This is a genomic window from Bradyrhizobium sp. Pa8 (assembly GCF_052588265.1).
Window position 1 is genome coordinate 4,894,617 of the sequence record NZ_CP176767.1, and the last position, 110,387, is coordinate 5,005,003.

110 protein-coding genes, 1 tRNA gene and 1 pseudogene (2 of these 112 cut by a window edge) are annotated in these 110,387 nt (G+C 64.4%); 54 read left to right on the plus strand and 58 right to left on the minus strand.

All coding sequences use genetic code 11. From position 1 onward, the window contains the following. From ACKWRH_RS22530 to ACKWRH_RS22545, 4 genes are all read right to left on the minus strand, one after another. Window positions 1-164: the 5' portion of a hypothetical protein gene (locus tag ACKWRH_RS22530; protein WP_014495230.1), read on the minus strand. The gene continues 160 nt to the left of window position 1, outside the view; 164 of the gene's 324 nt are visible here — the first part of the coding sequence; its start codon is at window positions 162-164; its stop codon lies off the left edge, out of view. A 222-nt stretch (window positions 165-386) separates the two neighbouring features. Then, window positions 387-2,237, minus strand: a complete 1,851-nt coding sequence (gene ilvD, locus ACKWRH_RS22535) for a dihydroxy-acid dehydratase (protein WP_445215304.1) — start codon at window positions 2,235-2,237, stop codon at window positions 387-389. Between the two features lie 201 nt (window positions 2,238-2,438). Beyond that, on the minus strand, window positions 2,439-3,308 hold the full coding sequence (locus tag ACKWRH_RS22540) for a VOC family protein (RefSeq protein WP_445215305.1): 870 nt from the start codon (window positions 3,306-3,308) through the stop codon (window positions 2,439-2,441). Between the two features lie 88 nt (window positions 3,309-3,396). Next, window positions 3,397-3,759: a hypothetical protein gene (locus ACKWRH_RS22545; protein WP_445215306.1), complete on the minus strand. Its 363-nt coding sequence runs from the start codon at window positions 3,757-3,759 to the stop codon at window positions 3,397-3,399. A 443-nt stretch (window positions 3,760-4,202) separates the two neighbouring features. Here ACKWRH_RS22545 and ACKWRH_RS22550 point away from each other — a divergent pair, with 443 nt between their 5' ends. Together ACKWRH_RS22550 and ACKWRH_RS22555 are read left to right on the plus strand one after the other, a co-directional pair. Continuing rightward, a complete protein-coding gene (locus ACKWRH_RS22550) occupies window positions 4,203-6,449 on the plus strand; it encodes a TOMM precursor leader peptide-binding protein (protein ID WP_445215307.1) in 2,247 nt (748 codons plus the stop codon). Window positions 6,450-6,544: 95 nt separating this feature from the next. Then, entirely contained in the window at window positions 6,545-7,921 is a 1,377-nt protein-coding gene (locus ACKWRH_RS22555; protein ID WP_445222456.1) for a SagB/ThcOx family dehydrogenase, read from the plus strand. Window positions 7,922-7,968: 47 nt separating this feature from the next. On the opposite strand, the gene ACKWRH_RS22560 is transcribed toward ACKWRH_RS22555, so the two are convergent. From ACKWRH_RS22560 to pncA, 9 genes are all read right to left on the minus strand, one after another. Continuing rightward, the gene (locus ACKWRH_RS22560) at window positions 7,969-8,829 is read right to left on the minus strand and encodes an ABC transporter permease (protein WP_445215308.1); all 861 of its coding nucleotides are present in this window, start codon (window positions 8,827-8,829) and stop codon (window positions 7,969-7,971) included. Continuing rightward, on the minus strand, window positions 8,826-9,755 hold the full coding sequence (locus ACKWRH_RS22565) for an ABC transporter permease (RefSeq protein WP_445215309.1): 930 nt from the start codon (window positions 9,753-9,755) through the stop codon (window positions 8,826-8,828). The genes ACKWRH_RS22560 and ACKWRH_RS22565 overlap by 4 nt, the downstream gene beginning before the upstream one ends. Beyond that, window positions 9,755-10,747, minus strand: coding sequence for an ABC transporter ATP-binding protein (locus ACKWRH_RS22570; RefSeq protein ID WP_445215310.1), 993 nt, complete (start codon window positions 10,745-10,747; stop codon window positions 9,755-9,757). Before ACKWRH_RS22570 ends, ACKWRH_RS22565 begins: the two co-directional genes overlap by 1 nt. Continuing rightward, window positions 10,744-11,730: an ABC transporter ATP-binding protein gene (locus tag ACKWRH_RS22575; protein WP_445215311.1), complete on the minus strand. Its 987-nt coding sequence runs from the start codon at window positions 11,728-11,730 to the stop codon at window positions 10,744-10,746. The genes ACKWRH_RS22570 and ACKWRH_RS22575 overlap by 4 nt, the downstream gene beginning before the upstream one ends. Further along, window positions 11,731-13,368 (minus strand): ABC transporter substrate-binding protein, encoded by a 1,638-nt coding sequence (locus ACKWRH_RS22580; RefSeq protein ID WP_445215312.1) that lies wholly within the window; start codon window positions 13,366-13,368, stop codon window positions 11,731-11,733. Window positions 13,369-13,398: 30 nt separating this feature from the next. Next, window positions 13,399-14,214: a sugar phosphate isomerase/epimerase family protein gene (locus ACKWRH_RS22585; RefSeq protein WP_445215313.1), complete on the minus strand. Its 816-nt coding sequence runs from the start codon at window positions 14,212-14,214 to the stop codon at window positions 13,399-13,401. Between the two features lie 475 nt (window positions 14,215-14,689). After that, complete coding sequence (locus tag ACKWRH_RS22590) at window positions 14,690-16,723, minus strand: NAD(+) synthase (RefSeq protein WP_445215314.1); 2,034 nt, start codon at window positions 16,721-16,723, stop codon at window positions 14,690-14,692. 151 nt (window positions 16,724-16,874) lie between these two features. Continuing rightward, window positions 16,875-17,990: an alpha/beta fold hydrolase gene (locus ACKWRH_RS22595; RefSeq protein ID WP_445215315.1), complete on the minus strand. Its 1,116-nt coding sequence runs from the start codon at window positions 17,988-17,990 to the stop codon at window positions 16,875-16,877. A 16-nt stretch (window positions 17,991-18,006) separates the two neighbouring features. Then, on the minus strand, window positions 18,007-18,633 hold the full coding sequence (gene pncA, locus ACKWRH_RS22600; protein ID WP_445215316.1) for a bifunctional nicotinamidase/pyrazinamidase: 627 nt from the start codon (window positions 18,631-18,633) through the stop codon (window positions 18,007-18,009). A 252-nt stretch (window positions 18,634-18,885) separates the two neighbouring features. Between pncA and glk the strand changes: the two genes are divergently transcribed. The 3 genes from glk to ACKWRH_RS22615 all read left to right on the plus strand — a co-directional run bounded on the left by glk (window position 18,886) and on the right by ACKWRH_RS22615 (window position 20,530). Beyond that, the gene (gene glk, locus ACKWRH_RS22605) at window positions 18,886-19,872 is read left to right on the plus strand and encodes a glucokinase (protein ID WP_445215317.1); all 987 of its coding nucleotides are present in this window, start codon (window positions 18,886-18,888) and stop codon (window positions 19,870-19,872) included. 152 nt (window positions 19,873-20,024) lie between these two features. After that, window positions 20,025-20,228, plus strand: coding sequence for a hypothetical protein (locus tag ACKWRH_RS22610; RefSeq protein WP_445215318.1), 204 nt, complete (start codon window positions 20,025-20,027; stop codon window positions 20,226-20,228). Between the two features lie 146 nt (window positions 20,229-20,374). Beyond that, window positions 20,375-20,530, plus strand: a complete 156-nt coding sequence (locus ACKWRH_RS22615) for a hypothetical protein (protein ID WP_445215319.1) — start codon at window positions 20,375-20,377, stop codon at window positions 20,528-20,530. A gap of 111 nt (window positions 20,531-20,641) precedes the next feature. On the opposite strand, the gene ACKWRH_RS22620 is transcribed toward ACKWRH_RS22615, so the two are convergent. Both ACKWRH_RS22620 and ACKWRH_RS22625 read right to left on the minus strand, forming a co-directional pair. Then, a complete protein-coding gene (locus ACKWRH_RS22620) occupies window positions 20,642-21,019 on the minus strand; it encodes a response regulator (RefSeq protein WP_014495213.1) in 378 nt (125 codons plus the stop codon). A gap of 111 nt (window positions 21,020-21,130) precedes the next feature. After that, on the minus strand, window positions 21,131-21,925 hold the full coding sequence (locus ACKWRH_RS22625) for a Spy/CpxP family protein refolding chaperone (protein WP_445215320.1): 795 nt from the start codon (window positions 21,923-21,925) through the stop codon (window positions 21,131-21,133). Window positions 21,926-22,411: 486 nt separating this feature from the next. Between ACKWRH_RS22625 and ACKWRH_RS22630 the strand changes: the two genes are divergently transcribed. The 6 genes from ACKWRH_RS22630 to ACKWRH_RS22655 all read left to right on the plus strand — a co-directional run bounded on the left by ACKWRH_RS22630 (window position 22,412) and on the right by ACKWRH_RS22655 (window position 28,581). Continuing rightward, window positions 22,412-23,752: an ABC transporter substrate-binding protein gene (locus ACKWRH_RS22630; RefSeq protein WP_445215321.1), complete on the plus strand. Its 1,341-nt coding sequence runs from the start codon at window positions 22,412-22,414 to the stop codon at window positions 23,750-23,752. 159 nt (window positions 23,753-23,911) lie between these two features. After that, a complete protein-coding gene (locus tag ACKWRH_RS22635) occupies window positions 23,912-24,850 on the plus strand; it encodes a carbohydrate ABC transporter permease (RefSeq protein ID WP_445215322.1) in 939 nt (312 codons plus the stop codon). Next, window positions 24,850-25,761: a carbohydrate ABC transporter permease gene (locus tag ACKWRH_RS22640; protein WP_445215323.1), complete on the plus strand. Its 912-nt coding sequence runs from the start codon at window positions 24,850-24,852 to the stop codon at window positions 25,759-25,761. Before ACKWRH_RS22635 ends, ACKWRH_RS22640 begins: the two co-directional genes overlap by 1 nt. Window positions 25,762-25,781: 20 nt before the next feature. Next, window positions 25,782-26,882: an ABC transporter ATP-binding protein gene (locus ACKWRH_RS22645; RefSeq protein ID WP_445215324.1), complete on the plus strand. Its 1,101-nt coding sequence runs from the start codon at window positions 25,782-25,784 to the stop codon at window positions 26,880-26,882. A gap of 34 nt (window positions 26,883-26,916) precedes the next feature. Beyond that, window positions 26,917-27,906: a hydroxyacid dehydrogenase gene (locus ACKWRH_RS22650; RefSeq protein WP_445215325.1), complete on the plus strand. Its 990-nt coding sequence runs from the start codon at window positions 26,917-26,919 to the stop codon at window positions 27,904-27,906. A 168-nt stretch (window positions 27,907-28,074) separates the two neighbouring features. Further along, window positions 28,075-28,581, plus strand: coding sequence for a hypothetical protein (locus ACKWRH_RS22655; protein WP_445215326.1), 507 nt, complete (start codon window positions 28,075-28,077; stop codon window positions 28,579-28,581). Here the strand turns inward: ACKWRH_RS22655 and ACKWRH_RS22660 are convergent. Continuing rightward, window positions 28,578-29,081, minus strand: coding sequence for a DUF1993 domain-containing protein (locus ACKWRH_RS22660; protein WP_282519578.1), 504 nt, complete (start codon window positions 29,079-29,081; stop codon window positions 28,578-28,580). The genes ACKWRH_RS22655 and ACKWRH_RS22660 overlap by 4 nt on opposite strands. Window positions 29,082-29,194: 113 nt before the next feature. Between ACKWRH_RS22660 and ACKWRH_RS22665 the strand changes: the two genes are divergently transcribed. The 3 genes from ACKWRH_RS22665 (at window position 29,195) to ACKWRH_RS22675 (ending at window position 31,648) form a co-directional block, all read left to right on the plus strand. After that, window positions 29,195-29,977, plus strand: coding sequence for a transporter substrate-binding domain-containing protein (locus ACKWRH_RS22665; protein WP_445215327.1), 783 nt, complete (start codon window positions 29,195-29,197; stop codon window positions 29,975-29,977). Window positions 29,978-30,235: 258 nt separating this feature from the next. Beyond that, on the plus strand, window positions 30,236-31,111 hold the full coding sequence (locus tag ACKWRH_RS22670) for a DUF2147 domain-containing protein (protein ID WP_445215328.1): 876 nt from the start codon (window positions 30,236-30,238) through the stop codon (window positions 31,109-31,111). 180 nt (window positions 31,112-31,291) lie between these two features. Next, window positions 31,292-31,648: a hypothetical protein gene (locus ACKWRH_RS22675; RefSeq protein ID WP_445215329.1), complete on the plus strand. Its 357-nt coding sequence runs from the start codon at window positions 31,292-31,294 to the stop codon at window positions 31,646-31,648. Window positions 31,649-31,790: 142 nt separating this feature from the next. Here the strand turns inward: ACKWRH_RS22675 and ACKWRH_RS22680 are convergent, their stop codons facing one another. Next, window positions 31,791-32,195: a (R)-mandelonitrile lyase gene (locus ACKWRH_RS22680; protein WP_248877621.1), complete on the minus strand. Its 405-nt coding sequence runs from the start codon at window positions 32,193-32,195 to the stop codon at window positions 31,791-31,793. Between the two features lie 18 nt (window positions 32,196-32,213). Then, window positions 32,214-32,912 carry a ribonuclease activity regulator RraA gene (locus ACKWRH_RS22685; RefSeq protein WP_008129640.1) on the minus strand — a complete coding sequence of 233 codons (699 nt, stop codon included), beginning with the start codon at window positions 32,910-32,912 and terminating at the stop codon, window positions 32,214-32,216. A gap of 258 nt (window positions 32,913-33,170) precedes the next feature. Here ACKWRH_RS22685 and pxpB point away from each other — a divergent pair, with 258 nt between their 5' ends. From pxpB to ACKWRH_RS22700, 3 genes are read left to right on the plus strand one after another with little or no spacing between them, the layout of a single operon-like run. Further along, window positions 33,171-33,902, plus strand: coding sequence for a 5-oxoprolinase subunit PxpB (pxpB, locus tag ACKWRH_RS22690; protein WP_445215330.1), 732 nt, complete (start codon window positions 33,171-33,173; stop codon window positions 33,900-33,902). Beyond that, window positions 33,899-34,936 carry a biotin-dependent carboxyltransferase family protein gene (locus tag ACKWRH_RS22695; protein WP_445215331.1) on the plus strand — a complete coding sequence of 346 codons (1,038 nt, stop codon included), beginning with the start codon at window positions 33,899-33,901 and terminating at the stop codon, window positions 34,934-34,936. The genes pxpB and ACKWRH_RS22695 overlap by 4 nt, the downstream gene beginning before the upstream one ends. A gap of 32 nt (window positions 34,937-34,968) precedes the next feature. Next, window positions 34,969-35,739: a LamB/YcsF family protein gene (locus tag ACKWRH_RS22700; protein WP_445215332.1), complete on the plus strand. Its 771-nt coding sequence runs from the start codon at window positions 34,969-34,971 to the stop codon at window positions 35,737-35,739. Here ACKWRH_RS22700 and ACKWRH_RS22705 read toward each other — a convergent pair whose 3' ends face one another. The 5 genes from ACKWRH_RS22705 to ACKWRH_RS22725 all read right to left on the minus strand — a co-directional run bounded on the left by ACKWRH_RS22705 (window position 35,740) and on the right by ACKWRH_RS22725 (window position 41,692). Further along, complete coding sequence (locus tag ACKWRH_RS22705; RefSeq protein WP_014495196.1) at window positions 35,740-35,892, minus strand: hypothetical protein; 153 nt, start codon at window positions 35,890-35,892, stop codon at window positions 35,740-35,742. It abuts the gene before it with no gap. Between the two features lie 331 nt (window positions 35,893-36,223). Further along, window positions 36,224-37,831, minus strand: coding sequence for a sulfite reductase subunit alpha (locus ACKWRH_RS22710; protein ID WP_445215333.1), 1,608 nt, complete (start codon window positions 37,829-37,831; stop codon window positions 36,224-36,226). Further along, window positions 37,828-39,609, minus strand: coding sequence for a NirA family protein (locus tag ACKWRH_RS22715; RefSeq protein WP_445215334.1), 1,782 nt, complete (start codon window positions 39,607-39,609; stop codon window positions 37,828-37,830). The genes ACKWRH_RS22710 and ACKWRH_RS22715 overlap by 4 nt, the downstream gene beginning before the upstream one ends. A gap of 332 nt (window positions 39,610-39,941) precedes the next feature. Further along, window positions 39,942-41,105: a CmpA/NrtA family ABC transporter substrate-binding protein gene (locus ACKWRH_RS22720; RefSeq protein WP_445215335.1), complete on the minus strand. Its 1,164-nt coding sequence runs from the start codon at window positions 41,103-41,105 to the stop codon at window positions 39,942-39,944. Continuing rightward, window positions 41,102-41,692 (minus strand): ANTAR domain-containing response regulator, encoded by a 591-nt coding sequence (locus tag ACKWRH_RS22725; protein WP_027559205.1) that lies wholly within the window; start codon window positions 41,690-41,692, stop codon window positions 41,102-41,104. Before ACKWRH_RS22725 ends, ACKWRH_RS22720 begins: the two co-directional genes overlap by 4 nt. Before the next feature lie 111 nt (window positions 41,693-41,803). On the opposite strand from ACKWRH_RS22725, the gene rimO reads away from it, so the two are divergent. Next, on the plus strand, window positions 41,804-43,129 hold the full coding sequence (rimO, locus tag ACKWRH_RS22730) for a 30S ribosomal protein S12 methylthiotransferase RimO (RefSeq protein ID WP_445215336.1): 1,326 nt from the start codon (window positions 41,804-41,806) through the stop codon (window positions 43,127-43,129). A gap of 89 nt (window positions 43,130-43,218) precedes the next feature. On the opposite strand, the pseudogene ACKWRH_RS22735 reads toward rimO, so the two are convergent. The 5 genes and pseudogenes from ACKWRH_RS22735 to ACKWRH_RS22755 form a co-directional block, all read right to left on the minus strand. Next, window positions 43,219-43,344: pseudogene (locus ACKWRH_RS22735) on the minus strand (hypothetical protein); the annotation flags it as partial. Continuing rightward, window positions 43,341-43,760 carry a carboxymuconolactone decarboxylase family protein gene (locus ACKWRH_RS22740; RefSeq protein WP_014495189.1) on the minus strand — a complete coding sequence of 140 codons (420 nt, stop codon included), beginning with the start codon at window positions 43,758-43,760 and terminating at the stop codon, window positions 43,341-43,343. The pseudogene ACKWRH_RS22735 and the gene ACKWRH_RS22740, both read right to left, overlap by 4 nt. Continuing rightward, complete coding sequence (locus tag ACKWRH_RS22745; protein WP_445215337.1) at window positions 43,693-44,124, minus strand: MerR family transcriptional regulator; 432 nt, start codon at window positions 44,122-44,124, stop codon at window positions 43,693-43,695. The genes ACKWRH_RS22740 and ACKWRH_RS22745 overlap by 68 nt, the downstream gene beginning before the upstream one ends. A gap of 92 nt (window positions 44,125-44,216) precedes the next feature. Then, entirely contained in the window at window positions 44,217-44,903 is a 687-nt protein-coding gene (locus ACKWRH_RS22750; protein ID WP_445215338.1) for a hypothetical protein, read from the minus strand. A gap of 111 nt (window positions 44,904-45,014) precedes the next feature. Next, the gene (locus ACKWRH_RS22755; protein WP_445222457.1) at window positions 45,015-45,956 is read right to left on the minus strand and encodes a hypothetical protein; all 942 of its coding nucleotides are present in this window, start codon (window positions 45,954-45,956) and stop codon (window positions 45,015-45,017) included. A 124-nt stretch (window positions 45,957-46,080) separates the two neighbouring features. Between ACKWRH_RS22755 and ACKWRH_RS22760 the strand changes: the two genes are divergently transcribed. Continuing rightward, window positions 46,081-47,238: a tetratricopeptide repeat protein gene (locus ACKWRH_RS22760; protein WP_445215339.1), complete on the plus strand. Its 1,158-nt coding sequence runs from the start codon at window positions 46,081-46,083 to the stop codon at window positions 47,236-47,238. A gap of 290 nt (window positions 47,239-47,528) precedes the next feature. After that, window positions 47,529-48,719 (plus strand): acetylornithine transaminase, encoded by a 1,191-nt coding sequence (locus ACKWRH_RS22765; RefSeq protein WP_445215340.1) that lies wholly within the window; start codon window positions 47,529-47,531, stop codon window positions 48,717-48,719. Window positions 48,720-48,799: 80 nt separating this feature from the next. On the opposite strand, the gene ACKWRH_RS22770 is transcribed toward ACKWRH_RS22765, so the two are convergent. From ACKWRH_RS22770 to pcsA, 3 genes are all read right to left on the minus strand, one after another. Continuing rightward, complete coding sequence (locus ACKWRH_RS22770; protein WP_445215341.1) at window positions 48,800-49,774, minus strand: quinone oxidoreductase family protein; 975 nt, start codon at window positions 49,772-49,774, stop codon at window positions 48,800-48,802. An 81-nt stretch (window positions 49,775-49,855) separates the two neighbouring features. Next, the gene (locus ACKWRH_RS22775) at window positions 49,856-50,590 is read right to left on the minus strand and encodes a TerC family protein (RefSeq protein ID WP_063983222.1); all 735 of its coding nucleotides are present in this window, start codon (window positions 50,588-50,590) and stop codon (window positions 49,856-49,858) included. Beyond that, the gene (gene pcsA / locus ACKWRH_RS22780) at window positions 50,587-51,354 is read right to left on the minus strand and encodes a phosphatidylcholine synthase (RefSeq protein WP_445215342.1); all 768 of its coding nucleotides are present in this window, start codon (window positions 51,352-51,354) and stop codon (window positions 50,587-50,589) included. The genes ACKWRH_RS22775 and pcsA overlap by 4 nt, the downstream gene beginning before the upstream one ends. A gap of 87 nt (window positions 51,355-51,441) precedes the next feature. Here pcsA and ACKWRH_RS22785 point away from each other — a divergent pair, with 87 nt between their 5' ends. Further along, window positions 51,442-52,626, plus strand: coding sequence for a UbiH/UbiF family hydroxylase (locus tag ACKWRH_RS22785; protein ID WP_445215343.1), 1,185 nt, complete (start codon window positions 51,442-51,444; stop codon window positions 52,624-52,626). Between the two features lie 6 nt (window positions 52,627-52,632). Here ACKWRH_RS22785 and ACKWRH_RS22790 read toward each other — a convergent pair whose 3' ends face one another. After that, window positions 52,633-53,586 (minus strand): AEC family transporter, encoded by a 954-nt coding sequence (locus ACKWRH_RS22790; protein WP_028147872.1) that lies wholly within the window; start codon window positions 53,584-53,586, stop codon window positions 52,633-52,635. Between the two features lie 106 nt (window positions 53,587-53,692). Between ACKWRH_RS22790 and hspQ the strand changes: the two genes are divergently transcribed. Beyond that, window positions 53,693-54,025 (plus strand): heat shock protein HspQ, encoded by a 333-nt coding sequence (hspQ, locus tag ACKWRH_RS22795; RefSeq protein WP_014495177.1) that lies wholly within the window; start codon window positions 53,693-53,695, stop codon window positions 54,023-54,025. Between the two features lie 97 nt (window positions 54,026-54,122). On the opposite strand, the gene ACKWRH_RS22800 is transcribed toward hspQ, so the two are convergent. Beyond that, on the minus strand, window positions 54,123-54,947 hold the full coding sequence (locus ACKWRH_RS22800; protein WP_445215344.1) for an invasion associated locus B family protein: 825 nt from the start codon (window positions 54,945-54,947) through the stop codon (window positions 54,123-54,125). 272 nt (window positions 54,948-55,219) lie between these two features. Here ACKWRH_RS22800 and ACKWRH_RS22805 point away from each other — a divergent pair, with 272 nt between their 5' ends. The 3 genes from ACKWRH_RS22805 to ACKWRH_RS22815 all read left to right on the plus strand — a co-directional run bounded on the left by ACKWRH_RS22805 (window position 55,220) and on the right by ACKWRH_RS22815 (window position 59,870). Continuing rightward, window positions 55,220-57,055: an extracellular solute-binding protein gene (locus tag ACKWRH_RS22805; protein ID WP_445215345.1), complete on the plus strand. Its 1,836-nt coding sequence runs from the start codon at window positions 55,220-55,222 to the stop codon at window positions 57,053-57,055. A 4-nt stretch (window positions 57,056-57,059) separates the two neighbouring features. Continuing rightward, window positions 57,060-58,562 carry an AMP-binding protein gene (locus tag ACKWRH_RS22810; protein WP_445215346.1) on the plus strand — a complete coding sequence of 501 codons (1,503 nt, stop codon included), beginning with the start codon at window positions 57,060-57,062 and terminating at the stop codon, window positions 58,560-58,562. A gap of 84 nt (window positions 58,563-58,646) precedes the next feature. Continuing rightward, the gene (locus ACKWRH_RS22815) at window positions 58,647-59,870 is read left to right on the plus strand and encodes a GGDEF domain-containing protein (protein WP_445215347.1); all 1,224 of its coding nucleotides are present in this window, start codon (window positions 58,647-58,649) and stop codon (window positions 59,868-59,870) included. A 55-nt stretch (window positions 59,871-59,925) separates the two neighbouring features. Here ACKWRH_RS22815 and ACKWRH_RS22820 read toward each other — a convergent pair whose 3' ends face one another. The 3 genes from ACKWRH_RS22820 to ACKWRH_RS22830 form a co-directional block, all read right to left on the minus strand. Beyond that, the gene (locus tag ACKWRH_RS22820) at window positions 59,926-61,056 is read right to left on the minus strand and encodes an acyl-CoA desaturase (protein WP_445222458.1); all 1,131 of its coding nucleotides are present in this window, start codon (window positions 61,054-61,056) and stop codon (window positions 59,926-59,928) included. A 296-nt stretch (window positions 61,057-61,352) separates the two neighbouring features. Beyond that, window positions 61,353-64,871 carry a transcription-repair coupling factor gene (gene mfd / locus ACKWRH_RS22825; RefSeq protein WP_445215348.1) on the minus strand — a complete coding sequence of 1,173 codons (3,519 nt, stop codon included), beginning with the start codon at window positions 64,869-64,871 and terminating at the stop codon, window positions 61,353-61,355. Continuing rightward, window positions 64,868-65,158 carry an FAD assembly factor SdhE gene (locus ACKWRH_RS22830; RefSeq protein WP_038932960.1) on the minus strand — a complete coding sequence of 97 codons (291 nt, stop codon included), beginning with the start codon at window positions 65,156-65,158 and terminating at the stop codon, window positions 64,868-64,870. The genes mfd and ACKWRH_RS22830 overlap by 4 nt, the downstream gene beginning before the upstream one ends. Before the next feature lie 186 nt (window positions 65,159-65,344). On the opposite strand from ACKWRH_RS22830, the gene recG reads away from it, so the two are divergent. Then, the gene (gene recG / locus ACKWRH_RS22835; RefSeq protein ID WP_445215349.1) at window positions 65,345-67,453 is read left to right on the plus strand and encodes an ATP-dependent DNA helicase RecG; all 2,109 of its coding nucleotides are present in this window, start codon (window positions 65,345-65,347) and stop codon (window positions 67,451-67,453) included. Here the strand turns inward: recG and panE are convergent. The 3 genes from panE to ACKWRH_RS22850 all read right to left on the minus strand — a co-directional run bounded on the left by panE (window position 67,450) and on the right by ACKWRH_RS22850 (window position 69,896). Continuing rightward, window positions 67,450-68,379, minus strand: a complete 930-nt coding sequence (panE, locus tag ACKWRH_RS22840; protein WP_445215350.1) for a 2-dehydropantoate 2-reductase — start codon at window positions 68,377-68,379, stop codon at window positions 67,450-67,452. The genes recG and panE overlap by 4 nt on opposite strands. Window positions 68,380-68,579: 200 nt before the next feature. Next, window positions 68,580-69,410 carry a helix-turn-helix domain-containing protein gene (locus tag ACKWRH_RS22845; RefSeq protein ID WP_445215351.1) on the minus strand — a complete coding sequence of 277 codons (831 nt, stop codon included), beginning with the start codon at window positions 69,408-69,410 and terminating at the stop codon, window positions 68,580-68,582. 96 nt (window positions 69,411-69,506) lie between these two features. Further along, complete coding sequence (locus ACKWRH_RS22850; RefSeq protein WP_445215352.1) at window positions 69,507-69,896, minus strand: nuclear transport factor 2 family protein; 390 nt, start codon at window positions 69,894-69,896, stop codon at window positions 69,507-69,509. 172 nt (window positions 69,897-70,068) lie between these two features. Between ACKWRH_RS22850 and ACKWRH_RS22855 the strand changes: the two genes are divergently transcribed. Continuing rightward, window positions 70,069-70,590, plus strand: coding sequence for an AAA family ATPase (locus tag ACKWRH_RS22855; protein ID WP_445215353.1), 522 nt, complete (start codon window positions 70,069-70,071; stop codon window positions 70,588-70,590). Between the two features lie 28 nt (window positions 70,591-70,618). Here the strand turns inward: ACKWRH_RS22855 and ACKWRH_RS22860 are convergent, their stop codons facing one another. From ACKWRH_RS22860 to glmS, 3 genes are all read right to left on the minus strand, one after another. After that, entirely contained in the window at window positions 70,619-71,476 is an 858-nt protein-coding gene (locus ACKWRH_RS22860) for a DUF1932 domain-containing protein (RefSeq protein ID WP_445215354.1), read from the minus strand. Window positions 71,477-71,581: 105 nt separating this feature from the next. Beyond that, the gene (locus tag ACKWRH_RS22865; RefSeq protein ID WP_028147884.1) at window positions 71,582-72,352 is read right to left on the minus strand and encodes a DUF502 domain-containing protein; all 771 of its coding nucleotides are present in this window, start codon (window positions 72,350-72,352) and stop codon (window positions 71,582-71,584) included. Window positions 72,353-72,441: 89 nt separating this feature from the next. Then, complete coding sequence (gene glmS / locus ACKWRH_RS22870) at window positions 72,442-74,268, minus strand: glutamine--fructose-6-phosphate transaminase (isomerizing) (protein ID WP_445215355.1); 1,827 nt, start codon at window positions 74,266-74,268, stop codon at window positions 72,442-72,444. 219 nt (window positions 74,269-74,487) lie between these two features. Here glmS and ACKWRH_RS22875 point away from each other — a divergent pair, with 219 nt between their 5' ends. After that, a complete protein-coding gene (locus ACKWRH_RS22875) occupies window positions 74,488-74,706 on the plus strand; it encodes a hypothetical protein (protein ID WP_028158733.1) in 219 nt (72 codons plus the stop codon). A 9-nt stretch (window positions 74,707-74,715) separates the two neighbouring features. Here the strand turns inward: ACKWRH_RS22875 and ACKWRH_RS22880 are convergent, their stop codons facing one another. Together ACKWRH_RS22880 and glmU are read right to left on the minus strand one after the other, a co-directional pair. After that, window positions 74,716-74,901: a hypothetical protein gene (locus tag ACKWRH_RS22880; RefSeq protein WP_445215356.1), complete on the minus strand. Its 186-nt coding sequence runs from the start codon at window positions 74,899-74,901 to the stop codon at window positions 74,716-74,718. 12 nt (window positions 74,902-74,913) lie between these two features. Next, on the minus strand, window positions 74,914-76,281 hold the full coding sequence (gene glmU, locus ACKWRH_RS22885) for a bifunctional UDP-N-acetylglucosamine diphosphorylase/glucosamine-1-phosphate N-acetyltransferase GlmU (RefSeq protein WP_445222459.1): 1,368 nt from the start codon (window positions 76,279-76,281) through the stop codon (window positions 74,914-74,916). Between the two features lie 171 nt (window positions 76,282-76,452). Between glmU and ACKWRH_RS22890 the strand changes: the two genes are divergently transcribed. Beyond that, complete coding sequence (locus ACKWRH_RS22890) at window positions 76,453-77,823, plus strand: hypothetical protein (RefSeq protein WP_445215357.1); 1,371 nt, start codon at window positions 76,453-76,455, stop codon at window positions 77,821-77,823. A gap of 180 nt (window positions 77,824-78,003) precedes the next feature. Continuing rightward, window positions 78,004-78,384, plus strand: coding sequence for a hypothetical protein (locus ACKWRH_RS22895; RefSeq protein ID WP_445215358.1), 381 nt, complete (start codon window positions 78,004-78,006; stop codon window positions 78,382-78,384). Here the strand turns inward: ACKWRH_RS22895 and ACKWRH_RS22900 are convergent. Next, entirely contained in the window at window positions 78,344-80,008 is a 1,665-nt protein-coding gene (locus ACKWRH_RS22900) for a glycoside hydrolase family 17 protein (RefSeq protein WP_445215359.1), read from the minus strand. The two genes, ACKWRH_RS22895 and ACKWRH_RS22900, sit on opposite strands and share 41 nt — an antisense overlap. 222 nt (window positions 80,009-80,230) lie before the next feature. Here ACKWRH_RS22900 and ACKWRH_RS22905 point away from each other — a divergent pair, with 222 nt between their 5' ends. The 3 genes from ACKWRH_RS22905 to ACKWRH_RS22915 all read left to right on the plus strand — a co-directional run bounded on the left by ACKWRH_RS22905 (window position 80,231) and on the right by ACKWRH_RS22915 (window position 84,112). Then, complete coding sequence (locus ACKWRH_RS22905; RefSeq protein WP_445215360.1) at window positions 80,231-80,827, plus strand: beta-1-3, beta-1-6-glucan biosynthesis protein; 597 nt, start codon at window positions 80,231-80,233, stop codon at window positions 80,825-80,827. A 214-nt stretch (window positions 80,828-81,041) separates the two neighbouring features. Continuing rightward, window positions 81,042-83,711 (plus strand): glycosyltransferase, encoded by a 2,670-nt coding sequence (locus ACKWRH_RS22910; RefSeq protein ID WP_445215361.1) that lies wholly within the window; start codon window positions 81,042-81,044, stop codon window positions 83,709-83,711. A 325-nt stretch (window positions 83,712-84,036) separates the two neighbouring features. After that, window positions 84,037-84,112 (plus strand) — tRNA-Lys (locus tag ACKWRH_RS22915). Between the two features lie 374 nt (window positions 84,113-84,486). On the opposite strand, the gene ACKWRH_RS22920 is transcribed toward ACKWRH_RS22915, so the two are convergent. Then, complete coding sequence (locus ACKWRH_RS22920; RefSeq protein ID WP_445215362.1) at window positions 84,487-84,684, minus strand: hypothetical protein; 198 nt, start codon at window positions 84,682-84,684, stop codon at window positions 84,487-84,489. Window positions 84,685-85,158: 474 nt separating this feature from the next. On the opposite strand from ACKWRH_RS22920, the gene ACKWRH_RS22925 reads away from it, so the two are divergent. From ACKWRH_RS22925 to ACKWRH_RS22935, 3 genes are all read left to right on the plus strand, one after another. Then, window positions 85,159-85,431 carry a hypothetical protein gene (locus ACKWRH_RS22925; protein WP_445215363.1) on the plus strand — a complete coding sequence of 91 codons (273 nt, stop codon included), beginning with the start codon at window positions 85,159-85,161 and terminating at the stop codon, window positions 85,429-85,431. Window positions 85,432-85,621: 190 nt separating this feature from the next. Beyond that, the gene (locus ACKWRH_RS22930) at window positions 85,622-85,912 is read left to right on the plus strand and encodes a hypothetical protein (protein WP_445215364.1); all 291 of its coding nucleotides are present in this window, start codon (window positions 85,622-85,624) and stop codon (window positions 85,910-85,912) included. Window positions 85,913-86,335: 423 nt separating this feature from the next. Further along, on the plus strand, window positions 86,336-86,494 hold the full coding sequence (locus ACKWRH_RS22935; RefSeq protein ID WP_244623041.1) for a hypothetical protein: 159 nt from the start codon (window positions 86,336-86,338) through the stop codon (window positions 86,492-86,494). A gap of 420 nt (window positions 86,495-86,914) precedes the next feature. Here ACKWRH_RS22935 and ACKWRH_RS22940 read toward each other — a convergent pair whose 3' ends face one another. Then, window positions 86,915-87,583: a hypothetical protein gene (locus ACKWRH_RS22940; RefSeq protein WP_445215365.1), complete on the minus strand. Its 669-nt coding sequence runs from the start codon at window positions 87,581-87,583 to the stop codon at window positions 86,915-86,917. Window positions 87,584-87,853: 270 nt separating this feature from the next. Between ACKWRH_RS22940 and ACKWRH_RS22945 the strand changes: the two genes are divergently transcribed. Further along, window positions 87,854-88,024 carry a hypothetical protein gene (locus tag ACKWRH_RS22945; RefSeq protein WP_445215366.1) on the plus strand — a complete coding sequence of 57 codons (171 nt, stop codon included), beginning with the start codon at window positions 87,854-87,856 and terminating at the stop codon, window positions 88,022-88,024. A gap of 88 nt (window positions 88,025-88,112) precedes the next feature. Here the strand turns inward: ACKWRH_RS22945 and ACKWRH_RS22950 are convergent, their stop codons facing one another. Further along, window positions 88,113-88,481 (minus strand): hypothetical protein, encoded by a 369-nt coding sequence (locus ACKWRH_RS22950; RefSeq protein ID WP_445215367.1) that lies wholly within the window; start codon window positions 88,479-88,481, stop codon window positions 88,113-88,115. A gap of 218 nt (window positions 88,482-88,699) precedes the next feature. On the opposite strand from ACKWRH_RS22950, the gene ACKWRH_RS22955 reads away from it, so the two are divergent. The 3 genes from ACKWRH_RS22955 (at window position 88,700) to ACKWRH_RS22965 (ending at window position 90,199) form a co-directional block, all read left to right on the plus strand. Next, window positions 88,700-88,870, plus strand: a complete 171-nt coding sequence (locus ACKWRH_RS22955; RefSeq protein WP_167541702.1) for a hypothetical protein — start codon at window positions 88,700-88,702, stop codon at window positions 88,868-88,870. A 669-nt stretch (window positions 88,871-89,539) separates the two neighbouring features. Then, on the plus strand, window positions 89,540-89,782 hold the full coding sequence (locus ACKWRH_RS22960; RefSeq protein WP_028152129.1) for a hypothetical protein: 243 nt from the start codon (window positions 89,540-89,542) through the stop codon (window positions 89,780-89,782). Between the two features lie 174 nt (window positions 89,783-89,956). After that, window positions 89,957-90,199 carry a hypothetical protein gene (locus ACKWRH_RS22965; protein WP_445215368.1) on the plus strand — a complete coding sequence of 81 codons (243 nt, stop codon included), beginning with the start codon at window positions 89,957-89,959 and terminating at the stop codon, window positions 90,197-90,199. 138 nt (window positions 90,200-90,337) lie between these two features. Here ACKWRH_RS22965 and ACKWRH_RS22970 read toward each other — a convergent pair whose 3' ends face one another. Both ACKWRH_RS22970 and ACKWRH_RS22975 read right to left on the minus strand, forming a co-directional pair. After that, the gene (locus ACKWRH_RS22970) at window positions 90,338-90,730 is read right to left on the minus strand and encodes an NUDIX hydrolase (protein WP_445215369.1); all 393 of its coding nucleotides are present in this window, start codon (window positions 90,728-90,730) and stop codon (window positions 90,338-90,340) included. 100 nt (window positions 90,731-90,830) lie between these two features. Further along, window positions 90,831-91,916, minus strand: a complete 1,086-nt coding sequence (locus ACKWRH_RS22975; protein WP_445215370.1) for an AI-2E family transporter — start codon at window positions 91,914-91,916, stop codon at window positions 90,831-90,833. A gap of 519 nt (window positions 91,917-92,435) precedes the next feature. Here ACKWRH_RS22975 and ACKWRH_RS22980 point away from each other — a divergent pair. Then, the gene (locus ACKWRH_RS22980; protein ID WP_445215371.1) at window positions 92,436-92,663 is read left to right on the plus strand and encodes a hypothetical protein; all 228 of its coding nucleotides are present in this window, start codon (window positions 92,436-92,438) and stop codon (window positions 92,661-92,663) included. Between the two features lie 774 nt (window positions 92,664-93,437). Continuing rightward, complete coding sequence (locus ACKWRH_RS22985; RefSeq protein ID WP_445215372.1) at window positions 93,438-95,483, plus strand: acetoacetate--CoA ligase; 2,046 nt, start codon at window positions 93,438-93,440, stop codon at window positions 95,481-95,483. Window positions 95,484-95,489: 6 nt separating this feature from the next. On the opposite strand, the gene ACKWRH_RS22990 is transcribed toward ACKWRH_RS22985, so the two are convergent. Further along, a complete protein-coding gene (locus ACKWRH_RS22990) occupies window positions 95,490-95,702 on the minus strand; it encodes a hypothetical protein (protein WP_445215373.1) in 213 nt (70 codons plus the stop codon). Between the two features lie 205 nt (window positions 95,703-95,907). Here ACKWRH_RS22990 and ACKWRH_RS22995 point away from each other — a divergent pair, with 205 nt between their 5' ends. After that, entirely contained in the window at window positions 95,908-96,210 is a 303-nt protein-coding gene (locus ACKWRH_RS22995) for a hypothetical protein (RefSeq protein ID WP_014495142.1), read from the plus strand. A 5-nt stretch (window positions 96,211-96,215) separates the two neighbouring features. Here ACKWRH_RS22995 and ACKWRH_RS23000 read toward each other — a convergent pair whose 3' ends face one another. Continuing rightward, window positions 96,216-96,449 (minus strand): hypothetical protein, encoded by a 234-nt coding sequence (locus ACKWRH_RS23000; RefSeq protein WP_166341191.1) that lies wholly within the window; start codon window positions 96,447-96,449, stop codon window positions 96,216-96,218. 336 nt (window positions 96,450-96,785) lie between these two features. Beyond that, window positions 96,786-96,974 carry a hypothetical protein gene (locus ACKWRH_RS23005; protein ID WP_445215374.1) on the minus strand — a complete coding sequence of 63 codons (189 nt, stop codon included), beginning with the start codon at window positions 96,972-96,974 and terminating at the stop codon, window positions 96,786-96,788. A 276-nt stretch (window positions 96,975-97,250) separates the two neighbouring features. Here ACKWRH_RS23005 and ACKWRH_RS23010 point away from each other — a divergent pair, with 276 nt between their 5' ends. The 3 genes from ACKWRH_RS23010 to ACKWRH_RS23020 all read left to right on the plus strand — a co-directional run bounded on the left by ACKWRH_RS23010 (window position 97,251) and on the right by ACKWRH_RS23020 (window position 98,871). After that, window positions 97,251-97,838: a formyltransferase family protein gene (locus ACKWRH_RS23010; RefSeq protein WP_445215375.1), complete on the plus strand. Its 588-nt coding sequence runs from the start codon at window positions 97,251-97,253 to the stop codon at window positions 97,836-97,838. A gap of 198 nt (window positions 97,839-98,036) precedes the next feature. Continuing rightward, window positions 98,037-98,381, plus strand: coding sequence for a hypothetical protein (locus tag ACKWRH_RS23015; RefSeq protein WP_014495138.1), 345 nt, complete (start codon window positions 98,037-98,039; stop codon window positions 98,379-98,381). Beyond that, window positions 98,326-98,871, plus strand: a complete 546-nt coding sequence (locus ACKWRH_RS23020) for a hypothetical protein (protein WP_445215376.1) — start codon at window positions 98,326-98,328, stop codon at window positions 98,869-98,871. The genes ACKWRH_RS23015 and ACKWRH_RS23020 overlap by 56 nt, the downstream gene beginning before the upstream one ends. Window positions 98,872-98,929: 58 nt before the next feature. Here the strand turns inward: ACKWRH_RS23020 and ACKWRH_RS23025 are convergent, their stop codons facing one another. After that, on the minus strand, window positions 98,930-99,328 hold the full coding sequence (locus ACKWRH_RS23025) for a RidA family protein (protein ID WP_038955466.1): 399 nt from the start codon (window positions 99,326-99,328) through the stop codon (window positions 98,930-98,932). Between the two features lie 147 nt (window positions 99,329-99,475). Here ACKWRH_RS23025 and ACKWRH_RS23030 point away from each other — a divergent pair, with 147 nt between their 5' ends. Next, window positions 99,476-100,351: a DMT family transporter gene (locus ACKWRH_RS23030; RefSeq protein ID WP_354096450.1), complete on the plus strand. Its 876-nt coding sequence runs from the start codon at window positions 99,476-99,478 to the stop codon at window positions 100,349-100,351. Between the two features lie 204 nt (window positions 100,352-100,555). Further along, a complete protein-coding gene (locus ACKWRH_RS23035; protein ID WP_248877668.1) occupies window positions 100,556-101,983 on the plus strand; it encodes a caspase family protein in 1,428 nt (475 codons plus the stop codon). Window positions 101,984-102,039: 56 nt separating this feature from the next. Here the strand turns inward: ACKWRH_RS23035 and ACKWRH_RS23040 are convergent, their stop codons facing one another. Beyond that, window positions 102,040-102,933: a LysR family transcriptional regulator gene (locus ACKWRH_RS23040; RefSeq protein WP_232208434.1), complete on the minus strand. Its 894-nt coding sequence runs from the start codon at window positions 102,931-102,933 to the stop codon at window positions 102,040-102,042. Window positions 102,934-103,124: 191 nt separating this feature from the next. Between ACKWRH_RS23040 and solA the strand changes: the two genes are divergently transcribed. From solA to ACKWRH_RS23065, 5 genes are all read left to right on the plus strand, one after another. Continuing rightward, window positions 103,125-104,294, plus strand: coding sequence for an N-methyl-L-tryptophan oxidase (gene solA, locus ACKWRH_RS23045; protein WP_445215377.1), 1,170 nt, complete (start codon window positions 103,125-103,127; stop codon window positions 104,292-104,294). Window positions 104,295-104,370: 76 nt separating this feature from the next. Beyond that, entirely contained in the window at window positions 104,371-105,183 is an 813-nt protein-coding gene (locus ACKWRH_RS23050) for a transporter substrate-binding domain-containing protein (protein ID WP_028152112.1), read from the plus strand. 98 nt (window positions 105,184-105,281) lie between these two features. Continuing rightward, window positions 105,282-106,025 (plus strand): amino acid ABC transporter permease, encoded by a 744-nt coding sequence (locus tag ACKWRH_RS23055; RefSeq protein ID WP_445215378.1) that lies wholly within the window; start codon window positions 105,282-105,284, stop codon window positions 106,023-106,025. Further along, window positions 106,022-106,864, plus strand: a complete 843-nt coding sequence (locus ACKWRH_RS23060; RefSeq protein WP_445215379.1) for an amino acid ABC transporter permease — start codon at window positions 106,022-106,024, stop codon at window positions 106,862-106,864. The genes ACKWRH_RS23055 and ACKWRH_RS23060 overlap by 4 nt, the downstream gene beginning before the upstream one ends. An 11-nt stretch (window positions 106,865-106,875) precedes the next feature. Further along, window positions 106,876-107,628, plus strand: coding sequence for an amino acid ABC transporter ATP-binding protein (locus tag ACKWRH_RS23065; RefSeq protein WP_445215380.1), 753 nt, complete (start codon window positions 106,876-106,878; stop codon window positions 107,626-107,628). A 42-nt stretch (window positions 107,629-107,670) separates the two neighbouring features. On the opposite strand, the gene ACKWRH_RS23070 is transcribed toward ACKWRH_RS23065, so the two are convergent. Beyond that, window positions 107,671-107,910: a BrnA antitoxin family protein gene (locus tag ACKWRH_RS23070; RefSeq protein ID WP_445215381.1), complete on the minus strand. Its 240-nt coding sequence runs from the start codon at window positions 107,908-107,910 to the stop codon at window positions 107,671-107,673. A gap of 3 nt (window positions 107,911-107,913) precedes the next feature. After that, window positions 107,914-108,891, minus strand: a complete 978-nt coding sequence (gene cysK, locus ACKWRH_RS23075; RefSeq protein ID WP_445215382.1) for a cysteine synthase A — start codon at window positions 108,889-108,891, stop codon at window positions 107,914-107,916. A gap of 223 nt (window positions 108,892-109,114) precedes the next feature. Between cysK and ACKWRH_RS23080 the strand changes: the two genes are divergently transcribed. Beyond that, window positions 109,115-109,333: a hypothetical protein gene (locus ACKWRH_RS23080; protein WP_304489905.1), complete on the plus strand. Its 219-nt coding sequence runs from the start codon at window positions 109,115-109,117 to the stop codon at window positions 109,331-109,333. Here the strand turns inward: ACKWRH_RS23080 and tgt are convergent, their stop codons facing one another. Continuing rightward, window positions 109,334-110,387: the 3' portion of a tRNA guanosine(34) transglycosylase Tgt gene (gene tgt, locus ACKWRH_RS23085; protein WP_445215383.1), read on the minus strand. 95 nt of this gene lie beyond the right edge of the window; 1,054 of the gene's 1,149 nt are visible here — the last part of the coding sequence; its start codon lies off the right edge, out of view — the gene reads right to left on this strand; its stop codon occupies window positions 109,334-109,336.

Genomic DNA, 110,387 nt, shown 5'->3' on the forward strand with positions numbered 1-110,387 from the left:
CGATACTGCGCCGGCGTGCGGTGCGCGACCGTCGCGCCGGGAGAAACCATTACGGTCTCGTCGACGGTCCGGTATTGCGGCTGCACGTATTGCTGCTGGTAGCAGGTCTGGCACGGCGGCGGCGCGTAGCAATTGTAGCAGCCGGCGGAGGCCGCGCTCGTCATGGAAATCGCGGCGACGACTGTTGAGAAAACGACAGCGAGAGTACGAGACATTGTGGTGGTGCCCCAGTTGCCCAAAATGGATTTGCGAAGGTCGCGAGCAGTATACGCCGCCACATCCTGAGCTGCCGAACTTCGTCGAGGCATCCTTAATGCGAACGGCCGGCTTTCGCCGGCCGTTCAGAACTTGTTGACCATGCACGCGAGGCGCGGACGGTGCCGCGCTTACTTCGTGCGCCGCTTCACCTCACGCACCGCACCGCGTGCGGCGCTGGTGGTGAGCGCTGCATAAGCCTGAAGGGCGGTCGAGACGTTGCGCTTGCGGCCCATCGCCTGCCAGGCGGCATCGCCCTTCGCCTCTTCCGCCGCGCGACGGCTGGCGAGTTCCTCGTCGGAGACCTCCAGGCTGATGCTGCGGTTCGGGATGTCGATAGCGATGCGGTCGCCGGTGCGGACGAGACCGATGTTGCCGCCTTCGGCCGCTTCCGGCGACAGATGACCGATCGACAGGCCGGACGAGCCGCCGGAGAAACGTCCGTCGGTGACAAGCGCGCAGGCTTTGCCGAGGCCCATCGATTTCAGATAGCTCGTCGGATACAGCATCTCCTGCATGCCGGGACCGCCGCGCGGGCCTTCGTAGATGATGACCACGATCTCGCCGGCGACGACCTTGCCGCCCAGAATGCCTTCCACAGCGGCGTCCTGGCTCTCGAACACGCGCGCCGGGCCCGAGAATTTCAGGATTGAGGCATCGACGCCGGCGGTCTTCACGATGCAGCCGTCCTGCGCGAGGTTGCCGTAGAGCACGGCGAGTCCGCCATCCTTGCTGAAGGCATGCTCGAGGTTGCGGACCACACCCTTCTCGCGATCGCTATCGAGCTCGTCGTAACGGCGCTCCTGGCTGAAGGCGACCTGGGTCGGAATGCCGCCGGGCGAAGCGCGGAAGAAGGTGCGGACAGACTCGCTCTTGGAGCGCTTGATGTCCCAGCGCTCCAGCGCGTCGTTCATGGTGGGCGCATGCACGGTCGAGACCGAGGTGTCGATCAGGCCGGCGCGGTCGAGTTCGCCCAGAATGCCCATGATGCCGCCGGCGCGATGCACGTCCTCGACATGGACGTCGGCGACCGATGGCGCGACCTTGCACAGCACGGGCACGCGGCGCGACAGCCGGTCGATGTCCTGCATGGTGAATTCCACCTGCCCTTCATGGGCCGCCGCCAGCAGATGCAGCACGGTGTTGGTCGAGCCGCCCATGGCGATGTCCAGCGTCATCGCGTTCTCGAACGCCTTGAAGTTGGCGACGTTGCGCGGCAGCACGGAGGCATCGTCCTGCTCGTAATAGCGGCGGACGAGATCGACGATGGTGTGGCCGGCCTCGACGAACAGGCGCTTGCGGTCGGCGTGGGTCGCGACCACGGTGCCGTTGCCGGGCAGCGCGAGGCCAAGCGCCTCGGTGAGGCAGTTCATCGAGTTCGCCGTGAACATGCCCGAGCAGGAGCCGCAGGTCGGGCACGCCGAGCGCTCGATCACCTTGACGTCCTCGTCGCTGACCTTGGAGTCGGCCGCGGCCACCATGGCGTCGATGAGGTCGACGGCCTTGGTCTTGCCCTGGAGCTTGACCTTGCCGGCCTCCATCGGTCCGCCCGAGACGAACACGGCGGGGATGTTGAGCCGCAGCGCGGCCATCAGCATGCCGGGCGTGATCTTGTCGCAATTGGAGATGCAGACGAGACCGTCGGCGCAATGGGCGTTGGCCATGTACTCGACGCTGTCGGCGATCAGCTCGCGCGACGGCAGGCTGTAGAGCATGCCGTCATGGCCCATGGCGATGCCGTCGTCGACCGCGATGGTGTTGAATTCCTTGGCGACGCCGCCGGCCTGCTCGATCTCGCGGGCGACGAGCTGGCCGAGGTCCTTGAGGTGGACGTGGCCGGGCACGAACTGGGTGAAGGAGTTGACAACCGCGATGATCGGCTTGCCGAAATCGGCATCCTTCATGCCCGTCGCGCGCCAGAGGCCGCGGGCGCCCGCCATGTTGCGGCCGTGGGTGGTGGTGCGGGAGCGATAGGCTGGCATGGCGGTTTCCGTCCTCGGTTGGGTCAGCCGGGCGGAAAAATGGAAGCCGCCTCAGGCCTTTCCGGCCGGATAGCGCACGGGCTAGGCGCGCGCAACGGGAACTTGCCCCGAAACGGCCCGGATCGGCCCCGCGCAGGCCTCCCCTGCTCCCGGCGCGGGTTATTGCAGGGTCGCGCCAGCGCCGGACGGACGCGGCAGTAGCTAGCGCTTCGGCTTGGGCAGCACAATTCTCCCCTGGGAGGCAATGCCGCCCCACTTGGCGGACCACCCGACTTCCGAGGCCGAGAATGGCTCGATGACTGCATGACCCCGGGCACCCTGCAGTGCAAACAGGGCGCCTTGGGGATCCACACATCGTGCGATCCAGCAGCCATCCGGCAATTCGATCGGACCCTGGAGGATCCGGCCTCCACCAGCATTCACATGCTTCGTCGCAGCGCCGATGTCGTCGACATTGAAGTAATGCAGCCAACATGGCTGCGCTACGCTCGAAAGTTTCGTCAGCATGCCGCCGACCGTTTGGCCCCCCGCCGAAAACAATTGATACCAGTCCGCTGGATCGGTTTGAGCGTCAGCCTTCTGCCAACCAAATAGTTCTCTGTAGAAACCGAAGATCACGGTCCGGTCGGCGGCCAATAGCTCATGCCAGCCCACGCGCCCCGGCTCGTCCGGCCGGCCCGGTTTCCCTCGGCCATATGTCGGTTTCTCGATCAGCCCGAACGTCGCTTTCTGTGGATCGGCAGCGACTGCTATTCGGCCAATATTGGTGTCGGTCGGCGGCACAAAGATCGTGCCTTCGAGACGCCTGATCTGCGCGGCAGCCCCGTCCAGGTCGTCGACAGCGACGTAACCCATCCATCTCGGCGTTGCCCCTGATCTCCGCCCCTCTTCCGGGATATCCATAAGGCCGCCCAGCGGGGTGCCACCGCTACGAAGCACCGTGTAAGGCAGTTCCGGAGTCGATTCATCCTTCACGCCCCAGCCGACGACCTTGCGATAGAATGCGCCCGCCGCCGCGACGTCCGTGGTCAGCAGTTCGTACCAAGCGAAACGTCCGAGTTGATCCGCCACGCCGATCTCTCCGTTCAAGATTCGATGCGCTTGCGGCACTGCACCAAGCTACACGCGCACCCAGAGCGCGGATCGTTGATGCCTTGTGTCAACTGGCCGCGCCAGCGTCGTTCATGAAGATGAATACATCCTGAACGTGCGGCGCCGCGCTTTTGTGCGCGTAATTCTTGCTCGCGTTATTTCCTCGGCGTAGACTTACCGCGGCTGGGATACTTCTTGCAATGCTCGGAGGTTCGACCATGCGGCAGGCGAAGAAGACTTCTAAAGGGAAGAAGCGAATAACCAAGGTCGCCGTGCCGGCGTTCGGAGCCGCAGGGTTGACGTTCTCGCTGGCGGGAGGCGCATCGGCGTCAGCGGTGCCGACACCCGACGCACAACAATTGCCCCACCTTGGCGCAGGACAAGCAATCACCCTCGATGAAGAGGAAATGGCTGACGTCAGTCTGGCCACCTTCCATCTCTTCGACAAGGAAAACGCCGGTAGCCGCGTGCAACTGGCATGGCGCGGATGCGGCGGTTGCCGCGGCTGCAGAGGCTGTCGGGCTTGCCGGGGCTGCCGATGTGGCGTCGGTTGCCGATGTGCGGGTTGTGCCGTTGGCTGTGGCGTTGGTGTGGTGGGATGCGCCGTATCATGCGCGGGTTGCTGCGCATCGTGGGGCCGCTGCCGCTTCTGCTAGCGTCCGAATGGCGTGTCCACCAGCCGATATATCATTGACCGGTCCTGAGAAAGGGGCCGGCCAAATGCTTGGTTTCGCTACCGCACGTGCATCGATGGCTTGCCGGCGACGGGCGAATTTGTTCCAACTCTCCGGGAAAATACCAGCGCGCGGGCACGACGATCCGTCTTGGGCCGGCGATCTGACGTAACGGCAACAGGATCAGCGTGCTGACTCAATGAATGCCAATCGCAAGACCCGCGTTGCGCGGCAGACCCGCAAAAACCTCCTCCGATTTGCACCGAACTTCACCGCCTACGTACTGCCTCCCGATGCGGTTTGCCTCTATTCCGAGGATCGCAAGTTCTTCCTGCACGGCGAGCTCTACTGCGCCCTCGCCACCGCGATCGGGCAACACGGCAAGGCCAGGCCGGAAATCATTCGCCAGCTTTCGAAGCGCTTCCCGGCCGACAAGATCGAGGAAGCAATCAAGCGGCTGCTCGATCGCCGATATGTCGTTGCGCGGCCCCCGAAAGCGTTCGACGACGCCGTCGGAGGTTTCCTGGCAAGCCTCGGCATGCCTTTGGAGATCGCGGAACAAAATCTTCGCAATTGCCCCGTGCAGGTCGAGTCGATTGACGTCCAAGGCGCCAAGGAGCTGACCGCGGCCTTGAGTAAGCTCGGCGTTCAAATCGCCAAGCGCTCGCCGAAGCTCACGATCACGCTGGTGAACGATTATCTTGACCGGCGACTTGCTGAACTGAACCAGGAACGGGTGGCCGGCGAGACACCATGGCTGCTGGTACAGCCATCCGGCCCGTTTCCGCTGGTCGGGCCCGTGTTCAAACCGGGCGAGAGCGCCTGCTGGACCTGCCTGTTCGATCGCATGATCCGCAACCGGGAGATCAAGGGGTTTCTTGACCGGGGACCGGCGCGCGCGGTTGCCATATCGCCTCTAGTCAGAGAAAGCGTCGGCAAGACTGGAATCCATTTTGCAGCCGTCGAGATCGCCAAGGCAATTGCCTCGGATTTTCGCACCGATTTGTGCGATCACATCGCGAGCTTCGACCTGACCGGCGCCGCCATCGCCAAGCACTATGTGACGCGACGTCCACAATGTCCGACCTGCGGCAGCAGGAAGCTGAACAATCCGCGCCGATCTCCGGCCCTGGTCGAGATTGCCGAGGGCAAGAGGCTCGTCATGACCAGCGGTGGATATCGCACCGTGACGTCGCGGTCGACGGTGTCGCGGTTCCGCAAGCATGTGAGTCCACTGACAGGGGTGGTGACCCGGCTCGAGCGGATCGACGTTGATCTGCCGATGAACACCAACTACTTCGCCCAGCACAATTTCTCCGCGCCGGCCCACAGCATCGACCAGCTCAGGTCCGGATTGAGCGGGGGCAGCTTTGGCAAGGGCTCGACGGCTGAACAGGGCGAGGCAAGCGCGCTGATGGAGTCGATCGAACGCTATTCGGGCATTTTCCAAGGCGATGAGATCAGGACGACGCGTCGATTTGACGATTTCGCGCCTGGCGACGCGCTTCTTCCCAACGACGTCCAGCTCTTCAGCGAAACGCAGTTCAAGAACAGGTTTCTGCAGCAGCCGGACGATCCCCATCCGGTGCCCGAGCCGTTCGATCCCTCGACGAGGACCGAGTGGTCGCCGGTCTCGTCGTTGCGCGACAAACGCTTCAAATATCTGCCGAGCGGCCTCCTGTACTTCTTCTATGGCGGCTTTCATACGGATTCCAACGGCTGCGCGGCCGGCAACACCCGCGACGAAGCCATCGTTCAGGGCTTCCTCGAACTGATCGAGCGCGATGCCTACGCGATCTGGTGGTATAACCGGGTGCAGCGCGCCGAGGTCGATCTCGGGCAATTCGACGATTTCTATGTCCGGGATCTCCAGGCTCAATTTGCGGAAGCCGGGCGCAAGCTGTGGGTGCTCGACATCACCACCGACCTCGGCATTCCGACTTACGTGGCGATCATGCACTGGATCCAGAATGGACACGAGAATATCGAGTTCGGTTCCGGCGCGCATTTCGACCGCCATATAGCGCTGCTGCGATCCCTCACCGAGCTGACCCAATTTATGTCCGTCGGCATGATGGGCGGCGCAAGCGGCGAGAAGCCGACCCTCGACGGTGTCACGCCGCTGCGCCTGGAAGACTACCCGTTCCTGACACCGAGCCACCACCCGATCGTCCCCCCAGCGCCGAGCCTCAAGCTTCACGACAATACGCGTGACCAGGTCATCGCCTGCGTCGAGATCGCCGCCCGTGCAGGCTACGATTTCCTCGTCCTCGACCAGACACGTCCCGACGTCGAGGTTCCGGTCGTCAGAGTGCTCGTTCCCGGCCTACGTCATTTCTATCGCCGTTTCGCACCTGGTCGCCTTTACGATGTGCCGGTGAAGCTCGGATTGTTGGACCGGCCGCGACCGGAAAGCGATCTGACTTCATTCCTTCCACACACCTGAAGGGCTGCTCTTTCGTGCGCGCTCCCCGGAAAAAGCCGACCAGGAAGATCGCGCCAGACATTGCCGCCCGGTTGAGCCATCACTTCTCCCTCCAGATGCAGCCGGACGGAAACATCACCGCCGTTCTGGGTGACTATTCCGTCAACCTCGGACAATTCAGCGCGGCCGCGATGGACTGCGCGCGACGTCTGAGCACCGGCCTTCCGCTCGCGTCCTTTGCAGGCAAGAGCGCCCTCGCGAGAGACGTCGACGCCCTGGTGCGTCGCTTGGCCCGGCAGGGGCTTCTGGAATACCGCCTCTCTTCTTCGCGTAACACGCAGGACTTCGTGGTCATCGAGCCCCAAGTCCCCGAATACTGGCCGCTGCGCGCGAAGCTGGGCAGTCGTGACACCATTGTGCTATCGCGCTTTGCCTTTCTGCGCCGGCGCGGCAACGAGTTGGTGCTGGAATCGCCGCGCGCCGGCGCGTTGTTCCGGATTGGCGATCCCGCCATCGCCGCCACCCTTGCTGTGCTGTCGCAGCCTCGGAAGATCGGCAAGCTCAACCAGAAGATAGCTTCCTCCACCCTCCATCTGCTCGAACTGTTGCTGGACAGCCAGATCCTGCTCAAGCTCGATGCGAAAGACGGACAAGGCCTGCGGGTGAACGAAGGCGACGGCAACCTCGTACTCTGGGATTTCCACGATCTGGTGTTTCACACGCGGAGCACGGAGGGTCGGCAAGCCAATCCGGCCGGCGCCGCCTTCACCTATGCCGGCGTCGTTCCGCCGTCCCCGGCCGTGCGTCCGCCCTGGGCCGGCAGCAAGATTGACCTGCGCAAATTCTCCTCCCCTGGGTCGAACTCCCGCTTCCCGAAGCTGTTGCGCGAACGCCATTCAACGCGGGATTTCGACGACAAGAATCCGGTCACGCTCGGCGAACTCGCGCAGTTTCTCGACACCACCGCGCGCATCTTGTCCGAATGGAAGAGCGAGCCGTATTTCGAAGGCGGTTCCGACGTCACCTACAGCACAAGGCCTTATCCGTCGGCGGGCAGCGCGTACGAGCTGGAATTGTACCTTACCGTCGCGAACTGCGACGGGCTTGCGGGCGGACTCTACCACTACGATGCAGGGAGCCACGCGCTAGTCGCGATCAGCGCCTCCGCCCAACAACTCCAGGCGCATTTGGCGGCTGCCCAGTTCGCCATGGACGCGCCGGGGCAGCCACAAATCCTCATCACGATCGCGGCGCGTTTTGGGCGGGTCTCCTGGAAATACAGCTCAATCGCATATTCGCTGATCCTGAAGGATGTCGGCAGCCTGATTCAGACGCTTTACCTGGCGGCGACCGATATGGGCCTCGGCGGCTGCGCCATTGGCAGCACCAACATCGATCTGTTCGCGAAAATGACGGAGTTGGAATTCCATATCGAGGGCCCGGTCGGTCAATTCGCGCTCGGGCGCGGCAGGACGCCGGAGGTCCAAGGCTAGAAGCGGGTGTCCGACGGCAAATCGGCGCACGCGTCAAGCCAGTCGCCCTATTGCAGGGTCGGGTCGAGCCGGTCGCGCAGCCAGTCGCCGATCACGGAGACCGCCAGCGTGGTGATCACGATGGTGGTCGCCGGCGCCAGCATGATCCAGGGCGCCCGGGTCAGGTACTCGCGGCCATAGCCGACCATGTTGCCGAGGCTGGTCATCGGGGGCTGCACGCCGAGGCCGAGGAAGGACAGGCCGGATTCCATCAGGATCACCTCGGGGAAGACCAGCGTGGTCGAGACGATCAGGGTGGAGGCGATGTTGGGCAAGATGTGGCGCAAGTAAATCCGCGACGGCGTCGCACCAAGCTGGCGGACGGCCGCGGCATAGCCTTGCGCATTGGCGGAGATGGCGAGGCCGCGGGCGATGCGGGCGTAGCGCTCCCAGCCGAACAGGCCCATCAGGCCGATCAGCAGCGGCAGCGAACTGCCGAAGAAGGCGAGCACCGCGAGCGCCATGATCAGGAACGGCATGCTGGCCTGGAAGTCGGTCAGCATCAGCACGAACTGCTCGACGGCTCCACGAAAGTGCGCGGCGAGAAAACCGAGCGTGGTGCCGACGATCGCCGAGATAGCGGTCGCGCCGAAGGCGATCAACAGCGAGATGCGGATAGAGACGAGGAGCCGCGACAGCACGTCGCGGCCGAGCTCGTCGGTGCCGAGCCAGTGCGCGACATTGCCGGGCGCAGCCAGCCGGTTGCGCAGGTCGAGCTGGGTGAAGCCGTAGGGCGCGATTTTCTCCGCAAACGCTGCGATCACCAGCATGACGACGATCCAGCTGATCGCGAGCGCGACCGAGACCGGGATCGCGGGAAGGCTGATGCGGCGGCGGACGCCCGCGTCCTTCAGCGTTGCGTCGGTCATGCATGCGCCCCTTTGGCGCGGAGCCGCGGATCGAGGAAGCCGTAGAGGAAGTCGACGATCAGATTGGACGTGACCATGGTCATCGCGACCAGCAAGAGAATGCATTGCACGACGGCAAGGTCGCGGTTGGCGACGGCGACGACCAGCAGGCGCCCTACTCCGGGCCAGGCAAATACGCTCTCGACCACGACCGCGCCCGCGATCAGCGTGCCCACCATGAAGCCGAGAATGGTGACGGTCGGGATCGCCGCGTTCGGCAGCGCATGCGACGTCACCACCTTGCGCCACGGCACGCCTTTTGCGGATGCGGTGCGGATATAGGGCTGGCCCAGCACCTCCAGCATGGCGCTGCGAGTGAAGCGCGCCAGCACCGCGGCGCCACCGAGGCTGAGTGTCACGATTGGCAGGATGGCATGACGCCAGCTGTCCTGCCCGCCCGACGGCAACCAACCGAGCTGAACGGCGAACACGAGCACGAGCAGCAGCGCAAGGACGAAACTCGGCGCGGTGAAGCCGGCGACCGCCGTCATCATCACGGCGCGATCGATTCCCGAGCCGCGGTGCAGCGCTGCGTAGATGCCGGCGGGAATGCCGAGGGCGACCTTGAAGAAGAAGGCCGGCAGCGTCAGCGCCAGCGTTGACGGAATCCGCTCCAGCACGAGCTCGATCGCCGGCCGCCCGTCGCGCATGGAGCGGCCGAGCTCGCCCTTGGCGATGGCGCCGAAGTAGTCGAGGTACTGGAACCAGATCGGATCATCGAGCCCCCAGGCCTTGCGGAAAGCAGCGAGCACTTCCGGCGGGGCCTCCGGTCCCAGGATCATCAGCGCGGGGTCGCCGGAGAGGCGCAGCACCACGAAGGCGAAGGTGACCACGAGCACGATCGTCAGCGCCGCGCGTCCGATCCGAATGGCAAGATAGCGTCCCATCAGGCCGCGTCCCGCGTCTCGGCCTGCGGCCCCGTCACGAGATGGCAGGCGACCTGCCTGTTACCGCCGACGGCCGACAGCGTCGGCACCTCGTTCGCGCAGCGCGCAATAGCGCGCGGGCAGCGCGGATGGAAGGCACAGCCTTGGGGCCGCGCCGCCGGGTTCGGCGGATCCCCTGCCAACACGATGCGGCCCGCGCTGCGGCGGCCCGGTGCCGGCGAGGCCGAGACCAGCGCCTGCGTATAGGGGTGTTCGGGACGCGCAAAGAGATCGTCGGCGCTGCCGATCTCGACGATGCGGCCGAGATACATCACGGCGACGACATTGCTGATTTGCCGCACGACGCGCAGATCGTGGCTGATGAACAGCAGCGTCAGCCCGAGCTGCGCCTGGAGATCGCAAAGCAGGTTCACCACCTGCGCCTGGATCGAGACGTCGAGCGCGCTGACCGGCTCGTCGCAGACGAGGAAATCGGGCTTTGTCGCCAGTGCCCGCGCCAGCACGATACGCTGACGCTGGCCGCCGGAGAGCGCGCCCGGGTAGCGCGCGCCATGCGCCGGTGTCAGCTCGACGGCGCGCAGCAATTCGCGGACGCGTTCGTCGCGTTCAGTCGGCGTGCCGAGACCGTGAATGTCCAGCGGCTCGCGGATTTGGGCAGCGACCGGCAACCGCCGGTCCAGCGCCCCCAGCGGATCCTGGAAGATCATCTGCATGCGCGCCCGCTGCGCGCGCCACGCCTTCGTCCCTGGCGCGGCCATCGGCTTGCCGTCGAACCGCACCTCGCCGCGATCCGGCGGCTCGAGACCGAGCACGATGCGACCGGTGGTCGACTTGCCCGAGCCCGACTCGCCGACGAGGCCCAGTGTTTCGCCTTTGGGGATCATCAGAGACACGCGATCGACCGCGTGGACGGCCGTGCTGCGACCGAACATCCCGGAGCGCATACTGTAGCTGCGCGAGATCGAGGACACCTCGACGAGCGGCGCGCTCATTCGGCGGCGATCCCGAGCAGCGCACGGCGCGAAGCTTCAGCACGGATGCAGGCAACCACGCGATCGTTCGCGATCGGCGCCAGGCTCGGCACGGCAAGTCCGCACGGCTCGGCCGCCAGCGCGCAGCGCGGCGCGAAGGCACAGCCGCTTGGCATGTGCGCGGGATCGGGGATGGTCCCGGGAATGGCCGTGAGACGGCGGCGCGGCCCGTCGAGCGGCGGCAGTGCGCCGATCAGGCCCTGCGCGTAGGGATGCACCGGATCGGCAAAGAGCTGATTGGCGGGCGCCTGCTCGACGATGCGGCCGGCGTACATCACGGCAACGCGGTCGCAGTTTTCCGCGACGACGCCGAGATCATGGCTGATCAGCACCATCGCCATGCTCATCTCGCGGCGGATGGTCGAGAGCAACTCCAAAATCTGCGCCTGGATGGTGGCGTCGAGCGCCGTGGTCGGCTCGTCCGCGACGAGGAGATCGGGATTTCCGGCCAGCGCCATCGCGATCATGATGCGCTGGACCTGGCCGCCCGAGAATTCGTGCGGATAGGCTTCGAGCCGCCGCGCCGCATCGGGAATGCCGACGAGATCGAGCAGCCGCCGCGCTTCGGCCTTCACCGCCTCGCCCGAGAGATCGCGATGCAGCGCCAGAGCCTCGCAGAGCTGCTTGCGAATGGTGAGCACCGGATTGAGCGCGCTTGCGGGGTCCTGAAAAATCATGGCGACCCGCCCGCCCCGCACCCGGTCAAGCTCACCCGCGGGCGCGCCGAGGATTTCGCGTCCGTCGAGCCGCACGGAGCCCGAGACTTTTGCATGCCGCGGCAAGAGGCCGAGCGCAGCAAGCCACGTCACTGACTTGCCGGAGCCGGACTCGCCGACGAGGCCGAGGGCCTCGCCCTTCCGCAAAGCGAGATCGACGCCGCGCAGGACCGGTACGCCGTTGAAGGCGACGCTGAGGCCCTGGATATTGATCAGCGGCGTCGCCACTTACGCCTCGAAATTGCCGGCGCGGAAATCCATCGCGAATGCCGGCGACGCCTTCCACTTGATCGACTTTGGTTTCGCGGTGAAGGTCGCGTTCTGGTGCAGCACCGTATAAGCGGGATCCTCGCGCTCGGCGATCTCCAGCATGCGGCGGAACGCCTTCTTGCGGGCAGCCCGGTCGGTCGAGGTCTCCAGGAACTCCGAAAGCCCGTTCAGTTCGGCGTTGGTCCACTCGCCGATCTGCTGCTGCTGGCCGTTCGGGCCGTGCTGGGCGACCAGCGACGAGACGGGATCGTTGAAGGCCGCCGAGTTCGACCAGTCGCGTACCGCGCGGGTCGGCGCGCGTTCCATGATCTGCGACCAGTTCTCCTTGGTCTCGATCTGCACGTTGAGGCCGACCGACTTCCACATCTCGACCAGCACCTGCGCGGTCGCGACCTGGTTGGTGTAGTAGTTGTTGAGCAGGCGATACGGAATCGGATCGCCCTTGTAATTGGCCTGCTTCAACAGATCCTGCGCGAGCTTGGGATCATAGGCCGGCACGCTCCAGTCGGCGTTGAACATGTCGCCATAGAATTCCCACTGAAGGCCTTTCGGCACGCGGGTACGGCCCGCCCACAGACTGTCGACGATCGCCTGGCGGTCGATCGCGTGGGTGAAAGCGCGCCGCACCAGCGGATTGGCGAGCTGGGCGTGGTTCTTGTCGAATACGGTCAGGCGGTGATTGAGGATCGTGCCGCCCTGCACTTCGAACGCAGAGTTCTTTTCGATCCCGGCAATCTGGTCCGGCGGGATGTCGCAGGCGAACTGGTATTCGCCCGACAGCAGGCCGTTGATGCGGCTCGCGACCTCGGGCACTTCGAGGAAACGGATGCGCTTGAGCGGCGGCCGGCCGCCCCAATATTCGTCATGCGCCTCGAGGGTCAGCGACACGTCGGGCTTGAGCTCGACGACCTTGTACGGGCCCGTCGTGATCGGCTTGCGCGCCCAGTCGAGATAGCTCGCCGATTGCTCCCAAGCGCGGCGGTTCATGATGTCGGAGCCGTAGCGCGACAGCCGGCCCTCGATCGTGACGTCGGGCGTCGCGTTGTAGAAGCGCACCGTGTATTTATCGACGACATCGACGCGCACGAGGTCCGGCCAGATGCGGCGGGCAACCGCCGGCACATCAGGGGGCAGTTCCTTGCCCGGGCGCGGCGTCGGGATCTTCTCGAAGGCCTGGATGGTGGAGCGGCTCTTGGCCTCGGTCTCGCCGAACATGCGCTCACGGCTAAAGGTGAAGACGACGTCTTCGGCCGTCAGCTCGTCGCCATTGTGGAACTTCACGCCCTGGCGCAGCTTCACCTCGACGGTCTGGTCGTCGATGCGGCGCCATTCGGTGGCGAGGCCCGGTACGGCCTCCAGGCTACCACGCCAGTTCTTGGAGATCAGGCCCTCCCAGATCGAGGAGAAGAACACGCGCTCGCCGACATTGGACTGCTCGCGCAGCACGTCGAGCACGTTCGAATTCGTTACCTTCTGCACTGCGATCGTCACCGACGGGCGGTTGTCGGCCTGCCCGATCGCAAAGCGCGGCAGGAGAAGCGTGCCCGCGGCAGCGCCGCCGGACTTCAGAATGGTGCGACGGGTGAGTTTGCTCATGACGAAAAGCCCTGACCTTTGTGATGCCGGTTATTCAGCGAGACCGAGCGCGGCGAGATGGGCTGCGCCGGCGCGAACGTCGTCGTGATTGCGGAGTTCGAGGATCAGCCGCGGGTTGGAGGTCAGCCGGCCCAGCGCGCGGAACACGGCCACCCATGGGATGTTGCCTTCGCCCGGCGCCCAGTGCCGGTCGGCAAAGCCGTCGGTGTCCTGGAGGTGCACATGCGTCAGCATGTCGCCGGCGGTTTCGACGTAGTAATCGACCGGCGGCGCGTCGGTGGAGATGTGGGCATAGTTGGCGTGGCCGGTGTCGAGGGAGACGCGGACCTTGTTGCTTTCGAGCGCCTTGGCGAGACGGACGCGGTCGCGCGGGTCCTTGTCCTCGATGTTCTCGATGACGACCTCGCAGCCGATCGTCTCGGCGCGCGCAATCACCTCGGCCAGCGTCGCCTTGACGCGCTCGACGATGTTGGCGCGGTTGTCAGGATAGAGATCGAGATTGTTGTGGTCCCAGGTCGTGAACGGCGAATGGATCACCATCTGCGTCGCGCCGAGGAATTCCGCGGCGTCGAGGCCCTGAAGCAGGCGCTTCGTCACCGCCTTGCGGATCAAGGGATCATGGCTGTCGATCTTGAAGCCCCAGAACGGGCCGTGAATGCCGAGCCGGCCGGTATGGCCCGAGAGCATCTGCTTGATCTCGCTGGCCGCGCTCCGCCAATCGCCGTCGAGCAAATCCGCGCGGAAAAAGTCCTGGATCTCGAGATCGCGCTGCCGTTCCAGAAGCCAGTCGCGGTGAGCGGGGATCGATTTGATGGACAATGCTGCGCCCAGCACCGGCTTCGACATGGCTTGCTCCTTGACCGTCAGCGATGACGGGAGCAGCGCTAGACCAGTTAAGTGACAGGCCCGTGAAACGCAGGCGCCGCGGCGATGCGCCGATGTGGACATCCCCGCCGATCGCCTGCATCGAATTCAGGCAGCAGCGATCGCAGCAGATGCGGACGAATGCACCAGCGTGCAGCATCAAGCGCGTTCGTGTCCGTAGTGATCCGGAATGGAATCCTAACCATACTTCGCGTACATCGCGCCATCGATCGGCGGCCTTCCAGGGGCATCACCCTCTGATCGCGCTACATGGGGTTGGGGGACCGCATGGGGCGGGGGGATCAAAGGCTGGGGCAAGGTGACGAGGTCCGGACTCCTAGGCACTCCGGACCTCGGCACTTTCTAGATTGAACGCAATTTCGCGCCGCCGGCTTTACGAGCCGCGCGGCGCGAAGTCGTTTTGGATCTACCCTGCCCGATCAGCAGTCTTGCTCAATCACTTCGGAACGTTCCGCTCGAGATCCTCAAGCCATGCCGCCGCGCTTGAATCCGACGGCGCGCGCCAGTCGCCGCGCGGCGACAACGAGCCGCCGGCCGAAACCTTCGGCCCGTTCGGCATCGCCGAGCGCTTGAACTGGCTGAAGGCGAAGAAGCGGCGCAGGAACACTTCCAGCCAGCGCCGGATCTCCGGCAGATCATAGGCCCTGCGCTTATCGGTCGGGAACGCCGGCGGCCATTCGCCCTTGGCGACATCATTCCAGGCGTGCTGCGCCATGAAGGCGATCTTGGACGGCCGCATGCCGAATCGCAGCGTGTAGAACAGGTTGAAATCCTGCAGCTCGTAGGGTCCGATGGAAGCTTCCGTGCTCTGCGGCTTCTCGCCGGGCTTGACCGGAACCAGCTCGGGCGAGATTTCGGCCGACAGGATCGACGCAAGCGTCCGGTTGACGTCGTCGCTGAACTGTTTTGAGGCGATCACCCAGCGGATCAGGTGCTGGATCAGCGTCTTCGGCACCCCGGCGTTGACATTATAATGTGCCATCTGGTCGCCGACGCCGTAGGTGCACCAGCCGAGCGCGAGCTCCGAGAGATCGCCGGTTCCGATGACGATGCCGCCATGATGGTTGGCGAGCCGGAACAGATAGTCCGTGCGCAGGCCCGCCTGCACGTTCTCGAAGGTGATGTCGTAGACCTTCTCGCCCTTGCCGAAGGGATGACCGATGTCCTTCAGCATTTGCGTCGCCGTGGGACGGATGTCGAGCTCCTGCCACTCCGTCTGCAACGCCTTCATCAGCGCCAGTGCGTTGGTCTTGCTCTCGCTGCCGGTGGCAAAGCCCGGCATCGTGTAGGCCAGGATGTTGCCGCGCGGCAGGCCGAGCAGGTCGACCGCCTTGGCGGCGACGATCAGGGCGTGGGTGGAATCGAGGCCGCCCGAGACGCCGATCACCACGCGCTTGGTTCCGGTCGCGCGCATGCGCTGCACGAGGCCGGCGACCTGGATGTTGTAGGCCTCGTAGCAATCCTGCTCGAGCAGGGCTTCGTCGCTCGGCACGAACGGGAAGCGCTCGATCTTGCGCAGGAAGCCGATGTCGGTGGCCGGCGGCTTCAGGGCGAAGGTGATCCTCCGGAAAAAGGCTTCGCGTTGCCGGCGATTATCGTCGAACGTGCCCATCAGCGCGCGTTCCTGCCTGAGCAGATCGAGATCGACGTCGGCCAACGTGATCTGGCCGTCCTGACCGAACCGCTCGCCCTCGGCCAGCAGCACGCCATTCTCATAGATCGAGGTCTGGCCGTCCCAGGCCAGGTCCGTGGTCGATTCCCCTGCCCCAGCGGCGGAATAGACGTAGGCAGCAAGACAACGCGCCGATGTCGATTGGCACAGCAGTGCGCGCGAGCGCGCCCGGCCGATCGTGATCGGGCTGCCGGATAGATTGATCAGCACGCTGGCGCCGGCAAGCGCGAGTTCGGAAGCCGGCGTCACCGGAATCCACATGTCCTCGCAGATCTCGACGCCGATGATCAGGCCTGGAACATCCTCGGCCGCGAACAGGAGGTCAACGCCGAACGGTGCGTGCAACCCGCCAAACGCGATCGTCTCTCCGGCCATGCCGGCGCCGGAGGCGAAATGCCGTCCCTCGTAGAATTCGCGATAGGTCGGCAGATAAGACTTGGGCACGACGCCAAGGACGTTGCCGCGATGAATGACGACGGCGCAATTGTAGATGCGATGACCAAAGCGCAGCGGCGCGCCGACGATCAGGACGGTCATCAGCGCCGAGGACGCCTCGACGATTGAGGCGAGCCCGCGCTCGACCGCATCGAGCAGCGGATCCTGCTTGACGAGATCCTCGATCGCGTAGCCGGACAGGCACAGCTCCGGAAACACGGCAACCGCCACCGACTGTTCATGGCAAGCGCCTGCCGCCGCCAGGATCGCCTTCGCGTTGGCCGTGGGATCGGCCACATGGGAGGTGGTGACGCAGGCCGCCACGCGCGCAAATCCGTGGGCGTAGATCGAGTGGAAGCTCATCGAGCGCGGTACCCTTGATCTTGTCGCGGCCGCAGCCGCCAGTTCCGGATGATATGTAGCCCATCGACCGGGCCCCGTGCAGGCCATCCGCCGTCATGCATAACGGATTTGCGTGTTCGCCGGCCCGGCCGGGCCAAGGCACCTGACAAGGTCAGGCGCTGCGGGCCAGCACTCCGGAAAGGTCGTCGCGCAGCCACTCGGCGATCCGGGGCCAGGCATGGGCGTGGGTGCGCGCCCCCATGAACAGGCCGAGATGATTGCTGGGCTCGGAGGCCGCGGCAATGAAGGCCGGCGGTGTTCCGAGCAGACTGGCGGTCGCAAGCGCCTGTCTGGCCGGCACGACGTCGTCATCGAGCCCGGCCAGCAGGAAGACCGGCGCCTTGACGTCCTTCAGATCAACCTCGCGGCCGAGCGCCGTGAAGTTGCCGCCGGCAATCCGGTTCTCCCGGAAGATCCGGTTGACTATCTCCAGATAGTACGTGCCGGGCAGGTTGAGCGTCTCGGTATTCCAGCGATCGAAACGCGCGAGCAATGCCGCGCCCTCCTCGTCCGAGAAATCCCTCTGCAATGCCGCCGCAATGTCGTCGCGGCTCGGCGCCTTCGTCCAGAAGCGCAGCATCTCGTCGCCGCTGACATTGCCGCCTCCGCGCGCCACAAGCTGGTCGTAGAGCGCCTCAGGCGCATTGCGAGCGAGCCGGGACAGCGCGGAATCGATCGAGAGATCGACGGGCGCCCCCACCAGTACCAGCCGCCGCACCTTGGCGGGAAAGCGCGCCGCATAGAGCAGCGACAGCCATCCGCCCTGGCACAGGCCGACGAGATCGACCGGCGCGCCGATTTCGTCGACGGCGACGTTGAGATCGCCGAGATAGCTGTCGATCGAGAGATAGCGCATGTCCGGCGAGGCCGAGCGCCAGTCGGTGAGGTAGACCCGATCGATGCCGCCATTCTGCAGGGATTGCACCACGCTGTGGCCCGGTGCGAAGTCGGCGATCAGGGCCCGATGCAGCGCATAGGGCGCGCAGACCAGTGCCGGCTGGCCGGATTGCGTCCGCGTGCAATCGCGCAGGCGCATGGTCGCAAGCTCCAAGGCGACCGCATTGGGCGTCGTCCACGGCAGATTGCTCTCGTCCTGTTCCGGCGGACCGCGTTCCAGCCACCAGAAGCAGGCGTCCATCGCGAGCCGCGCCGCCGCAAACGGCAATAGCAGCGGATCATCCGGAGGACGATCCGATCCGCCCAGCGGTTTGCCGCCCTTCTCCACCATGACTATCTCAAGGTCCTCACAGCAAGGCCTCCAGGCTGACGGTCGAAATACCGCGCTCGCGAAAACTCTGATGGGTCGCGCCCACAGAGCCGTCGAGATCGATGCCGCGGCATGCGTCCTCGATGACTGCGACCTCGAACCCCGCCTTGCGGGCATCTTCCGCCGAGAAGCGAACACAGAAATCCAGCGCCAGGCCGGCGACGAAGACGGTCTTCAGCTCGCGCTCGCGCAAATAGCCGAGCAGGCCGGTCGGCGTCCGATGGTCGTTCTCGAACAGCGCCGAATAGGAATCGATGCCGCGACGAAAGCCTTTGCGCACCACGAGGTTTGCCCTGATAATTTCGAGCTCTGCGTGGAATTCAGCGCCCGCCGTGCCTTGCACGCAGTGCGTCGGCCACAGCACTTGGGTGCCGTAGTCGAGCTCGATGGTCTGGAACGGCTGCTTGCCCGCATGGTTCGGTGCGAACGAGATGTGATCGCTTGGATGCCAGTCCTGGGTCAGCACCACATTGGTGAAATTTGCGGCAATTCGGTTGATGGCCGGGACAACCTTCTCGCCGCCGGGAACGGCGAGCGCTCCGGCGGTGCAAAAGTCGTTCTGCACGTCGATCACCAGCAGCACGTCGCGGTCGGAAATCTGCATCGCAAGGTCCCGTTCCAGCCGTCCGGCGCGACCCGAACGCTCCGTCCAATGTCGATCTTCCCGAGCGGCTTCGCAACTACCGACACATGCGGCGATATCGCGCCCGTCTCACCTGGGATGCAACGGTTTGGCGTTGTCCGAGTTGACTAGGCTCACCCGAAGACGGATTCTAAAGACGTTCGCAAATTGCGGATCGGATGGAGCGGAGGGAACGGTTCCCGCGAGCCTGCACGGCGCGGCAGCCACAAGATCATGGGTATCGGCAAGACAGGACAGATTCTTCTCGCCGATATCGGCGGCACCAATGCGCGCTTTGCGCTGAGCGAAAGCGCATCGGACAGCGGCGACCAGGCCGGACCCATCGACTATGTGAAGGTCGCGGACTTCCCGACCGTCCGGGAAGCCATCGCCGACGTCCTTGCACGCCGGTCCGGCGGCAAGCAGCCCAAACGAGCCGTGCTGGCCGTCGCGGGTCCCGTGACCAATAACCGCTGCGTCATGACCAACAGTCCGTGGGTCATCGACGGCAACGAGCTCCAGCCGACCCTCGGCTTCGAGAGTGTGCATGTGCTCAATGATTTCGAGGTCGTGGCCTGGTCCCTGCCCGCCCTGAAGCCTGCCGATTTGATCCCGCTCGGGGGCCAGGACGGCCTCCCCGGAGAACCGCTGCTGGTGGTTGGGCCTGGAACCGGCTTTGGCGTCTCCTGTCTGGTCGAACGCCACGGCGCCCGGCTGGCGGTCGTCACCGAGGCAGGCCACGCCACTTTGCCGGCGGAGAACGAGCGCGAGGAACGCGTGATCGCCTGCTTGCGCCGACGTTTCGGCCATGTCTCCATCGAGCGCGGGGCGCTTTCGGGTTCCGGTCTGCAAAGCCTCTACGAGGCACTGGCGGAGGTCGACGGCGCCCAGGTGCCGCACCGCGACGCCGCCGCCATCACAAAAGCCGCCCTGGAGGGCAGTTGCGAACTCAGCCGCACGACACTGGAAATGTTTTGCGGCATCCTCGGCTCGGTCGCGGGCAATCTCGCGGTGACCTTCGGCGCCCGCGGCGGCGTCTATATCGCCGGCGGGATCGTGCCGCGCTTCCCCGAGTTCCTCGCGGCCTCCGCTTTCCGTGCGCGCTTCGAAGCCAAGGGACGCTTCCAGGACTATTTGCGCAACATCCCGACCAGGCTGGTGACGAAACCCGACGCGAGCTTCGTCGGCCTGAAGATGTTCGCCGACCACAATCCGGATTGATGAGCCGCGATCGGCTCCGACGCCGTCCAGTCCGTTAACTATACACAGCTGATTGCAGCCAAGGCGCGGTTCCACGCAGGATCGTGCTTGCCCGACTATGTCCGATGGGAAACAATTCCCTGGAGTGTGTGGCGTAGTTGCGGGGGCGTGACATGCGTAAGCAGGACTTGAGTTTCGACTATCACCGCTATCACCGCCTGCTGACCGAGGCGGACGACGATGACAAGCGGCTGGCCCTGATCGAGCTCCTGATCGAGGAAAAGGCGCGCGACCGGCTGGCCGCGCAGCGCGCCTCTGATCGCGCCGCCATGACGGCCCATACCATCGCCACCGTGCTGAAGAACGGCCGCAACTGAGACTTGCGGGACCGCTCGCTGCTCGCGCAAACACGCAAGCGACTGCGATTCCGTTAACGATCCCTCGCAAGCTCGCGTCAAACTTTTTGCTCTAAGAGCTTCCCGTACCTGATGCAATTCAGGGGTCAACAAAGGGGGGAATGAACATGAGCATGATTTCGCTTGCCGCGATCCCGGCCGCCGTCGAAACCCGTTTTGCCGATTCTTCGTTCAAGACCATCTTGCTGTTCTGCTGCATGGGCCTGGTCGCCTCGTTCGGCGTGATGGCGCGCGGCATCGACCTCAGCGCTGGCCTGATCTGAGACCACGACACATTCTTTCGCCAAATGGCCGCCCCTCACGGGCGGCCATTTTCGTTGGCGATCTCAGTACGGCGCCTTCTCGGTGAGGAGCCTTGTCAACGAGGAGCCTTCTCAGTGAGGAGTTTTGGCGACCGCGTCCGGAAACAGCGAATCGATCATCACCTTGAGCTGGTCGAGGGAAATCGGCTTGCGCAGGATCGGCCGCCGCCGGAGCAAGGACGGCAGCAGCTCCGGCCCGTAGCCGGTGGCGAACAGAAACGGCTTGCCGCGGCGCTCGATCAGGTCGGCGACGGGATCAACGTAGAGGCCCTTCAGGTTGATGTCGAGGATGGCGAAATCGTATTGCGCGGTCATCGCAAAGGCGCTCGCGTCCCGGACATTGTCCGCTTCTGCGACGACATGGTGGCCGAGTTCCTCCACCATGTCGGCGATCATCATCCGGATCAACGCCTCGTCTTCGACCAGGAAAACGGAGAGTCCGTCCGCCATATCAACCCCGCAGTCAGCTTACGAAGCTAACCATACCCGAAATGCGGAGAGGATTCACGAATTCGTGGCGGGCGCCGTTAATTCAGACGCCCGCAATCGGATTCAACTTGATTAATCCAGCCCGCGCTCGTGGCTGAGGCGCACCATCTCCTGGATGAAGACCTCCTTCTGCTTGTCGTCGAGGCTCGAATAAAGCGGCTCGGCGGCATCGGCGACGTTGCGCTGGTCGGCGGCGCGGTCGATCAGGAATTGCGATTCGTTGCGCATCTGCTCGATGATGTCGTCAGGCGGATCCCGCTTGGCGCGGGCGATCCGCAGGTTGAGCCGCTCCGCGCCATTATGCCCCAGGTAGTGCATAGCGCTCGAGAAGCCGAACCAGTGCTTCTCCTGATCGGGCGTCAGGTTCAACTCGGTCTTGATCCGCTCGATATAGGAGTCGCTGTTGGCGACGATCTGCTCGGCGGTCTGTTGCGGCGCGCCGGGCTGGGTGAGGACGGTGACGTCCTTATTGTCCTTGTTGTCCTGCGGCGCATTCCTGGCTTCCTTGCTCGCCTTGGCGCCCTTGCCCGCCTTGGCGGTCTCCTTGGCGCTCTTGGCATCCTTGTCCTTACCGGCGCCCGGCTGCTTGGAATCCTTGCTCGCATCCTTGGGAGCCGGAGCCGGCTGGTTGTTGTTATTGACGCCGAGCACGCCGGTGAAGACACCGACCACGCCGCCGATCGCACCGCCCAGCACGCCGCCAACGGGTCCGGCCGCCTTGTTGCCGGCCGCGGCCCCATCCTGAACGCCCTTGACCAGGCCTTGCGCCTGCGCAACCGCTGCGGCGCCGAGCAGCACCGCGAGCACGGAGCCCAGCGCGAACCATCGCCGTAGGTGAAGCCGCGCAGGCGGCGCCGGGTTGATCATTCTGGTCTCCATCGTCAATCCGATTGTCCTGTCCGGGTGGGGGCCACCCGGCGGTTGCAACTCTATCGTTTTCGCCGCGTCGCGGTCCAGCCGCAGCCAAATGCTGTCCGCGCCCGAAAACTGTTTGGCGCGAAGCGGTTATGAAGGCTTATTCGAAACTGCGGCGTAATTGCGCACGAGATGTCCCGCGCTCCTTGCCCCGAAGTGTGCGTCGCAAAATGCGCTGCCGAGGTTCACCTCTGGTGCGCGCCGCGAGACGGCGCCGCCGCATTCCCGGACGCAACGTTAGTTCTAGACGGCGACCCGTTCGGCTTCCTCGACAGACGGGATCAATCATGATCTGATCGCGCTACCAATTTGCTGCGCTTCGCGCGATTTCACGGCGAGGCGGTCGCACAAGAAGAAACGCGAACAAGAAATCAAAAACAAAACTCGGAATGCCAGAGGAAGCACCAGAACAATAAAACACCCAGGTGAGGAAACGAGATGTCACGCAAGACACTGACGCGACGTCAATTTGTGGCTGCCACTGCAATGTCCTCCGCGGCGCTGATCTCGGCGCCTTATGTCCGGGGCGCTTACGCCGCCGGCAAACTCTCGATCGGCTTCTGGGACCACTGGGTCCCCGGCGCCAACAAGGCCTCGACGGATCTCGTCAACGAATGGGCCGCAAAGGAGAAGGTCGAAGTCTCCATCGATTACATCACCAGCAACAACAAGAAGATCGAGCTGACCGCCGCGGCCGAAGCGCAGGCCAAGTCCGGTCATGACATTCTTCAGATGCCGAGCTGGTGGCCGCAGGCCTATGCCGAGAATCTCGAGCCGCTCAACGACGTCATGGAGCCGCTGCTCAAGCAGAACGGCGAGGTGAACGGCACCGTCAAATATCTCGGACAGTCCGGCGGCAAATGGCTCGCGGTGCCCGCGACGCCCGGCAGCCAGATCAAGGGCCCCTGCTCCCGCATCGACCTCATGAAGAAGCATGCCGGCATCGACGTGCAGGAGATGTATCCGGCCGGCGGCCCGCCCAAGGTCGAGAACTGGACGATGGAGACCTTCCTGAAGGCGGCCGAGGCCTGCCACAAGGCGGGCTTCGCGTTCGGCATCGGTATGGGCGAGACCACGGACAGCGTGGACACCGCCGGCGCGCTCTTCCAGTCGTTCGGCGCCGAGCTCGTCAATGCCAAGGGCGACATCACGGTGAAGACCGACCAGGTTCGCCAGGCCATGGAGTTCTACAAGAAGCTGATCGCGTTCCTGCCGCCGGATGCACCGTCCTGGGACGACGCCTCCAACAACAAATGGCTGATCTCCGGCCGCGGCGCCATGATCCTCAATCCGCCGAGCGCCTGGGCCGTTGCCAAGCGCGACGCGCCGCAGGTCGCCGAACAGTGCTGGACGCACGGCTTCCCGTCGGGTCCCAAGGGGCGGTTTGCGCCGTACCTGCCCTACTTCTGGGGCGTCTGGAGCTTCGGCAAGAACAAGGAGGCGGCCAAGAGCCTGCTCGTTCACATGTCATCGCCAGCCTCGATCGAGAAATTCGTCGCGGTGAGCGGCGGCTACGACCTGCCGGCCTACGCGAACATGACCAAGTTCAAGACATGGGAGGAGGAAGGGCCGCCAAAGGGAACGCTCTTCCACTACCCGGACCCCTACAAGCATCAGACGCTGTCGATCGCAGCGTCGCCCGCGCCGCCGAAGATCGCGCAACAGATCTACTTCCAGGCGACGCTGACCAAGATGGCGCTGCGTTTTGCGCGCGGCGAAACCATGGAGCAGGCGCTCGCCTGGGCCGAAGGCGAGTGCGAAGGCTTCATGCGAAGCTAGACCGCGATGGGACAGGACGGCTCGCGCCGCGTGCGCGAGCCGTCCGCATCCCATCATCGGATCCGCATGCCTGCAAAGCCGCCCTAAAGGCCGGGTTTGCAGTTGGAAGTCCGCAAAGAGAAGCTGCTGCCTCAAGAGAGCTGATTCAAGGAAGCTGACATGGCCGATGTCGTCGTTGAGCGAGGTCGCGTCGCCCGTGCGGCGGGCGCGCGCAAGGGATCGAGCCTGCGCAATGCACTGGGACGAAAATCGACCGTGGCGTTCTTCCTGACGTTGCCGCTGATTCTCCTGATCGCCCTGCTCGTGCTCTATCCCGCCTTCTATTCGGTCTACCTGGCGACGCTGAACAAGGCGATGACGAAATTCGTCGGCCTCGGCAATTTCACCTTCCTGTTCAAGCGCGAGACGTTCTGGATGGTGGTGCGACAGTCCTGCATTTTCGCGATCACCGCCGTAATCTTCAAGGCGTTGATCGGCTTCATCGTCGCGCATTTCGTCCACAACATTCCGGGCAAAAAGCAACGCAAATGGCGCGGCATGCTGCTGGTCCCCTGGGTGATCCCGCCGGCGATGAGCACGCTGGCATGGCTGTGGCTGTTCGATCCCTCCTACAGCGCGTTCAACTATACGCTCTCGTTCTTCGGCGTCGGCCCCATCCCCTGGCTCGGTGACACCTTCTGGGCACGTTTCTCCGTCATCCTCGTCAACGTCTGGTACGGCGCGCCATTCTTCCTGATCATGTATTTGGCCGCACTGAAATCCGTACCTGACCAGCTCTATGAAGCCGCGGCGATCGATGGCGCCAATTGGTGGCAAAAAATCTGGCACATCACCTTGCCGATGATGCGCAACATCATCGCCATCACGACCCTGTTCTCCCTGATCGTGACCTTCGCCAACTTCGACATCGTGCGCATCCTGACGTCCGGCGGGCCGCTGGATACGACGCATCTGTTCGCCACATGGGCGTTCCAGGTCGGCATCCAGAGCAGCGACATTCCGCTCGGCGCCTGCGTCTCCCTGTTCATGGTGCCGATCCTCGCCGTCGCAGCGATCTTCATCCTGCGCGATGTCACCAAACGCGGGAACGAAGCCTGATGAGCACGCTTGCAATCGACAAGGGCGGCCCGACGCGCAAGGTCAAGCTTGGCAGCATGAGCCGCGACCGCACCTGGGCGCTGCGCTGGTCCTATTTCTTCCTGGTGCTGTTCGCGATCTTCTTCCTGACGCCGCCGATCTACATGCTGATCACATCGCTCAAGAGCAGCGCGGAAATATCGGCTGCGACCAACCCCTGGTGGGTGTTCCACCCGACGCTGTCGAACTATGTCGAGCTTCTGACCTCGAACCAGTTTCTGCGCTTTTTCTGGAATTCGTCGATCGTGTCGATCGTGGTCGTCATCATCACGATGTTGATCAGCATCCCCGCGGCCTTCGCGCTGGCCCGCATGAAGTTCTGGGGCTCGGCGACGCTGGCCACCGGCGTCTTCCTCACCTACCTGATCCCGGACAGCCTCCTGTTCATCCCGTTGTTCAAGACACTCGGGCTCGTCCAGGATCTGACCGGCATCACGCTGCTCAACAGATGGTACGTGTTGCTGTTCATCTATCCAACGCTGACGGTGCCGTTCTGCACCTGGATCATGATCGGCTATTTCGCCTCGATCCCGAAGGAGCTGGATGAAGCTGCCCTGATCGATGGCGCCTCCTGGCTCCAGACCCTGACGCGGATATTCATCCCCGTCGCGCTGCCCGGGCTGATCGCAGCGACTATCTTCGCCTTCACCGTGTCGTGGGCGCAGTTCCTCTATCCCCTCGTGTTCACGACGTCGGTGGACCAGCTCGTGCTGCCGGTCGGCATCACCACCACGCTGATCAAGGGCGACGTGTTCAACTGGGGGCAGATCATGACCGGCGCTCTGCTCGGCGCAGCTCCGCCGCTGGTCATCTACGCCTTCCTGATGGACTACTACATCGCCGGCCTGACCGCCGGCGCGACGAAGGGTTGATATCGAGGGGTTGAAGTGCAATGGCCGACGTTTCCCTGCGCAAGGTGATCAAGCGTTACGACGATGTCGAAGCCGTGCGCGGCATCGATCTCGATATCTCCGACCATGAGTTCATCGTCCTCGTCGGCCCCTCTGGCTGCGGCAAGTCGACGACGTTGCGCATGATCGCGGGACTGGAGGACATCACCGACGGCGACATCATGATCGGCGGCGACGTCGTCAACGACGTGCCGCCCAAGGACCGCGACATCGCGATGGTGTTCCAGAACTACGCTCTGTACCCGCACATGACGGTCGCGGAGAACATGTCGTTCGGGCTGCGCCTGAAGCACTATCCCAAGGCCGAGATCAAGGCGCGGGTGACGGAAGCCGCCCGCCTCCTCGACATCACCGACCTGATCGACCGCAAGCCGAAGCAGCTCTCCGGCGGTCAGCGCCAGCGCGTCGCGATGGGCCGCGCCATCGTGCGCAATCCGAAAGTGTTCCTGTTCGACGAGCCGCTGTCCAATCTCGACGCCAAGCTGCGCGTGCAGATGCGGATCGAGATCAAGAAGGTGCACCAGAAGGTGCGCACCACCACGGTCTACGTCACCCACGACCAGGTCGAGGCGATGACGTTGGCTGACCGCGTCGTTGTGATGAACAAGGGCCGCATCGAGCAGATCGGCACGCCGAACGAGCTCTACCACAAGCCGGTGACGCGCTTCGTCGCCGGCTTCATCGGCTCGCCCGCGATGAATTTCATCCCGTGCCGGCTGGAGGATGCCGGCGGCACACTCCAGATCCGCCTGACCGATCGCATCGCGTTCGCGCTGCCGCCCGCCCGCGCGGCGCGCTACAACGCACTGCCGCGCACCGACCAGCTGCTGCTCGGCATCCGGCCCGAGCATCTCACCGAGTCGCACGCGCATCTCGGGCCGGGGATCGAAACCTTCGAGACCGTGCTCGACGTCACCGAACCAATGGGTATGGAGACGCTGGTCTATTTCGGGCTCGACGGCACACCTATCTGCGGCCGCGTCGATCCCAATGCCGGCGCCAAGGACGGGGCACCCATGCGTTTGGCGATGGACCTCAACAATATGCACCTGCTAAACGAGGCGACCGGCGCCGTGTTGTGATGCCGGTCCAAGAAACTCGCGCGGGCAGGAGACGATGGCGACCAACAAGAAGAAGATTTTCGTTACGCAAACCTTGTCGCAAGGGGCACGCGCCCTCCTCACCCAGCGCGACGATATCGAGCTCGTCGAGTTTGCGAACCTGATCTCGGCGAAGGACTTCGAGGCCTTGCTGAAGAGCCACGCCCCGGTTCACGGCGTGGCGCTCGGCGCCACCGCTTTCGGCGAGACCGAGCTCGAGGCATCCCGCGACATGAAAGTGGTGACGCGGATCGGCGTCGGCTATGACGCCGTCGACGTACCCGCCCTCTCCCGCCGCAAGGTGCCCCTGATGGTCGCGGGCAGCGCCAACTCGCCCTCGGTCGCCGAGCAGGCGCTGTTCATGATGCTGACGCTGGCCAAGCGCGCGCAGGAGATGCATGCCTGCGTCAAGGACGGCAAATGGGCCGACCGGCTCGGCATGCTGCCGTTCGATCTCTACGGCAAGACCGTGCTCGTCGTCGGCTTCGGCCGCATCGGCACACGCACCGCCAAGCGCTGCCTGGCGATGGACATGAAGGTGCAGGTCTACGATCCCTACAAGCCTGCCGCCGAGATCAAGGCCGCGGGCTGCGAGCCCGTCGCCGATCTCGACGCGGCGCTGCCCAACGCCGACTTCGTCACCATCCATTGCCCGAAGACGCCGGAAACCGTCGGCCTGTTCGACGCGGCGCGGATCGGCCGGATGAAGCCGAAATCCTATCTCATCAACACCGCACGCGGCGGCATCGTGAAGGAGGCTGCGCTATACGACGCCCTGGTCTCCGGCAGGATTGCCGGTGCCGGGATCGACGTGTTCGAGGTGGAGCCGCCGCCGGTCAGCAACGCGCTGTTCGCGCTGCCCAACGTCATCATGGCCCCGCACGTCGCCGGCGTCACCGTCGAGGCGGTGAGCCGCATGAGCGAGCAGACCGCTCGCAACATCCTGAGTGTGCTGGACGGCGATCCTATCCGGCAGAACATCATCAACCAGGACGTGCTCGGCTGAGCCGACCTCCAGGCGGGCGGTTATCCGCCCGCCTCCGGAACGCCAGAATGCGTCCCATTTTGGTGCAGATCGAGCCCAAACTCAGCCTTAATCAAACCCGCGTAATAAGGCCGGCCGCGGCGGCAGTGGGACAGACTTGCCGGCCGCGTCGAGCTGGAGGATGAACCCTTGTCAGAGATCGACCCGACCGACCACGCGCTGGCGACCATCGCCAGCATTTTGGAGCACCCCGAGCCCGTCCTCGTCGTCCGCGAGACCGAGACCGAAATCGTGGTCGCCGGTGAGCACGTGGTCGCCGACGAGCATCCATCTACCTCCGACGAGCATCTGGCCTCCGACGAGCATCTGACCACCGAGGAGCATCCCGTGGTCGAGGAGCAGCCGCTGGTGCCGGAGCACACCGATGCCGACGGCTACAGCAAAGTCGGTCCGGGGCCGATGGTGGCGATCCGACTGAAATGGACGGTCCATCGCGGCGATGACGGCCAGTTCTACGTCCACGAGACCATCGGCGAGCAGTCCGCGCCCGTGGTCAGCGGCCCGATGACGAGCGAAGCCGCGGTGCTTTTCGTCGACGCGCACGAGGACGAGGCACATCGGCGCTTCGAGGAGCTGCGCAGCGAGATCGCCGGCCGCAGCTCGCTCGCCGATTACGAGCGCAAGGGCGAAGCCTAGCGCTCGCGGGGGCCGAGAAAATCCCGCTTCACGAGCTCGACCCCGGCATGCCGGAGCAGGTCGTAGGACGTCGTGACGTGAAAGAAGAATTGCGGGACGCTGAACGTCAGAAGCAGCGTCCGCCCGGTGAAGGGCAGCTCGGTCCCGTTTTTCAGCCTGAAGAAGACATTCCGTTCCGCCGCGCTATCGATCTCGGCGCGCGACAGACTTTCGATGAACTCGATTGACGTCGCAATGCGCGCCTGCAGCCCGGCGATGTCGTGCTCCAGCGCCGGCAGCGCCACCGGCTCTTGCTCGGCCAGCAAGGCCGGCGCGACCGTGGCATGGCGGCACGCCTCCCCTATCTGCTGCGCCAGATCGTACATGTTCGGCGCCATGCGCATGCCGAGCAGGACGGCCGGATTGAACTTCCGGCTTTCGGCATAGGCGACGCCCTTGTCCAGCAGTGCCGACAGGTTGCGCAGATACGGCACGAAGACGCCGACCGAGGCGTCATACATCGAGATCGTCACCCTAAATTCCCTTCAATTCCGCCTCGCCAGCGACGGGCATCTGGTCTAAGTCCAAGTTTCAAGAGCTGCACAATGACAGCTCGGGCATGGGTGGAAAAGAGATGATCGTTCGAATCGTGGCGGCCTTGGCCGCGGTCCTGCTGGCGAACTTTTCGGCGTATGCGCAGCAGCCGGCGCCGTCGCGCCTCGACGAGATCGTCAAGCGCGGCACTTTGCGCGTCGGCATGACCGGCGACTACAAGCCCTTCACCTACCTGGACAAGGCGACGCAGCAGTTCAGCGGCTTCGACGTCGACATGGCGGAGGCACTCGGCAAGGCGCTCGGCGTCAAGGTCGAATTCGTACCGACGGCCTGGCCGAAGCTCATGAAGGACTTCGAGGCCGACCAGTTCGACATCGCCATGGGCGGCGTCTCGGTCACGCTCGACCGGCAGAAGAAGGGCTTCTTCTCGATGCCGATCATGCGCGAAGGCAAGACGCCGATCGCACGCTGCGCCGAGGTCGGCAAGTACCAGACCATCTCCGACATCGACAAGAAGGGCACCCGCGTCATCGTCAATCCCGGCGGCACCAACGAGCGGTTCGCGCGCGCCAACATCAAGGACGCCGAGATCAACGTCTTCCCCGACAACACCGTGATCTTCGACGAGATCGCCAAGGGTAACGCCGATTTGATGATGACGGACGCCTCCGAGACCCGCTATCAGCAGAAGCAGCATTCCGGCGTGCTCTGCGCAGTACATCCCGAAAAGCCGTTCGACTTCTCGGAGAAGGCCTACTGGCTCCAGCGCGACATGGCGCTGAAGGCTTTCGTCGACCAGTGGCTGCACATCTCGATGGAGGACGGCAGCTACAGGAAGATCTACGCCGCCTGGTTCGACTAGAGCGTTTTCCGAGCGTAGTGGATATCGGTTCGCGTAAGGAAGACGGAATCTAGAGCCTCGTTCCGATCCCATCGGAGCGGCGCTCCAGGCCGCGTCCTCCTGTTGCTTGTCTCGGCCAAACTGTGGACGGGTTCCGGGCGTATTGAACCCGAACCAGCCGGACCACGACTCATACGGTGACAGTGATCTAGATCACTTTTTGCGATCGAACCGGCGCGTAAAGCGTTGGTACGGGGACCAGCTGTTCAGGAGACGGAAATGAGGAAGCTGTTGGCCACGGCCGCATTCCTTTTGGCGAGCACCGCCGCGCAGGCGCAGTACACTTTCGAATATGGCGGGCGCACCATCCGCATCGATCCGGACCGCGGCACGGTGCAGATCCCCGGCGTCTATGACAACACCGGCCAGGGCAAGGCGAAGAAAGCCAAGAAGAACGAGACGCCCCCGGGCCAGCAGGCGCCGCAACAGGCCAAGGTTGATCCGCAACCGCCGGCCGCTCCGGTGCCAGCTCCCGCCCCTGTCGCAGCGCCGCCCGCAACCGAACAGGCGCCGGCCGCTGCAGCGCCGCCCCCGCCCGCTCCGCCGCCGTCTGCAACCGCCAGCAACGCGCCGGCCGAAACGGCCGTGTTGCCGCCGCCCGCACCGCCTTCGGTCGAGCAGCAGGCAGCGCCCGCCGTGGCGCCGCCGTCGGCCCCGACTGTGGCTGCTGCACCCCCGGCGCAGCCTCCAGCCCCCGCTCCGGCTCCGGCGCCGGCCCCCGCACCCGTTCAGGCGGCCGCCGTCGCACCGCCGGTTCCCGCAGCCGCACCCGCGCGCGATCTCAATTCACCGCTCGGCATCTGGCTCACCGAGGAGAAGGAAGGCAAGGTCCGCATCGAGCAATGCGGCAGCAATCTCTGCGGCTATTCGGTCGACAGCAAATCGAACCAGAACGGCGAACAGGTCCTCATCAACATGAAACCCGCCAAGGACCAGAACAAGGATCAGAAATGGTCCGGCCGCATCCTCGACCCCAACACCGGCTCAACCTACGATTCCACGATCGCGATGAAGGGCACCGACCGCCTGCGCGTGCAGGGCTGCGCCTTCGGCGGCATGTTCTGCGGCGGCCAGACCTGGACGCGCGTGAACTGAGTCCGACTTCGACGTTCGAACCGAGACAAGGGGCCCGCGATCCGGGCCCCTTTGCTTTTGTCCGCGATCTCCTTGCGGGGTGCGCCACCTCACAGAGCCCCTTGCGCACGTGACAGCTCTCACATCGCGGGTTCCGCGCTCATGCCACGATCCCCGCATGGTCAACCCAAGGGGCGTGTCATGAACGGATTTTGCAAAGGTCTCTTCACCAGCATTGTCGCCATCGCCGTCCCGCTGACGCAGGCGGGCGCGGCGACCTCGACCTTCGATGGCGCCTGGAATGTCCGCATCTCATCATCGAGCGAGACGTGCGGCAACGGCGCAACGGTCTCGATCGGCATCAGCAACGGTCAGATCGCATCGAGCAGCGCCGCGGTTTCAGCATCCGGCCGCGTGGCCGATGCCGGCAACATCAACGTCACCTTGAGCACCGGGATCAAACGCGCCGTCGGCTTCGGCCGGCTCAGCGGCACTTCAGGCTCCGGCACATGGCGCTGCACCCTGTGCACGGGCACGTGGACGGCGGAGCGGATGTGATTTGCCGTGTCCCGGACGCGCTGCAACGCGCAGCGTTGCTGCGCAGAGCCCGGACCCAAGGGCTCTTGCTTTGAGGAAACTTGTGAGCCCCGGATCAGCAACGCAGCGCTTACGCGCTGCATTGCATCCGGGGCACGAGAGATTAGCCCAGCGCCGCGCCGTACTCCGCGTCGGTCACCGGCTCCAGCCAGGTCGAATAGACGCCGTCGAGCGCCTCCTGCATGGCGATGTGGCACATGCTGTTGTTGGGCGAGGCGCCGTGCCAGTGCAGTTCACCCGGCGGAATCCAGACGGTGTCACCGGGACGGATCTCCTGAACCGGACCGCCCTTGGTCTGGACACGGCCGACGCCCGAAATCACGTAGAGCGTCTGCCCAAGCGGATGGTGGTGCCAGTTGGTACGCGCGCCCGGCTCAAAGGTGACGCGCGAGCAGTTCAGCCGCGCCGGCGCCGGGGCCATGATCACGGGGTCCTGCAACACGGTGCCCGTAAAATTTTCCTTGGGCGCGCGGCGGGTCGGCCGTGTGCCTGCGACGGTGATTTCCATGGGATACCTCGTTTCCTGTTACTTCTTGCTGGCGGCGTAGCGCGCCTTTGTTTCGGCGTTCATGGGATAGAGGCCCGGCAACACCGCGCCGTTGTTCACCTCGTTGACGATCCAGGCTTCCATGCGCTCCTGCTCGACGCCCTCATTGAGCACGTGATCGAGCATCGCCTGCGGGATCAGCACGCAGCCGTCCTGGTCGGCGACCACGATGTCGTTCGGGAACACGGCAACGCCGCCGCAACCGATCGGCTCGCCCCAGCCGACGAAGGTGAGGCCTGCAACCGACGGCGGCGCGGCATAGCCGTCGCACCAGACCGGAAGGTTGGTGCCGAGCACGCCCTCGACGTCACGCACCACGCCGTCCGTGACCAGCGCGGTCACGCCGCGTTTCATCATGCGCGCGCAAAGAATGTCGCCGAAGATGCCGGCATCGGTGATGCCCATGGCATCGACCACGGCAATGCAGCCGTCCGGCATCGCTTCGATCGCGGTGCGGGTCGAGATCGGCGACGACCAGGATTCCGGCGTCGCCAGATCCTCGCGCGCCGGCACGAAGCGCAGCGTGAAGGCCGGTCCCACCAGGCGCGGCAGGCCCGGGCGCAGCGGTCGCGCGCCGCGCATCCACACGTTGCGCAGGCCCTTTTTCAGCAGGACCGTGGTGATGGTGGCAGTGGTGATGCCGGCGAGGGTCTTGCGGGCTTCGGGGGACAGCGACATGGACGAAAACGAGCTCCGGATGGGCGGGAAAGAACGCGCGCATCTTGCGAGCCGCAGCCCTTGCGTCAAGGGCCAAAGAGCCAGCAAGAACGCAGGGCCGCTGGGCTGTTATGCGACGCGATAACAACGCTTTATCGTTTCCCCTTGCATTAATTTATTGGACTTGCGGGCGCATTTACGCGAAGCAGGGAAAAGCGGAACTCAAGGCTGAGCCCGCATTTCCTGAGAAGCCCGATTTCGACAGCCCTTCGACAGCTCATGGCCGCGACGCTTCCCCCGCCCCGCCTTCTGCCCAGTGGCGACAGCGCCGTCACGGTCGAATTCAGCCGCACCATCGATGACGCCGCCAACGAGCGCGTGCTCGCGCTCGACAAGGCGCTCGCAGCAAGCCCCATCGACGGCATCACCGAGACCGTTCCGACCTATCGCTCGCTGCTGGTGCATTACGATCCCGGCAAGATCGGCTTCGACGCGCTCGGCGAAAAGCTGCTCGCGCTCGCCAGCCAGCCGCTGCCGCCGGCCACGAGAGCCCGGCGCTGGCGCATTCCCGTCGCCTATGGCGGCGAGCACGGCATCGACCTCGAGGATGTCGCCAAGGCGCTGAACACCACGCCCGACGACATCGTCGCGCGTCACGTCGCCGGCGACTATCGCGTTGCCATGATCGGTTTCACCCCGGGCTGGTCCTATCTCAGCGGCCTCGACAAATCCCTGCACATGTCGCGGCGGCAGAGCCCGCGGCTGTTCACGCCTGCCGGCACGATCTCGATCGGCGGCATCCAGGCCGGGATCCAGTGCCTGGCGGCCCCTAGCGGCTGGCACTTGCTCGGCCGCACGCCTGTCAGAACCTATCAACTCCACCGGAATCCGACCTTTCTCACCGAACCCGGTGATCGCGTGACGTTTTTCGCCATCGACCACAAGACCTTCGAGGAACTGGATCGCGCCGCCGAGGCCGGCGAGATCATCGCCGAGCAGGTGGTCGCGTGAGCCGGCTCGTGATCGCCAGCATCGGTCCCGCAAGCTCCGTTCAGGACGGCGGCCGCCACGGCGCGCAGCGCTACGGCCTAACGGTCAGCGGGGCGATGGACCGTCTGTCGCTGGCGGCAGCGAACACGCTGGTCGGCAACGAGCCGTTCGCGGCCGTGGTCGAGATCGGCCCCTTCGGCGCCACGTTCACCGCGAAAGACGGCGCCGTGCGCGTCGCGATATCAGGCGCCCCGCGCAATGCCGACGTCGGTGGGCGGCCGGTGGCCATGGATACGTCAGTGACGCTCAAGGACGGCGAGACGCTGACGCTGGGCTTTGCCCGCGGCGGGGCGTTCACTTATCTGGCGATCGAAGGCGGGATCAAAGGCGAGCCGGTGTTCGGCAGTCTCGCGGTGAACGCCCGCGCCGGCCTCGGCAGCCCCTTCCCGCGGCCGCTCCAGGCCGGCGATGAATTCACAGTCGATGCCGCAAGCGGCGCGCCGGAGCTGCGCATCGAGTTGCCGAAGCCTGCGAGCGGTCCGATCCGTGTCCTGCTGGGCCCGCAGGACGACGAGTTCGACGACGCCAACAAGGCGCTGTTCCTCGACAGCGAGTGGAAGATCTCGGCGACCTCCGACCGCATGGGCTACCGGCTCGAAGGCCCGGCGATCAAGCATCTGCACGGCCACAACATCGTCTCCGACGGTACCGTCAACGGCAGCATTCAGGTCCCCGGCAACGGCTCGCCGATCGCGCTGATGATGGATCGCGGCACGTCCGGCGGCTATCCGAAGATCGCAACCGTGATCACGGCCGATGTCGGCCGCCTCGCGCAGACCTCGGCGGGAACCGCGTTCCGCTTCCTTGAGGTCACCATGGCCGAGGCGCAGGAGGAGGCGCGCAAGTTCGCGCAACTCATCCGCAACCTGCCCGATCGCCTGCGCTCTTCCGACACCGTCGAGCTGAACATCGAGGCGCTCAGCGATGCTAATGTCGCGGGCTATGCGGTGAGCGCCGTGGATGCCGGGACCTGGCAGGTCACGGCGGAGCCGTAAGCCACAAGACGACCAGAGGCGGAGAGCACCCCATGAAGACGATCGATCTCAATTGCGACCTCGGCGAAGGTTTTGGCGCGTGGGAGATGGGCAACGACGCCGCGATGATCGACCTTGCCAGCTCGGTCAACGTCGCCTGCGGCTTCCATGCCGGCGACCCCGACATCATGCGCCGGACGGTCGAGCTCGCGAAGGCGCGCGGCGTCTCGGTCGGCGCCCATCCCGGCTACCGCGACCTGCACGGTTTCGGCCGGCATCCGATCGCGGGCCTGAAGGCCTCCGAGATCGAGAACCTCGTCGCCTACCAGATCGGCGCGTTGCAGGCGATCGCGACGGCAGCCGGGCACAAGGTCACCCATGTGAAGGCGCATGGCGCGCTCTCCAACGTCGCCTGCGAGGACGACATGACGGCCAAGGCGATCGCCGCCGGCATTAGGGCGGTCGATCCGAGCCTGATCTTCGTCGTGCTCGCCAACTCAAAACTGGTGAAGGCCGGCGAAGACGCCAATCTGCCGATGGTGCACGAGGTATTTGCTGATCGCGCCTATGAGGACGACGGCAACCTCGTCTCGCGCAAGAAGCCCGGCGCGGTGCTGCACGATGCCAAGGCGATCGCCGATCGCGTGGTGCGCATGGTGCAGGATGGCGCGGTGGTCTCGGTGACAGGCAAGGTGATCAAGATGCGCACGGACACGGTGTGCATCCACGGTGACACGCATGGCGCGGTCGACATCGCGCGCGGCCTGCGTCAGGCGTTGAAGGATGCGGGGATCGAGGTCGCGCCGTTCAAGCGCGGGGCGTGATCAGAACGGGTGCACCGAGAGCGTGCCGAACACGATGGCCGCGATGACCGCGAAGGCGCTGTAGAGCCCAACGTGATGCATGCTCGCCCCGGTCCGACGCGAGAGCGAGCGCGCGTAGAAGTGCAGCCTGGCTTCCGCCGATAGTTCGCGCATGGTCGATCTCCAACGCCCCATTTGCGTGAGTATGAAGGATCAACCCTGGCGGGAGGCAAGATGGCGGCGAAAATAGCGATGGAGGTTCTCTGAAGGCGCCCCGTCGCAGGCGCAAATTCTCTTCGCCTGCGGGTTCCGAGAATCTTATTCGTTAAGATCCGAGCCAGCTGGAACCGGCCCGGATGACGGTGGGATGACAGTCGGGCGAAGGCATTCAGACCCCCCTCCAACAAAATTGTCGAAAACAACCCCATGCACAGTAGAAACGACCCAGCGGCCCGACGCCCGGCAGTTGCGCCGCCGGGACGATTTGCGCTGATCGGCTCGCGCCTTAGTAGACGTCAGCCTGGAAGCGGCCCGTCTTCTTGAGCTCGGCGACAAAACTGACGGCCTCATCCGTCGAACGTGCCCCGAACTGCGCGACGATGTCGACCAGTGCGCGCTCGACGTCCTTGGCCATGCGCTTGGCATCACCGCAGATGTAGAGATGTGCGCCCTCGGCGAGCCAGGTCCACACCTCGCGGCCGACCTCGCGCATGCGGTCCTGCACATAGAACTTCTTCTCGCCGTCGCGTGACCAGGCCAGCGACATGCGCGTCAGCAGCCCCGAGGTCTTCATCGCGTTGAGCTCTTCCTGGTAGAAGAAATCGCAATCGCTGCGCTGATGGCCGAAGAACAGCCAGTTCTTGCCGGGCGCGCCGGTCGCCTTGCGGTCGAGCAGGAAGGCGCGGAACGGCGCGATGCCGGTGCCGGGGCCGATCATGATGACAGGCGTCTTCGGATCCTGCGGCAGGCCGAAACCGTGCGCCTTCTGCACATAGACCTTGAGCTTCTCGCCCTCGGCGATGCGTTCGCCGAGGAAGGTCGAGGCCACGCCGATCCGCTTGCGCTTGCCGATGACGTAACGCACGGAGTCCACCGTCAGCGACAGTTTTCCCGGCGTCGCATTGTGCGAGGACGAGATCGAATACAGCCGCGGCTGGAGCGGCTCCAGCGCCTCGACGAAGGCCTCCGGATGCGGCCGCGTGCCCGAAAACTTCTGGAGCGCCGCCATGACGTCGAGCGTGGCGGCGTCGCCATCGGGATCCTCGCCCTGTGCCAGCGCCCGCGCCTTTTCGCGCTGCGCGCCGCCGGTGATGAAGGAGATCAGCTCGAACAGCGTGTCGGGCGCCGGCGACAGCGAGACGTCGTCGATCAGCACCTCGCGCAGCGTCTTGCCGTTGACCTTGGTGGTGTGGGAGGCGCCGAGCAGCGCGATGATCTGATCGACGAGGCCGACCTCATTGTGTGCGAACACGCCAAAACTATCGCCAACGACATAGTCGAGCTTGCTCTCGGCGAGATCGAACTCGACGTGATAGGTCTCTTTCTCCGACTTCCCCTTGTTGAGCAGGCGCCGCGACAGGAACGTCGCCGCGACCGGGTTGTCGCGCGAGCGGCCGGGCTCAGCGATCGTCACCGTCACGGCCGGCGCCGCCACCGCATCCACCTTGTCGGCCGCCTTGGCCGCTGGCGCCTTGTCCAGCTCCTCGTACAGCGACTTCAGCATCCGCGCGGTTTCCTTGCCGCCGGGGACACAGAGATTGAGCCGTGCTTCGCTACGGGTGGCGATCGCCTCCGAATAGTCGTGGCAATTGTAGCCGCACTGGCCGCAGTCCTGCTGCGCCATCGCGGCCATCATCTTGCGGCGCACGGGACGGCCTTCGGCGAGTTTCATCCGGTCCGCGATCGGCATGGTCTGGTCGTGCCATGGCGCTTCACCGTCGTCGCCGTCACCGGCTTGCATGACGGCTGCGCCCTGCTCCGCCGACAACGGCGTGGCCACGTCAGGCGACAACAGCCCGGCGAAGAAGCCGTTGAGCCAGGAGCGCTGCGCGTCGGAGAACGGGGCGCTGGCGGGAATGATGTCGAGTTTCGGCGGAGGCGTGATCTGGTTCATGCGGACACCTGTGCATCGGCAAGCTTGCGCAGCGTTTCGCCATCATGGCGGCGCGCAAAGGACAGGAAGGTTTCGTCGGGCGACGAGCGGTGAGCGATATATGCCTTGAGCAGTCCCTCGACTGTCTTCGGCGCGTCTTCGGCCTTGAGGTCGTGATAAACCTCCTGCCCGACATCCGCATCGGGACCGAACCCGCCGCCGGTGAAGAGGTGATAACCCTCCACCGTGTCTTCGTCGTTCACCGGCACACGCGCCCCGATCAGGCCGATGTCGCTGATGTAATGCTGCGCGCAGGAATGATGGCAGCCGGTGACGTGGATGTTGACCGGCTTGTCCATGGCGACGCGCGGCTCGCACCAGTCGCCGATCTCGGCGGCATTGCGCTTGGTATCGGAAGCCGCGAAACGGCAGCCGGCACTGCCGGTGCAGGCGATCAGGCCGGCGCGGATGTGTGAGGCGTCGACCGCGAGCCCGATCTGCTTGATCGCCGCAATGGCGAGCTCGACATTCTCGTCGCGCACGCCCGATATCAGCAGGTTCTGCCAGACGGTCAGGCGGATCTCGCCGTCGCCGAGGTCCTGCGCCACTTTGGCCAGCCCCCGCATCTGATCGCAGCTGATCTTGCCGAGCGTCAGCGAGATGCCGATCCAGTTCAGGCCATCCTGCTTCTGCTTGTGCACGCCGATATGCGCCATGCGGTCAGCGGCTGGCCGCGGCGCAAACGCCTCTTCCGGCACGCGCGTGAACGGCGTCATCAGCCGCTCCTCGACGAGTTTAAGGAAACCGTCGTGGCCCATGGCATCGAGCACGTATTTCAAACGCGCCTTGTTGCGGTTGGTGCGGTCACCGTGATCGATGAACACGCGCACGATGGCGTCGGCGACGGCGGTGGCCTGCTCCGGCTTGACGATGATGTTGGAGTATTTTGCAAAGTCCTTGTGGCCGGTGATGCCGCCGAGGCCGAGGCGGAACCAGACACCGGGCTCGAGACCAAATCCATCTTTCACCTCGAACGCGGTAAAGGCGATGTCGTTGGTTTCCTCCAGCACCGCGATCCTGCCGGCGCCGTCGAAGGCGACGTTGAACTTGCGCGGCAGGCCGTAGAGCGAGCGGTCGTTGAGAATGTGGTAGTGCCACTCGCGAGCATAGGGGCGCGTGTCGATCAGCTCCTGCGGATCGATTCCGGCGGTCGGCGTTCCCGTCACGTTGCGGATGTTATCGGCGCCGGAGCCGCGCGAGCACAGGCCGAGATCCTGGATGCCCTCGATCAGCTTGATCGCATTCTTCGGCGGGATCTCGCGGAGCTGGAGATTGGCGCGCGTCGTGACGTGGCTGTATGGTCCGCACAGCTCGTCGGCGAGATCGGCAAGGCCGGACAGCTGCCAGTGCTTCATGATGCCGTTCGGGATGCGCAGCCGGCACATGTAGGAGTCCTGTGTCGGCGCGACGTAGAAGATGCCGTAATAGCGCCAGCGGAAATTGTCCGCCGGGCTCGGCGGCGCGTTGTCGAGCGCCTGCTGCCGCAGTCGCGGATAGGCATCGAAGGGATGCTCGTCGCGCTTGAACTTCTCCTGGTCGGCGAGCTTCTTGCCGGCTGCGATGACCTTGTCCTGCGCCTTGATGTGGACGGCGTCGGGGCCCCTGGGCTCGGCATTGGCCTTGCCGGCGCTGCCGCCAAGACCGCGACCGACCCGGCTGATCTGCAAACCGGTCGTGAAGCCTTCGAGATAGCGTTTCTGCTCGTCGGAAAAGTCGACTGAGAGCGTATCGATTTTCATGGTCGGTAACGAAGCTCCTGCGGCCACCGGGTGGCATCGACGGAAAATTGCGCGACCCGCGAGGAACCCGGCTGGCTCAAGAAGCCGGCTGCGCACCCAACGGTCCGGTCAGCTTCGTTGCTGCGGGACTTGGCTCAGCAGGCGTCTGTGACAAGCTGGCCGCACTGCAACATACAAGTTGCGTGCCAGCTTCGATGAAATGAAAATTACTTTAATTTCAGATGGTTACAGACAAGCCGGAAAATCGCGGTCCGGAACTCTCATGAAATTCGAGCAGGCGGCCCAAAATTTAGCCGATGATCTCTTCCGCCCAAAAACGATGCAGGACCGAATCAGGCCTTCCAGCGTCCGACCTCGAAGGCCTCCAGATGCCCGCGGATGTTGCCGGGATCGAAGGCCGGGCCCGCAAATGCCCCGAACGCCGCGGGGGCTTCAGCGGGCGATTGCTGACCGAGGGCTGCGTCGTAGAGGTCGGGCCTGAACACGGCCATCGCCGTCTTGACGCCGTCCGGCGTCAGTGCGGTCTGCCCCCAGCGCACCATCTGCGCATAGAGCCAGGCCGCCTGGACGGGGTCCGGGCGCCCTGCCCCTTCGCGTCCGACCAGGAGATAGCGACCGCTCTCGCGGAGGGTGCCGTCGGGAGAAATCTTCAGGCGCCCGGTGAGGGTTCGCTGAATGACTTCGGCATCGACGCCGATCCGCTCCGGCTGCGCCAGGATCCGCGCCGCCTCAGACAGGTTCGCGGGGTTCTCGATGAACTCGGCGCCCTTCACGGCCGCGCGCACCAGCGCTGCCACCACATCCGGATGCTTGTCGGCCCAGACCTGACGGACGGCCAGCACCTTCTCTGCCGCGCGCACGAGAATGTCGGAGACGAAATGCAGGATGTGGCCGATGCCGAGATCGACTGCGACTGAATTCCACGGCGCGCCGACACAGAACGCATCGACATGGCCATTGGCGAGGCTATCGACCATGAAGGGCGGCGGCAGCACCACGAGGCGCACATCCTCATCCGGATCGACGCCCGCCGCCGCCATCCAGAACCGCAGCTGGTAATTGTGGGTCGAGAACGGGAAGGTCATGCCGAAGGTCAGCGGATCGGCACCTAGCTTGCGACGCTTCGCGACGACCTTCGCCAGCGCTTTCGCCGTGACAAGCGGATCAAAGCGGTCGCCGTCGATCTCCTCCATCAGCGCGGCATGGAGCGCCGGCGAGACCGTGATCGCGTTACCGTTGACGCCGAGGTTGAACGGCGCCGCGATCGGCACCTTGACGTGGCCGAGCCCGAGTGAGGACGCGATCGCCACCGGCGCCAGCAGATGCGCGGCGTCGAACAGGCCGATATTGAGCTTGTCGCGCACGTTGGACCAGGAGACCTCGCGCACCAGCTCGACCTCGAGCCCTTCGGCGGCGGCAAAGCCCTTGTCGACCGCGACGATCAGGGCGGCGGCGTCGACCAGCGGGATGAACCCGATGCGGAGGGGACCGGTCATTTCAGCATCTCCGACGCGGTGATGATCGACTGCGCGATCTCGCCGATTTTCTTCTTCTCGCGCATCGCCGTGGAGCGCAGCAGCACGTAGGCCTCGTCCTCGGTGAGGCCCTTGACCTTCATCAAAATTCCCTTGGCCTTCTCGATGATCTTGCGGTCCTCGAGCTGCGACTTGGTGCGCTCCAGCTCCTCCTGGAGTTTTGCGAAGGCGTTGAAGCGGGACACGCAGAGGTCGAGGATCGGCTTGATGCGCTCCTTCTTCAACCCGTCGACGATGTAGGCGGATACTCCCGCCTCCACGGACGCCTGGATCGAGGCTGAATCGCTCTGGTCCACGAACATCGCGATCGGCCGCTTCACGGCGCGGCTGACCTGGAACATCGCCTCAAGCACGTCGCGGCTGGGGTTTTCCAGATCGATCAGGATGATGTCGGGATCCACCGCATAAATACGGGCGAGCAGGCTCTGCATCTCGCGGATATGGACGACCTGCGTGAATCCGGCCTCCCGCAACCCTTCCTCGAGGATCGCAGCCCGGATCGGGCTTTCGTCGACAATCACGATTTTAGGCGACTGTTCGGCGCTCATAGCTCACTCACCACCCGGCGATTCATCCATAGCATGCCGGAGGGCGATGCAAAGGGTTGTAATTATGGGCAATTGGGACTAGCTCTGGCCTGTCAATCAGGCAGATCAGATATGGATCAGACGGCTGCGCCCAAGGTCAGCTTCGTGTCGCTCGGGTGTCCCAAGGCATTGGTGGATTCCGAGCGCATCATCACGCGCCTGCGCGCCGAGGGCTACGAGCTCGCTCGCAAGCATGACGGGGCCGACATCGTCATCGTCAATACGTGTGGCTTCCTCGACAGTGCCAAGCAGGAATCGCTCTCGGCGATCGGCGAGGCCATGGCCGAGAACGGCAAGGTGATCGTGACCGGTTGCATGGGCGCGGAACCCGAGCAGATCGAGCAGGCCTATCCCGGCGTGCTCTCCATCACCGGCCCGCAGCAATATGAGAGCGTGCTGGACGCCGTGCATCGCGCGCTGCCGCCCGCCCACAATCCGCATCTCGATCTGGTGCCGCCGCAGGGCATCAAGCTGACGCCGCGCCACTACGCCTATCTGAAGATCTCCGAAGGCTGCAACAACCGCTGCACCTTCTGCATCATCCCGAAACTGCGCGGCGATCTCGTCTCGCGCCCGGCCAATGACGTGCTGCGCGAGGCCGAGCGCCTCGTCGGCGCCGGCGTCAAGGAATTGCTGGTGATCTCGCAGGACACGTCGGCCTACGGCGTCGATCTCAAATATTCCGAGAGCCCGTGGAAGGATCGCCAGGTCCGTGCCAAATTCCTCGACCTCGCGCGCGAGCTCGGCGAGCTCGGCGCATGGGTCCGGCTGCAATATGTCTACCCCTACCCGCATGTCGACGAGGTCATCGCGCTGATGAACGAGGGCAAGGTGCTGCCCTATCTCGACATCCCGTTCCAGCATGCGAGCCCCGAGGTGCTGAAGGCGATGAAGCGCCCCGCAGCGCAGGACAAGACGCTGGCGCGGATCAAGCGCTGGCGCGAGGAATGTCCCGATCTCGCTCTTCGCTCGACCTTCATCGTCGGCTTCCCCGGTGAGACCGATGCCGATTTCGCCTATCTGCTCGACTGGCTGGATGAGGCCGAGATCGATCGCCTCGGCTGCTTCAAATACGAGCCGGTTGCCGGTGCGACGTCGAATGCGATCGAGAATCCCGTGCCCGAAGAGATCAAGCAGGAGCGCTACAACGCGCTGATGGCCCGCCAGCAGAAGATCTCCGCGCGCCGGCTGAAGCGCAAGGTCGGCACGCGCCAGCAGATCATCATCGACGAGGTCGGCCCGACGGTTTCGAAAGGCCGCTCCAAGGCCGACGCGCCGGAGATCGACGGTGCGGTCTACCTGTCGAGCCGGCGCCCCTTGCGGGTCGGCGAGATCGTCACCGCGAAGATCGAGCGCGCGGACCAATACGACCTGCACGGTAGCGTCGCCGGGTTCTGAGGCGCTCCGTCATTGCGAGCAATCCAGAATCCCTCCGCGGAGACAGTATGGATCGCTTCGTTGCGCTCGCAATGACGATGTGGAAACAATCACGCCAGCCGTTTCGGCACCCAGCGCTCGGGCCGCGGTGCCCGGGCGATATCGGCCTGCGCTTCGGTCAGTTTTGCGGGCTCGCCGTCAATGATCGAGCGCACATCGTATTCGAAGTTCGTCATGTCGCTTCTCCCGACGCCTGCCGTCCGTCATGCGCGGAAAACACCTCCTTGGCTGCGAACAGCCCGTTCACCGCCGCCGGGAAGCCCGCATAGACGGCCATCTGCATGATGATCTCCACGATCTCGTCGCGAGACAGCCCGACGTTCAGACCCGCCTCGATATGCACTTTGAGCTGAGGCGCGGCATTTCCGAGCGCCGTCAGCGCGGCGATCGTCGCGATCTCTCGATCGCGCAGGCCGAGGTCCGGGCGGCTGTAAATGTCGCCGAAGGGAAACTCGATCACGTAGCGTGCGAAATCCGGAGCGATGTCGGCGAGTGAGGCGACGACCTTTTCGCCGGCTCTGCCGTCAATGCGTGACAGGGCCCGCTGGCCGCGATCGAAGCGGCTTTCGGCTTGTGTTTGGGCGTGCGTCATTTTCCTTCGTCCTCTGTTCGTCGCCGGCATAGCCGGCGATCTTGGTATCAAGGACGAGCAGGCATTCCTGGAGTTCGGCAATCTCCGTGCGAACCTGTTCCCGGTGGATTTCCAGCATCTGCCGCCGGGCTAGCCCAGTGGCTTCGCCTTCATCACGAAGCGCCGCATAACGCAACATGTCCCGGATCGGCATTCCCGTGGTCTTGAGCCGACCGAGGAATGCGATCCATGTGAGGATCGATTCGTCAAAGTCACGCTGGCCGGAACGATCCCGGTCTGCGTATGGCAAAAGCCCGATGCGCTCATAATAACGCAGCGTGTGAGACGACAAGCCGGTTCGTTTTGCGAGGTCGCCGATCTTCATGTGTGCCCGTTCTCGTACTGACGCACGTACAGATACCCCTTCGAGCGCACTCTAAGTCAAGGGGGATCGAAGGTGCCGTTCCCGCGCGGCAACTAGTCGCCGGCAAAAAAGATTCCCTCGATGTCTTCCGCTTGCTGACCTCCGGCCAGACTGACCCAACCAGTCAGTCCGCTCTTGTCCCGAACAAGGAAGTCGTAGCGCTCATTCTCGCGCTTGGCACCTGCAACGAGCACCTCAACGAACTCACCTTTCGGAATGGTGCCGACCGCATTCGTCGCAGCCTTATCGAAATAGAACGTCAGGTCATGCAGCGTCTTTGACTTGAGGCCGACGTAATGAAACGGTTGGCTGACTTCCTTCAACCGATCGCCGCCAAGGCAGTACTTGCGTCGATGGTCGAACATCGTATTGACGTGACCGGAAGCGTAGACGCAACCGTCGCCGGGTATCTCGAATCGGAGGCCTTCGATCTGGTCTCGATAAAGATCGGCCGCGCCTCCAACCAGGTTGAACACGCAATTATAGTCGGCGCTACCGCCGGAGCTGCAGACCACCAGGAAGTACTTCTCCGACCGAAGGCGAAGCTTCGTTTCCAGAACGTAAGTGAGAATAACGCCGCCGGCATCCGCCTCATCGCTGAATTTCTTTTCGCTCGGAGTCATCTCGTGGGACCGGGTGAGCGCACGATCGATGGCCAGCACGATCGGAAGATCGGCGACGGGCATTTCCGCGAGCGTAGCTTGCGCGTCTGCGGCTGAGGCCGCAGTGATCAGCAGCATCCCGACAACACACCGGTGACGAAGTCCGCACATCGGCAAACCATCCTGACAAGAAGCCAGTTTAGCAACCTGATTTGCACGGCAGCGTGACGGGATTCTGACGGCGCTCCGTCAGGCCAGCCATTTCGGCACCCAGCGCTCCGGGCGCGGGGCGCGGGCGAGATCGGCCTGGGCTTCGGTCAGTTTTGCAGGCTCGCCGTCGATGGTCGGGCGCACGTCGTATTCGAAATTCGGCATGACACGGCCGTCGGCATAAAGACCGAATTTCATCGCGTACCACAGCCCGAGCTCGGGCTGCGCCTTCCGCATTTCCTCGCGTAGATCGCGCAGCAGGGATTCGATCGAGGCGGCCTCCTCGAACGGCTGCGGGCCGTGCGAAAGGACGCGCGCTTCATATTGCTTGCCGACGATCGCGACCTCGAAATGCGTCTTGTCCCAGGGCTTCTTGCCCCTGGGCAGATGCGCGGCGAGCCGCCAGCCGAGCTCGGCCATCAGGCGATGATTGGCCCAATAGTCTTCGCGATCCCTGCTCCATTTTTCCACGAAGCCGCGGAAGTCGGGAAGCTCCGCTGCGCCGTCGTCACACGCCGCCTTGTCGCCGATCGGCTGTCCGGCAAGCCATTTCGCGAGCTCGTCCGTCTGGCACTCGACCTCGTCATGCGGCTTGAGATCGCTCCAGGCCTTGTCGAATTGCTGCGACGTCAGCTTCGCCAGCAAGCCGTCGAGGCTCGGCGCGAGCAGCTCGTAATCGCCCTCGGAGCCCAGCCCCACGATCGGCGGATTGTCCCGATCAAGGCCCGCGCCATACCAGCCGCCGACGGCCGAGCCATCCGGCAGCCGCATGAACAGCGAAAACCTGTCGCGCAAGGGACTGCCGTCGAAGATCGGCGCCTGATCGGAGAACTGGCCTTGCAGGGAGAAACGGCCGACGCTGCCCCACGGGCGCCCGTTCAGCCAATCGGCAAAGTCGACCAGCAGAGATGGGGCCTCGATGCCCGGCGGAAACGCGCCGCGAATGCTGTCGAGGTCGATCGGGTAAGGCGTATCGGACAAGGTCTTCAAACTATCTGGTTGGTCCCGCCTTCTTGGTCTGACCCGCGATGCATTCGGTTCGAACCAAGTCGCGTCCTTCGATCACAAACGCGCCAGAGGCGCAATGGTTTCGATGCGGAAAACAATGAAACACGCTGAAACGTCAAAGATTCTCCTCAAGCTGTCTGCGATCGGCATCGCAATGGCCGCGCTCGCCCTGTCCGCCCCCGCCACCGCGCGATCGCCATCGGCCGCGCAGGCACGCCAATGGTGCTACAGCGACGACGACGGGGGCCGCGAGGACCAGCGCATCGCCGGCTGCTCGGCCGTGCTCAAGGCCGATCCCTCGAATGTACGGGCGCTGGCCAATCGCGGCGAGATGTTTCGGCGAAAAGGCGACACGGAGCGTGCCGTGGCGGACTTCAACCGTGCCATCGATCTCGATCCGAAAGACGCCGACCTCTGGTACAATCGCGGCATTGCCCATGACGATCTCGGCGACACCGACCACGCCATTGCCGACTACACGCGCGCCATTCGGCTGAATGCCCGCGACGCGCTCTGCTACAACAACCGCGGCAATTCCCACATCCACAAGAACGACTACGAGCGTGCGATGGCCGACTACGATCAGGCCGTCAAGCTCGACCCTAAATTTGCGCTGGCATATTTCAATCGCGGCACTGCCTATCGCAACCATGGCGACGACGCTCGCGCGCTGGCGGATTTCGATCTGTCGATCAAGCTCGACCCGAATTACGGCCCGGCCTACGGCAACCGCGCACGCGTCTTCCGCGACCGCGGCGACCGTGCGCGGGCGCTGGCCGACTTCGCAAAATCGCTTCAGCTCAGTCCGAACAACGATCGCGATGCCTATGCGCGCGCGAACATGTATTTCGACACGCACGATTACACGCGGGCGCTGGAGGACTACGATCGTGCGATCAAGGCCAATGCGAGCTATTCGGGCGTGTTCAATTCGCGCTGCATGACGCGTGCGATCCTTGGCCGCCTGCAGGAGGCGTTGGCCGATTGCGAGCAGTCGCTGCGGATGGCTCCCAATGACCTCTATACGCTGGACAGCCGCGCCCTCACGTATCTGAAGCTCGGCAATCTCGACGCGGCGATTGCGGATTACGACGCGGCGCTGAGTGCAAAGCCTGAGCTCGACGGCTCCCTCTACGGCCGCGGACTGGCGAAGCGAAAGAAGGGCGACAACGAAGGCGCTGAGCAAGACATCGCGGCCGCCAAGGCAATCAATGCCGGCATCGCGGACAGTTTTGCGCGCTACAGCGTTCAGTGACGTGCTCCGATCTCGCCGATGCACGCCGGACGGGTGTTCTTCAAACCGCCCCGCTTGACAAGCCCCGCCATTCGCATGTATTGCCGCGCCCCATGATCAACGCTCGGACCCATCAGCGCACCGAAATGCTCCGCCGTCGCTTCCGCGACGACGAGAGGGTGCGCCATGTCCGACGACGCCGCTGAACCAGTAGAATTCAGCCGAGTTTTCGCAAAGGCCGCACCCGCAAGGTGCGGCCTTTCTGCTTTTTGCGCTCCATTTTTTCCACCCCGTCCCCACAGGAGTTCGACATGACCACGCATCCGTATGACGCGCTGATGGACATCACCGCACGGCCCAAGGCCGTGTTCGTCCGCGGCGCGGGCTCCTACCTCTGGGACGACGGCCGCAAGCGCTATCTCGATTTCGTGCAGGGCTGGGCCGTCAACTGCCTCGGTCACTCCCCGCCCGCGATCGCCGATGCGCTTTCCGCGCAAGCCAAGCGGCTGCTGACGCCTAGCCCGGCGTTCTACAACGAGCCGAGCCTGAAACTTGCCGAGCGGCTGGTCGCAAACAGCGCGTTCGACCAGGTGTTCTTTGCCAATTCGGGCGCGGAAGCCAACGAGGGCGCGATCAAGCTCGCGCGCAAATACGGCAGCCTGCACAGGAACGGCGCGTTCGAGATCATCAGCTTCGCAGGCGGCTTCCACGGCCGGACGCTGGCGACGATGTCGGCTTCGGGCAAGAAGGCGTTCGAGCCGCTGTTCGAGCCGAAGGTCGCGGGCTTCAAGAAGGCGAAGCTCAACGACATCGCCTCGGTCGAAGCGCTGATCAACGACAACACCGTCGCGGTGATGCTGGAGCCGATCCAGGGTGAGTCCGGCGTGTGGGCCGCGACCGACCAGTTCCTGCAGGAGCTGCGCGCCCTCACCGAGGCGCACGGCCTGCTCTTGATCTTCGACGAGATCCAGACCGGCATGGGCCGGACCGGCAAACTCTACCACTATGAGCACACCGGCATCGCGCCCGACATCATGACGCTCGGCAAGGGCATCGGCGGTGGGGTGCCGCTCGCGGCCCTGCTGGCGACCGAACGCGCGTCCTGCTTCGAGCACGGCGATCAGGGCGGGACCTTCAACGGCAACCCGATCATGTGCGCGGCGGGGCTCGCGGTGCTGGAGGAGATCAGCAAGCCCGACTTCCTGAAGACGGTCACCGAGACCGGCCTGCTGCTCGAAAGCGAGTTGCAGAAGGTCTCGGCCCGGCACGGCCTCGGCGGCGTGCGGGGACGCGGCCTCTTGCTCGCGCTCGACCTCAAGCTGCCGATCGCGCCGGGCATCGTCGCGCAGGCGTTCGAGGCCGGCGTGCTCCTGAACGCGCCGCAGGTCGACACGCTGCGCTTCATGCCGGCGCTGAACGTCACGAAGGGAGAGATCGCCGAGATGATCGATTGTCTCGACGGGATTTTGACCAGGGCCGGCGCGGCACGAAGGGTGGCGTGAGACGGTCTCGTGCCCCGGACGCAGCGCCCCTTCGGCGGTGCGCTGCAGAGCCGGGACACGGGAGCCGATGATGACGAGAGCTACGGCTTCAAAATCGACGCGCCGGTGGTCTTGCGGCTTTCGAGGTCGATATGCGCCTTGGCGGCGTCCTTGAGCGCGTAGGCGTGGTTGATCGGCACGTGCAGCTTGCCGTTGATGACGGCGGCGAACAGCGTGTCGGCGCCTTCCAGTAGCTCCTTGCGCGTGCCGACGTAGTCGTTGAGCTTCGGCCGCGTCGCAAACAGGGAGCCGTGATTGTTGAGCTCGGCGATCGAGAACGGCGGCACGGGGCCCGAGGCATTGCCGAACGAGACGAACATGCCGCGCGGCTTCAGGCAGGACAGCGAGCCCGGGAAGGTCGCCTTGCCGACGCCGTCATAGACGACGTCGCAGCCCTCGTTGCGGCTGATCTGCTTCACGCGCGCGACGAAATCCTCATCGTTGTAGAGGATGACGTGGTCGCAGCCATTGGCCTCCGCAAGCTCCGCCTTCTCGCGCGAGCCGACGGTGCCGATGACGTGCGCGCCGAGCGCCCTCGCCCATTGGCAGGCGAGCAAGCCGATGCCGCCGGCTGCGGCATGGATCAGCACGCGGTGATGCGGCTCGACCTTGAAAGTCTTGTGCAGGAGATACCAGACCGTCAGCCCCTTCAGCATCAGCACGGCGCCCTGCTCGTGCGTGATGTGGTCGGGCAGCTTGACCAGCTTCTCCCAGGGGATGTTGCGCTCGCCGGTATAGGCGCCGAGATTGTGGTAGTAGGCCACGCGGTCGCCGGGATGGAAATGCGTCACGCCGGGCCCGACGGCGATGACCTCGCCCGACGCCTCGTTGCCGGCGATGAAGGGCAGCCCCGGCGCCTTGTAGAGGCCGGTGCGATAGTAGACGTCGATGAAGTTCAACCCGACCGCATGCTGGCGGATGCGCACCTCGCCGGAAGCCGGCGCCGGGACATCGACGCTCTCATAGACCAGGGCTTCGGGGCCTCCGACCTTGTGCACACGGACGGCTTTGGTCATCACCTGACCTCCTCTCGGTCTTCTCGCCGCTGAGCGAAAGACATCGCGCCCGCCTTGTCAACTCGACCCAGATTGGAACGGCTAAACGGACGACTTGCGGACTTTCCTGCGGTTGCGCTTCGCCAGCACGTTGAAGAATTCCACCGCCGCCGAGAACGCAATTGCGAAGTAGATGTAGCCGCGCGGAATGTGGAATTGGAATCCGTCCGCGACCAGCGCGACGCCGATCAGCACCAGGAACGCCAGCGCCAGCATCTTGGTGGTCGGATGCTCGGCGACGAATCGCGACACCGGCCCCGACGAAATGTACATGATCAGGCAGGCGATCACGACCGCCGCGATCATGATCTCGATGTCCTGCGCCATGCCGATCGCGGTGATGATCGAGTCCAGCGAGAACACGATGTCGATGACGATGATCTGGACGATCACCCAGAAGAACGCGCTGCCGCCGGACTCCCGGTCGCCCTCGCCGTCGTCGGCTTCCACCTCGGCATGGATCTCGTGCGTCGCCTTGGCGATCAGGAACAGGCCGCCGCCGATCAGGATGAGATCGCGCCAGGAGAAGCCGTAACCCGAAAACGAAAACACCGGCGCGGTCAGCCCGATCAGCCAGACCAGCAGGCTGAGCAGGATGATGCGGAAGATCAGCGCCAGCGCGAGCCCGATCTGGCGGGCGCGGTGGGCCTGCTTCTCGGGGATGCGCGAGACGATCACCGACAGGAAGATGACGTTGTCGATGCCGAGCACGATCTCGAGCGCGGTCAAGGTGAGCAGCGCGGCCCAGGCTTCAGGACTAGTGAGGAGGTGCATCATGCGAAGGATCTTGCCAGGCGGATCAAGGCGTCGCTGAAGCTGATCCAGAGCGCGATGACGCAGAGCACGATCGTCACGCCGGTGCCGACGCGAAAATCCATCTCCAGCACATAGAGGCCGAGCACGGCCCAGATCGCGATCAGCGACATCGTCAGCCAGCGCAGCCGCACGACCCGGACCGGATGCAGCACGTGGAACGGCACGAAGGTCAGCACGACAAGCGCCGCGACCAGCAGCGTCGACACCAGCGGCGGCCAGTGCAGCAGGAACAGATAGAACGCCGCTGCATTCCACAGCGCCGGAAAGCCGCGGAAATGATTGTCGTCCGCCTTCATGCGCAGATCGGCGAAATATAATGCGCTGGTGACGATGATGGCGATGCCGAGCAGCGGCGCGGCCACCGGCAGCAACAGCCCGCTCGCCACGATCGCATAGGCCGGCACGAAGACATAGGTGAGGAAGTCGACCACGAGATCGAGCACGTCTCCCGACCAGTTCGGCTGCACGTCCTTGACGTTGAGCCGGCGGGCGATCGGCCCGTCGATCGCATCGATGATCAGGGCGACGCCCAGCCACTGAAACATCGCCGCCCAATGCTCGCGCACGGCCTCCAGCATCGCAAGCAGCGCGATGGCCGCGCCGAATGCGGTGAAGATGTGCACCGAGAAGGCCGCGGCGCGGATCGCCGGTCTCGGCTTCAGGGAATCCTCTTGGGTATCCATGGCTTCTGCTATCAGAATGGGACCGGTTTGCACATCCGCCATTGCGGCGCGCGGTCGCACAATTCGCCACAAAATCAAGGAAATATAGCCGGGCTTGAATTTGCCGCGCAGCATGTCAATTGTCGTTCCATGACAGATGCATCGACACTCCATGACGCGGCCGTGATCGGCGGCGGACCGGCGGGACTGGCGGCCGCCATCGCGCTGGCGCAGGCCGGCGCGCGGACCGCGCTGGTGGCGCGGCGCGTGCCCTATGCCGACAACCGCACCACCGCCCTGCTCGGCGCCTCCGTCGATCTCCTGGAGAGCCTCGACGTCTGGCCGCGCTGCAAGGGCAAGGCGGCCGCGCTTGAAACCATGCGCCTCGTCGACGACACCGGCCGGCTGTTCCGCGCGCCGGAGGTCCGGTTCTCCTGCCACGAAATCGCGCTCGACGCGTTCGGCTACAACATCGACAACCGCTCGCTGATGCTGGCGATGGAAGAACGCGCGGCCGAGTTGCCCAACCTCGTCCGTTGCGATGACGAGGCCGAAAGCGTCGTCATCGAAGCCGACGACGTCGCGATCCGCACTGCGTCCGCTCAATTCCTCTCGGCCCGGCTCGTGGTCGGCGCCGACGGCCGGCACTCGCTGTGCCGGGAAGCCGCCGGCATCGCGGTGACGCGACGCGACCTGACGCAGACCGCGCTGACCTTCAACGTCGGCCACGCCCGCCCGCATCGCAACGTCTCGACCGAGTTCCACACGCCGCATGGCCCTTGCGTGTTCGTGCCCCTGCCCGGCGACCGCTCGAGCATCGTCTGGGTCTCGGCCCCCGCCGAGGCCGAGCGGCTTCGCGGCTTGAGCGACGCGGAGCTGTCCGCCGCGATCGAGAAGCAGTCGCATTCCATTTTGGGACGCATGACGGTCGAGCCGGGCCGCAACCTATTCCCGCTGGCGATCGAACGTCCAAAATCCTTCGGCCGCGACCGCATCGCGCTGGTCGGCGAAGCCGCCCATGTGGTCCCGCCGATCGGCGCCCAGGGCCTCAACCTTGGTCTGCGCGATGCCGCTGACATCGCGAGGCTCGCGGGCGACGCCATCGCTGCGGGCCAGGATCCCGGCGCACCCGACGTGCTCAGGCGCTACGACCGCGCGCGCCGTCCGGACATTCTGAGCCGAACGTTTGCGATCGACATCGCCAACCGCTCCCTGCTCAACGATTTCCTGCCGCTCCAGCCGGTCCGCGCCGTCGGCATGCACCTGCTTGGCGCCATCGGCCCGCTGCGGCGCTTCGCCATGCGCGAGGGCCTGACCCCGACGTGGCGGCGCTAGGCTCGCCTACGGAAACGCCAGCCGGCCGGTCTGGATCGCCCACATCACGCTGGTCAGCGTGACCACGGACGCGAAGGTCCCGAGCAGCACCGCCACGGAGGCGGATTCGATCCAGGCGTCGTTCTGCCGGGCGATCACGAACACATTGAGCGCCGGCGGCAGCGAGGCCATCAGCACGGCGGTCGCGGCCCAGGGCTGCGCGAACGGTCCGAACGCCAGCATCAGGCCGAACGCGGCGAGCGGGTGGATCAAGAGCTTCACCGCGATCACGCCCGGCACCTCCCACGGCACCCGGTTGAACGGGCGGAGCGCCACGGTCACGCCGAGCACGAACAGCGCGGTCGGTGCTGCTGCGTTCTGAAGGAACGTGATGGTGCGGTCGAGTGCGACCGGCAGCTCGATATGAAGCGCCGCCACGGCCGCGCCGAAGCAGGCCGACATGATCAGCGGGTTGAGCACGATCTGCTTCAGCACGACGCCGAAGGCATGGACCAGCGAGGGATGGTCGCGGTCGGAGAGCTCGATCAGCAGCGGCACGATCGTGAACAGGAAGATGCTGTCGCAGCAGAAGATCAGCGCGGTCGGCGCCGAGGCCTTCGGCCCAAGCACGGCGAGCGCCAGCCCCGGCCCCATATAGCCGATATTGCCATAGCCTCCGGAGAGGCCCGCAAGCGTCGCCTCGCGCAGCGTCAGCCGTCCCAAAACCTTGCCGACGACCAGCGCCAGGGTGAATGCCGCAACCGTGGACAGCGTGGTCGCGACCAGGAACGGTGGGTTGTTCAATTCCGCAAACGGCGTCTTCGACATGATCGCGAACAGCAGCGCCGGCAGCGACACGTAGAGCAGGAAGAAGTTCATCCAGGCGAGGCCCGATTCCGGCAGCGACTTGGCCTTGCCACACGCGAATCCGACAAAGATCAAGCCAAAATAAGGTAGCGCCAGATTGAGGATATCGATCATTGATGAAGTGTTTTCTGAAGATTTGGGGGCTATCCGCCCCTTAGTCGAAGGTTAATTCCAGATCAGGGCACTAGCATCGGCCACAATCCTGGTCTATCGACGGGGAATGATTAAAGCGAGGACCGCCAAATTCCAGATCGGACAGGTCGTTCGCCACCGGATCTTCTCGTTCCGGGGGGTGATTTTCGACATCGATCCGGAATTCAACAACACCGAGGAGTGGTGGCTGTCGATTCCCGAAGAGGTGCGGCCTCACAAGGACCAGCCGTTCTACCACCTGCTCGCGGAGAACGCGGAGTCGGAATACGTCGCTTACGTCTCGGAGCAGAACCTGGTGCCGGACGATTCCGGCGAGCCGATCCGCCATTCCCAGGTTGCCGAGATCTTCATCAAGGACAAAACCGGCGGCTATCGCCCGCGCAATCCGTCGCTGAACTGAGCCGGCCGCGCTTGAACTGAGTTTGCCGCCATCAAAGTGGCCAACAAAAAAGGCGCTCGAATCGAGCGCCTTTTTCATGTCCGGGATATGAGCGCGCTTACTTCTGACCAGCCGGAGCCGCGCCGGGCGCGCCACCGTTCTGCTCGAGCTTCTTGCGCTGCTCGTCGGCCTTCTTCTGAAGCTCTTCCTGAAGCTTCTTCTGGGTTTCCTCGAACACCTTCGGATCGGTCGGCGGACCGTCATAGGCCTTCTGGAATTCGCCCGCGAGCGGCAGCGGCAGCGTCAAGGGCGCGCCGTTGGCATTGATCGCCTGGACAACGAGGTTCTGGCCCTTCTTCATGTTGCCGATGAGCTCGGGCGTGGCCTCGTAGTCGGACATGCAGCCGTTCTGGAAGCAGATCACGTAGGGGCTCTGCAACGGCGGATTATTGTCCACGATGATGCGGGTGCCGTGCACGAGCTGCATGCCGAGCGGCAGCGTCACGCGCAGGATCTTCTTGGGTTCGCCTTCCGGCTCGATGATCACGGCCGCGATGACCGGCTGGCCCGACTCGATGCGGCCGTCCTTGCCGGTGAAGCAGACCTGCTTGGCGTTGGCGTCCTGGCCTTTGAGGCAGAACTTGGTCCAGGGGGCGTAGATCAGCTGGATCTGCTGATCAGCCGGCTGGGCGGCCGCGCCCTGCTGCGCCGGAGCACCCTGCGCGGGAGCCGGCTGGGCGGGAGCCTGGGCGGCCGGCGCCGGAGCCTTGGGGGCAGCCTTCGGAGCAGCTTTCGGGGCCGCTTTGGGCGCGGCGGGCGCACCGGGGGCCGGTGCCGGGGTCTGGGCCTCGGCGGCAAACGGAACGGCCAACACCGTCGCCGTCAACAAGGCGAGAAGTCGCCCGCGCGGCCGGACGGACGCGGCCAAGTAACGGAAATTCATTGCGGAAAACCCTTTCTGAACGGGAAGTGCCCGAACCGCTCCGAAGCGACGAACCTAGCCGCGTTGGGCGCGGCTCTCTCCCCGTCAATTGAGGCGGATAAGTGACGGGCTCGACGCTCTTGCGCGATTGCGTGCCTTCTTAACGTGGCCGACGAAAAGATCAATGCCGACAAGCGTCTTTGGCCACGCCTTGAACCGCTCCCGGGCCCGCGATCCGTGAAATTCCTTGTGATAGGATTCAGGCCCGCAGGCCCTCGAATCAACGTGTGCCGATGTCCATGTTCCAGCGCCTTCTTGAGGGCCTTGGCACCCGCCTCTGTCTTCTCGCCTTCATCCTCGCCTCCGCGCTCTCCGCAGGCGGCGCAGGGGCTGAGGAAGCCCATGCCATCGCGATGCACGGCAAGCCGGCGATGCCGGCCGATTTCACCCACATGCCCTACGCCAACCCTAATGCCCCCAAGGGCGGCCGGCTGACCTGGGGCATTCTCGGCACCTTCGACAGCCTCAATCCCTTCATCGTCAAGGGACTGGCCGTGCAGCCGGTGCGAAACTACGTGGTCGAGAGCCTGCTCGCGCGCGGCAATGACGAGCCGTTCACGCTCTACGGCCTGCTCGCCAGATCGGTCGAGACCGATGACGCGCGGAGCTTCGTGACGTTCCGCCTCGATCCCCGCGCACGCTTCTCCGACGGCAAGCCGGTCCTGGCGGAGGATGTGCTGTTCTCCTGGCAGCTGCTGCGCGATCACGGCCGCCCCAACCATCGGCAATATTACGCCAAGGTCGCCAAGGCCGAGGCGCCCGACCCTCTCACCGTCCGCTTCGAGCTGGCTGGCGCCAACGACCGGGAATTGCCGCTGATCCTTGGCCTGATGCCGATCCTGCCGAAGCATGCAGTGGATGTCGCGACCTTCGAGGAGACGACGCTGACCGGCCCGATCGGCTCGGGCCCGTATCGGATCATGGCGGTGAAGCCCGGCGCCAGCGTGACCTTGACCCGCAATCCCGACTATTGGGGACGCGACCTGCCCATCAATCGCGGGCTCTACAATTTCGACGAGATCAGGCTCGACTATTTTCGCGAGGCCAACGGCCAGTTCGAAGCCTTCAAGCGCGGCCTCTATGATTTCCGCGTCGAGCACGAGCCGCTGCGCTGGCACGAGGGTTACGACTTTCCAGCCGTCAAAAGCGGCGAAGTGATCCGCGACACCATCAAGCCCGGCGTGCCGCAGCCTTCCGAATTCCTGGTGTTCAACACGCGCCGTCCGATCTTCGCCGACATCCGCGTGCGCCGGGCACTGACGCTGCTGTTCGATTTCGAGCTGGTCAACCGCAACTACTTCTTCGGACTCTATTCGCGGGTTGCCGGCTATTTCGCCGGCTCCGACCTGTCGGCCTATGGCCGGCCCGCGGATGCGCGCGAGCGCGAGCTGCTGAAACCCTTCGCCGCGCAGATCCCGCCCGACGTCATGGACGGCAGCTACCGCCTGCCAGTGACCGACGGCTCGGGACGCGACCGGACGACGCTGCGCGCAGCACTCAAGCTCCTGTCGGACGCCGGCTACGATCTCGACGGCACCGTGCTGCGTAACCGCGCGACAAAAGCCCCCTTCACCTTCGAGATGCTGGTGACGACCCGCGACCAGGAGCGCATCGCGCTCGCGTTCCAGCGCGACCTCAAGCGCGCCGGCATCGAGCCGAGCGTTCGCGCGGTCGATCCCGTGCAGTTCGACCAGCGCCGGCTCGGCTACGAGTTCGACATGATCCAGAACCGCTGGGACCAGTCGCTGTCGCCCGGCAACGAGCAGTATTTCTATTGGGGGAGTGCGGCCGCCGACAATCCGGGCACCCGCAACTACATGGGCGCCAAAGATCCCGCCATCGATGCCATGATCGACGCTCTCCTCGAGGCCCGTGATCACACGGCCTTCGTTTCGGCGGTGCGGGCGCTCGACCGCGCCTTGATCTCCGGTTTCTATACAATCCCCCTGTTTAACGTATCCGAGCAATGGATCGCGCGCTGGAATCGGATAGAACGGCCAAAGGTCACCTCGCTGTCCGGCTACCTGCCGGAGACCTGGTGGTCGAAGGGGCAGCCGCAAGCGAAGTGACGCCGTGAATCAGCCAGCCGTATCGCCGACGCTCGACACGCTGTTTCAGCGCACGCTGACGCGGCAACCGCACGCGCCCGCTCTGCTCGATCCCCTCAACAAGGCCCGCGTGACCGGCCACCAGCCGCGGCGGATGAGCTACGCCGAGGCCGACACCGCCATCGAGGCCCTGTCGGCGCATTTCGTCGAATCGGGCCTGCCGGCCAATTCCGTCATCGCGATCCAGCTGCCTGCGACGGTCGAGTTCGTGCTGACCGTGCTCGCCGCGCATCGCGCCGGGCTCGTCGTCGCCGTGCTGCCGCTGCTCTGGCGCCATGCGGAACTGACCGCCGCGCTGAACCGCACCGCGGCGCGCGCCATCGTCACCATGAGCAAGGTCGACGGCGTCAGCTATTCCGACCTCGCGATGCATGCCGCCGCGGAGGCGTTCTCGATCCGTTATGTCTGCGGTTTCGGCGCCGACCTGCCCGAGGGCATGGCCTCGCTCGACGACGTGCTGGCCCGCCCGCCCGGCACCACGCGCGCCGTGATCCAGGACGGCCGCAAGGCGGCGATGATCTCCTTCGACGTCACCGCGGAAGGCTTTCGGCCGGTGCCGCGGCCGCATTTCAGCCTGATCGCCGGCGGGCTCGCGATGTCGCTGGAAGCCGACATCAAGCAAGGCGCGACCGTGATGGCGGCGTTCACGCCGATGTCGTTCGCAGGCCTCGCCTCCTCGCTCGCGGTGTGGCTGCTCTGCGGCGGCACGCTGGCGCTGCATCATCCTTTCGAGAACGACGTGCTGGAGCGGCAGATCAGCGAGCACGAATGCGAGGTGCTGATCGCCCCCGCGCAGCTCGCGCTGCGGCTCGGCGACGCCGATCTCGCGGCGCGGATGCCGAGCTTGCGCAACGTCATCGGCCTCTGGCGCGCGCCCGAGCAGGTGGCGGCGAGCGATGCCTGGATCGCGCCGCATGCACCGCTGACCGACGTCTACCTGTTCGGCGAGGCCGGGCTGTTCGGCGCCCGCCGCGGCGAGGACGGCATGCCTGTTGCGGTGATGCCCGGGCCGCACGGCGCCCCGCGCGAGCAGTCCGGTTCCTCCATCGCCGGCGAGATCCTGCTGACGCCCAGAGGCACGCTCGGCCTGCGCGGAGCGATGGTGCCGATCGCTGCCTACGCGCCGCCGCAGCCGGTCGGCGACACGCTGACGGCGCAGCCGCCGCGCGATTATGTCGACACCGGCTATGCCGCGCGGCTCGACCGTCCGAGCGGCGCGATCTGCATCACCGCGCCGCCCTCCGGCATCATGGCCGTCGGCGGCTATCGCTTCCTGTCCAACGACCTCCAGGAATGGGCGCGCCGGCTCGGCCAGGGCGCCCTGCTCACCGCGCTGCCCGACCGGCTCTCGGGTCACCGGCTCGCAGGACGGGCGCAAGACAATGCCCGCGCCCGCGAAGCGCTCAATGAGCTCGGGCTTAACCCCCTGATGGTCGAGGCTTTTCGCGACCGCTCCGGGCCGGTTTAAGCGTAGTTTCGACCCATCCATTGACGCTGCATTAAGGCAACCGGACTAGATTGCGCAGCATCTGTTGCGTGATCAGAGTTTGCGATGTCCCAGGCGGGCCCGATCCTGTTTGTGTCCAACGCCCAGCGGCCGCCTTTCATTGCGGCACTGGACGAGGCCCGTCTGTTTCCCGTCGTCGACGCCGACTGGGCCAGCGCGGCGCGCGCGGTCGAGCAGGTGCAGCCGGCCGCGGTTCTTGCCGCGATGCATGTCGGGCACGAGCCCCACCTGGCGCCGCTTGCCAGGAAGATCGCGGACCAATCGCCCTACCTGCCGTTCGTGGCGCTCGATGCTGCGGGCACGCTGCCGCAGAATGCCCTGCCCTTCTCCTCGCGCGGGGGCAATTCCGACCGCCTCGTCGCGCGGCTCCGCGCCGCACTGCGCGTACGTACCCTCCATGCGACGGTTCTGCGCCGGCTGCCGGACGCGAAAGTCGGGTTGCCGGACGGGGATCCGGCCCGCGATGCGACGGTGCTCCTGATCGGCCGCGGCGCAGCTTATCCTGCGCTCTCCGTTGCGTTCGGCGAACGCGTCGGGGTCGTCGGCGCGCTCTCGATCGAGGCCGCGGCCAAGCATCTCAACACCCGCGATATCGATGGCGTCGTGCTCGCCGAAGGTTTTACCGCGCGCGTCACCGACGCCTTCCTCACGGTGCTCGCCGAAGACACCCGATTCCGCAGCCTGCCCGTGGTCGTCACCGCGCACCAGCTCGCACAGACTTACGACCTGCCCAATCTCGAGCTGATCCCGGGCGAGCCGGCGAAGGTCGCCGCCAACGCGCTGCCGCTGATCCGCCAGCACGCGATGGAAGCGCAACTGAGCCGCACACTGCGTTCGATCGATGCCGGCGGCTGGCTCGATCCGCGCAGCGGCCTGCTTACGGTGGAAGCTTTTGCCCGCGATTTCGCCAAGGCGGTCGAGCAGGCTCTTGCCCGCGGCGGCGGCCTCTCCGTGGCGCGCTTCGCCTTCGAGCCCGGCAATTCCCGCGCCCAGCTCGATGCCGCGCGGATCCTGAGCCGCCTGATGCGGCAGATGGATTTTGGCGTGGCGCAGAAAGACGGTTCCGTCATCGTCGTGTTCGCGGAGACCGACTTCCGCACCGCCCACATGATCGCCCGCCGCCTGTCAGCGGTGATGCGGCACACCTCCAATGGCAAGCACGAGATGCGCAGCGATCCCGTCGTCAGCGTGGATTCGCTGTCGCCCTCGGATACGGCGCGGTCACTGCTCGGGCGTCTCTCAGCCGACGCGTCGCGCGCGGCGTCGTAGTCGCGCGTCAGCAATCCCCGATCTCGTGCGCGCCCCTTGTCCGGGCAACGTGGCGCTAACCGCCGCCATTCGCGCTCGATTTCGGCGCGGTCGCCAGAGCGGGAGTGGCCAGGAGAAAGCCGACAGTCTCGTTCAGGAGCTCGTGAGCCCGGTCGACGATGTCGTCCAGCGACATCGTCTTCGCGAACATGCGCTGCGCTTCAGCCAGCAACTGGTCGCGAGTCGGCATGCTGGACAGACGCAAATCGGCGCGGTGCTGCAACAGAACGATCGCGTCCCGGACCGACAATTCGGTCTCATGGATCGACGTCTTGATCGCCAGCGCGATGTGTTCAGGATTGAAGCGAGCGGCGAGCTGCTCGGCCGCTTGCTTGATCGCGCGTGACCCCAACCGATGCTCATTGCGCAGGACCTGCTTGGGCGGCATCTTCAGATCCCGGACAATCCCGAACCAGGACAAGGCCACCAGGATATAATAGGTGAGATCAATCTCGTACCAGTGGAAGCCCTGTCGAGCACTGGCCTGATAGGCGTGGTGATTGTTATGCCACCCCTCACCCATCGTGACGAGAGCGAGCAGCCAGTTGTTGCGGGAATCGTCACCGGTCACATACCGCCTGCGGCCGTGAACATGTGCGAGGGAGTTGATGCAGAACGTGCCGTGATACACCAGCACGGTGCTCCAGAGGAAGCCGACCACGAGTCCCGACCACCCCGCAATGAGGAAGCAGAGGCCTGCGAGCACGAATGCCGGCAGCAGCTCCAGTTTGTGCAGCCACATCAATTCGGGATACGACGCCAGATCCGATACTTTCACCAGGTCGGTTGCATCGTGCTGCCGGTAGAAAATCCAGCCGACATGACTGTAGAGGAAGCCCTTGTGCCGGGGCGAATGCACATCCTGCGCCGTATCCGAGTGAAGATGATGATGGCGATGCTTGGCAGCCCACCAGAGGACGCTTTTCTGGGCGCTGCTCTGGGCCAGGAAGGCCAGGATGAACTGAAACACCCGGCTGGTCGCGTAAGCCCGATGCGAGAAATACCGGTGATACCCGGCGGTGATCGCAAACATGCGCAACCAGTACAGAACCGCGCAAATGGCAACGGCTTGCCACGAGACGCCCGACCAGATCGCCGCGAAGCATCCCGCGTGGACCAATATGAACGGCAGGACCTGCGGATACATGACGTCGTCGTGTTCGTCACCGTGTTCCTGGCCTGAATCGATATTGATAGACACGCTCGCGACCTCAGCAGTTTCAATGGGCGGGGAAGGCCCGTTTTGCGGTACAAAAAACCCGCGGCCGGTAAACCAGTCGCGGGTCACACGAATCAGGTCATCAGTCAGGCACGCTATCAGCCGCGAGGCCAAATCGTCGGCCGAACTCGACGAATCGAACATGGCTGTCGTTCGATCATTCCGCAAGTGGCCATATGCCGCTGTTTTGTATCCAAGTACCACTCTCGTGGCACTCGGAACAATTACGCCGCCTTCTTGCTCCGCGCCAGCTGAGCGAGCTGGCGCATGATCTCGGTGGTGCCGGCGAGACGCTCTTCCGGCGTCTCCCAGTCCTGCAGGAACACCACCTTCATGTCGGGCCGCACCTTGGCGGCCTGGCCGTAACTGCGGATGAACGACACCAGGCGGTCGGGATGGGCGAACGAATTATCGCGGAAGGCGATGACGGCGCCCTTCGGGCCGGCGTCGATCTTCCCGACATTGGCCGTGCGGCAGAACGCCTTGATCGCGGCGACCTTGAACAGATAGCGCACCTCGTCCGGCAGCACGCCGAAACGGTCGCGCATCTCGGCGCCAAAATTCTCGATCTCCTCCTCGGTGTCGAGATCGGCCAGCCGCCGGTACAGCGACAGCCGCACCGAGAGGTCGCCAACATAGTCTTCCGGAATGAGCACGGGCATGCCGATGGTGATCGAGGGTGACCAGCGGTCGGCAGCAGGCTCGGACACGCCGGCCTTGAGGTTGACGATCGCCTCCTCCAGCATCGACTGGTAGAGCTCGAAGCCGACCTCCTTGATGTGGCCGGACTGCTCCTCGCCGAGCAGGTTGCCGGCGCCGCGGATGTCGAGGTCGTGCGAGGCGAGCTGGAAGCCCGCGCCCAGCGTCTCCAGCGATTGCAGCACGGTGAGCCGGCGCTCAGCCTGCGCGGTGATCTTCTGCTGCGCCGGCAGCGTGAACAGCGCATAGGCCCGCAGCTTGGAGCGGCCGACGCGGCCGCGGAGCTGATACAGCTGCGCCAGGCCGAACATGTCAGCGCGATGCACGATCAGGGTGTTGGCGTTGGGAATGTCGAGGCCGGACTCGACAATCGTCGTGGACAGCAGGATGTCGAACTTGCCGTCGTAGAAGGCGGTCATGATGTCTTCGATTACCGCGGGCGGCATCTGGCCGTGCGCGACCGCGACCTTCATCTCCGGCACGTTCTTGTCGAGGAAGTCCTTGACCTCGGCGAGGTCGTCGATGCGCGGCACCACGTAGAACGCCTGGCCGCCGCGATAGCGCTCGCGCAGCAGCGCCTCACGGATCATCAGCGGATCGTGCGGGGCCACGAAGGTGCGCACCGCGAGACGGTCGACCGGGGGCGATGCAATGATCGAGAGCTCGCGGACGCCGGTCAACGCCAGTTGCAGCGTACGCGGGATCGGCGTCGCCGACAGCGTCAGCACATGCACCTCGGAGCGAAGCGCCTTCAGCCGTTCCTTGTGGGTGACGCCGAAATGCTGCTCCTCGTCGACGATGACGAGGCCGAGATCGCGGAACTTGATCGCCTTGCCGAGCAGCGCGTGGGTGCCGACGACGATGTCGACCGAGCCGTCGGCGATGCCCTTCTTGACCAGGTTGAGCTCCTTGGTCGGGACCAGGCGCGAGGCCTGGGCCACGTTCACGGGGAAGCCCTTGAAGCGCTCGGTGAAGGTCCTGTGATGCTGGCGGGCCAGCAGCGTGGTCGGCACCACGACCGCGACCTGCTTGCCTTCGAGCGCCACCGCAAACGCCGCGCGCAGCGCCACCTCGGTCTTGCCGAAGCCGACGTCGCCGCAGATCAGCCGGTCCATGGGACGGCCAACTTCGAGATCCTTCAGGGTCGATTCGATCGCCCCTAACTGGTCCTCGGTCTCGTCATAGGGGAAGCGCGCGCAGAACTCGTCGTAGAGGCCCGGCTGCACCGGCAGCTTTGGCGCCTCGTGCAAATGGCGCGCGGCGGCGATCTTGATCAGCTCGCCCGCGATCTCGCGGATGCGGTTCTTGAGTTTTGCCTTGCGGGTCTGCCAGCCGCTTCCGCCCAGACGATCCAGCTCGACCGTGGTCTGGTCGGAGCCGTAGCGCGACAGCAGCTCGATGTTCTCGACCGGCAGGAACAGTTTTGTCTCTGCGGCGTAATGCAGCTCGAGGCAGTCGTGGGGCGCGCCGGCGACGTCGAGAGTCTGGAGGCCGATGAAGCGGCCGATGCCGTGATCGACGTGGACGACGATGTCGCCCGCGGCAAGGCTCGTCACCTCCGAGATGAAATTGTCGAGCTTGCGGCTCGCCTTGCGGGGCCGGACCAGGCGGTCGCCAAGGATGTCCTGCTCGCTGATCAGCGCGATCTCGTCGGTCTCGAAACCGCTTTCCAGGCCGAGCACGGCGAGCATGGTCTCGTTGCGCGGGGTCGCCTGCACCGTCCGCCAGCTGTTGACGCTGGTGGTATGGGTCAGCTTGTGGTCGCGCAGCATCGAGGTCATGCGGTCGCGCGATCCCTCGCTCCAGAGCGCGATCACGACCTTCTTGCGCTGGGCATGCAGCGCCATCACGTGGCTGACGACGGACTCGAACACGTTGACGGTGGCGTCATTGCGTTCGGGTGCGAAGTCGCGGCCCTTGCGCGCACCGGCATCGACGTTTGTCACACCATCGGCCGGAACCGAAAACTGCGTCAGCCGCACCAGCGACATCTCGCTTTCGCGCCTGGTCCATTCCTCGTCGGTGAGATAGAGCCTCTCGGGCGGCAGCGGCTTGTAGATCGCGCCGCCGCCGGGATGCTCCATCGCATCGCGGCGGGCTTCGTAGTAATCCTGGATCTGCTTGAAACGCTCGCGGACGGCGTCCTCGGCCTGCGGCTCGATCGCGATGGCTGCGCCTTGCAGATAGTCGAACAGCGTGTCCATCCGGTCCTGGAACAGCGGCAGCCAGTGCTCCATGCCGGGATGGCGGCGGCCCTCGCTGACGGCCTCGTACAGTGCGTCGTCGCGCTCGGGCGCGCCGAACTCGGCGACATAGCCCATGCGGAAGCGGCGGATGGTGTCGGTGACGAGCTGGAATTCCGAGATCGGCACGAGGTCGAGCGAGCGCATGTCGAGCATCGTGCGCTGGGTCTCGGCGTCGAAGGAGCGGATCGATTCCAGGCTGTCGCCGAAGAAGTCGAAGCGGACCGGCTGGTCGAGGCCGGCCGGAAACAAGTCCAAAATGCCGCCGCGCACGGCATATTCGCCCGGTTCGCGCACGGTCGAGGAGCGGTTGTAGCCGTTGTGCTCGAGCCAGGCGATGATGGTGTCCATCGGCACCACGTTGCCCGGCGCAACCGACAGTGCCTGCGCGGCAACGAGTTCGCGCGCAGGGACGCGCTGCACGATTGCGTTCACCGTGGTGAGCACGATCAGCGGCTTGTCGCTGCCGGTCAGCGGCGCAAGCCGGGCCAGCGTGGTCAGGCGCTGCGCCAGGATGCCGCCATGCGGCGAGACGCGGTCATAGGGCTGGCAGTCCCAGGCCGGAAAGGTCAGCACCGGCAAGTCGGGCGCGAAGAATTGCAGCGCGCGCTCGAGCTGCTGCATTCGCCCACCGTCGCGGCAGACCACAGCGAGGCTGACGGCCGGTTTCTTCGGCCGCGCCGCGATGGCGCGGGCGAGATCGGAGATGACGAGGCCCTCGGCGCCCTCGGCAACATTGGCAAGCGTCAGCGCGCGGCCGGGCGTAAGCAGCTCGGCCGGCGACTTCATCCCCTGTTTCATAAATCGCCGTCCGTAATCGGGAACGCCTTGATGCGGGCAAACAGCGCACCGGTGACATCAGCTGGCAGCACCTTGTCACCAGTGATGGCGGCATAGAGATCGGGATCGGACTCGTCGAGCAGGGTCTCGAGCTCGGACAGCTCCGCGTCGGTGAGATTGCCGATCTCCGCATCCGCAAAGCGGCCCAGGATCAGGTCCATCTCGCGCGTGCCGCGGTGCCAGCAGCGGAACAGGAGCCGCTTGCGGCGATCGTCCAGCCCGTTGCTCGATCGTGTCGTTCCCGTCATGTCTCAGATCCAGTCAAACGCAGAAAGCCCGGACGTGCCGGGCCGGGGTGATATAGCCACTCGGACCGCCCCTGTCAGCCCTCGATTTGGCATGGCCCGCCGCCTGCGCGAGCGCCGCGAAAAAAGACGTGGATGCCCGCCATAAAGCCGGGCATGACGGGCTGAAACGATCCTAGATTCGCTCTCATGCGCCCCAGCCTGCTCAATCCGCTGTTTGCTCCCGTGACCAGCCTGCCCGGCGTCGGTCCGAAGCAGGACAAGCTGCTGCAGTACCTGCTCAGCCGCAATGAGACGCCGCGCCTGGTTGACCTGCTGCTGCATTTGCCGAGCCAGGTCATCGACCGCCGCGCGCGGCCAAAGATCCGCGACGCCGTCCAGGGAACCATGGTGACGCTGGAGGTCACCGTCGATCGCCATCGCCCGCCTCCGCCGCGCAACGCCCGCGCGCCCTATCTCGTCTACGCCAGCGACGACACCAGCGACGTCGTGCTGACCTTCTTCCGCGCCAAGCCCGGCTATGTCGAAAAACTGCTGCCGATGGGCGAGAAGCGCTACGTCTCGGGCACGCTGCAGATGTATGACGGCATCCCGCAGATCGTGCATCCCGATCGCGTGCTCGACGAGGAGGCGATTTCAAAGCTCTCGGGGATTGATCCCGTCTATCCGCTCACCGAGGGCCTCGCGCTCGGCTCGCTCCGCCGCGCGATCGCGCAGGCGCTTCAGAAGCTGCCCGCTTTGCCCGAGTGGATCAGCCCCGAGGTGATGCGCCGCTGCAATTTTCCGCCGATCGCCGAAGCGCTCAGCCGCGTGCATCAACCGGTCGAGCTCACCGACATCCTGCCCGAAAAGCCCTACTGGTCGCGCCTCGCCTTCGATGAGCTTCTGGCCGGCCAGCTCGCGCTGGCCTTGATCCGCGCCCAATTGCGCCGCCCCGCCGGCGTCCGCAATGCCGGCGACGGTCACTTGCGCAACAAGATCATCGACGCCCTGCCCTATGCCCTGACCCCGTCCCAGCGCAACGCCGCGGCCGCCATCGCCGAGGATCTGAAACAGCCCGTGCGCATGCTGCGCCTGCTTCAGGGCGATGTCGGCTCGGGCAAGACCGTGGTGGCGCTGCTGGCGGCGGCCGCCGTCGCCGAAGTCGGCAAGCAGGCCGCGCTGATGGCGCCGACGGAAATTTTGGCGCGGCAGCACATCAAGACCATCGCCCCGCTCGCGGAGCGCGCAGGGCTGCGGGTAGCCATCCTCACCGGCCGCGAGAAAGGCAAGGAGCGGCGCGAGCTGTTGGCGCAACTCGAAGCCGGCGAGATCAATCTCCTCGTCGGCACCCATGCGCTGATCCAGGACGACGTGATCTTCAGCGATCTCGCCCTGGCCGTCGTCGACGAGCAGCATCGTTTCGGCGTGCGCGAACGCCTCGCACTGACCTCGAAGGGCGAGTCCGTCGACGTGCTGGTGCTGAGTGCGACGCCGATCCCGCGCACGCTGGTGCTGACCTATTTCGGCGACATGGACATCTCCGAGTTGCGCGAGAAGCCCGCCGGCCGCCAGCCGATCGAGACCCGCACCATATCGATGAGCCGCCTCAATGAGGTCACGGACAGCATCGGCCGGGCCTTGGAGGCGGGCAAGCTGGTCTACTGGATCTGCCCGCTGGTCGAGGAATCCGAGGCCGAGGGCACCGAGCACCTGACCAATGCGACCAAACGCTTCGAGAGCTTGCAAAAGCGTTTCGGCGACCGCGTCGGCCTCGTCCACGGCCAGATGAAGGGCACCGAGAAGGACCGCGTGATGGGCCAGTTCGCCGCCCATGAGATCGGCCTTCTGGTTGCGACCACCGTGGTCGAGGTCGGCGTCGACGTGCCGGCTGCGACCATCATGGTGATCGAGAACGCCGAACGGTTTGGCCTTGCCCAGCTGCACCAGCTGCGCGGCCGCATCGGGCGCGGCTCGGAAGCCTCGACCTGCCTCCTTCTCTACTCGGAGCCGCTCGGCGAGATGTCGAAGGCACGCCTGAAAGTGATCCGCGAGACCACCGACGGCTTTCGCATCGCCGAGGAAGATTTGAAGCTGCGCGGCGAAGGCGACGTGCTGGGCGTGCGCCAGAGCGGCCTGCCCGGCTACCGCATCGCGCGGTCGGAGGTGCACGGCCAGCTCATCACCCAGGCTAGAGACGAGGCGCTGCGTATCCTGAAGGACGATCCGAAGCTAAAGGGCGAGCGCGGCGAGGCGCTGCGGTGCCTGCTGTATCTCTATGAGCGCGACGAGGCGATCCCGCTGATCGGCGCGGGTTAGCCTGCTGCTCTTCGGCGCCCGACCTCGTAGGCCGCCACATGCGCCAGGGCCAGATCCAGCAGCGGCGTGTCGATGCCGAGCGCACGGGCCCGATTGGCCATGTCGCCCAGGATATGCTCCGCCTCGGTGACCGAGCCGCGCTCGATATCGCGCAGCATCGAGGCCTTAAGCGGCGAGTCCAGGGTCGTGAAGAGTTTCCGGTCGAACTCGATGAACGGCGCGCGCGGTTCAAAACCTGACGCCGTCGCAACGGCACAGCATTCCGCAAACAGGCGGAAGATCGACTGCTCGCCGTTCGGCACGGCCAGGATGTCGCCGACACTCGCGCGCATCAGGCAGGTGATGCCGGCGAGCGTGCTCAGCTGGACGAACTTCTCCCACATGTCCTGCATGATCGCTTCGCTGGCGCGTACGTCGATACCAGGGACATGGAGCAGTGTCTCCAGTGCGAGCGCGCGCTCGCTCAACGAACCATCGATCTCGCCAAAAACAATCGTCTGATTAGCCATGAACTGAACGACACGACCGTCCGCGTCGAGCCCGGCACTGACATTCGCCAATCCGCCGAGGACGCGCGCGGCACCGAACCGCGCGGTCATCGTGTCGATATGTTTCAATCCGTTGAGGATCGGCAGAATCATCGTATCGGCGCCAACGGCAGGGGCAAACTGACTCATGGCATCGTCGAGCGAGTAGGATTTTACGCCGACGAGGACGACGTCGAACGGCTCCTTGAGGTCATCCGCCTGGATGATGTTTGGCTGTACGGCAAAGTCGCCATGCTGGCTCACGACCTGCAATCCGGCCCGGCGCAGTTGCTCGGCCCGCTTCTCGCGCACCAGAAAGGTCACGTCGCGCCCGGCGCGGACCATGCGAGCTCCGTAATAGCCGCCAAGCGCGCCCGCGCCGATCACCAGCACTCTCATTCGAGCTCCGATTGCATCCATCTGCTTCCGCAAGACAGTAACAGATGGATCCCGCGCCGTCTCCTCCTCGTCATTGAGAGCGTAGCGAAGCAATCCAGACTGTCGCCGCGGAAAGATTCTGGATTGCTTCGCTACGCTCGCAATGACGATGTGGGTGGATCTCGGCACACGTCGAACGGGTTGAGACGCGGCGGGGGCCCTCACCCGGCATGCGCACGCAAGAACCTGCCGTGCTCCGTTTCGGTCGCCTCGTTGGCCGGAAACATGCACTCGAGCCGCAGCTCTTCCGCAGTCACCGTCTGCGGCGTTCCGACCGTCGTGATCAGGGAGAAATAGTCGAGCGTCACGCCGTCCTTGACGAAGCTGAGCGGGATCATCGGCATCGCATCGGAGGCCGAGGGTGCGCGCCATTCCGGCTTCACGTCCGGGTATCGCGACAGCTGTTCCAGCAGCGCCCTCGTCCTTGCATCGACGACGTGCCCGACCGCCTCGCGATGGACACGGGCCAGCAGGCCGCGGGCGGTCTGCGGCCAGTTCGCGATGAAGGGACGCATCCCGGCCGGATCGAACATCAGGTGCAATAGATTACGGGGAGCCGGTCGCGCCGACATGTCGATGAAGCAATTGAAGAGCTGCGGCGCGGCGTCATTGGTCATCAGCACGTTCCAGAACCGGTCCATGACGATGGCCGGAAACGGTTCGTGCTGACGCAGCATGCGCCGCAGGGCGCGATTGATGCTCGTCATGGCCGGCGCGTCGAGCGCAGGATCGGAGTATGACGGCGCGTAGCCGGCGGCCAGCAGCAGCTCGTTTCTTTCGCGCAATGGGACATCGAGCGCTTGGGCGAGATCGAGCAGCATCTGCCGGCTCGGGATGCTGCGACCGCTCTCGACGAAGCTGATGTGCTTCTGCGTAACGCCCGCGTCGAAGGACAGATCGAGCTGCGTCTTGCCGCGAATGTCCCGCCATTGACGCAGCAGAGCGCCCGCGGATCTGACGGCTGTCTTGATGTCGCTGGCCACAGCTTTCATTCGATCGATCCTTCCGGTCGATATCGTCAACGCGCATCGGCGGCGGCGCCGGTTTACCCGAGGCGCCGCCGCCAATGGCAAGCTTATTCCAGGCGATCAACCGAAGGTGACCGGCCCCACGGCGCCGACCCAGTGCCGCACCTTGGTGTCGTCGGTCTCGTCCATGTAGAAAAAGTGCGTCATCGTCGGGTGCACCGTCGTCATCGAGGGATCATCGGGTGTCATGTCGACGACACCGCGAAACACCTTCAGGGTGCCGGCGTCCCAATATTCGGTGACGTGATGCAGCGCGGTGAATCCGGTGTCGATGAAGGCCTTCAGATTGGCGCGGATCGCTTCCCGCCCCTTCCAATCGGCGACGCCGAGATTGCAGACAGCATCCTCCGCAAAACACTCGAAACCTTGCCCGAAGGTCTTGTCGTCGATCTCCTTCCACATATCGAGCAGCCATTGTGGCGGCGCCTTCTTCGTAAACACGACTTGCATATCTCTCCTCATGCGGTGACACGCGCGCTCAACGGAGGCTTGAAGGCTCCCCGCGGGTGGACGATCAGCAAGGTAGACGGGCTGCGAATTGGCTCAATTACATGCGAGGTAATAAAGCGCGCCCGGAAGGCGCGCTCTTTCCCCACGATCGACTTTATGGAACCTTGCGCTCATGCGCCGGATCATCGTCGTCGGTTCTCAGGGAAGCGGAAAGACGAGCCTCTCCCGAAATCTCGGGCGGAGGCTTGGGCTGCCCGTGGTGCATCTCGACGTGCTCTACTGGCGACCGGGATGGAAGCCATCCGACAAGGCCAGCTTCCGTCTCCGCGTCGCGGAGGCGACCGCGGGCGACGCATGGGTCATCGACGGCAGCTTCTCGGGGCTCGCCTTCGATCTTACGCTTGCGCGTGCCGACACCCTGGTCGTCATCGACCGCCCGCGCTGGCTCTGCCAGTGGCGCATTCTCTGGCGCTCCGCGTTCAATCGCGACACGACGCGACCCGATCTGCCCAAGGGATGTCCGGAACAGTTCGACTGGAAACTGATGAAGGAAGCGTGGCGCTACGACACGGAGCGCGTGCCTGTGATCGAGGCCGAACGCCTTCAATATGGTCCCGATGTCCCGGTCGTGCGCCTGAGACGCGACCGGGACATCCAGGGTTTTCTGGAGTCGGTCTCAGTGCACGGCGAGTGATCCATTGCCGTGACTTCGGACTGGACGGTCAGGCCTTCTTCTGCGCGACACGCGCTGCGAACGCCTTCAGCAGTGCCGCATCCACCGCTTCGCCATCCGCATCCGCGGCGAGGTGTTCGAACCAGCGCGCAAAGCCTTCGTAGATCTGGCTCGCCGGATGGTCGGGCCCAAGGAAACCCGAGATCTCCCGCATCTCCGCGACCCAGCGATAGGCCTTCGGGATCATGTCCGGCAGCGCGACTTCGAGCCGGGCCAGGACCGCGGGCTGGCTCAGCGCGAGTTCGTCGCGCAGCGCATCGGCCGCGCCCGCTTTCGTGGCCGCGACCACCATGGCCGAGCCGATGCCGGCCAGGCCCTTGACGATACCGGCATAGGACATCTTCAGCGCGGAGGCCGCGCCGACGGGGCCCTCGACGATCCGCACGTCGAGTCCGAGATCCTTCAGCACCGCAAGGTCCCTGGCGTACTCGCCGGACAGGTAGAAAGCCGGGCTCTTGCCGCCGGGCTGCGGCGGGAAGCCGATGATGCCGCCATCGACGAACGGCGCCTGCGCCGAGCCGATGATCTCCTCGATTCTTTGCACGGTATCGACGTTGACTGCGTTGCAGTCCACGACGATCGGCTTCTTCTCGCGCCTGACGATCAGCCCGGCCAGGCGTTCGGCCAAAGCCACGGCTTCGCCCGGCGGTACGATCGAAAGGATGATGTCGGCCTCCGCGATCGCGTCGTCCTCGGCGCCGATCATGCCAGCATCTGCGGCGCGCTTTTGCGTCGCCTCGCTACGCCCCTTCAACGACGTCAGCACGCGCGCACCGTTTTCGCTGAGGCGGCGGGCCACGGCGCTGCCCATGGCGCCGGGCGCGAGGATCGCGATGGTCTTCGTCATCATGCACTCCAGGTCGAATTCCGAGCGAGGCGCTCGATTCAACCGGAAGACTAGCAGAGGACGAAAGTGCTTGCGTGAATGCGGCCATCCGAAACGGGAATGGCCCTACTCCACCTTCGCAGGCTGGGGCTGGAGCGCCGAGGCATTGGCAATGCGCGCGGCGTTCGCCATGCCCGCGAGCGCGGCGGCCTTTTTCGGGTCGGGCGCCGAGCCCGGCTGCACCACGCCGGCCGACATGATCAGGGTCGCGGCATCCTCGGTGCTCATATCGACTTCTACGATCTTGCTTTTGGGGACGTAGAAGAAGAAGCCCGTGGTCGGGTTCGGCGAGCACGGCAGGAACACCGAGACGTGCTCCTCCTGCCCCGGCAGGCTGCGCGCGACCTCTTCATTTGGCGACTGCGAGATCAGCACGATCGACCACATGCCTGGCGACGGAAACTCGACCAGGCCGACTTTCCGGAAGCTCGAGCCCTTGCCTGAGAACAGCGTCTCGAACACCTGCTTCAGGCCGCGATAGATGGCGCGCACCGCCGGAATCCGGCCAAGGAAGGTCTCGCCGATATCGACCAGCGTCCGGCCGATCAGGTTGGCCGCGAGAAAGCCGACCAGCGTCAGCGTGAAGAATGCGACAATCAGTCCCCAACCCGGAACGACATACGGCAGATAGGTTTCGGGCCGGTAGGCCAGTGGCACGAACGGCCGCACCACGCCGTCAACCCAGGTGACGAACCACCAGACCAGATACAGCGTGATGGCAATTGGCCCCGTCACGACGAGGCCGGTGAGGAAATAATTGCGGAAGCGGCCCATCAGGCCGGTATGCGGTTCCGGGATGGGATCAAGCGGCGCAGGCGCGTCGTCGCGGGGGGTCATTCGGGTTCCAGGTCGGTCGCTGCACTCAAACTAGGGTCTTCTAGCAGGTTTTGGAAGACTACCTAGCGTCCCGGCCTGATCCCTTCTGCCTATTCCACGGTCACCGATTTCGCGAGGTTGCGCGGCTGGTCGACGTCGGTGCCCATGATGACCGCGGTATGATAGGCGAGCAGCTGCACGGGGACGGCATAGACCATCGGCGTGAACGCGGCCGCCATGTCGGGCATGACGATGGTGACGAGGGACTCGACGGTCGCCTCCTCCGCGCCCTTGGCGTCCGTCATCAGGATGATCCTGCCGCCGCGGGCGGCAACCTCCTGCATGTTGGAGACGGTCTTTTCGAACACGCGGTCGTAGGGGGCGATGACGACGACCGGCATGGTCTCGTCGATCAGCGCGATCGGCCCATGCTTCAGCTCGCCGGCGGCATAGCCCTCGGCATGGATATAGGAGATCTCCTTCAGCTTCAGCGCGCCTTCGAGCGCGAGCGGGAAGCTGGTGCCGCGGCCGAGATAGAGCACGTCGCGCGATTTGGCGATCTCACGCGCCAGCTTCTCGATCTGGAGCTCGGTGGTGAGCGCGTCCGACATCAGGCGCGGGATCTCGACGAGGCCATGAACGAGCTTGGTCTCGTCCTCGTCGGACAATTCGCCGCGGGCCTTGCCGGCCGCAATCGCTAGGTTTGCCAGCACCATGAGCTGGCAGGTGAAGGCTTTGGTCGAGGCGACGCCGATCTCGGGACCGGCCAGCGTCTGCAGCACCGTCTCGCTCTCGCGCGCGATCGTCGAGGTCGGCACGTTGACGACGGCCACCGTGTGCACGCCCTCGGCCTTGGCATAACGCAGCGCAGCCAGCGTGTCGGCGGTCTCGCCCGACTGCGAGATGAAGATGGCGAGATCGCCCTTGCGCAACGGCGCTTCGCGGTAGCGGAATTCGGAGGCGACGTCGACCTCGACCGGCACGCGCGCAAAGCGTTCGAACCAGTATTTCGCGACGAAGCCGGCATAGCTCGCGGTGCCGCAGGCGGTGATGTTGATGCGCTGGATGCTCTTGAAGTCGAACGGCAGCTTGACCGGCAGCGAGACGCGCTCGGTCGCCATGTCGACGTAGCGCGCCAGCGTGTGGCCGACCACTTCCGGCTGCTCGTGAATTTCCTTCGCCATGAAGTGGCGGTAATTGGCCTTGTCGACCAGCGAGGTCGAGGCGGCGTGCTTGATCTTGTCGCGCTGGACGGCGTGGCCGTCCTTGTCGAAGACCGTGGCGCCCTTGCGCGTCAGCACGACCCAGTCGCCGTCTTCGAGATAGCTGATCGTGTCGGTGAACGGGCCGAGCGCGATGGCGTCGGAGCCGAGATACATCTCGCCGTCGCCATATCCGATCGCGAGCGGCGGGCCGTTGCGGGCGCCGATCAGGAGGTCGTCGTCACCGGCGAAGATGAAGCCGAGGGCGAAGGCGCCGCGCAGCCGCGCCAGCGTCAGCTTCACCGCTTCCACGGGCTTGTTGCCGCGCGTGAGCAGGTCGTCCACGAGATGCAGCACGATCTCGGTGTCGGTCTCGGTGTGGAACACCGTGCCCTTTTTCTCGAGCTCCTCGCGCAGCTCGCGGAAATTCTCAATGATGCCGTTGTGGACCACGGCAAGGCGTTCGGTCGCGTGCGGATGGGCATTGTTGACGGTCGGCTTGCCGTGGGTGGCCCAGCGGGTGTGGCCGATGCCGGTCGTGCCTTTGAGCGGCTCGGCCTCGAGACGCTTCTCCAGGTTCTTCAGCTTGCCCTCGGCGCGGCGGCGCTCGAGATGCTTGCCTTCGAGCGTGGCGACGCCCGCGGAGTCGTAGCCGCGATATTCAAGACGTTTGAGCGAATCCACCAATTGCTCTGCAACCGGCGTGCGCCCGAGAATGCCGACAATCCCGCACATGCGGATCAATATCCCCCAAATCGTCGAAAAATCGCCTAAACGATCCGCTCGGTCTTTAGCGAAGTTCCTAAGGAACCAGATACTCAATAATTATTGCTGATTGAGACAGCGCCGGTTCGCTTCCGATTTCGACTGCGTCGAATTGGCCGGCCTTAAACCGCGCGAATTAACTTGTTGTCAATGAGTTTGACCAACGATTCCCGGCCAGGGAGTAAGGTCATGAAAAGCTCGTCCGGCCGCAAAGGCCTGTCATCGATGTATGCCCACGCCAGCGAGACCACTGGCACGCACCTTGCGCACTGGCCGCCGCCCCAGCGCGGCAAGGAAAGCAAGCCCGTCTTCGTCAAGCACGCCGCCGGAGAACCTGCGAAACGCGCCAAGCCGCGCGGCTGGCGTCTGACGCGCGCGATCTTCTCGGAATTCTCCGACGACGAATAGCGGCGCGCCTTACAACCCCAGCATCACGGCCCAGACGAGGAAAATGAGGAGGGCCCAGAACGCAAGCCCGATGACGAGGGCCAAAATCTCGGGCGGATCGTACTCGTTCATTTCCCACAGCAGCCGTCGCCCTATCCCCGTGACGAATGTGTCGATCAGAAAACTGAAGAGATCGCGCACAAAGCGAGAGGACACGGCGGCTGGCGCTCAGTTCTCCGGCTTCTTTTCCAGCTTCTTGCCGCCGGTCTTCATCTCGCGATAGCGCGCCGCGCCGCCTTCGCGGATGGTCTGCTGGTTGCGCTCCAGCGCCATGGCGTCGTCGGGCACATCGCGCGTGATCACCGAGCCGGAGCCGATATAGGCGCCGTTGCCGATCTTCACGGGCGCGACGAGAGAGGAGTTGGTGCCGACGAAGGCACCCTGCCCGATGATCGTCTTGTGCTTCTTGAAGCCGTCGTAGTTGCAGGTGATGGTGCCGGCGCCGATGTTGGAATTGGCGCCGACGGTGGCGTCTCCGATGTATGAGAGATGGTTGACCTTGACGCCGGCCTCCAGCGTCGCGGCCTTGGTTTCCACGAAATTGCCGATGCGCGCGCCGTCGCCGAGCGAGGTGCCGGGTCGCAGCCGCGCATAGGGGCCGATCGAGACGTTCTTGCCGAGCGTGGTCTGCACGATATGCGAGAAGGAATGGATCACCGTGCCGTCGGCGATCGACACGCCCGGACCGATCACCACGAACGGCTCGATGGTGACGTCATTGCCGAACACGGTGTCGGCGGACAGATAAACGGTCTCGGGCGCGATCAGCGTGACGCCTGCTTCCATCGCCGCCTTGCGCAAGCGCGCCTGCATCACGCTTTCGGCCTCCGCGAGCTGTGCCTTGGTGTTGATGCCGCGCACCTCGTCCTCGCTGGTCTCGATCACGACAGCCTCCCATCCCTGTTCACGAACGACGCCGACCGCGTCGGTCAGATAATATTCGCCCTTCGAATTCGCGTCGCCGATCTTGTCGAGGATCGCGAGTGAACGGCGCCCGTCGATCGCCATCACGCCGGCATTGCACAGATCGATCTTGAGCTCTTCCGCGCTGGCATCGGCCTGCTCGCGGATCGCGACCAGACGGTCGCCCTCGACGATGAAGCGGCCATAGCCGGTGGGGTCGGCGGCGCGAAAGCCGAGCGCGGCGATCGCTGCGCCCTTCGCGAGCGCCGCGCGCAGCCGCGCAAAGGTCTCGGCCGAGATCAGCGGCGTGTCGCCGAAGGCAATCAGCAGATCGTCCGCGCCCCGCGCAATCGCCTCGCGCGCCGCCAGCACCGCATGCGCAGTGCCGAGCCGCTCCGCCTGCACGAAGGTGAGCGCATCGGGACGGATGCGCTTCGCCTCGTCCGCGACCGCTTGATGGTCGGGGCCGATCACGACGGCGAGCGAGGTGCCGGTTCCCTTCGGCGTGGCGGCTAGCACGTGCGCGAGCAGGCTCTGGTGGGCGACCGGATGCAGCACTTTCGGCAGGTTCGATCGCATGCGCGTGCCTTCGCCGGCGGCGAGCACGATCGTGAGGCTGGAACGGGCGGTCATCGAAATCCTGTCAAACATGGCCGAATCAACGGGCGGCGGCAGGCCGATGCCGTCTTGAGCTGTCGCCTTGCTACCCCCGCAAACGCCCGGAATTCAAGTGCGACGGGGTTTTCCTGTTAATGTTCCCTGATTGATTCGGGGAAGCTGTTCGGGGCTGGGCACTTAACGTTCATGGCAAAGGATTCCGACCCACTGGCGGATGCCTTCGGGACCAAGGAGACCGGCGGGCTGTTCTCCGGACTTCTGGCCGAGGAAAGCGCGGTCGATCGCAGCGTGATGTGGCGGCTGGGCGCGTGGGGCGTGGTTGCCGTCGGCGCCGTCGTGATGGCCGTGATGGCCAATCAGGCCCAGCTCGGCTGGCGCCGTGACCAGGTTGCGTCGGCCGATCTGTCGCGCCAGGCTGACCGGCTCCAGATGCTGACCAAGGAGAGCCAGAACGAGGCCCGTCGCCTCGCCTCCGCCATCGAGACGCTGAACACCGATCGGGACCGGCTCTATTCGCGCGTCACCGTGCTCGAGCAAGGGATGGATTCCGTCACCGGCGCCATCGCCAAGCAGAGCGCCAAGCCGCAGGACGCGCCAACGCCCGACACACAGCCCGCGGCGCCGAGCGTCGCGCCGGTCGCCTCGACGCCGGCCCCCTCGAGTGACAAGCCGCGCGCGGCAGTCGCGAAGGACCAGGCGAAGGAGCCGACAAAAGACGCTCTGAAGGAGGCCGCAAAGGATCAGTTGATCCCGCCGCCGCAGAACGCCGCCATGGCCTCGCTGGTGTCGCAGTCGCCGCTGACGACGTCGGCACTGCCCATGCTTCCGTTGGTGCCATCCAAGTCGATCATGGCGCCACCCGATCCCGCCGCATCGAAGCTGACGCAGCCCGAGACGACGGAGAAGGCCGCCGAGAAGAAGCCCGAACAGACGCCCGCCCCGACCGAGGTCGCCGCGGCGCCAGCCAAGCCGCCGGAGACGGCCGAGAGCGAGGCCCCTGCAATCGCGGTCCAGCAGACGCGTTTCGCCATCGAGCTCGGCGGCGCCAACTCGCTCGACGGCCTGCGCGCGCTCTGGCGCGGCCTGATCAAGTCCAATCCGGAGATCGCGGCGCTGCGGCCGATCATCATGATCAAGGAAGGCAATGCCGGCCTTGGCATGCAGCTCCGTCTCGGCGCCGGCCCGCTGATCAATGCGGCGGCCGCCGCAAAGCTCTGCGCCGGCCTCGCCGAAAACGACCGCCATTGCGAGACCACCGTGTTCGACGGCCAGCGGCTGTCGATACGCGGCGGATCGGAGAAGGGCCAAGAGAAGACTCAGGACCGAGTTCAGGAGAAGAACTCCGAGAAGAACCAGGACGCGGTGCCGCAAGCCGAGACTGCCCCGGCGCCCGCTCCTGCCGCCAAACCGGAGAAGCGCCGCCGCAGCTACTCCTCAAAACGCTCGTCGAAGCGCGAAGAGCCCGCGCCTGCCCCCGCGCCTCAGCCGCCGGCCGCACCGGCGAAGCCGGAGACGGCCTCGGCGGGATCGACGCTGTCGTCGTTCTTCAGGCGGTAGGAACGCGCACGAGTTAGATCATCACCCGCGGATCGTTGCGCACCCCTTGGGCTCACTGCGGCCTTTCATCAACTTGGAGCCTCAATGGCCGTCGAGCAACGGACCGTCGATCGGCGCAAGCGATCAGAAATATCCACCTCGCCTGTTGCCCCCTCCCGTCATCCCGACCATATTGCGCCCATGACAAAAAAGCCCTTCCGCCTTACGCCCTATCAGGTGCAGTTCCTGATCGTCGTCGGCTTCGTCTCCGTCGGCTATGCGATCTATCTGCGTTATCTCGGCATCGAGAACTCGACCGTCGGCCTCGCCTGTGACGCCGGCCTGCAGACGCTGATCTGCAAGGCGCGCACGGTCTCGACGGTGTTGTTCAAGAATTCGGTGTTCGGCATCGTCGCGCTGGTGGTTGCGACGCTGAACCTGATGCGGCCGTCGATCGTGCTGCTGACCGTCGGCATCGTCGCCGCCGGCCTCGGCATCGTGCTCTACAATATCGTACTGTCGGGCCTTGCGATCGGCCTGTTCATTCTTGGATTTGCTCGGCCCGCGCCCGCCACAGCGTGAACGCGAACAGCAAGTAGATCGCGCAGGTCCACAGCGACTGCCAGTTCTCGCGACCCTCGTTGAACAGCACATAGGCGGCCGCCAGCGTGAGCAGGCCCGCGAACACCGATTCCGCGATCGGACGCTGGCCGATCTGCGGCCGGTTCAGCATCAGCACCGCGAACGGCACCACCGCCATCGTCAGCGAGGCGTAGGGGAAGTCGTGGTAACGCGGGTCGAACACGAAGGCGAGCGCGGTCTGCGCCGCAATCACCGCGGTCACCGCCAGCGTCAGGCCGAGCACGGCGGTGAGCTTCGACCATTTGCGGCCCTCGCGCGGGCCGAGCAGATCGAGGAAGGTCGGAAGGCTGCGGCCGATCACCATCGCCTGCGCGCAGAAGATCGGCGACAGGATGCCGGCCAGAAGCAGCGCGCCCCAATGCAGCCAGCCGCCGATGCCGTAGCTCTCATAATACATCTTGTCGGCGCCGATCCCGAGCAGGATGCCCGCTGACGTCGCCGAGATCGCGACGCCGAGCCAGGCCGAGAAGCGCGGCGTCCACGGCCGCCTGCGCAGCGTGAGGCCGGCGACCGCGAATACCAGCACGCAGAGGCCCATGCCCGCGCCCATGTACCATTTCCAGTACGGGAAATTGCTGATCGGCTGGCCCGGCGGATATTTCAGGTTCCGGCGCACCGAGTCATAGAGGCCCCAATAGCCGCCGACGGTGCCCTCCAGCTTGCGCTTCCAGGGCTGGTCATAGGACTCGATCAGATTGACGCGGAACTTGTTCGCTTTCGCGAGGCCCAGGATTTCCGAGACGACGCGCGCCTGGTTGGCGCGCGACGGCAGCGCGCCCTCGCGCATGCGCCCTTCGCTGGGCCAGCCGGTTTCGCCGATCAGGATTTCCTTGCCGGGAAACGCGACCGCCATGCGCTCGCGGATCGCCTCGACATGGCTCGCCGCGAATTTCGCCTTCACCGGAACATCCTCCCAATAAGGAAGGATGTGGATCGTGACGAAGTCGACGGCGTCATAGACCTCGCGATTCCTGAGCCAGAACTCCCAGACGTCGGCATAGGTGACGGGCACGCTGACCTGCGTCTTCACCGAGCGGATGATGGAGACGAGGTCTGCGGTCGTCATCTCGCCGCGCAGCAGCACCTCGTTGCCGACAATGATGGACGTGACGGTGCCGGGGAAATCCTTGGAGAGGCGAACGGCGAGCGCAGCCTGCTCAAAATTCTTGGTGCGGTTGCTGGAGAGCCAGATGCCCTGGAGCACCTTCAGCCCGCCGAGCCTGGCGGCGATCGCCGGCACCTGGTCGAGCCCGTTCTCCATCGAATAGGTGCGGACGCAGTCGGTGATCTCCTTGAGCTGACGCAAATCCTGCTCGATCTGGTCGGCCTCGATATGGGTCCACGCATTCAGCGGCGACTGTTCCCCGCGGAACGGCGCGTAGGAGACGCATTGGACCTTGTCGGCCGGGTCGATCGGGGCGCGCGCGAGCGTGATTGGCGTGGCCAGCCACCACCACACGGCAGCAATCGCACCCAGTGAAACGAGCAGAAGCGCCAGTGGCGTACGAAGAGAAATCGGTTCCGTCCTCCGCGAGGTGCCGTCGATTACCTGCTCACGCGCCATCTGCCAAGGGGTGTGTCCGGGATGGATCCTTCCCTCCCCCGAGGAATTTACCTGCGGCCGTTCGACAGAGGCCTAGGATCGTGACTTTGCTGGACAAAATTTCAAATTCAGGTCATGGACTCGGCAGGACTTTGCCGCCGCATTGGGGACCCATTTGGACGCCATCACCGGCGAGTCCGCGAGGTCCTGGCGCGGGCGGTCAGCTGATATATTGGGGAATTCATGCGGCAACGGGTGTTCGAGTTACGAAATGCGGTCCTGCGGCAGTTCGCCGCCACCTTGGCCGTCGCCTCCCTGGTCGTCATGGTCGGTCTCGGTGGCGCCTCCGCCCAGAGCGGCACGCCCGCCCCGGACCAGGGCAAGGCAGCCGCCCAGCCCGCCGATGCCGCCGCCAGGGACGCTGCCCAGAACCAGCGCCGCACCGACGAGTTCGCCGAAGCAGCCCAGGTCATCAGCGGCCCGGCCGGCAACCCTGAATGCGTCTGGCTCGGCCGGCGCGTCGTGCGGCTGATGTGGCGCGACGACCTCGATACCGCGTTCCGCCATCTCGACCTCTACGACCGTTTCGGCTGCCCCGGCGGCCACATCCAGGCTGCCTTCCGCTGCCTGACCCGCTTTGGCGGCCAGATCGATCCCAAGGTCGCCGAGACCCTGGACAGCCGCGTGCACGCCTGCTGGATCAACCCGGCATCCCAGCCGCAGCAGGCGGCAGCCAGCGCCTCCCCGACGGCGGCGCCAACCACGGGCAATTCGCAGGCCCCGCAGCCGGCCGCGAGCCCCGCGCCTGCGGCAAGCCCGACACTGGCGCCCTCGAAATAGCCGCGATCGTTTCAGCCGCCGTTCAGGAACGATCGGCGATAGAAGCGGTTGGCACTGCCGCACACTCCGAAACTGTCATGCCCTCATACGGTCATGAGGCCATGACAGTTGTGAAACCGCGCGGCAGAGGTATGCTCCATTTGCCGCGGACTCGGTCGGATCTCGGGGTCGGATCCGCTTCCCTGCCACCTCAGCCCCTTTTGGTTTAGCCGCGATGCGCGTTGTCGCCGCCGTTCTGTTGCTCGTGTCCGTGCTCCACGCCGGCCTCTGGGGAGTCCTGCGCGACAAGGAACCCGCGCCCGACTTCAAAGGCCTGCTGCCGAGCGTCTCCTACGCCCCGTTCGAAGGCGCGGCCCACCCCGACATCGACAACATCCCCACCGTCGAGAAAATCCGCGCCGACCTGAAGACGCTGTCGACGATGACGCGCGCGATCCGTCTCTATTCGTCGACCGGCGGTGTCGAGCTGGTGCCGCCGATCGCGGCCGAGTTCGGCCTGAAGGTGACCGTCGGCGCCTGGATCGACAAGGACAAGGATCGCAACGAGCGCGAGATCAAGGCCGCCATCGAGCTCGCCCGCAAGAACAGCAACGTCGTCGGCGTCGTGGTCGGCAACGAGGTGATCTACCGCGGCGAACAGAAGGTCGAAGACCTCATCGACATGATCAAGAAGGTCAAGGGCTCGGTCCGCGTGCCCGTCACCACCGGCGAGATCTGGAACATCTGGCGCGACAATCCCGACCTTGCCTCCAACGTCGACTTCATCGCCGCCCACGTGCTGCCCTATTGGGAAAACTTCCGCTCGGACCAGGCGGTCGACCAGGCCGTCGACCGCTACAACCTGCTGCGCAATCTGTTCCCCGGAAAGCGCATCGTCATCGCCGAATTCGGCTGGCCGAGCCAGGGCTACAATCTGCGCAACGCCGACCCCGGCCCGTTCCAGCAGGCGCTGACCCTGCGCAACTTCGTCAGCCGCGCCGAAGCCATCGGCATGGAATACAACATCGTCGAAGCCATCGATCAGCCCTGGAAATATTTCGAGGGCGGCGTCGGCCCGTACTGGGGCATCCTCAACGCCAGCCGCGAGCCGAAATTCGCCTGGACCGGCCCGGTCGAGAATCCCGACTACTGGAAGCTGATGGGAATTGCGCTGCTGGTCGGCATTCTCCTGTCGCTGCCGATCCTGCGGCTGGAGCAGCCGACCGCCAGGCAGGCATTCCTGCTGTCGGCGACCGCCAATGGCGTCGGCGCCTGGGCTGCGACCGTGTTCGCATTCTGGAACGACCACTATTTCATCTTCGGCTCGGCCTTCGCGCTCACGCTCGGCATGATCCTGCTTGTTCCCCTTGTCCTCATCGCCATGGCGCGCGTCGACGAGATCGCGGCAGTGGCCTTGGGCCGGCCGCCGCGGCGGCTGCTCTCTAAGAGCAAGCCGGTCGAGAACGTTCCGGAAAATTACTATCCGAAGGTCTCGATCCACATCCCCGCTTATTTCGAGCCGGTCGAGATGCTGAAGCAGACGCTCGATGCGCTGTCGCGGCTGAACTATCCGAACTACGAATGCGTCGTCATCATCAACAACACGCCCGATCCCGCGTTCTGGCAGCCGATCCAGGACCATTGCCGCGCGCTCGGTGAACGCTTCAAGTTCATCAACGCCGAAAAGGTGCAGGGCTTCAAGGCCGGCGCGCTGCGCATCGCGATGGACCGCACCGCCGTCGATGCCGAGATCATCGGCATCCTCGACGCCGACTATGCCGTCGATCCCGACTGGCTGAAGGACCTCGTGCCCGCTTTCGCCGACCCGCGCGTCGGCCTCGTGCAGGCGCCGCAGGAGCATCGCGACGGCGACCTGTCGATCATGCACTACATCATGAACGGCGAATATGCCGGCTTCTTCGACATCGGCATGGTCCAGCGCAACGAGGCCAACGCCATCATCGTGCACGGCACGATGTGCCTGATCCGCCGCGCCGCGATGGACATGGCCGGCGGCTGGTCATCCGACACGATCTGCGAGGACAGCGATCTCGGCCTTGCGATCCAGGAGCTCGGCTGGACCACCCACTACACCAATCACCGCTACGGCCAGGGCCTGCTCCCCGACACCTACGAGGCCTTCAAGAAGCAGCGTCACCGCTGGGCCTATGGCGGCCTCCAGATCGTGAAGAAGCACTGGCGGCACTTCCTGCCCGGCCGCAGCCGGCTGACGCCCGACCAGAAGCGCGAATACGGTCTTGGCTGGCTGAACTGGCTCGGCGCCGAGAGCCTCGGCGTGGTGGTGGCGCTGCTCAACCTCGTGTGGGTGCCGATCGTCGCCTTCGCCGACATCGCCATCCCGGACAAGATTCTGACGCTGCCGATCATCGGCGCCTTCATCGTTTCGCTCGCGCACTTCCTGTCGATGTACCGCGCGCGCGTCGCGATCAAACCCGGCCAGATGATGGGCGCGATGATCGCCGCGATGAGCGTGCAATGGACGGTGTCGCGCGCGGTCGCGCAGGGGTTGATCACCGAGCACATCGCGTTCGCGCGCACCTCCAAGGGCGGCCTGTCCAGGATGTCGATCGAGTTCCAGGCATTCTGGGAAGCCGTGATCGGCACCCTGCTGGTGATCGGCGCCGGCGTGCTGATCGCCTCCAACAGCTATCGCCAGATCACCGAGATCTACATCTTCGCCGGCGTCCTGGTGCTGCAAAGCCTGCCGTTCCTGGCCGCGGTCGCGATCGCGATCCTCGAGCTCAGCCGCATCAACTCGTTCAAGTTCTGGCGCGACAGCGCGATCCGCACCGCCGAGCTGATCGGCCTGCGCCCGGTCGCCCTGCCGACGCCGGCCGGCACGCCGCAACCGGTGCCGAGCGAGGTGCGGCGGGAGGCGAACTGACGGGCCGGACGGTCTCGCGGCGCGGGTGAAACCTCCGCGCCGGCAAGCCTCCGGCGCTGTTCGGCGTGGATAGCGGGCCGCCAATCGAGTTGAAAATTCCGGCCTAAGCGGTGGAAACCGCGAGCGAATCCCCGTCTCTGTCAGGAGTTTTGGCCGCCACTCGCGCTATTGACCTCAGCGCCCCATCCCCCTACACAGCGCGGGCCGAAAGCATGATCCGGAAACAGCCGGTTTTTCCCCGCGACGCCAGTTGAGGCAGCGGCAAGACATGCTTCTCGAATGTCCGAAGACGATGGCGATCTCTTAAAGCCATCAGCGGCCATGGGAGCGCGTAGCTCAGCCGGTAGAGCACGTGACTTTTAATCACGGGGTCCTGGGTTCGAGCCCCAGCGCGCTCACCAAGCCAGATCAGAGACTTAACCGAGTAAGCGAGCCGCCGGAATAATCCCTGCGTGGGCACTGTGTTGGCAAAACGATTGCGGGCAATCGCACGGTGCCGAGATATATGCTGATCACGCAGCGCCACCGCCTCGAACGCGAAGCGCCACTATGTCCCGGAGCTTAACCCGAATGAAGGAGCCCCATTGGGGCCGACGCAAGCTGAAGTGGGACCAACAACCATCTTCATCTATGTAAACACCCCAAGCAGGTCGGCGACATCGATCAGATCAAGGTCTTCGCGACGGTGGGCGCCGCGGAACGATGGTTTGAGGAGAACGACCCGGAGGGTCGTCGCCTTCGAATACAATGTGATCAAGTGATGTGGAGCGGATAATTAGCGCCACATCGTTGGTGGGTTCAAGGCCTCGCGACCCGCCGCTTTGAACGCGTCGGTTGAGAGCTGTCCATGTGCCGCTGCATCGAGCAGCTTCGAAGCAACGTACGCTCTGGCGCCCGTCTCGCTTACAGGAATATTTTCGCAAACTTCATCAAGCACCGCCCTGAGCAGCGCAGTCATTTCAGCATCAAACACGCCGAACTCCCGAAATTGAGAGGATACTGAACGCTGCACAAGCGGAATATATTCGCTTGGCAGCGTTCGCCGCGTATTCCGGTCTGGGCTCTGAAATCCCAGCGCCTGCCAAATTGGCACCTGTACGTCAAAGTAATGTGACAGCTTCCTCGGCCACATCAACAGGAGTTTGCAGGGTCTGCCAAGGCCCGCCAGCGTGAACCGGCAGCCTGAAACCTTCCCAGGTTTCGTACGTAAAATCTCTATCCGAGGTTTTTGTTAGTTCCCATCTCGGGGCTGGAAATGAACACCGCCGCCGGGACAATGTATTAGAGCCCGGCGGCGTATTTGTTGGTGCCTGAACCGGCGCGCGCCTCGAGCGGCGGCTTCCACCTGAATTTGTAGGGCAGATTTTTTTCTAACCTGAGTTAGTGTTTTCTATGCCCAGCGTCGACTACCCCAATTTTTCTGCGCGTAGAGCAAGGGGTCGACCGGGTGGTTCAACAACTGGGACTGGAGGATTGGGCCTGGCAAATCGCCGCCGACGTGTATCGCTTGAATCTGTATAGCCGACTCACCGGACGAGCGGCCCCGGGAGACGCCGTTTCAGACGAACAGCTTACCAGAGCAATCCGCGAAAGCTTCACTCAAACGAACGACGCCGCTTATCGAGAAATGGTTGAGTTAGCGACCGATGCCGCTTTATCGGCCTACGATCGTGTCGTCTCACACAATGTCAAACAGGCGCGCGCTCAACTAGCGAACTAACGGCTCGTCGGCGGATGATGACTAGCCTGCCCCGCAAGAGAGAACCCCGCCGACCTTGTGAGCCGGCGGGCTTATCTCTACCGCTTCAACCGGCGGCGATGCGTTATCAGCCGTTACCGGACGCCACTCCGATGCATTGATGCCGCAATCGGCGCGATGTTATGCTAGTCACAGAACCGGGAGTTTCTAGATGCGCAAAATCGCCGTCGCTGTCATGTTCGCCCTGATCGCACAGACCGCATTGGCACAGGACCATGTTCCAATGTACGGCGAACAGTCCAGGGACAAGACGGAGGCCGAGAAGGCGGGCGACATTCGGGCCGAGCGCGCCTATCAACGCTCCCTCGGCAATGTTCCCAACCAGAAGGCAGTCGATCCATGGGGAACTGCCCGCAGCGACGAAGCGAAGAAGCCGGCCACGCCGGCCAAACCGGTAGTGAAAAATTCGTCCAAGACCAAGAGCGGCAGCACCCCCAACTAGCGAATTCTAAACGGGGCCCGCCAACGTGAACCGGCGGGTCAGCGCTTCGCTGCGTTGCCAGCTAATTCCATCGCGAGATCTAGGGCTGCGATTCCAATTTGGTCGGTCGGACGGGATCTACAGCGTTGTAAAGTCACCGCCTCCAACAATCGCCTCTATCATAGAGCGAAGGCCGGCGAGGCTGCCATCGAGCATCCAGTCGAAGCTTATGCCGTGGCGACGGCAATAGCCGGCCAATTCTTGTGAAGCGCAGAAGCCCGGTGCGTGCGGAGCCGGCCCCTCAGTCGCGGCGGCTCAAAGGCCACGAGTATTCGGTCCACGGGTTTGCAACCTTGGGGAAAAAGCCCCCTAGGTCAGTCGGACTGCATTTTCCGAATCAACCAGATGTGTGCGCGTTCGCGCGAGATCTTGCCGGGGATGTGCGTGAGCCAGTTTCTGTCCGTGCTGCTATTGCTGACGACATTGACGCTGACGGTGTGTTTCGGCGTGGCTGCCTGGCGCCAGTCGGCCGGCAGAGATGTCGATATCACCGCCACCATTTCGCATCGGGAAACCGGCTGGAGGTCGGAACGGAGCAACTGAGACTTTGCGCTCGCTCTTGCGAGAGAGTTTTGAAGTCACCGTTGGCGCGCGCCAGTTCGATTGCGATGCCCCCGGGCTTGATCTCGAAAATGCATCGGGGCGCAGCAGCCCCTGTTGCGGCCCCTAAGTCGAGCGGCCCCTCACGGATAACGCCTCGGTGAATGAAACCGTTCGCCGCATCACGCGAAGCACTCAGGAAACAATCCGGGTCCAGTCTCTCGTCACCCACGAGGGTATCTCAAAATGATTATTCTCAAGGTTTTTGCTGTTGTTCTTGGCGCTGGCATCCTTTTCACGATGTACTCAGGGGACCTAGGCGCCGACGTCGTGCTTGCCATTGTGTCCTGCCTGGCGTGACAAGACGACCGGCCAGCGTGAGCTCGAGAGCCAGTAGTGTCAGGTGATTTGCCTGACCGGTCTTCAGCTTTCCGGCGACGACGTAGCAGCCGGCACACTCAGCGGAGCGCCTCCAACCGAAACGGGCCCTACGGACTTCGACTGCAGGACCATCCGCTTGCGCATCGCTGCGGACAGTCCATAGCGCGCATTCGCTTTTCGGATCGAGGACGTTACGTCCGACATCATTGCATTCTGCAGCGTATCGACCTTCGCGATGAGCGTGGACAGCTGCGAAGATATCTTCCTCACATCGACCCGCTCGTCCGTGATGCTCTGCCGCAGGGACAACAGCACCATTGAATCCTGCTGCAGCAGAGCTGCATTTTGCTGCAAGGCGTGGTTGCTCTCCTGCAGCGAAGCCGTGTGTTGCTGCTGGGCCGACTGAATCTCCTTCAAGGCAGCGACAACCGGATCCGGTTTTGGCGCGGAAGCTTCCCGGCGCGGAAGCAGTTCAGCCAGACTGCTGATATTCGGCGACGGAAAATCAGCCGGCAATGTATAGATCGCCGCGGCGCCATTGATGGCCAAGGCACACACCGACAGTGCCAGGACCGATTTCCGGCTGGACCGCTTGCTCGATGCCGGAGCTTCCGGGGCTGCGGGTTCCAGTGCCGCGACTGCGAGCGCGAGCGCCGCGGGGTCGAGTTGTTCGACGAGGCCTTGCGCCTCGGATGTCGTGGTCATGTCCATTGACCTCAAATGAGCGAGCAAAAGGAAGCCGACGCCGGAACGTCCTCGGGACGGCTCCTCTACGCAGCACCCACCTACAACTGCCTAAAATTGTGGGCATTTTGGATTAATTCCACGTTAGCGACGTGGCCCCCTGGGATGCCCGGCAGCCCCGGCCGATTACGGAGGGTGATGCGACGGAATGAGTCACGCGGCAGCCTGCTTCGAACCTCCAAAGCCGCAGGCAAGGCCTCCAAAAGGTGTAAGATTCACGAGAACCGGAGGAACGGCATGTTTGAAATCAGCGGTTTCGACACGGCAGACGTCGTCAGCCTCAAGCGGCTGTCACTCGCGGCCGCCCTCAAGAAGGCCAGAGAGCTTGTCGAAGACGGGTGCAGGGACGTTCAGATCGTCGATCCGACGGGGCGCGTGCATACCTCGTTTGAGGAGCAGGCCGCTTAGTCGTGGTGCTGGGCCGGCGCCGCAGCTACCTCATCAAGAGCGCGCCTGATCAGGAGCAAACTTGGCCTCGCGCCTGACGGCCCGTCTCTCAGTACCGCCGGTAGTAATTCTCCGGCCGGTCCTGGAATTGTAGTGGAACCGTGCCGTTGGGGTAGCAGACACCGTCGCGGATATCGACGTCAGCGCCGTGGCCGCATGGCACCGGACGCCGGCGCGTTCCATAGTAAGGCCGCGGGCCCTGATAGTACCCCTGCATCGCCGCCTGATCTTCGGGACGGAGATAGCCGTTGGGATAGCACATCCCGTCGCGGGCGCTCAGATCCCAATGATGACCGCACGGCGGCGGATGCCTCGGCACGCCGCGGTACTGCACCTCGAGCGGGCGTTCGACAGCTGCGGCAGGCGCCGTTGCACCGCCATGAAGCGCAAGGATTGTCGCAATAGTGGTGATCAGCATCGAAGCGGTCCTCCAAGGCAGCAAGATAGACACCCCCTCTGAATGACGCCTGAACGAGACGGGAGCGCCACGACCATCAGGGTCGGCCGAGGGCACGATGGCGGCCACCGCGCTGGCACTGGACACTGCAGCCGTCTGCAGTTCCAGGGGCCTTGCCACAAAAGCCGGGAGACAACGCCCTCAAAAGGTGTAGGATTCAAAAAAACCGGAGGAACGGCATGTTTGAAATCAGCGGTTTCGACACGGCAGGCGTCGTCAGCCTCAAGCGGCTGTCACTCGCGGCCGCCCTCAAGAAGGCCAGAGAGCTTGTCGAAGACGGGTGCTGGGACGTTCAGATCGTCGATCCGGCTGGGCAGGTCTACACCTCGTTTGAGGAGCAAGCCGCTTAGTCGTCCCACCTTCGGCACTTTTCAGAAAGCACCCGCCCGGTCCGATCCCGCTTCGGGAACTGTGGCCGTGACCGAAATGAAAACCCCGGCGCCTGGTAGGGAGCGCCGGGGCGTTTTCAAAATATCAATTGGTAAAGCAATGAGGCTTTCATAGCACCGGTCTCGAAGCGCGAGTGTGAACTGGTTCACACGGCTACGCCGATCTTCGCGTACCGCGTCCGGGTGTGGCTATCCGCCTCGGCCGACGTTGGACGAGGCATTATTGAGCCAGCGCGCCGTTGCTTCATCGCTCCAGCCGGGGACCGCGAAGCGCGCGCGAGGATTCATTTCCGTGCCGAGACGATCGACCGAAGGATGGCGTGTCGCAGGATTGTGCGCACGAGCGTGGTGCGCGGCATCTGCAGACGCGCACAAGACGATCAAGAGGCCCAGGGCCAAAACAAGACGCATCGTATCGGCTCCAATCGAGTCCGCTCCCTCTCATGTAATATGCCGACCGTCCCACCGCGATCTGACGCGGCTTCACAGCTAAGAGAGCGAAGTGCGAACGCGACGCTCTTGCGATGGAGCGAACCGCCGCTCAACTCCCGCGCGCCGCACCGTTGCCAAGCAATTCGTTTGGGAGCACGCTCTCTCCAGGCGCTTAAGACGCCGCACAGGGAGAACCACATGAAGGAACCGGGCCTGGACGGTCGCCATCGGGACAAGGATGGCGCGATCAGCAAGAAGCACGGCAACACGCTGGTCGGTACGTTGCGCAAGATCTACGGAAAGGCATTTGCGGCCGGTTATCCCGATGCGACCCCGCTCAGCGAGGTCTTGCACCAATTGAACGAGACCTCGCTGAGCCAGTTGCGTCGCGATCACGACACCGGGCATCTCGGGCACAAGATCGACCACGCCTCGAAGTGAGTGGACTTCGCTTGGCCGATTTCACTTGGCCGACTTCAGGTCGTCGAAACCGACTCCACCGACAGCCTCTCGGACGCAGCCTGGACAGGCTGCGCGATCGGTCGCCTCGCCGTACTCAGCGTTTGAGCCCTCGCTACCCTCGCGCTAGCATGAGCCCTTCTGCGGAGGCTCATTTTGAAGCAGTTCATTATCATCATCGCGGCCATCGCGCTCGCCGTGACCGCTCCCGCCCGCACGCAGGCGCTGGTCGATCCCAACAAGGTTGCCCCCGAATATCGCGCGGCGGCCGAGAAGCGCCGGGCCGAGCAGATGCGGCAACGCGAATGCGCGCTGAAGGCGGATCTCGACAAGGTGCTGCCCAGGGATCGTACCGTCTACCTCAACCATTGCCTGGACACGCTGGCGGTCAAGCAATAGCGGCTGGCTGGGGCTGTCTCGACGAGACCAGGACCATCGGGCGACCTGATCGCAGGATGATCTGTCGATTTCGGGCTCGTGTTGTGGACCAGCGGGCGATTTGTCGCACCGGCGCCGCGAAGACGCGGCCCTCCCTGCTCACTGGCGCCGCGGCTTGCTCGGAAACAGCCGATCGCGGATGTAGCGCGAGGTCGGCGTCAGGCGGATGCCGCGCGGCTTCTGCCAGGCGGCGCGGTCGATCTCATTCTTGTCGCCGATCTCGAGCCTGCCCTTGGCGCCCTTGGCGATGAAGATCGCGTCGCTCATCTTGCGACCGGAGCGCTTATTCCTGGCCGTCACTTCCTTCCAGAGGCTGATCCGGCCGAGCTTCAGCTTGGGCAGCTCCTCCTTGATCTCCCGCCGCAGGCAGTCCTTGTCGGACTCGCGCGCGCGTTTGCGGCCGCCCGGGAACATCCACCGGCCGTCCGATCGCCGTCTGACCAACAATACCTTGCCGCGCTTTGCGGCAACCAGCTTGGAAGACTTCGCCATTTCTGCCGTAGATCGAAAGAAAACAGAATCGCCCTATCGTAACTTGTCTAGTCGAATAGACAAGTTCGCGGGCGCGTTGACCACAGCCCTTGCGAGCAGCTCAGCTTTCGCTCGCCGCCGCCAGGTCCTCGGTCCTGATCCAGGCCATCATCAACTCCCAGGCCACCGACAGGATGATCGGCCCGATGAACAGGCCGACGATGCCATGGGCGAGCGTGCCGCCGATCACGCCGACGAAGATCACGATGGTCGGCGTGGTGAGGCCGCGCCCCATCACCAGCGGCTTCAACATGGTGTCGATGAAGCCGACGAGGACGAGAAACACGGTGAGCAGCAGCGCCGTGGTGACGTCCTTGGCGGTCCAGATCCAGATGATCACCGGCAGGATCACGAGGAACGCGCCGATCTGCACGATCGACAGCAGCAGCACGATGAAGGCGAGCAGGCCGGCGCTCGGCACGGTTGCCAGCTTGAAGCCGATGCCGGCGAGCAGTGCCTGCACGATCGCGACGCCGATCACGCCTTGCGCCACGGCGCGGATGGTGGCGCCCCCAAGCTCGAGAAAATGCTCGCTCTGCTCGGGCACGATGCGAAACAGGAAGCCGCGGCCGGCCGCAACCAGCCGCGGCCCGTGCGGAAACAGGAAACCGGCGACGAACACCGAGACCAGAAACTGGAGCGTGCCGAGGCTCGCATCGCCCGCAAGCGACAACAAGGGTCCCGCCAGCGGCTGGAGATAGGGCGCGACCTCGCGCAGCACCGCACGGATGTTGTTGTAGGCCTGATCCCAGAGATCAAAGAGCCAAGGGCCGACCACCGGCCACGACTTGAGCTGCTCTGGCGCCGACTGCAGTGCGAGGTCGCCGGTGCCAAGCTGCTTCGCCAGCTCGCGCGCACCGTCCACCGCGCTGAGGCCGAGCCAGGTCGCCGGGCCGATGACGATGCCGAGCGTGATCAGGGTGAGGATCGCGGCCGCGGTCTTCGGGCGGCCGCCGAGGATCTTGGCGACCCAGCTGAAGGCTGGATAGAACGCGACCGCGAGCACGGCGCTCCAGGCCAGGATCGGCACGAACGGGCGGATGATCAGGAAGGTCCAGATGATCAGCAGGCCAAGCAGGCCGACCCGGATCAGGAGCTGGATGATGTCCTCTCCCGTCAGGAGCTGACGGAGACTTTTCACGGGCACGCCTTTCCTTGCGGCATTGACGCGGGTTCCGGCACTTGCGCGGCAAAGCGTTATTGCCAGCCGCGCATCCGGCGTCAAGACGACCGGGCCCGCGACGGCCCCGGATTAGGGAACGCTTCGGCCCGAAGAAGCGATGGCTCACCGCCGCAAAGAGCCCGATCGCCGCACCGGCATTCATCGCGGCATACACTACGCGCTCGAGCCAAACGCCGCGCCGGGCTTTTGGCGCTACGCCTACGCGATCCACGACAAGGTCCGGTCCGGCCGGTGCAAGGCCGGCTGCCGCTGCTCGCGGTCAGGCGGGTGCGGACGCGCCGAGGCGACGGGCTGAAATCCAGCTACGAGATCAAGGGCGCACTTGGCCTGCCGGCGGCGCAATTTGGGTTGACCGGCGCTGCTGCATGCCTGCACGCGGGGGTTGGCTAACGACAATTAACCGGATTTCCACGCGCCGGTTTACGCGGCTGCAAAGGCTCGCACCTACGCTTCCCACAACGCATCCAAGAACACTGACGTGCAATGGCCAACAGCATCTGGACGACCGAAGAATTCACCTGCGCGGGTTGCGGCATGAACTACACCGCGACACGGGAAGAGCACAGCGAAGCCCACACCGGCAGCTTCAAATGCAGCATCTGCAGCGGCGTGGTGCACACCTGGTCCGGCAAGCACCACTTCTTCGGCTGGTCGGCGGTGAAGACAAAGCCGCCGGTGTTCGGGAGACGATGGGCGGGAGTGGGTTGGTAGGCCGAGGCAAGGTTCTCACTGCCATCGCCCGGATGGAGCGAAGCGAAATCCGGGACCAGTGTCGCTCTATTGCACGAACCCCGGATTGCGCTTCACTCCATCCGGGCTACGAAACCCCATCGCCACTCTCGCCGTCATTGCGAGGAGCCCTTGCGACGAAGCAATCCAGAACGCCTCCGCGGAGAGATTCTGGATTGCTTCGCTGCGCTCGCAATGACGATGTTGAAGCAACGACGCACAATGCATCGACGGAGTTCGCAGTGACACCTTGCCCGTCGTCGGGCAAAACACTTCACGCAAAATTCCCAATGCGATTGTCAGCCCTGCCGTTGCGGCGGAACAATAGCGATCCTTTGATCACGGCAACTGCTACGACATAAAAAAACCCGCGGCAGGTTTCCCCGCGCGGGCGTTACGAATTTCCGATGATGCCACTCTGCCAGTGTTTTGCCCGACGTGTCAAATCCGGACGAGGCGATGCGTCGCTCCGTCGAGATATCGGTAGGCTGTTCGCGTTGGACAAGTCCGAAAAGAACCTGCTTGGCACCAACTGAAAATGACGAATGCATTCAATACCCCCGCTACTGTGTATGGGGTTGTTTTTCAGTTTTTGCTTTGAAGGCGTTTGAACGCCAGCTTCAGCGCCGGCCGCGCGGCATCAGGCCGGGATCGGCGACGAACGCTTTGCCGTGACGCAGGGATGAGGAACTGACGCTTCTGCTACGCCGCGACACCGGATAAACTCCCCCTCCCCGCAACAGAAGCCGACACGCAATGACCGCTCCCTTCGTTCCCCAGATCGCCCTCTACCGCAACTGGCTCGCCGGGCAGCGTGGCCTTTCCTTCGCGAATTACGAGGAGATGCGGCAGTGGTCGGTGCGCGATCTCGACGGCTTCTGGCGCAGCATCTGGGACTATTACGATCTGCAATCGCCGACGCCGTTTACGGCCGTGATCACCGAGCGCAAGATGCCGGGCGCGGTGTGGTTTCCCGGTGCGCAGGTCAACTATGCACGGCAGGTGTTCCGGCATGTCGAGGCCGCCGACGCCGCCGGCCTGCCCGCGATCGTCAGTAGCGGCGAGGACGGCAAGCTCAACGAAACGAGCTGGCCGGAGCTGCGGCGCAAGGCGGCGGCGCTTGCGCTGCATCTGAAGAACAAGGGTATCAAGCCCGGCGACCGGATCGCGGCCTATCTGCCCAACATCCCCGAAACCATCATCGCGTATCTGGCGAGCGCCAGCATCGGCGCGGTCTGGAGCGTCTGCGCGCCCGATATGGCTGCGCCCGCCGTAATCGACCGCTTCAAGCAGATCGAGCCGAAGGTGCTGATCGCCTGCGATGCCGTCACCTATGCCGGCCGCCGGCATGATCGCAACGACGTCGTCGCGGAGCTGCGGCGATCGCTGCCGACGGTCGAGCACGTCATCCTGCACAGCGAGACCGCGCCCGCAGCGCCGGACGCCGTGCTCTCCGACATCGTCGCAAGGACAGGCGCTGCGATCGACGCGTTCGAGCCGGCCTGGCTGCCGTTCGATCATCCGCTCTGGATCGTCTATTCCAGCGGCACCACCGGCCTGCCGAAACCGATCGTGCACGGCCATGGCGGGATCGTCATCGTGGTACTGGCGCTGCTCGGCCTGCACAACGACCTCGGCTGCTCCTACCACGAGAACTCGTTCGGCGAGCGCTATCACTGGTACAGCTCGACCGGCTGGATCATGTGGAATTCGCAGGTCGGCGGCCTGCTCAGCGGCACCACCTGCTGCATCTTCGACGGCAGCCCGGGCGGCACCAAGGACAAGCCGGATTGGACCACGCTGTGGCGGTTCGTGGCACAGTCGAAAGCGACCTTCTTCGGCGCCGGCGCGGCGTTCTTCGCCAACTGCGCCAAGGCCGAGATCGATCTCACTGCGGCCGGCGATCTGTCGCGGCTGCGTTGCCTCGGCTCGACCGGCTCGCCGCTCAGCGCCGATACGCAAGCCTGGTTCAACGATCGCTTCGCGGCGTTGTCGAAAATCAACGGCAGCAAGGCGCAGGCCGACATCTGGTGGGCAAACATCTCCGGCGGCACCGATTTTGCCGGCGCCTTCATCGGCGGCAACCGCGAATTGCCGCAGACCCCGGGCGCGATGCAATGCCGCCTGCTCGGCGCGGCGGTCGAAGCCTTCAGCGAGCAGGGCCGCGCCGTCATCGACGAGGTCGGCGAGCTCGTCTGTACCGAGCCGATGCCCTCGATGCCGCTCCGCTTCTGGAACGACAAGGGCGATGCGCGCTATCGCTCCAGCTATTTCGAGACTTATCCGGACAATTTCGACGGCAGCGGCCGCGGGCCGGTGTGGCGGCACGGCGACTGGCTCAAGGTCAATCCGGACGGCTCCTGCATCATCTATGGCCGCAGCGATGCGACCATCAACCGGCACGGCCTGCGCATGGGCACGAGCGAGCTCTATTCCGCAATCGAAGCGCTGCCGGAGGTGCTGGATAGCCTCGTCGTCGACCTCGAATATCTCGGCCGCGACAGCTACATGCCGCTGTTCGTGGTGCTGCGTGAGGGCACAGCCTTCGACGCTGCGATGCAGGCCAAGATCAACAAGGCGATCGAGGCCGGCCTGTCCCGGCGATTCCTGCCGAACGAGATCTTTGCCGTCGCCGAGATCCCGCGCACGCTGTCGGGCAAGAAGCAGGAGCTGCCGATCAAGAAGCTGCTGCTCGGCCAGCCCGTCGAAAAGGTGATCAACAAGGAGGCGATGGCCAATCCCGCCTGCCTCGACTGGTACCTCGCCTTCGCCCGCGACTATCTCGCCCGAACCGCGGCGTAGCTTCGATCAACCGCCGCCGAAATTGGAGGGATCGAGATTCCTGTTCTCCGACGGCGGAATCGGCGGCTGCCCGGGAAATTTGTACCAGCCGGGCGGGACCGGCGCGTCCTCGGGCAGATGGACGACGACGTGATGGCGCGGGCGGGCATGATGCGCCGGCGCGGCAGCCGCCGACGCGCATGTTGCAATCAAGAGGACCAAAGCCAGGACAGACCGCATCGTACGCGCTCCAGATGTCCACCCAGGCTCCATGTGGTGCGGGAACCACGCTGGGACGACGCATCGCAACGTCACGATGTCTCACATCGGCGGCATCGCTGCTGCCGGGAGACCTGGAGATCAACCCAATTGCGCCAATGGCGTTTGGATTCCGTTCACCGATCGCCGCTAGATCAGGTTGGATCCTCCGCGACGAACAGCAGCTATGGCCGACCTCAACGCCGTCCTCACCAGGCTCAACGACCGTCTGCTCCGCCTCGAAGGCGAGCTGTTCGTGCTGCGCTCGCTGGCGCGCGCGACGCTGACGGCGGGCGACGACCATGCGGCGCGCATGCGCAAGCTGGTCGAGGCCGCAAAGGTCGCGCTCGACGACGAGGCCAAACGTGAGCTCGACAAACCGACGCGCAAATATGTCGATGCGGCAACCGCGCTGGTGGAGGAACTGCTGGTCGAGCCGACCCAGGCACGGCCGCTGTTCACCGTCATCGACGGTGGCCGGCGCGACTGAGCGCGTCAGATCGGACGTATCCCGCGGGGATCCGCGGACTGGGCCTTCAGCCGGCTGAGCCCCTCCTCGATGATCGCGATCTCCTCGTCGATCTTGCCGATCGGCAGGCTGAAATCATAGCCGGACCTGCTCTTCAGATCGACCGCGAGCCGCTGCCTGTGCATCATCAGCTCGTCGAGCCCACGGCGGTTCTTCAGCCGCACATAGGCGTCCACGATCTGCTCAATTGCGCTCGGCATGAAATCGGTCCCGGCAAAAAAGCCCACGCGGCGCACCCACGCCGGCGGGACATTTTTGGTGTCGCGGTACGCAATACAAATCCGCGACGGATTCGTCGATACGACAGGCAGGTTGAGAACGCGTTACCGTTTTATGATTTCGTGATGGCCGGCATGAAAAAGCCGCTGGCGATCACTCGCCAGCGGCCAAAGCCGGGTTCGAAAACGGATTCGGAATCAAATTTGGCCAGCCCCGGTTGGTGCATTCTAGCGGCACACGGGGGCTCCTTATGTCAGGAATGAAACAGAGGAACCGGCGGATACATCATTTGCTGTCGATGTGGCCGCCCGGCAACGCTAGTCCGTGACGCAAAAATATTTGCGCGGCAGCCTGCGGTAGGCGCTGTAGCGGTAGTACGGCCTGTAGGCGTAGCCGCGATAGAGTGCGGGCAGCTCCTCGTCGTAATAGGCGGCATGGTAGAAATTATAGACCTGCCCTTCGACGCAACGATAGGCATCCCACGTCGGACCGATGAAGGGCGCCACCCCGACCTCGGGCGGGACCGACGGGTACGGCCGGCCGGCGCGCGCGGGCGTGGCTACGCTCAGTGCCGCGAAACCACGCGCATCGCATGCGCTCGCTCCTGATACGGTGCAATACGCGCATGGAAGCACCGGAACGGCCGGCCGCGCAATCGCGGCGTCTGTCGCGCCCCGCGCCCGTTGCATTGTTGATAACCGGCACAAACCGCCCGCGGCTGGTGACAGGACGCACCGACGTGTTATCGGGGATGACGCAGTTGCGAGACGGATCGGACACCCATGCGCATTACCCTCGTCGGCTCCCGCCATTTCGGCGTGACCACCCTGAACATGCTCCGGGAGCACAGCGTCTCGATCGTGCGGGTCGTCGTGGCCGACGCCGAGGATCGCCTCGCCGCGAGCGCCAAGGCGGCCGGCATCGAGGTGGCGGTCCAGGCCAATCCGAAACTGGTGGTCGCCTCTGAGATCGGGCCCGACACCGACCTGATCATCACCGCCCACAGCCACGCCCGGATCGGCAAGGACGCCCTGGCCGCCGCGAAGTTCGGCGGGATCGGCTATCATCCCTCGCTGCTGCCGCGTCATCGTGGCAAAGCCGCCGTGGAATGGACCATCAAGGAGGGCGATCCGGTCGCAGGCGGCACGATCTATCATCTTGCCGACCGCATGGACGCCGGCGCCATCGCCGCCCAGGACTGGTGCTTCGTCAGGAAGGGCGAGACGGCTCGCGAACTCTGGGAGCGCGCGCTCGCTCCGCTCGGCCTCAAGCTGCTGGCCGACGTGATCGACTACGTCAAGGTCCACAAGGCGTTGCCCTCCAAGGTTCAGGACGAGCAGTTCGCGACCTTGGCGCCAAGTCTTTCGTGAGTCCTTCCCCCTGAGTCCCCTCCTGACGTTTACCCTTAACGTGAAGCCGCGTTGATTCTGCTTCGAAAATTGGAGCCGGAAACACAAATAAACCATTGTTTCCACAGGAACAATTTTCGCTTTGGCAATGCAACAAATTTCCGTCACATTTGGGCCGAATAAGCGTCAGCATATCAGACAGATTCAAGGACGGAATTCATGCGTTTTGGTCGCATTACGGCATTCTGTGCCGCTTCAGTTATCACCCTCGCCGCTCCCGCTTTCGCCCAGACCCCCTATGACGGCAACTGGCACGTCACCATCGTGACCAAAAGCGGCACCTGCGAGCCGACCGCGAGCTCCATGCTGACGGTTGCCGACGGCAAGATCACCGCGCCCGGCGCTAACGTTTCCGGCACCATCGGCAGCGGGGGACTTGTGAAAGTTTCGATCAATGGTGCATATGCCAACGGTCAACTCAGCGGCAACGCCGGATCGGGGAAGTGGAATGGAGCATCTGCAGGCATACCGTGCAGCGGGCGGTGGGAAGCATCGCGCCAGTAAGAAATTCGGGACCCACGTCGTAAGCCGGCGGCTGCTGATCGCGGCCGCCGTTTTGTTTGCGGCGGGGATCGCCAACTCTGAGAGCAAGGCCCAGTCCGGCCCGTTCGCCCCGCTGGCGGGGAGCTGGAGCGGTGCCGGCACCGTCACGCTGGATGACGGCTCGACCGAACGGATCCGCTGCCGGGCCAGATACGCCCCGATCGGACCGACGATGGAGATGTCGCTGACCTGCGCCAGCGACGCCTACAAGTTCAATCTCGGCGCCAACGTCAGGGCTGAAGGCGGCGCCATCGCCGGCAGCTGGTCCGAGGCCAGCCGCAACATCAGCGGCTCCCTCCAGGGCCGCGGCGCTGGCGGAAACTACGAGCTGGTCGCCTCGACCGCCGGCTTCAACGCCAACATCTCGCTGAAGACGTCCGGCAACAAGCAGAACGTCACGATGCGCGCGGACAGCCAATTCCGCGGCGCCAATATCTCGCTGTCGCGCTAAGGCGGCCCGCGTTCAAGGCAAAAGCCCCGGCGATTCCGCCGGGGCTTTTTTATGCGTTTTATGCGTTCGGCACGAACGCCGTGACCTCGATCTCGACCTTGGCCCGCTCGTCCACGAGACCGCCGATGTAGAGCAGCGTCGAGGGCGGAAAATTGCGCCCCAGCGTTTCCTTCCAGGCCGCGCCGATGCCGGCCCCGGCCGCCTCATATTCGCTCCGGCTGGTCAGGTACCAGGTCAGGCGGACGATGTGCTCCGGACCGGCTCCGGCCTCGCCCAGCAGCTTGATGATCCGCTTCAGCGCGGTTGCGACCTGCGCCGCCATGTCAGGCGCGTAATTGCCGGTCTCGTCGCCGCCGGTCTGCCCGGCCAGCACCACCCAGCGGCCCGGCCCTTCGGCCACGACGCCGTGAGAAAAGCCCCGCGGTTTCTTCCATTCGGCCGGCTGCAAGATTTGCATGAGCGAATATCTCCCTTTTCTTGTTGTTCAATGCTGCCTTAGCACGCCGCCCTGCATCGCTGCATCCGCAGTTTTGGCCGTTGCAAACGCCGGCGATGTCGCCGATACCGGCCCTCCCCTCAGGCTCGATCGCCCGCACCAGCAACGATGACCGCGACACCGTCCAAAACGATGGCTGCACTGTGGATGGCCGGCTGGCTGGCGCTGATGCTGGTCATGGCGGTTGCCGGCCGCGAGACCACGCGCGAGCTAAACGTTTTCGAGATCATGGAAGTGCGCTCCGTGATCGGTTTCACGCTGCTGCTGCCGATCATCTACCGGGCCGGCGGCTTCAAGGCGGTCGCGACCAAACGCCTGCCCCAGCACCTCGCGCGCAACGGGGTCCATTATTTCGCGCAGCTCGGCTGGTTCTACGCACTGACGCTGATCGGGATCGGCCAGGTCGTCGCCATCGAATTCACCATGCCGATCTGGACCGCGCTGCTGGCCGCAACGTTCCTGTCCGAGCGCATGACCGTCTGGAAGATCGCCGCCATCGCACTCGGCATCGTCGGCGTCGTCATGATCGTGCGGCCCGCCACCGGCGAGATCAATCCGGGCCAGTTGATCGCGCTCGGAGCCGCGATCGGCTTCAGCATTTCCATGATCTTGGCGAAATCGCTGACCCGGACCGAGAGCGCATTGTCGATCCTGTTCTGGATGATCGTGGTGCAGATGGTCGTGGGCCTGCTGCCGACGCTCTATGTCTGGACCTGGCCGTCAACCACTCTCTGGGGCTGGCTCTTCGTCATCGGGGTCTGCGGCACATTCTCGCACTATTGCCTCGCCAGCGCGCTCCGCTACGCGGATGCAACCATCGTGGTGCCGATGGACTTCCTGCGGGTGCCGCTCACCGCGACTGTCGGCTGGCTGCTGTATTCGGAGCGGCTCGACGCCTGGACCGTGCTTGGCGCGACGCTGATCCTGTGCGGCAATCTCCTGAATCTGAAGCCAACCGCCCCGGTTCCCGCCCGCGCGCAGTGAACCTCGCGCTGTCTCGCGCGACAAAAACGAAGTGGCCGTGTGATTTTGATCACGTTGGAGGGTCATTCCATCGTGCACATTCGGCCACACAGCAGCGGGTTGAATACGACGTACTGCCGTTTTGGTGGCGCGAAGTCGGGCACTTCGTGTAGGTTCGTTGCCAATTTGTTGCTGCCTGCAATTCGATTCTGTTGGGGATTTCAGATGCGCACTCTCACCCTGCTCGTTTCGCTGATGTGCATGGCACTGTCGGTCAGTGCCGCGAAGGCCGACCGCCGTGTCGCTTTCGTCGTCGGCAACGGCTCCTACAAGAACGTCGCACAATTGCCGAACCCGCCGATCGACGCCAAGGCGATGGCGGCGACCCTGCGCAATGTCGGCTTCGAGGTGATCGAAGGATCCAACCTCACCCGCGACCAGATGACGGAGAAGCTTCTGGACTTCGGCCGCAAGGCGCAAGGCTCCGATGTCGCAGTGTTCTATTACGCCGGCCACGGCATCGCGGTCAGCGGCAGCAACTACCTCCTGCCTGTCGACGCCGACATCAAGTCGGAGATGGACGTCAAGCTCGGCGCAGCCATCAATATCGACCTGACGCTCGAGCAGACCATGGGCGACGCCAAGGTCAAGCTCGTCTTCCTCGACGCCTGCCGCGACAATCCTTTCGCCGCCAAGATCAAGTCGAACTCGGCAACGCGCAGCGTCAACGTGCAGAGCGGTCTTGCCGAGATGAAGTCGGGCGAAGGCACGCTGATCGCGTTCGCCACCGGCCCGGGTCAGACCGCGCTCGACGGCCAGGAGGGCAACAACAGCCCGTTCACCCGCGCGCTGATCGACAACATCACCAAGCCCGGCGTCGAGATCCAGCAGGCGATGACGTCGGTGCGCGCCCAGGTCAACGAGGAGACCCGCAAGGGCCAGCTTCCCTGGGGCCACACCAACCTGATCGGCGCGGTCTATCTCAACCCGTCGCAGCAGACGCAGGTTGCCAACGCAGCCCCGACCGCTTCTGGAAACGTGCCGGCAGCAGCGAGCAGCTCCGACGGTGTCGAGCTCGAGTACTGGCGCTCGGTCAAGGAATCCAACAAGCCTGAAGAGCTCAACGCCTATCTCTCGGCCTATCCGAACGGCCAGTTCAAGGCGCTGGCGCTGGCGCGGCTTGCGGCGATCAAGAGCGGCCCGTCCACGGCGACCCGCAATCTGAACTCCGGGATCGATCCCGCCACCTTCACCGATGACGCCAGCCAGCTTACCGAGGACCAGATCGGCCTCGACAAGGGCCAGCGCCGCGACGTGCAGCGCCGTCTGACCGGGCTTGGCTTCGACACCAAGGTGACCGGTGCGTTCACCGACGAGACGCGCTCGGTGCTGAAGCGCTGGCAGGCCGCTCGCGGTTATCCCTCGACCGGCTACCTCAACAAGCTCCAGCACAAGGCCCTGCTGTCCGAGATCGTGGCGGCCGCGCCGGCCACCGCGAGCGACGACAGCGCGAAGCCGGCACGGCGTGCTGCCCCGGCTCAGGCCCAGAGCAGCGCACCGGTTCAGCATCGCAACAGCGGCGGCGGCGATGCCGGCGCAGCCTTCGTCGGCGGTGTCGTCGGCGGCATGATGGGCGGCATGTTCCGCCGCTGAGGCGCAAGGCCAGAGCTCAAACGGAAAAGCCCGGCGCCAGCCGGGCTTTTCCGTTGCTAGTAATCCTGGGTGAACCAGGGCACGAGCGTCCGGACGCGCGGCATCGCCTGCGTCGTAATGCTCATTCGCGCCATCTCGGCGATGCGCGGCGCCAACGATGAGAGATCTCCGCGCCGGGTCACCAGAAGCAGCTCACGAAAGAATCCAGGGCCCGGCAGCGGGAGAGCGCTGACCTGGGCCGCGTGGGCAAGCCCCTGCAACAGACACAGCGGCGTGGTGATCGCCACGCCCATGCCGGTCGCGACCATGGCTACCAGGCTGTCCGAGGTATCAAACTCGAAGGCCCGTGGCGGTCGAATGCCCAAGCGACTCAGATGGCGCTCGACCTGAGCGCCGACATAGGAACGTTCGCTATGCCGGACCAGACGGTGCCGGGCGAGGATCTCGCGCAAATCAAGGTCGGCGAATTCAGCTTCCAGTCCGCGCGGCACCACGAGCAGGTACGGCTCGCGGTAGAACGGGAAGCGCTCGACGTCATACAGGTCGTCCATCGCATCGCATGTGATCGCCGCGTCGATCATGCGACGAACCAGGGCCTCGGCATGAGAATGAGCAAGCCCCGACCATGCCGACAGGCTTAGCGCGATCGACCCCGTCATGAGCTCCTTGACGAGGTGCGCGCCGACGGTGCCCGCGTAGGAATCGACGAGGCCGAGCCTGAGATCGACACGTGCAGACTGTTCCGCCGCAGCCCGGAGCGTGCTGAGAAGCACATCGAAGTCGCGATTCAGATCGAGAACGCGGTCTGCGAGGATGCGCCCTGCCCGGGTCGGCGTCAGCGGCCTGCGGCTGCGGTTGAAGAAGGCGACGCCGACGGCGGCTTCGGCACGCCTGACTGCCTGAGATACCGCGGATTGCGTCATCCCGAATTGGCGCGACGCCTCGAGCATGCTGCCGGAGTCCGCGACGGCAGCGACAATCTGCAGGCTTCGAAGGTCTGGAACAGGTGGCTGCATCCCGATGACTTAAGCAGAAGTCATATAGGGATGCAAATTCTCTTCATTCCATGAATTATCCTTGTCGAGGAGCCGCATCTGAAAGCAGAATTCGTGCTGTCCTAACAATTAAGCAGTCCCGATCCATGAGCGAGCAAGCGGATATTCTGGTGATCGGCCTCGGTGCCATGGGCAGCGCGGCCCTCTATCAACTGGCCAAGCGAGGGGTAAAGGCGGTCGGCCTCGATCGCTTCGCCCCGCCCCACACGATGGGATCCAGCCACGGTGAAACCCGCATCACCCGGCAGGCGGTCGGCGAAGGCCGCGATTACGTGCCCCTGGTGCTGGATACCCACCGGATCTGGCGTGAGCTCGAAGCCGAGACGTCTGCGGAGCTGCTGAACCCATGCGGCCTCGTCGTCATGGCGCCCGGTGTCGGCGAGACGTCGCACCACGGCAAGCCCGATTTCGTCGCGCGCTCGATTGGAGCGGCGCGTGACTTCGGCATCGCTCATGAAGTGATCGACGGGCGAGAGGTGGCTCATCGCTTCCCGCAGTTCCTGAATCTCCAAGGTAACGAGAAGGCCTATTACGAGCCCGGCGGAGGGTACGTTTTTCCGGAGCGCTGCATCAAGGCGCAGCTGACGCGCGCGGAGCAGCTCGGAGCAACGATCCGCACGGGAGTCGAGGTTCTCTCGATCGCGCAGCGAGGCTCCGCCGTTCGGGTGGAAACGTCCTCAGGCACATTCGAGGCCGACCAGGTGGTGGTGTCGGCCGGCGGCTGGAATGCCCACCTGCTCGGCGCGCCGTTTGACCGCGTGCTTACGGTGAAGCGGCAGGTGCTGCATTGGTACGAACTCGACGATACCAGCGCGTATCGCGCCGACGCCCCTGTGTTCATCTGGATGCATGGCGCGACGGATGTCGACTACCTCTACGGCTTCCCGCCGCTGCCTGGCGATCGTCGTCTCAAGGTCGCGACCGAGCAGTACGAGACCAGCACGACGGCCGATACGATCGACCGCACCGTCGATCCCGCCGAATCGGCGCAAATGTACCGGAAGCACGTCGCGGGGCGGCTCGCCGGCGCCACGCCGCGCGTCGCGCAGGCGGCAGCCTGCATCTACACGGTGACGCCCGATCGGGGCTTCATCATCGACCGCCATCCCGACCAGGACAGGATTTGTGTCGTCTCGGCGTGCTCGGGCCACGGCTTCAAGCACTCGGCAGGTATCGGCAACGTCGTGGCCGGGATGGTGACCGACGGTCGAAGCGCGATCGACCTCAGCCCATTCTCCATCTCCCGATTTTCGTGACGTTTGGCACGAGCCTTGTATCTTGAGAATGCGCGCGCAACGCGCGTCGTGATTACAATCCTGGAGGCGTCATCCGATGAGAGACATTGTCCGTTCCATGATGACAGGCATCGCGGCGTTGCTGATGCTTGGCAGTGCCCAAGCAGCTGATGGCGTCGATGCCATCAAGCAGCGCGGCACGTTGAATGTCGGCGTCAAGGCCGACTACAAGCCCTTCGGCTTCCGCGATCCCACGGGAAACGTGGTCGGCATCGAGCCGGATCTCGCCGCAGACATTGCCAAGCGCCTCGGCGTCAAACTCGAACTCGTTCCGGTCGCGGCCTCCAACAGAATCGAATTTCTTCAGCAGGGAAAGGTCGACCTGCTGATCGCGACCATGTCGGACAGGCCGGAGCGCCGCCGCGTGGTTCAAGCCATCGAACCGCTGTACTACTCGGACTATGTGAACATCCTTCTCAACAAGAAGTCCGGCATCAAGGACTGGGCCGAGCTCAAGGGAAAACCCGTCTGCGCAACGTCGGGGGCCTGGTACAACAAGGACGTTGCCAAATCCTACGGCCCCGAAATCGTTGCGTTTGACGGCTCGGAGAAGCCTCTGTTCGCCATGAAGCAGGGCAACTGCATCGGCTATGTCTACGATCAGACCTTCCTGCAAGGCAAACTGCTCGAAGACGAGTGGAAGGCGGACTACGACTTGCCCCTGAAAGGTATTTTGCCATCGCCATGGATGATCGCTGTCGCGCTCGATAATGCCAGCCTTCAGAAGCTGCTCGAAGATACGACAAAGGACTGGATGAAGACCGGCTTCATCGTGGCAGCGGAAAAGAAGTGGGGCATTACGCCGACCGAGTATTCGCTGCTCATGCATGAGCAATACAAGGACAAGTAGATGCGCAGAGCGGAGCGCCAGATACATCTTGCGCTCCGAACAGGTCGAGCCAATGCACTGATACGAGGCATCGCCTCAACAGTTTGGTGTCGCGCAAAATGCACGAAATCGGCGACTGGTTTCAACGGCTCTACGAAACAACGGGGCTGAATTTCTCCGTATTCTACGATGCCTACGATTGGGACCGCTATTTCGGCGGGCTCAAGATGACGTTGCTTCTGAGCATCACGACCATCCTGCTGAGCCTCATCATCGGCGCGGTTGGCGCCTTGCTGCAGGGCAGTCCGTCGATGCTGTTGCGGTTGCCCGTCAATGCTTTCGTGGTGGTGTTCCGCAACACGCCGCCGCTGGTCCAGATCTTCTTTTTCTATTTCGGCCTCGGCACCATGCTTCCGGCCGTCGAGGCGGCGGGCATGCGCGTTCCGCTGCTGAGCAACGTCCAATGGGCCATCATTTCGCTGTCACTGTTCGCGGCCGCCTTCAACGTCGAAATCTTCCGCTCCGGCATCGAGGCGGTGCCGAGGACAACGCTGGAAGCCGCGGAGGCGCTCGGATACACGCGCCTCAAGGCTTACATCCATATCGTCCTTCCGCTGGCCATTCGCGTCTGCCTTCCCGCATTGAACAACAACCTCGTCAACCTGCTCAAGACGACGACGCTCGCCTATGCGATCGCCGTTCCCGAAACGCTGTACGCGGTCAAGCAGATCTGGTCGGAATCGCAGAACGTCTTCGAAATGATGGTCGTATTGCTGGCGACCTACGGCATCCTTGTCGGCGTCCTCGTCTGGCTGATGCATCGCTGGGAGCGGGCGATGCGCATCCCGGGATATGTCCGATGAAAGACGTCCAGGCCGAGCCCAGGCTTGCCGTCCTTCTGCCGTACCGTCCCGCGCCGGCCCGGATATCCGTTCGGATCGGCCCGTTGGCGGCCGCGATCCTCTGCTTCTGCGCCATCATGGCCGCGTCCACCGCGTGGGCGCAGACCGGACCGGCGATGCTGTCCCCGCTGCAAGTCATCGTGAAATGGTCGCCACTGCTGCTGCGCGGGTTCGCCTTCAACATCCTGATCTCCCTGCTGGCCATGCTGCTGGGGACCGTCGCCGGGCTCGGCCTGGGTCTGGGGTTGTTGTCGGAGTTTCGACCGCTCGCCGCCGTCAGTTGGCTCCTGACTCAATTCTTCCGCAACGCGCCCTGGCTGGTGCTGCTGTTCTTCGTCATGTTTCTGGTGCCCTTCCAGGTCACCCTCTTCAAGACGACCATCCCGTTGCCGGATTGGATCAAGGCAACGGTGGGCTTCGCATTGCCCGTCATGGCGAATGTCGCCGAGGTCGTGCGCGGTGCTGTCCGCTCCATCCCGTCGACGCAATGGGAGGCGGCCGAATCGCTCTCGTTCACACGGCGCCAGACGATGTGGCTGATCATGCTGCCACAGTGCATCAAGCGCATGCTGCCGCCCTGGATGAACGTCTATGCGCTGGTCGCGATGTCGACGGTGCTGGCATCGATCGTCGGTGTTTCGGAAATGCTCACCCTGACTGCGCAGGTACATGCCGCCGAAGGCGGCAGACCGGAACTGTTCGCGCCGCTCTACGGTTTCGCGCTGCTGTGTTTCTTTCTCTACTGTTATCCGATCAACCTCTGGACCGCTCGTCTCGAGCGTCGGTTCCGCATACGCTGAGGGAGCAGAGCATGGCCACGAGCTGGACTCCGGATCAGCCCATCGTCCAATGCGTCGACGTCCGAAAGTCGTTCGGCGCTCTCGAGGTTCTGAAAGGCATCAGCCTGTCGGTCAGGAAGAGCGAGGTGATCTGCATCATCGGCCCGTCCGGATCAGGAAAATCCACGCTGATCCGCTGCATCAATGCGCTGCAGCCGATCTCGTCCGGCAGCATTCAGATCGAAGGCATCGAGGTGTCCGATCCCAGGCTCGACAAGTTGGCGCTGCGCCGCAAGGTCGGGATGGTCTTTCAACAGTACAATCTTTTCCCGCACAAGACCGCGCTCCAGAACGTGATGATGGCGCCGATCCATGTTCTCGGCCAGAAACGTGCCGAGGTCGAAGTGCGCGCCCGGGCGCTGCTTGCCAAGGTGCGGCTCGCGGGGAAGGAGGATACCTATCCCGGCGAACTCTCCGGCGGACAGCAGCAGCGCGTGGCCATCGCCCGCTCGCTGGCGATGCGACCGGACATCATGCTGTTCGACGAAGTTACGGCCGCCCTCGATCCGGAAACGGTCAAGGAGGTCCTGGTCACCATCCGGGAGCTGGCCGAGGATGGCATGACATGCCTCCTCGTCACCCATGAAATGAACTTCGCGCGTGAGGTCGCCGATCACGTCTACTTCACCGACCGCGGTGTGATCGTCGAGCACGGGCCGCCGGAAGCCTTGTTTACGGCGGCCAAGGACGAGCGAACGCAGCGGTTTCTGTCGCAGGTCCTCTGAGTTCGCCGGCGCGCCGCCCTTCGGCGCCCCTGGCAGGAGGCGCTACTTCCCCGCCGCCTTGCGCAGCGCCTCGTTGATGCGCTCCTGCCAGCCCGGCCCGCCCTGCTGGAAGAACTCCAGCACGTCCTGGTCGATGCGCAGCGTGACCTGCTCCTTGATTCCCGGCGCCACGTTCGGCTTCGGCGGCGCCACGGTGACCTTGGCGGTCACCTTCTTGAACGCTGCCTCGGCCTCCGACCGCGCATCGCCAAGCGTGCGTGGCCGCCTCGGTTGATCCGTCATGTCCTAGATTCCCTCAAACAGAGCCGTCGAAAGATACCGCTCGGAGAAGGACGGCACTATAGCCAGAATGGTTTTTCCCGCAGCTTCCGGCCGCTTGCCGATCTGGAGCGCAGCCGCGATCGCCGCGCCCGAGGAGATGCCGCCGGGAATGCCCTCATGCCGCGCCAGCGCCCGCGAGGTCTCGATCGCGGTCGTCGAGTTGATCTTCACGATCTCGTCAATCACCGAGCGGTCGAGGATGTCGGGCACGAAGCCGGCGCCGATGCCCTGGATCTTGTGCGGCGTGTGCTGGCCGCCTGATAGCACCGGGCTTTCCTCCGGCTCGACCGCCACCACCCGCAAGGACGGTTTGCGCGGCTTGAGCACCTGGCCGACGCCGGTGATGGTGCCGCCGGTGCCGACGCCGGCGACGAAGATATCGACGTTGCCGCCGGTGTCGTTCCAGATCTCCTCGGCGGTGGTACGGCGGTGCACCTCGGGATTGGCGAGGTTCTTGAACTGCTGCGGCATCACCGAATTCGGCGTCGTCTTCAGGAGCTCCTCGGCGGTCGCGATCGCGCCCTTCATGCCCTGTGCCGCCGGCGTCAGCACCAGCTCTGCGCCGAGAAAGGCCAGCATCTTGCGCCGCTCGATCGACATCGATTCCGGCATCACCAGCTTGAGCCGGTAACCGCGCGAGGCCGCGACGAAGGCGAGCGCGATGCCGGTGTTGCCCGAGGTCGGCTCGATCAGCACGGTGTCGGGCTTGACGATGCCGGCCTTCTCCATCGCGATGATCATGGCCGCGCCGATGCGATCCTTCACGCTCGCGGCGGGATTGAAATATTCAAGTTTTGCCAAAATCGTCGCGTTGACGCCGTGCATGCCCGGCAGCCGCTGCAAGCGCACGATCGGCGTGTCGCCAAAGGCCTCGACGATCGAAGAGTAGATCCGGCCGCGGCCGGGCTGGTGCGCTGCACCCGTGTTGGACGATACGTCCATGATGAACTCCCTGTGACGACAATTTCTGCTTCTGCAGCGTCTCTTGTGCAGTAACGGACAGCTTGGGACGACACGCAAGCGACAATGCGGCACATGTTAAATACGCTGCATCGCAAAATCGCGTGAGCTGTAATTATCAGAAAACCAACGCATTTGTGTTGCGACCTCGTCAACTGATTCGGTCTATGTTAGACTTAGGTCTCAAAGCAGAGAGGTCACCACGATGTCAGCAGTCGCTGAAGTGTTGTCGACCGTCGCATATCACCGCGACCCGCGTTGCAGCGAGTTGCCCACCTGCCCCGTCTGCGCCGACTCGATGGTCGCCGCCGAAGCATCGGCCTACATCTCTGACCACATGATCAGCTATCTCTGGACCTGCGACAATTGCGGCTACGGCTTCGTGACCAAGCACGCCGTCAAGCAGCGGATCGTCTGCAATTGATTAGCGCGGGGCTATGTCGCCCCTCGCCCAGTCCTGGCGCGTACGCTGGTAGAACTCGTCGAACGTCCCGTGTGCGATCGCGTCCCTGATGCCCTGCATCAGGAACTGGTAGTAGGCGATATTGATCTCGGAGAGCAGCATGGCGCCCAGCGTCTCGCCCGCCTTGACGAGATGATGCAGGTAGGCGCGCGCGTAGTTGCGCGCCGACGGCCAGGAACTCTCTTCGTCGAGCGGACGCGGATCGTCGGCGTGGCGCGCGTTGCGCAAATTGACCTGGCCGAAGCGCGTGAAGGCAACGCCATGGCGGCCATTGCGCGTCGGCATCACGCAATCGAACATGTCGATGCCGCGCTTGACCGCTTCGAGGATGTCGTCCGGCGTGCCGACGCCCATCAGGTAGCGCGGCCGCTCTCTCGGCAGCATCGGTGCGGTCTCGTCGATCATCGCCAGCATCACCGCCTGGGGCTCGCCAACGGCAAGTCCTCCGATCGCATAGCCGTGGAACCCGATTGCGACGAGGCCCTCGGCGCTGGCGTGACGAAGTTGCGGCACGTCGCCGCCCTGCACGATGCCGAACAGCATGTAACCGTCGGGCGCACTCTCGAATGCGCGCTTGCTTCGCTCGGCCCAGCGCAGCGACAGCCGCATCGCCCGTTCGATGTCGTCGCGCTCCGCCGGCAGCCGCACGCATTCGTCCATCTGCATGGCGATGTCTGAGCCGAGGAAGCGCTGCACCTCGATCGAGCGCTCCGGTGACAGTTCGACCTTGGCGCCGTCGATATGCGAACGGAATGTGACGGCGCTCTCGGTGACCTTGCGCAGGTCCGACAGCGACATCACCTGGAAGCCGCCGGAATCCGTCAGCATGGGCCCGTTCCAGCCGGTGAACCGCTGCAGGCCGCCGAGCGCCGAGATCCGCTCGGCGCCGGGACGCAGCATCAGATGATAGGTGTTACCGAGCACGATGTCGGCGCCGGCCTCGCGCACCTCGCGCCAGTGCATGCCCTTCATGGCGCCGGCGGTTCCGACCGGCATGAAGGCCGGCGTCCGCACC

Excerpts from the sequence above, each read along its gene's own strand:
- ACKWRH_RS22800 (WP_445215344.1), bottom strand. The coding sequence starts at position 54,947 with ATGAATTTCCGTTACTTGGCCGCGTCCGTCCGGCCGCGCGGGCGACTT.
- ACKWRH_RS22900 (WP_445215359.1), bottom strand. The coding sequence starts at position 80,008 with ATGGCGCGTGAGCAGGTAATCGACGGCACCTCGCGGAGGACGGAACCG.
- rimO (WP_445215336.1), top strand. The coding sequence starts at position 41,804 with ATGGATCAGACGGCTGCGCCCAAGGTCAGCTTCGTGTCGCTCGGGTGT.
- ACKWRH_RS22830 (WP_038932960.1), bottom strand. The coding sequence starts at position 65,158 with ATGACGGGAACGACACGATCGAGCAACGGGCTGGACGATCGCCGCAAG.
- ACKWRH_RS22710 (WP_445215333.1), bottom strand. The coding sequence starts at position 37,831 with ATGAACCAGATCACGCCTCCGCCGAAACTCGACATCATTCCCGCCAGC.
- ACKWRH_RS22990 (WP_445215373.1), bottom strand. The coding sequence starts at position 95,702 with ATGCGGTCTGTCCTGGCTTTGGTCCTCTTGATTGCAACATGCGCGTCG.
- ACKWRH_RS22855 (WP_445215353.1), top strand. The coding sequence starts at position 70,069 with ATGCGCCGGATCATCGTCGTCGGTTCTCAGGGAAGCGGAAAGACGAGC.
- ACKWRH_RS22680 (WP_248877621.1), bottom strand. The coding sequence starts at position 32,195 with ATGGAAATCACCGTCGCAGGCACACGGCCGACCCGCCGCGCGCCCAAG.
- ACKWRH_RS22625 (WP_445215320.1), bottom strand. The coding sequence starts at position 21,925 with ATGATCAACCCGGCGCCGCCTGCGCGGCTTCACCTACGGCGATGGTTC.
- hspQ (WP_014495177.1), top strand. The coding sequence starts at position 53,693 with ATGATTAAAGCGAGGACCGCCAAATTCCAGATCGGACAGGTCGTTCGC.
- ACKWRH_RS22630 (WP_445215321.1), top strand. The coding sequence starts at position 22,412 with ATGTCACGCAAGACACTGACGCGACGTCAATTTGTGGCTGCCACTGCA.
- ACKWRH_RS22565 (WP_445215309.1), bottom strand. The coding sequence starts at position 9,755 with ATGGGACGCTATCTTGCCATTCGGATCGGACGCGCGGCGCTGACGATC.
- ACKWRH_RS22645 (WP_445215324.1), top strand. The coding sequence starts at position 25,782 with ATGGCCGACGTTTCCCTGCGCAAGGTGATCAAGCGTTACGACGATGTC.
- glk (WP_445215317.1), top strand. The coding sequence starts at position 18,886 with ATGGGTATCGGCAAGACAGGACAGATTCTTCTCGCCGATATCGGCGGC.
- ACKWRH_RS22985 (WP_445215372.1), top strand. The coding sequence starts at position 93,438 with ATGACCGCTCCCTTCGTTCCCCAGATCGCCCTCTACCGCAACTGGCTC.
- ACKWRH_RS22945 (WP_445215366.1), top strand. The coding sequence starts at position 87,854 with ATGTTTGAAATCAGCGGTTTCGACACGGCAGACGTCGTCAGCCTCAAG.
- ACKWRH_RS23030 (WP_354096450.1), top strand. The coding sequence starts at position 99,476 with ATGACCGCGACACCGTCCAAAACGATGGCTGCACTGTGGATGGCCGGC.
- ACKWRH_RS23015 (WP_014495138.1), top strand. The coding sequence starts at position 98,037 with ATGCGTTTTGGTCGCATTACGGCATTCTGTGCCGCTTCAGTTATCACC.
- ACKWRH_RS22740 (WP_014495189.1), bottom strand. The coding sequence starts at position 43,760 with ATGACGCACGCCCAAACACAAGCCGAAAGCCGCTTCGATCGCGGCCAG.
- ACKWRH_RS22635 (WP_445215322.1), top strand. The coding sequence starts at position 23,912 with ATGGCCGATGTCGTCGTTGAGCGAGGTCGCGTCGCCCGTGCGGCGGGC.
- ACKWRH_RS22720 (WP_445215335.1), bottom strand. The coding sequence starts at position 41,105 with ATGACCGGTCCCCTCCGCATCGGGTTCATCCCGCTGGTCGACGCCGCC.
- ACKWRH_RS22845 (WP_445215351.1), bottom strand. The coding sequence starts at position 69,410 with ATGAAAGCTGTGGCCAGCGACATCAAGACAGCCGTCAGATCCGCGGGC.
- ACKWRH_RS23040 (WP_232208434.1), bottom strand. The coding sequence starts at position 102,933 with ATGCTCGAGGCGTCGCGCCAATTCGGGATGACGCAATCCGCGGTATCT.
- ACKWRH_RS22550 (WP_445215307.1), top strand. The coding sequence starts at position 4,203 with ATGAATGCCAATCGCAAGACCCGCGTTGCGCGGCAGACCCGCAAAAAC.
- ACKWRH_RS22890 (WP_445215357.1), top strand. The coding sequence starts at position 76,453 with ATGGCAAAGGATTCCGACCCACTGGCGGATGCCTTCGGGACCAAGGAG.
- ACKWRH_RS22705 (WP_014495196.1), bottom strand. The coding sequence starts at position 35,892 with ATGCGCGAACTATCGGCGGAAGCCAGGCTGCACTTCTACGCGCGCTCG.
- ACKWRH_RS22895 (WP_445215358.1), top strand. The coding sequence starts at position 78,004 with ATGACAAAAAAGCCCTTCCGCCTTACGCCCTATCAGGTGCAGTTCCTG.
- ACKWRH_RS22860 (WP_445215354.1), bottom strand. The coding sequence starts at position 71,476 with ATGACGAAGACCATCGCGATCCTCGCGCCCGGCGCCATGGGCAGCGCC.
- ACKWRH_RS22570 (WP_445215310.1), bottom strand. The coding sequence starts at position 10,747 with ATGAGCGCGCCGCTCGTCGAGGTGTCCTCGATCTCGCGCAGCTACAGT.
- ACKWRH_RS22995 (WP_014495142.1), top strand. The coding sequence starts at position 95,908 with ATGGCCGACCTCAACGCCGTCCTCACCAGGCTCAACGACCGTCTGCTC.
- ACKWRH_RS22675 (WP_445215329.1), top strand. The coding sequence starts at position 31,292 with ATGAACGGATTTTGCAAAGGTCTCTTCACCAGCATTGTCGCCATCGCC.
- ACKWRH_RS22820 (WP_445222458.1), bottom strand. The coding sequence starts at position 61,056 with ATGTATCCGCAGGTCCTGCCGTTCATATTGGTCCACGCGGGATGCTTC.
- ACKWRH_RS22850 (WP_445215352.1), bottom strand. The coding sequence starts at position 69,896 with ATGCAAGTCGTGTTTACGAAGAAGGCGCCGCCACAATGGCTGCTCGAT.
- ACKWRH_RS22760 (WP_445215339.1), top strand. The coding sequence starts at position 46,081 with ATGAAACACGCTGAAACGTCAAAGATTCTCCTCAAGCTGTCTGCGATC.
- ACKWRH_RS22590 (WP_445215314.1), bottom strand. The coding sequence starts at position 16,723 with ATGAGCTTCCACTCGATCTACGCCCACGGATTTGCGCGCGTGGCGGCC.
- glmS (WP_445215355.1), bottom strand. The coding sequence starts at position 74,268 with ATGTGCGGGATTGTCGGCATTCTCGGGCGCACGCCGGTTGCAGAGCAA.
- ACKWRH_RS22715 (WP_445215334.1), bottom strand. The coding sequence starts at position 39,609 with ATGAAAATCGATACGCTCTCAGTCGACTTTTCCGACGAGCAGAAACGC.
- ilvD (WP_445215304.1), bottom strand. The coding sequence starts at position 2,237 with ATGCCAGCCTATCGCTCCCGCACCACCACCCACGGCCGCAACATGGCG.
- ACKWRH_RS22745 (WP_445215337.1), bottom strand. The coding sequence starts at position 44,124 with ATGAAGATCGGCGACCTCGCAAAACGAACCGGCTTGTCGTCTCACACG.
- ACKWRH_RS22980 (WP_445215371.1), top strand. The coding sequence starts at position 92,436 with ATGGCCAACAGCATCTGGACGACCGAAGAATTCACCTGCGCGGGTTGC.
- ACKWRH_RS23080 (WP_304489905.1), top strand. The coding sequence starts at position 109,115 with ATGTCAGCAGTCGCTGAAGTGTTGTCGACCGTCGCATATCACCGCGAC.
- ACKWRH_RS22620 (WP_014495213.1), bottom strand. The coding sequence starts at position 21,019 with ATGGCGGACGGACTCTCCGTTTTCCTGGTCGAAGACGAGGCGTTGATC.
- ACKWRH_RS22580 (WP_445215312.1), bottom strand. The coding sequence starts at position 13,368 with ATGAGCAAACTCACCCGTCGCACCATTCTGAAGTCCGGCGGCGCTGCC.
- ACKWRH_RS22660 (WP_282519578.1), bottom strand. The coding sequence starts at position 29,081 with ATGTATGACGCCTCGGTCGGCGTCTTCGTGCCGTATCTGCGCAACCTG.
- ACKWRH_RS23025 (WP_038955466.1), bottom strand. The coding sequence starts at position 99,328 with ATGCAAATCTTGCAGCCGGCCGAATGGAAGAAACCGCGGGGCTTTTCT.
- ACKWRH_RS22650 (WP_445215325.1), top strand. The coding sequence starts at position 26,917 with ATGGCGACCAACAAGAAGAAGATTTTCGTTACGCAAACCTTGTCGCAA.
- ACKWRH_RS22950 (WP_445215367.1), bottom strand. The coding sequence starts at position 88,481 with ATGCTGATCACCACTATTGCGACAATCCTTGCGCTTCATGGCGGTGCA.
- ACKWRH_RS22790 (WP_028147872.1), bottom strand. The coding sequence starts at position 53,586 with ATGATCGATATCCTCAATCTGGCGCTACCTTATTTTGGCTTGATCTTT.
- ACKWRH_RS22865 (WP_028147884.1), bottom strand. The coding sequence starts at position 72,352 with ATGACCCCCCGCGACGACGCGCCTGCGCCGCTTGATCCCATCCCGGAA.
- ACKWRH_RS22685 (WP_008129640.1), bottom strand. The coding sequence starts at position 32,912 with ATGTCGCTGTCCCCCGAAGCCCGCAAGACCCTCGCCGGCATCACCACT.
- ACKWRH_RS23055 (WP_445215378.1), top strand. The coding sequence starts at position 105,282 with ATGCACGAAATCGGCGACTGGTTTCAACGGCTCTACGAAACAACGGGG.
- ACKWRH_RS22940 (WP_445215365.1), bottom strand. The coding sequence starts at position 87,583 with ATGGACATGACCACGACATCCGAGGCGCAAGGCCTCGTCGAACAACTC.
- panE (WP_445215350.1), bottom strand. The coding sequence starts at position 68,379 with ATGAGAGTGCTGGTGATCGGCGCGGGCGCGCTTGGCGGCTATTACGGA.
- solA (WP_445215377.1), top strand. The coding sequence starts at position 103,125 with ATGAGCGAGCAAGCGGATATTCTGGTGATCGGCCTCGGTGCCATGGGC.
- ACKWRH_RS22960 (WP_028152129.1), top strand. The coding sequence starts at position 89,540 with ATGAAGGAACCGGGCCTGGACGGTCGCCATCGGGACAAGGATGGCGCG.
- ACKWRH_RS22815 (WP_445215347.1), top strand. The coding sequence starts at position 58,647 with ATGTCCCAGGCGGGCCCGATCCTGTTTGTGTCCAACGCCCAGCGGCCG.
- mfd (WP_445215348.1), bottom strand. The coding sequence starts at position 64,871 with ATGAAACAGGGGATGAAGTCGCCGGCCGAGCTGCTTACGCCCGGCCGC.
- ACKWRH_RS22665 (WP_445215327.1), top strand. The coding sequence starts at position 29,195 with ATGATCGTTCGAATCGTGGCGGCCTTGGCCGCGGTCCTGCTGGCGAAC.
- ACKWRH_RS22585 (WP_445215313.1), bottom strand. The coding sequence starts at position 14,214 with ATGTCGAAGCCGGTGCTGGGCGCAGCATTGTCCATCAAATCGATCCCC.
- cysK (WP_445215382.1), bottom strand. The coding sequence starts at position 108,891 with ATGGACGTATCGTCCAACACGGGTGCAGCGCACCAGCCCGGCCGCGGC.
- ACKWRH_RS22615 (WP_445215319.1), top strand. The coding sequence starts at position 20,375 with ATGAGCATGATTTCGCTTGCCGCGATCCCGGCCGCCGTCGAAACCCGT.
- ACKWRH_RS22910 (WP_445215361.1), top strand. The coding sequence starts at position 81,042 with ATGCGCGTTGTCGCCGCCGTTCTGTTGCTCGTGTCCGTGCTCCACGCC.
- recG (WP_445215349.1), top strand. The coding sequence starts at position 65,345 with ATGCGCCCCAGCCTGCTCAATCCGCTGTTTGCTCCCGTGACCAGCCTG.
- ACKWRH_RS22560 (WP_445215308.1), bottom strand. The coding sequence starts at position 8,829 with ATGACCGACGCAACGCTGAAGGACGCGGGCGTCCGCCGCCGCATCAGC.
- ACKWRH_RS22930 (WP_445215364.1), top strand. The coding sequence starts at position 85,622 with ATGCGCAAAATCGCCGTCGCTGTCATGTTCGCCCTGATCGCACAGACC.
- ACKWRH_RS23035 (WP_248877668.1), top strand. The coding sequence starts at position 100,556 with ATGCGCACTCTCACCCTGCTCGTTTCGCTGATGTGCATGGCACTGTCG.
- pncA (WP_445215316.1), bottom strand. The coding sequence starts at position 18,633 with ATGCAGATTTCCGACCGCGACGTGCTGCTGGTGATCGACGTGCAGAAC.
- ACKWRH_RS22770 (WP_445215341.1), bottom strand. The coding sequence starts at position 49,774 with ATGACCAAAGCCGTCCGTGTGCACAAGGTCGGAGGCCCCGAAGCCCTG.
- ACKWRH_RS22765 (WP_445215340.1), top strand. The coding sequence starts at position 47,529 with ATGACCACGCATCCGTATGACGCGCTGATGGACATCACCGCACGGCCC.
- ACKWRH_RS22725 (WP_027559205.1), bottom strand. The coding sequence starts at position 41,692 with ATGAGCGCCGAACAGTCGCCTAAAATCGTGATTGTCGACGAAAGCCCG.
- ACKWRH_RS22555 (WP_445222456.1), top strand. The coding sequence starts at position 6,545 with ATGCAGCCGGACGGAAACATCACCGCCGTTCTGGGTGACTATTCCGTC.
- ACKWRH_RS22640 (WP_445215323.1), top strand. The coding sequence starts at position 24,850 with ATGAGCACGCTTGCAATCGACAAGGGCGGCCCGACGCGCAAGGTCAAG.
- ACKWRH_RS22970 (WP_445215369.1), bottom strand. The coding sequence starts at position 90,730 with ATGGCGAAGTCTTCCAAGCTGGTTGCCGCAAAGCGCGGCAAGGTATTG.
- ACKWRH_RS23020 (WP_445215376.1), top strand. The coding sequence starts at position 98,326 with ATGGAGCATCTGCAGGCATACCGTGCAGCGGGCGGTGGGAAGCATCGC.
- ACKWRH_RS23065 (WP_445215380.1), top strand. The coding sequence starts at position 106,876 with ATGGCCACGAGCTGGACTCCGGATCAGCCCATCGTCCAATGCGTCGAC.
- ACKWRH_RS23070 (WP_445215381.1), bottom strand. The coding sequence starts at position 107,910 with ATGACGGATCAACCGAGGCGGCCACGCACGCTTGGCGATGCGCGGTCG.
- pxpB (WP_445215330.1), top strand. The coding sequence starts at position 33,171 with ATGGCCGCGACGCTTCCCCCGCCCCGCCTTCTGCCCAGTGGCGACAGC.
- ACKWRH_RS22595 (WP_445215315.1), bottom strand. The coding sequence starts at position 17,990 with ATGGTGGAGAAGGGCGGCAAACCGCTGGGCGGATCGGATCGTCCTCCG.
- ACKWRH_RS23010 (WP_445215375.1), top strand. The coding sequence starts at position 97,251 with ATGCGCATTACCCTCGTCGGCTCCCGCCATTTCGGCGTGACCACCCTG.
- ACKWRH_RS22610 (WP_445215318.1), top strand. The coding sequence starts at position 20,025 with ATGCGTAAGCAGGACTTGAGTTTCGACTATCACCGCTATCACCGCCTG.
- ACKWRH_RS22785 (WP_445215343.1), top strand. The coding sequence starts at position 51,442 with ATGACAGATGCATCGACACTCCATGACGCGGCCGTGATCGGCGGCGGA.
- ACKWRH_RS22700 (WP_445215332.1), top strand. The coding sequence starts at position 34,969 with ATGAAGACGATCGATCTCAATTGCGACCTCGGCGAAGGTTTTGGCGCG.
- pcsA (WP_445215342.1), bottom strand. The coding sequence starts at position 51,354 with ATGGCGGATGTGCAAACCGGTCCCATTCTGATAGCAGAAGCCATGGAT.
- ACKWRH_RS23060 (WP_445215379.1), top strand. The coding sequence starts at position 106,022 with ATGAAAGACGTCCAGGCCGAGCCCAGGCTTGCCGTCCTTCTGCCGTAC.
- ACKWRH_RS22750 (WP_445215338.1), bottom strand. The coding sequence starts at position 44,903 with ATGCTGCTGATCACTGCGGCCTCAGCCGCAGACGCGCAAGCTACGCTC.
- ACKWRH_RS22905 (WP_445215360.1), top strand. The coding sequence starts at position 80,231 with ATGCGGCAACGGGTGTTCGAGTTACGAAATGCGGTCCTGCGGCAGTTC.
- ACKWRH_RS22775 (WP_063983222.1), bottom strand. The coding sequence starts at position 50,590 with ATGATGCACCTCCTCACTAGTCCTGAAGCCTGGGCCGCGCTGCTCACC.
- glmU (WP_445222459.1), bottom strand. The coding sequence starts at position 76,281 with ATGACCGCCCGTTCCAGCCTCACGATCGTGCTCGCCGCCGGCGAAGGC.
- ACKWRH_RS22805 (WP_445215345.1), top strand. The coding sequence starts at position 55,220 with ATGTCCATGTTCCAGCGCCTTCTTGAGGGCCTTGGCACCCGCCTCTGT.
- ACKWRH_RS23000 (WP_166341191.1), bottom strand. The coding sequence starts at position 96,449 with ATGCCGAGCGCAATTGAGCAGATCGTGGACGCCTATGTGCGGCTGAAG.
- ACKWRH_RS22875 (WP_028158733.1), top strand. The coding sequence starts at position 74,488 with ATGAAAAGCTCGTCCGGCCGCAAAGGCCTGTCATCGATGTATGCCCAC.
- ACKWRH_RS22955 (WP_167541702.1), top strand. The coding sequence starts at position 88,700 with ATGTTTGAAATCAGCGGTTTCGACACGGCAGGCGTCGTCAGCCTCAAG.
- ACKWRH_RS23050 (WP_028152112.1), top strand. The coding sequence starts at position 104,371 with ATGAGAGACATTGTCCGTTCCATGATGACAGGCATCGCGGCGTTGCTG.
- ACKWRH_RS22670 (WP_445215328.1), top strand. The coding sequence starts at position 30,236 with ATGAGGAAGCTGTTGGCCACGGCCGCATTCCTTTTGGCGAGCACCGCC.